The sequence below is a fragment of the Xanthomonas sp. F1 genome, from assembly GCF_014199855.1.
This window is the reverse complement of sequence record NZ_JACHOK010000007.1, coordinates 112,569-223,690: the sequence shown is the minus strand read 5'-3', so window position 1 is coordinate 223,690 and position 111,122 is coordinate 112,569. Positions and strand designations below refer to the sequence as shown.

Annotated in this window: 103 protein-coding genes and 4 pseudogenes (2 of these 107 cut by a window edge); 55 read left to right on the top strand and 52 right to left on the bottom strand. The window is 68.7% G+C overall.

The genetic code is table 11. The annotated features are described in order from the left end of the window. Nucleotides 1-183: the 3' portion of a hypothetical protein gene (locus GGR71_RS15935; RefSeq protein WP_184452118.1), read on the top strand. 102 nt of this gene lie to the left of the window's left edge; 183 of the gene's 285 nt are visible here — the last part of the coding sequence; its start codon lies beyond the left edge, outside the window; its stop codon occupies nt 181-183. A gap of 185 nt (nt 184-368) precedes the next feature. On the opposite strand, the gene GGR71_RS15930 is transcribed toward GGR71_RS15935, so the two are convergent. Continuing rightward, nucleotides 369-893: a DUF2059 domain-containing protein gene (locus GGR71_RS15930; RefSeq protein ID WP_160961345.1), complete on the bottom strand. Its 525-nt coding sequence runs from the start codon at nt 891-893 to the stop codon at nt 369-371. A gap of 164 nt (nt 894-1,057) precedes the next feature. On the opposite strand from GGR71_RS15930, the gene arfB reads away from it, so the two are divergent. Then, nucleotides 1,058-1,489 carry an alternative ribosome rescue aminoacyl-tRNA hydrolase ArfB gene (gene arfB, locus GGR71_RS15925; RefSeq protein ID WP_017907723.1) on the top strand — a complete coding sequence of 144 codons (432 nt, stop codon included), beginning with the start codon at nt 1,058-1,060 and terminating at the stop codon, nt 1,487-1,489. 51 nt (nt 1,490-1,540) lie between these two features. Further along, nucleotides 1,541-2,095, top strand: a complete 555-nt coding sequence (locus GGR71_RS15920) for a lysophospholipid acyltransferase family protein (protein ID WP_160961425.1) — start codon at nt 1,541-1,543, stop codon at nt 2,093-2,095. A gap of 310 nt (nt 2,096-2,405) precedes the next feature. On the opposite strand, the gene GGR71_RS15915 is transcribed toward GGR71_RS15920, so the two are convergent. The 3 genes from GGR71_RS15915 to GGR71_RS15905 form a co-directional block, all read right to left on the bottom strand. Further along, complete coding sequence (locus tag GGR71_RS15915; protein WP_237474416.1) at nt 2,406-5,441, bottom strand: TonB-dependent receptor; 3,036 nt, start codon at nt 5,439-5,441, stop codon at nt 2,406-2,408. Between the two features lie 114 nt (nt 5,442-5,555). Continuing rightward, nucleotides 5,556-6,605 carry a FecR family protein gene (locus tag GGR71_RS15910; RefSeq protein ID WP_160961339.1) on the bottom strand — a complete coding sequence of 350 codons (1,050 nt, stop codon included), beginning with the start codon at nt 6,603-6,605 and terminating at the stop codon, nt 5,556-5,558. Beyond that, complete coding sequence (locus GGR71_RS15905; protein WP_160961337.1) at nt 6,586-7,158, bottom strand: RNA polymerase sigma factor; 573 nt, start codon at nt 7,156-7,158, stop codon at nt 6,586-6,588. Before GGR71_RS15905 ends, GGR71_RS15910 begins: the two co-directional genes overlap by 20 nt. Here GGR71_RS15905 and GGR71_RS21155 point away from each other — a divergent pair. From GGR71_RS21155 to dcp, 3 genes and pseudogenes are all read left to right on the top strand, one after another. Next, a pseudogene (locus GGR71_RS21155) lies at nt 7,069-8,079 on the top strand (cyanophycinase); the annotation flags it as partial. The gene GGR71_RS15905 and the pseudogene GGR71_RS21155 sit on opposite strands and share 90 nt — an antisense overlap. Before the next feature lie 216 nt (nt 8,080-8,295). Then, the gene (locus GGR71_RS21150) at nt 8,296-9,261 is read left to right on the top strand and encodes an isoaspartyl peptidase/L-asparaginase family protein (RefSeq protein WP_237474423.1); all 966 of its coding nucleotides are present in this window, start codon (nt 8,296-8,298) and stop codon (nt 9,259-9,261) included. A gap of 236 nt (nt 9,262-9,497) precedes the next feature. Further along, on the top strand, nt 9,498-11,657 hold the full coding sequence (gene dcp / locus GGR71_RS15895) for a peptidyl-dipeptidase Dcp (protein WP_160961331.1): 2,160 nt from the start codon (nt 9,498-9,500) through the stop codon (nt 11,655-11,657). An 84-nt stretch (nt 11,658-11,741) separates the two neighbouring features. Here the strand turns inward: dcp and GGR71_RS15890 are convergent, their stop codons facing one another. Continuing rightward, nucleotides 11,742-12,341 carry an XAC0095 family protein gene (locus tag GGR71_RS15890; RefSeq protein WP_160961328.1) on the bottom strand — a complete coding sequence of 200 codons (600 nt, stop codon included), beginning with the start codon at nt 12,339-12,341 and terminating at the stop codon, nt 11,742-11,744. 823 nt (nt 12,342-13,164) lie between these two features. Here GGR71_RS15890 and GGR71_RS15885 point away from each other — a divergent pair. Continuing rightward, nucleotides 13,165-15,750, top strand: coding sequence for an N-6 DNA methylase (locus tag GGR71_RS15885; protein ID WP_160961325.1), 2,586 nt, complete (start codon nt 13,165-13,167; stop codon nt 15,748-15,750). A gap of 134 nt (nt 15,751-15,884) precedes the next feature. Then, nucleotides 15,885-16,141, top strand: a pseudogene (locus GGR71_RS15880) (S26 family signal peptidase); the annotation flags it as partial. Between the two features lie 176 nt (nt 16,142-16,317). On the opposite strand, the gene GGR71_RS15875 reads toward GGR71_RS15880, so the two are convergent. Both GGR71_RS15875 and GGR71_RS15870 read right to left on the bottom strand, forming a co-directional pair. Continuing rightward, the gene (locus tag GGR71_RS15875; protein ID WP_160961322.1) at nt 16,318-17,247 is read right to left on the bottom strand and encodes an SDR family oxidoreductase; all 930 of its coding nucleotides are present in this window, start codon (nt 17,245-17,247) and stop codon (nt 16,318-16,320) included. Further along, nucleotides 17,244-18,296, bottom strand: coding sequence for an MBL fold metallo-hydrolase (locus GGR71_RS15870; protein ID WP_160961319.1), 1,053 nt, complete (start codon nt 18,294-18,296; stop codon nt 17,244-17,246). The genes GGR71_RS15875 and GGR71_RS15870 overlap by 4 nt, the downstream gene beginning before the upstream one ends. Nucleotides 18,297-18,392: 96 nt before the next feature. Between GGR71_RS15870 and GGR71_RS15865 the strand changes: the two genes are divergently transcribed. After that, nucleotides 18,393-19,025 (top strand): TetR/AcrR family transcriptional regulator, encoded by a 633-nt coding sequence (locus GGR71_RS15865; protein ID WP_160961317.1) that lies wholly within the window; start codon nt 18,393-18,395, stop codon nt 19,023-19,025. 33 nt (nt 19,026-19,058) lie between these two features. On the opposite strand, the gene GGR71_RS15860 is transcribed toward GGR71_RS15865, so the two are convergent. From GGR71_RS15860 to GGR71_RS15850, 3 genes are all read right to left on the bottom strand, one after another. Further along, nucleotides 19,059-19,409, bottom strand: coding sequence for a VOC family protein (locus GGR71_RS15860; protein WP_160961314.1), 351 nt, complete (start codon nt 19,407-19,409; stop codon nt 19,059-19,061). Nucleotides 19,410-19,479: 70 nt separating this feature from the next. Then, nucleotides 19,480-20,202, bottom strand: a complete 723-nt coding sequence (locus GGR71_RS15855; RefSeq protein ID WP_160961311.1) for a helix-turn-helix domain-containing protein — start codon at nt 20,200-20,202, stop codon at nt 19,480-19,482. Nucleotides 20,203-20,310: 108 nt separating this feature from the next. Continuing rightward, nucleotides 20,311-21,213 carry an alpha/beta hydrolase gene (locus GGR71_RS15850; RefSeq protein WP_184452112.1) on the bottom strand — a complete coding sequence of 301 codons (903 nt, stop codon included), beginning with the start codon at nt 21,211-21,213 and terminating at the stop codon, nt 20,311-20,313. 100 nt (nt 21,214-21,313) lie between these two features. Here GGR71_RS15850 and GGR71_RS15845 point away from each other — a divergent pair, with 100 nt between their 5' ends. Next, nucleotides 21,314-22,240: a LysR family transcriptional regulator gene (locus GGR71_RS15845; protein ID WP_160961306.1), complete on the top strand. Its 927-nt coding sequence runs from the start codon at nt 21,314-21,316 to the stop codon at nt 22,238-22,240. A 53-nt stretch (nt 22,241-22,293) separates the two neighbouring features. On the opposite strand, the gene GGR71_RS15840 is transcribed toward GGR71_RS15845, so the two are convergent. Continuing rightward, a complete protein-coding gene (locus tag GGR71_RS15840) occupies nt 22,294-23,262 on the bottom strand; it encodes a LysR family transcriptional regulator (protein ID WP_160961303.1) in 969 nt (322 codons plus the stop codon). Nucleotides 23,263-23,370: 108 nt separating this feature from the next. Between GGR71_RS15840 and aceB the strand changes: the two genes are divergently transcribed. The 4 genes from aceB to GGR71_RS15820 all read left to right on the top strand — a co-directional run bounded on the left by aceB (nt 23,371) and on the right by GGR71_RS15820 (nt 30,387). Beyond that, the gene (gene aceB, locus GGR71_RS15835) at nt 23,371-25,014 is read left to right on the top strand and encodes a malate synthase A (RefSeq protein WP_160961301.1); all 1,644 of its coding nucleotides are present in this window, start codon (nt 23,371-23,373) and stop codon (nt 25,012-25,014) included. Nucleotides 25,015-25,158: 144 nt separating this feature from the next. Beyond that, the gene (aceA, locus tag GGR71_RS15830; protein ID WP_160961298.1) at nt 25,159-26,454 is read left to right on the top strand and encodes an isocitrate lyase; all 1,296 of its coding nucleotides are present in this window, start codon (nt 25,159-25,161) and stop codon (nt 26,452-26,454) included. Between the two features lie 234 nt (nt 26,455-26,688). After that, entirely contained in the window at nt 26,689-27,732 is a 1,044-nt protein-coding gene (locus tag GGR71_RS15825; protein ID WP_160961295.1) for a GGDEF domain-containing protein, read from the top strand. A 27-nt stretch (nt 27,733-27,759) separates the two neighbouring features. Further along, entirely contained in the window at nt 27,760-30,387 is a 2,628-nt protein-coding gene (locus GGR71_RS15820; RefSeq protein WP_160961292.1) for a putative peptide modification system cyclase, read from the top strand. On the opposite strand, the gene GGR71_RS15815 is transcribed toward GGR71_RS15820, so the two are convergent. Beyond that, nucleotides 30,339-30,695, bottom strand: coding sequence for an NHLP-related RiPP peptide (locus tag GGR71_RS15815; protein ID WP_160961290.1), 357 nt, complete (start codon nt 30,693-30,695; stop codon nt 30,339-30,341). The two genes, GGR71_RS15820 and GGR71_RS15815, sit on opposite strands and share 49 nt — an antisense overlap. Nucleotides 30,696-30,835: 140 nt before the next feature. Between GGR71_RS15815 and GGR71_RS15810 the strand changes: the two genes are divergently transcribed. Beyond that, nucleotides 30,836-32,023: a putative peptide maturation dehydrogenase gene (locus GGR71_RS15810; protein ID WP_160961423.1), complete on the top strand. Its 1,188-nt coding sequence runs from the start codon at nt 30,836-30,838 to the stop codon at nt 32,021-32,023. 18 nt (nt 32,024-32,041) lie between these two features. Here the strand turns inward: GGR71_RS15810 and GGR71_RS15805 are convergent, their stop codons facing one another. Next, complete coding sequence (locus GGR71_RS15805) at nt 32,042-32,548, bottom strand: cupin (RefSeq protein WP_160961287.1); 507 nt, start codon at nt 32,546-32,548, stop codon at nt 32,042-32,044. 167 nt (nt 32,549-32,715) lie between these two features. Beyond that, complete coding sequence (locus GGR71_RS15800) at nt 32,716-34,338, bottom strand: SulP family inorganic anion transporter (RefSeq protein WP_160961285.1); 1,623 nt, start codon at nt 34,336-34,338, stop codon at nt 32,716-32,718. Between the two features lie 299 nt (nt 34,339-34,637). Between GGR71_RS15800 and GGR71_RS15795 the strand changes: the two genes are divergently transcribed. From GGR71_RS15795 to GGR71_RS15780, 4 genes are all read left to right on the top strand, one after another. Next, nucleotides 34,638-35,060: a hypothetical protein gene (locus GGR71_RS15795; protein WP_160961282.1), complete on the top strand. Its 423-nt coding sequence runs from the start codon at nt 34,638-34,640 to the stop codon at nt 35,058-35,060. A 214-nt stretch (nt 35,061-35,274) separates the two neighbouring features. Further along, a complete protein-coding gene (locus tag GGR71_RS15790; protein WP_160961280.1) occupies nt 35,275-35,475 on the top strand; it encodes a hypothetical protein in 201 nt (66 codons plus the stop codon). A gap of 41 nt (nt 35,476-35,516) precedes the next feature. Continuing rightward, nucleotides 35,517-36,620 carry a DUF3182 family protein gene (locus GGR71_RS15785; protein ID WP_160961277.1) on the top strand — a complete coding sequence of 368 codons (1,104 nt, stop codon included), beginning with the start codon at nt 35,517-35,519 and terminating at the stop codon, nt 36,618-36,620. Beyond that, on the top strand, nt 36,620-37,510 hold the full coding sequence (locus tag GGR71_RS15780) for an alpha/beta hydrolase family protein (protein WP_160961274.1): 891 nt from the start codon (nt 36,620-36,622) through the stop codon (nt 37,508-37,510). The genes GGR71_RS15785 and GGR71_RS15780 overlap by 1 nt, the downstream gene beginning before the upstream one ends. A 220-nt stretch (nt 37,511-37,730) precedes the next feature. On the opposite strand, the gene GGR71_RS15775 is transcribed toward GGR71_RS15780, so the two are convergent. After that, complete coding sequence (locus tag GGR71_RS15775; protein ID WP_160961271.1) at nt 37,731-38,051, bottom strand: hypothetical protein; 321 nt, start codon at nt 38,049-38,051, stop codon at nt 37,731-37,733. A 313-nt stretch (nt 38,052-38,364) separates the two neighbouring features. On the opposite strand from GGR71_RS15775, the gene GGR71_RS15770 reads away from it, so the two are divergent. The 8 genes from GGR71_RS15770 to GGR71_RS15735 all read left to right on the top strand — a co-directional run bounded on the left by GGR71_RS15770 (nt 38,365) and on the right by GGR71_RS15735 (nt 48,083). Next, nucleotides 38,365-39,195: a p-hydroxycinnamoyl CoA hydratase/lyase gene (locus GGR71_RS15770; RefSeq protein ID WP_160961268.1), complete on the top strand. Its 831-nt coding sequence runs from the start codon at nt 38,365-38,367 to the stop codon at nt 39,193-39,195. Between the two features lie 81 nt (nt 39,196-39,276). Then, nucleotides 39,277-41,142 (top strand): feruloyl-CoA synthase, encoded by a 1,866-nt coding sequence (locus tag GGR71_RS15765; RefSeq protein ID WP_160961265.1) that lies wholly within the window; start codon nt 39,277-39,279, stop codon nt 41,140-41,142. Between the two features lie 79 nt (nt 41,143-41,221). Beyond that, entirely contained in the window at nt 41,222-42,628 is a 1,407-nt protein-coding gene (locus GGR71_RS15760; protein ID WP_202405093.1) for an alginate export family protein, read from the top strand. A gap of 14 nt (nt 42,629-42,642) precedes the next feature. Further along, a complete protein-coding gene (locus tag GGR71_RS15755; protein WP_160961263.1) occupies nt 42,643-43,965 on the top strand; it encodes a spinster family MFS transporter in 1,323 nt (440 codons plus the stop codon). Between the two features lie 138 nt (nt 43,966-44,103). Beyond that, nucleotides 44,104-44,580 (top strand): MarR family winged helix-turn-helix transcriptional regulator, encoded by a 477-nt coding sequence (locus tag GGR71_RS15750; RefSeq protein ID WP_160961418.1) that lies wholly within the window; start codon nt 44,104-44,106, stop codon nt 44,578-44,580. A gap of 184 nt (nt 44,581-44,764) precedes the next feature. Beyond that, nucleotides 44,765-45,778 (top strand): SphA family protein, encoded by a 1,014-nt coding sequence (locus GGR71_RS15745; protein ID WP_456362632.1) that lies wholly within the window; start codon nt 44,765-44,767, stop codon nt 45,776-45,778. A gap of 30 nt (nt 45,779-45,808) precedes the next feature. Beyond that, nucleotides 45,809-46,576, top strand: coding sequence for a coniferyl-alcohol dehydrogenase (locus tag GGR71_RS15740; protein ID WP_160961260.1), 768 nt, complete (start codon nt 45,809-45,811; stop codon nt 46,574-46,576). Between the two features lie 37 nt (nt 46,577-46,613). Next, entirely contained in the window at nt 46,614-48,083 is a 1,470-nt protein-coding gene (locus tag GGR71_RS15735) for a benzaldehyde dehydrogenase (protein ID WP_160961257.1), read from the top strand. Between the two features lie 301 nt (nt 48,084-48,384). Here the strand turns inward: GGR71_RS15735 and GGR71_RS15730 are convergent, their stop codons facing one another. Beyond that, entirely contained in the window at nt 48,385-49,284 is a 900-nt protein-coding gene (locus tag GGR71_RS15730; protein WP_160961254.1) for a helix-turn-helix domain-containing protein, read from the bottom strand. 93 nt (nt 49,285-49,377) lie between these two features. Between GGR71_RS15730 and pobA the strand changes: the two genes are divergently transcribed. Further along, on the top strand, nt 49,378-50,556 hold the full coding sequence (pobA, locus tag GGR71_RS15725; RefSeq protein WP_160961252.1) for a 4-hydroxybenzoate 3-monooxygenase: 1,179 nt from the start codon (nt 49,378-49,380) through the stop codon (nt 50,554-50,556). Nucleotides 50,557-50,999: 443 nt separating this feature from the next. Then, nucleotides 51,000-51,488: a nuclear transport factor 2 family protein gene (locus GGR71_RS15720; protein WP_160961249.1), complete on the top strand. Its 489-nt coding sequence runs from the start codon at nt 51,000-51,002 to the stop codon at nt 51,486-51,488. An 88-nt stretch (nt 51,489-51,576) separates the two neighbouring features. On the opposite strand, the gene GGR71_RS15715 is transcribed toward GGR71_RS15720, so the two are convergent. Genes GGR71_RS15715 through GGR71_RS15705 form a run of 3 tightly spaced genes read right to left on the bottom strand, consistent with a single transcriptional unit; the run spans nt 51,577 to nt 54,465 of the window. Beyond that, a complete protein-coding gene (locus GGR71_RS15715) occupies nt 51,577-52,560 on the bottom strand; it encodes a PDR/VanB family oxidoreductase (RefSeq protein WP_160961247.1) in 984 nt (327 codons plus the stop codon). Nucleotides 52,561-52,609: 49 nt separating this feature from the next. Then, nucleotides 52,610-53,359 (bottom strand): GntR family transcriptional regulator, encoded by a 750-nt coding sequence (locus GGR71_RS15710; protein WP_160961244.1) that lies wholly within the window; start codon nt 53,357-53,359, stop codon nt 52,610-52,612. Between the two features lie 29 nt (nt 53,360-53,388). Next, nucleotides 53,389-54,465: an aromatic ring-hydroxylating dioxygenase subunit alpha gene (locus GGR71_RS15705; protein WP_160961242.1), complete on the bottom strand. Its 1,077-nt coding sequence runs from the start codon at nt 54,463-54,465 to the stop codon at nt 53,389-53,391. Nucleotides 54,466-54,791: 326 nt separating this feature from the next. Here GGR71_RS15705 and GGR71_RS15700 point away from each other — a divergent pair, with 326 nt between their 5' ends. From GGR71_RS15700 to pcaC, 8 genes are all read left to right on the top strand, one after another. Next, nucleotides 54,792-55,481, top strand: a complete 690-nt coding sequence (locus tag GGR71_RS15700; protein WP_160961239.1) for a 3-oxoacid CoA-transferase subunit A — start codon at nt 54,792-54,794, stop codon at nt 55,479-55,481. Next, nucleotides 55,469-56,140 carry a 3-oxoacid CoA-transferase subunit B gene (locus GGR71_RS15695; protein ID WP_184452110.1) on the top strand — a complete coding sequence of 224 codons (672 nt, stop codon included), beginning with the start codon at nt 55,469-55,471 and terminating at the stop codon, nt 56,138-56,140. Before GGR71_RS15700 ends, GGR71_RS15695 begins: the two co-directional genes overlap by 13 nt. Continuing rightward, nucleotides 56,137-57,345 carry a 3-oxoadipyl-CoA thiolase gene (gene pcaF / locus GGR71_RS15690; RefSeq protein WP_184452108.1) on the top strand — a complete coding sequence of 403 codons (1,209 nt, stop codon included), beginning with the start codon at nt 56,137-56,139 and terminating at the stop codon, nt 57,343-57,345. The genes GGR71_RS15695 and pcaF overlap by 4 nt, the downstream gene beginning before the upstream one ends. Before the next feature lie 87 nt (nt 57,346-57,432). Beyond that, the gene (gene pcaH, locus GGR71_RS15685) at nt 57,433-58,152 is read left to right on the top strand and encodes a protocatechuate 3,4-dioxygenase subunit beta (RefSeq protein WP_160961234.1); all 720 of its coding nucleotides are present in this window, start codon (nt 57,433-57,435) and stop codon (nt 58,150-58,152) included. A 4-nt stretch (nt 58,153-58,156) separates the two neighbouring features. Continuing rightward, entirely contained in the window at nt 58,157-58,714 is a 558-nt protein-coding gene (pcaG, locus tag GGR71_RS15680; RefSeq protein WP_160961231.1) for a protocatechuate 3,4-dioxygenase subunit alpha, read from the top strand. A 67-nt stretch (nt 58,715-58,781) separates the two neighbouring features. Continuing rightward, nucleotides 58,782-60,134: a 3-carboxy-cis,cis-muconate cycloisomerase gene (locus tag GGR71_RS15675; RefSeq protein WP_160961228.1), complete on the top strand. Its 1,353-nt coding sequence runs from the start codon at nt 58,782-58,784 to the stop codon at nt 60,132-60,134. Between the two features lie 112 nt (nt 60,135-60,246). Further along, entirely contained in the window at nt 60,247-61,026 is a 780-nt protein-coding gene (gene pcaD / locus GGR71_RS15670) for a 3-oxoadipate enol-lactonase (RefSeq protein WP_160961225.1), read from the top strand. A 39-nt stretch (nt 61,027-61,065) separates the two neighbouring features. After that, entirely contained in the window at nt 61,066-61,458 is a 393-nt protein-coding gene (gene pcaC, locus GGR71_RS15665) for a 4-carboxymuconolactone decarboxylase (RefSeq protein WP_160961222.1), read from the top strand. Nucleotides 61,459-61,471: 13 nt separating this feature from the next. Here pcaC and GGR71_RS15660 read toward each other — a convergent pair whose 3' ends face one another. Further along, on the bottom strand, nt 61,472-61,918 hold the full coding sequence (locus GGR71_RS15660; RefSeq protein ID WP_160961219.1) for a winged helix-turn-helix transcriptional regulator: 447 nt from the start codon (nt 61,916-61,918) through the stop codon (nt 61,472-61,474). 105 nt (nt 61,919-62,023) lie between these two features. Here GGR71_RS15660 and GGR71_RS15655 point away from each other — a divergent pair, with 105 nt between their 5' ends. Beyond that, nucleotides 62,024-63,328, top strand: coding sequence for an MFS transporter (locus tag GGR71_RS15655; RefSeq protein WP_456362631.1), 1,305 nt, complete (start codon nt 62,024-62,026; stop codon nt 63,326-63,328). On the opposite strand, the gene GGR71_RS15650 is transcribed toward GGR71_RS15655, so the two are convergent. The 3 genes from GGR71_RS15650 to GGR71_RS15640 all read right to left on the bottom strand — a co-directional run bounded on the left by GGR71_RS15650 (nt 63,222) and on the right by GGR71_RS15640 (nt 66,424). After that, nucleotides 63,222-64,091 carry an IclR family transcriptional regulator domain-containing protein gene (locus tag GGR71_RS15650; RefSeq protein WP_160961214.1) on the bottom strand — a complete coding sequence of 290 codons (870 nt, stop codon included), beginning with the start codon at nt 64,089-64,091 and terminating at the stop codon, nt 63,222-63,224. The genes GGR71_RS15655 and GGR71_RS15650 overlap by 107 nt on opposite strands. A gap of 339 nt (nt 64,092-64,430) precedes the next feature. Then, nucleotides 64,431-65,468 (bottom strand): NADP-dependent oxidoreductase, encoded by a 1,038-nt coding sequence (locus GGR71_RS15645; RefSeq protein ID WP_160961211.1) that lies wholly within the window; start codon nt 65,466-65,468, stop codon nt 64,431-64,433. After that, nucleotides 65,465-66,424, bottom strand: coding sequence for an aldo/keto reductase (locus tag GGR71_RS15640; RefSeq protein WP_160961209.1), 960 nt, complete (start codon nt 66,422-66,424; stop codon nt 65,465-65,467). Before GGR71_RS15640 ends, GGR71_RS15645 begins: the two co-directional genes overlap by 4 nt. Before the next feature lie 173 nt (nt 66,425-66,597). On the opposite strand from GGR71_RS15640, the gene GGR71_RS15635 reads away from it, so the two are divergent. Next, nucleotides 66,598-67,455: a class I SAM-dependent methyltransferase gene (locus GGR71_RS15635; RefSeq protein WP_160961206.1), complete on the top strand. Its 858-nt coding sequence runs from the start codon at nt 66,598-66,600 to the stop codon at nt 67,453-67,455. Between the two features lie 84 nt (nt 67,456-67,539). Continuing rightward, nucleotides 67,540-68,076 (top strand): pseudouridine synthase, encoded by a 537-nt coding sequence (locus tag GGR71_RS15630; protein ID WP_160961410.1) that lies wholly within the window; start codon nt 67,540-67,542, stop codon nt 68,074-68,076. Nucleotides 68,077-68,236: 160 nt separating this feature from the next. Here the strand turns inward: GGR71_RS15630 and GGR71_RS15625 are convergent, their stop codons facing one another. The 3 genes and pseudogenes from GGR71_RS15625 to GGR71_RS15615 form a co-directional block, all read right to left on the bottom strand. Continuing rightward, on the bottom strand, nt 68,237-68,647 hold the full coding sequence (locus GGR71_RS15625) for a hypothetical protein (protein ID WP_160961203.1): 411 nt from the start codon (nt 68,645-68,647) through the stop codon (nt 68,237-68,239). A 362-nt stretch (nt 68,648-69,009) separates the two neighbouring features. Continuing rightward, nucleotides 69,010-70,788, bottom strand: a pseudogene (gene hrpB, locus GGR71_RS15620) (ATP-dependent helicase HrpB); the annotation flags it as partial. A 141-nt stretch (nt 70,789-70,929) separates the two neighbouring features. Further along, nucleotides 70,930-71,640 (bottom strand): annotated as a pseudogene (locus GGR71_RS15615) (DEAD/DEAH box helicase); the annotation flags it as partial. 96 nt (nt 71,641-71,736) lie between these two features. Here GGR71_RS15615 and GGR71_RS15610 point away from each other — a divergent pair. Beyond that, the gene (locus tag GGR71_RS15610) at nt 71,737-72,534 is read left to right on the top strand and encodes a TatD family hydrolase (protein ID WP_160961200.1); all 798 of its coding nucleotides are present in this window, start codon (nt 71,737-71,739) and stop codon (nt 72,532-72,534) included. Nucleotides 72,535-72,877: 343 nt separating this feature from the next. Here the strand turns inward: GGR71_RS15610 and GGR71_RS15605 are convergent, their stop codons facing one another. The 19 genes from GGR71_RS15605 to GGR71_RS15515 all read right to left on the bottom strand — a co-directional run bounded on the left by GGR71_RS15605 (nt 72,878) and on the right by GGR71_RS15515 (nt 90,454). Continuing rightward, the gene (locus tag GGR71_RS15605; RefSeq protein WP_160961197.1) at nt 72,878-73,381 is read right to left on the bottom strand and encodes a hypothetical protein; all 504 of its coding nucleotides are present in this window, start codon (nt 73,379-73,381) and stop codon (nt 72,878-72,880) included. Between the two features lie 174 nt (nt 73,382-73,555). Further along, nucleotides 73,556-74,500, bottom strand: coding sequence for a 2-dehydropantoate 2-reductase (panE, locus tag GGR71_RS15600; protein WP_160961195.1), 945 nt, complete (start codon nt 74,498-74,500; stop codon nt 73,556-73,558). Between the two features lie 164 nt (nt 74,501-74,664). Beyond that, nucleotides 74,665-75,696 carry an OmpA family protein gene (locus GGR71_RS15595; RefSeq protein WP_343160835.1) on the bottom strand — a complete coding sequence of 344 codons (1,032 nt, stop codon included), beginning with the start codon at nt 75,694-75,696 and terminating at the stop codon, nt 74,665-74,667. Nucleotides 75,697-75,824: 128 nt separating this feature from the next. After that, nucleotides 75,825-76,433 (bottom strand): hypothetical protein, encoded by a 609-nt coding sequence (locus GGR71_RS15590; RefSeq protein ID WP_160961192.1) that lies wholly within the window; start codon nt 76,431-76,433, stop codon nt 75,825-75,827. Then, complete coding sequence (locus GGR71_RS15585; protein WP_160961189.1) at nt 76,433-77,101, bottom strand: TadE family protein; 669 nt, start codon at nt 77,099-77,101, stop codon at nt 76,433-76,435. The genes GGR71_RS15590 and GGR71_RS15585 overlap by 1 nt, the downstream gene beginning before the upstream one ends. Next, nucleotides 77,098-77,484 (bottom strand): DUF192 domain-containing protein, encoded by a 387-nt coding sequence (locus tag GGR71_RS15580; protein ID WP_160961187.1) that lies wholly within the window; start codon nt 77,482-77,484, stop codon nt 77,098-77,100. The genes GGR71_RS15585 and GGR71_RS15580 overlap by 4 nt, the downstream gene beginning before the upstream one ends. Next, nucleotides 77,481-78,371: a type II secretion system F family protein gene (locus tag GGR71_RS15575; protein ID WP_160961184.1), complete on the bottom strand. Its 891-nt coding sequence runs from the start codon at nt 78,369-78,371 to the stop codon at nt 77,481-77,483. The genes GGR71_RS15580 and GGR71_RS15575 overlap by 4 nt, the downstream gene beginning before the upstream one ends. Beyond that, on the bottom strand, nt 78,368-79,216 hold the full coding sequence (locus GGR71_RS15570; protein WP_160961182.1) for a type II secretion system F family protein: 849 nt from the start codon (nt 79,214-79,216) through the stop codon (nt 78,368-78,370). Before GGR71_RS15570 ends, GGR71_RS15575 begins: the two co-directional genes overlap by 4 nt. Beyond that, nucleotides 79,216-80,937 (bottom strand): ATPase, T2SS/T4P/T4SS family, encoded by a 1,722-nt coding sequence (locus tag GGR71_RS15565; RefSeq protein ID WP_184452106.1) that lies wholly within the window; start codon nt 80,935-80,937, stop codon nt 79,216-79,218. Before GGR71_RS15565 ends, GGR71_RS15570 begins: the two co-directional genes overlap by 1 nt. Before the next feature lie 30 nt (nt 80,938-80,967). Further along, nucleotides 80,968-82,347 (bottom strand): type II and III secretion system protein family protein, encoded by a 1,380-nt coding sequence (locus GGR71_RS15560; protein WP_160961179.1) that lies wholly within the window; start codon nt 82,345-82,347, stop codon nt 80,968-80,970. 221 nt (nt 82,348-82,568) lie between these two features. After that, a complete protein-coding gene (cpaB, locus tag GGR71_RS15555; RefSeq protein WP_160961176.1) occupies nt 82,569-83,411 on the bottom strand; it encodes a Flp pilus assembly protein CpaB in 843 nt (280 codons plus the stop codon). A 42-nt stretch (nt 83,412-83,453) separates the two neighbouring features. Beyond that, entirely contained in the window at nt 83,454-83,648 is a 195-nt protein-coding gene (locus tag GGR71_RS15550; RefSeq protein WP_160961174.1) for a hypothetical protein, read from the bottom strand. Beyond that, the gene (locus GGR71_RS15545; RefSeq protein ID WP_160961172.1) at nt 83,645-84,337 is read right to left on the bottom strand and encodes a hypothetical protein; all 693 of its coding nucleotides are present in this window, start codon (nt 84,335-84,337) and stop codon (nt 83,645-83,647) included. The genes GGR71_RS15550 and GGR71_RS15545 overlap by 4 nt, the downstream gene beginning before the upstream one ends. Beyond that, entirely contained in the window at nt 84,334-85,164 is an 831-nt protein-coding gene (locus tag GGR71_RS15540) for a TadE family protein (protein WP_237474412.1), read from the bottom strand. Before GGR71_RS15540 ends, GGR71_RS15545 begins: the two co-directional genes overlap by 4 nt. Nucleotides 85,165-85,175: 11 nt before the next feature. Next, nucleotides 85,176-85,814 (bottom strand): hypothetical protein, encoded by a 639-nt coding sequence (locus GGR71_RS15535; protein ID WP_343160833.1) that lies wholly within the window; start codon nt 85,812-85,814, stop codon nt 85,176-85,178. A gap of 155 nt (nt 85,815-85,969) precedes the next feature. Then, nucleotides 85,970-87,478: a pilus assembly protein TadG-related protein gene (locus GGR71_RS15530; RefSeq protein WP_160961166.1), complete on the bottom strand. Its 1,509-nt coding sequence runs from the start codon at nt 87,476-87,478 to the stop codon at nt 85,970-85,972. A gap of 172 nt (nt 87,479-87,650) precedes the next feature. Next, nucleotides 87,651-87,929, bottom strand: a complete 279-nt coding sequence (locus GGR71_RS15525; RefSeq protein WP_160961164.1) for a pilus assembly protein — start codon at nt 87,927-87,929, stop codon at nt 87,651-87,653. A 688-nt stretch (nt 87,930-88,617) separates the two neighbouring features. After that, nucleotides 88,618-89,433: an ABC transporter permease gene (locus GGR71_RS15520; RefSeq protein ID WP_160961161.1), complete on the bottom strand. Its 816-nt coding sequence runs from the start codon at nt 89,431-89,433 to the stop codon at nt 88,618-88,620. A 19-nt stretch (nt 89,434-89,452) separates the two neighbouring features. Continuing rightward, complete coding sequence (locus tag GGR71_RS15515; RefSeq protein ID WP_184452104.1) at nt 89,453-90,454, bottom strand: ABC transporter ATP-binding protein; 1,002 nt, start codon at nt 90,452-90,454, stop codon at nt 89,453-89,455. Nucleotides 90,455-90,591: 137 nt separating this feature from the next. Here GGR71_RS15515 and GGR71_RS15510 point away from each other — a divergent pair, with 137 nt between their 5' ends. From GGR71_RS15510 to GGR71_RS15480, 7 genes are all read left to right on the top strand, one after another. Then, nucleotides 90,592-91,302 (top strand): FAD-binding oxidoreductase, encoded by a 711-nt coding sequence (locus tag GGR71_RS15510; RefSeq protein WP_237474419.1) that lies wholly within the window; start codon nt 90,592-90,594, stop codon nt 91,300-91,302. A gap of 535 nt (nt 91,303-91,837) precedes the next feature. Next, on the top strand, nt 91,838-92,416 hold the full coding sequence (locus GGR71_RS15505; RefSeq protein ID WP_184452102.1) for a hypothetical protein: 579 nt from the start codon (nt 91,838-91,840) through the stop codon (nt 92,414-92,416). After that, entirely contained in the window at nt 92,413-92,613 is a 201-nt protein-coding gene (locus GGR71_RS15500) for a helix-turn-helix transcriptional regulator (RefSeq protein WP_048491275.1), read from the top strand. The genes GGR71_RS15505 and GGR71_RS15500 overlap by 4 nt, the downstream gene beginning before the upstream one ends. Nucleotides 92,614-92,703: 90 nt before the next feature. Continuing rightward, nucleotides 92,704-94,218: an alpha/beta hydrolase gene (locus GGR71_RS15495; RefSeq protein WP_048491276.1), complete on the top strand. Its 1,515-nt coding sequence runs from the start codon at nt 92,704-92,706 to the stop codon at nt 94,216-94,218. A gap of 31 nt (nt 94,219-94,249) precedes the next feature. Beyond that, nucleotides 94,250-94,996, top strand: a complete 747-nt coding sequence (locus GGR71_RS15490; protein WP_017908432.1) for an ABC transporter ATP-binding protein — start codon at nt 94,250-94,252, stop codon at nt 94,994-94,996. Beyond that, entirely contained in the window at nt 94,993-96,174 is a 1,182-nt protein-coding gene (locus GGR71_RS15485) for an ABC transporter permease (protein ID WP_048491277.1), read from the top strand. Before GGR71_RS15490 ends, GGR71_RS15485 begins: the two co-directional genes overlap by 4 nt. A gap of 143 nt (nt 96,175-96,317) precedes the next feature. Continuing rightward, on the top strand, nt 96,318-97,256 hold the full coding sequence (locus tag GGR71_RS15480) for a CPBP family intramembrane glutamic endopeptidase (protein WP_184452100.1): 939 nt from the start codon (nt 96,318-96,320) through the stop codon (nt 97,254-97,256). Nucleotides 97,257-97,352: 96 nt separating this feature from the next. Here GGR71_RS15480 and GGR71_RS15475 read toward each other — a convergent pair whose 3' ends face one another. Both GGR71_RS15475 and GGR71_RS15470 read right to left on the bottom strand, forming a co-directional pair. After that, on the bottom strand, nt 97,353-98,360 hold the full coding sequence (locus GGR71_RS15475) for an energy transducer TonB (protein WP_160963226.1): 1,008 nt from the start codon (nt 98,358-98,360) through the stop codon (nt 97,353-97,355). Between the two features lie 171 nt (nt 98,361-98,531). After that, on the bottom strand, nt 98,532-99,140 hold the full coding sequence (locus tag GGR71_RS15470) for a TIGR00645 family protein (RefSeq protein WP_160963228.1): 609 nt from the start codon (nt 99,138-99,140) through the stop codon (nt 98,532-98,534). 112 nt (nt 99,141-99,252) lie between these two features. On the opposite strand from GGR71_RS15470, the gene GGR71_RS15465 reads away from it, so the two are divergent. The 4 genes from GGR71_RS15465 to GGR71_RS15450 all read left to right on the top strand — a co-directional run bounded on the left by GGR71_RS15465 (nt 99,253) and on the right by GGR71_RS15450 (nt 104,930). Continuing rightward, on the top strand, nt 99,253-99,942 hold the full coding sequence (locus GGR71_RS15465; protein ID WP_160963230.1) for a glutathione binding-like protein: 690 nt from the start codon (nt 99,253-99,255) through the stop codon (nt 99,940-99,942). A 70-nt stretch (nt 99,943-100,012) separates the two neighbouring features. Further along, nucleotides 100,013-102,244, top strand: coding sequence for a S9 family peptidase (locus GGR71_RS15460; RefSeq protein ID WP_160963232.1), 2,232 nt, complete (start codon nt 100,013-100,015; stop codon nt 102,242-102,244). A gap of 52 nt (nt 102,245-102,296) precedes the next feature. Next, on the top strand, nt 102,297-102,875 hold the full coding sequence (locus tag GGR71_RS15455; protein WP_160963234.1) for a cytochrome c oxidase assembly factor 1 family protein: 579 nt from the start codon (nt 102,297-102,299) through the stop codon (nt 102,873-102,875). 249 nt (nt 102,876-103,124) lie between these two features. Then, the gene (locus GGR71_RS15450; protein ID WP_184452099.1) at nt 103,125-104,930 is read left to right on the top strand and encodes a DUF885 domain-containing protein; all 1,806 of its coding nucleotides are present in this window, start codon (nt 103,125-103,127) and stop codon (nt 104,928-104,930) included. 61 nt (nt 104,931-104,991) lie between these two features. On the opposite strand, the gene GGR71_RS15445 is transcribed toward GGR71_RS15450, so the two are convergent. From GGR71_RS15445 to GGR71_RS15435, 3 genes are all read right to left on the bottom strand, one after another. Next, nucleotides 104,992-105,363 carry a hypothetical protein gene (locus GGR71_RS15445; protein ID WP_160963238.1) on the bottom strand — a complete coding sequence of 124 codons (372 nt, stop codon included), beginning with the start codon at nt 105,361-105,363 and terminating at the stop codon, nt 104,992-104,994. A gap of 269 nt (nt 105,364-105,632) precedes the next feature. After that, nucleotides 105,633-106,091: a hypothetical protein gene (locus GGR71_RS15440; protein ID WP_160963240.1), complete on the bottom strand. Its 459-nt coding sequence runs from the start codon at nt 106,089-106,091 to the stop codon at nt 105,633-105,635. Between the two features lie 165 nt (nt 106,092-106,256). Further along, on the bottom strand, nt 106,257-106,622 hold the full coding sequence (locus GGR71_RS15435) for a hypothetical protein (protein WP_160963242.1): 366 nt from the start codon (nt 106,620-106,622) through the stop codon (nt 106,257-106,259). Nucleotides 106,623-106,900: 278 nt separating this feature from the next. Here GGR71_RS15435 and GGR71_RS15430 point away from each other — a divergent pair, with 278 nt between their 5' ends. Further along, a complete protein-coding gene (locus tag GGR71_RS15430; protein ID WP_010340624.1) occupies nt 106,901-107,149 on the top strand; it encodes a hypothetical protein in 249 nt (82 codons plus the stop codon). Between the two features lie 206 nt (nt 107,150-107,355). Beyond that, nucleotides 107,356-108,348 carry a porphobilinogen synthase gene (gene hemB, locus GGR71_RS15425; RefSeq protein ID WP_160963244.1) on the top strand — a complete coding sequence of 331 codons (993 nt, stop codon included), beginning with the start codon at nt 107,356-107,358 and terminating at the stop codon, nt 108,346-108,348. Nucleotides 108,349-108,513: 165 nt separating this feature from the next. On the opposite strand, the gene GGR71_RS15420 is transcribed toward hemB, so the two are convergent. Then, nucleotides 108,514-109,503 carry an NAD-dependent epimerase/dehydratase family protein gene (locus tag GGR71_RS15420; protein ID WP_184452097.1) on the bottom strand — a complete coding sequence of 330 codons (990 nt, stop codon included), beginning with the start codon at nt 109,501-109,503 and terminating at the stop codon, nt 108,514-108,516. Nucleotides 109,504-109,594: 91 nt separating this feature from the next. Here GGR71_RS15420 and GGR71_RS15415 point away from each other — a divergent pair, with 91 nt between their 5' ends. Then, complete coding sequence (locus GGR71_RS15415; protein WP_160963246.1) at nt 109,595-110,482, top strand: LysR family transcriptional regulator; 888 nt, start codon at nt 109,595-109,597, stop codon at nt 110,480-110,482. A gap of 117 nt (nt 110,483-110,599) precedes the next feature. Here the strand turns inward: GGR71_RS15415 and GGR71_RS15410 are convergent, their stop codons facing one another. After that, a protein-coding gene (locus GGR71_RS15410) for a DNA/RNA non-specific endonuclease (RefSeq protein WP_160963248.1) crosses the window boundary here: on the bottom strand, nt 110,600-111,122 show its 3' portion. Its footprint extends 233 nt past the window's final position; the window shows 523 of its 756 coding nt (coding positions 234-756); its start codon lies beyond the right edge, outside the window — the gene reads right to left on this strand; it ends in the stop codon at nt 110,600-110,602.

The window sequence follows — 111,122 nt, the reverse complement described above, 5'->3', positions numbered from 1 at the left end:
ACAAACGTGCCTGTCTGCTCCAGCACGTCGTTGGCGGTGTCATTGGCGACCCAGTCTGGAAGAGCCCAGTACGAATTGCTGCTAAGCGCTTCCGCGCAAGGCAAGGTGGTCTACGTGCATGGAACGGGCGATTGTGCGGTATGGGGCGATCGCGAAACGGCCGCGTATATCTGGATGAACTGACGTGCTGCTCATCCGGCCGGGTATTGCGGACCGCGCAGTATCAATCGTGCTGATGGCAATCATGGAACGCTATCGTGCATGCGTGGGCAGTGAACCCTAGGAGCGGCTGCAGCCGCGACCGGAGCGCATCGGGAACGCCCGGTCGCGGCTGAAGCCGCTCCTACGACAGGTGCAATCGATCAGCGTTACTTCGTAGGCGGTGCGTTGACCGTCTGCTCCAGGTCTTTCTGCAGGTCGGCGAACAGCGGGGTCATCTTCTGCTGGATCGCGCCCATCAGGTTCTGCATCAGCTGCGGGGTCTTGTCGAGCAGGCTCTGCCCGGCTGGGCTCTCGTAGAACTCGGCCATCGCCAGCACGTCCTGCTTGGAGAAGGTCTGCTTGTACAGGTTGACGTAGAGCGGGCGCATCTCCTGCCAGGACAGCGCCTTGCGCACGGTGGCCTGGGTGCGCTCCTGGATCTGCTGCAGCTTCTGCTGCTGGGTGGCGTCGAGCGGGTGCTGCGCGGTGAGCTGGGCGAATTGCTGGCGCTGCATCGCCTCGATCTGCGGCAACATGGTGTCGAGCATGTTCTGCGCACGCGAGGCCGACAGCAGGCGGTTGACGTCGGCCTCGCTGGGCGGTTCGGCCAGCGCCGGGACGGCGGCCAGGGCCAGCAGCAGGGCCAGCAGCAGGCGCTGCGGCCAACGGAAGAAGCGCGGAGTCGGGGACATGGAGCATCCTGCAGGGCGATGACCGGCGGCCAGAATACGGCAATCGCCGCGCCGCCGCCGCCGCGTGCGGGGAAACGCGGCCGGCCGGCGTCCGCTCCCTGGCCCGTTCAGGCGGCGCCGACGCGGAAACCGGGCGGTCCGGCGAATACCCTACAATCCGCGCCATGGGTAACGGGGCCATCCACATCTCGAGCAGCCTGACGATTCCGGAGGACGAAATCGTCGAGCGCTTCGTGCGCGCCAGCGGCGCCGGCGGGCAGAACGTCAACAAGGTCGCCACCGCGGTCGAGTTGCGTTTCGACCTGGCCGGCTCGCCGTCGCTGCCGGAGCCGCTGCGTGCGCGCCTGCTGGCGCGGCGCGACCGCCGCATCACCGCCGACGGGGTGCTGGTGATCGATGCGCAGCGTTTCCGTACCCAGGACCGCAACCGCGACGATGCGCGCCAACGCCTGGCCGAGTTCATCGCCGCCGGGCTGTCGGTGCCGAAGCGACGCATCGCCACCAAACCCTCGCACGGCGCCAAGCTGCGACGCCTGGACGCCAAGCGCGAGCGCAGCCAGATCAAACGCGGCCGGTCGCCCGGCCGCTGGGAGTGACTTTTGACCGAACGCGATTACCGCCTGCCCGCAGCGCCGCCGAACATGCCGATGGTCAAGCCCAGCCGCTTCATGCGCTGGCTCGGCCGCACCGCCTTGCGGGTGACCGGCTGGCGGGTCGTGGGCGAGTTCCCCAACGTGCCGAAGCTGGTGATGATCGTGGCACCGCATTCGTCCAACTGGGACGGCTTCCTGGGCTTCGCGGTCAAGTTCGCGGTCGGCTTCGAGGTGCGGGTGCTGGGCAAGACCCAGTTGTTCTGGTGGCCGCTCGGCCCGCTGCTGCGCAAGCTCGGCGGCATCCCGCTGGACCGCAAGTCGCCGCGCGGGGTGGTGGAACAGGCGGTGGCGCTGATCCGCGGCGCCGAACGCATGTGGTACGTGATCACGCCGGAGGGCACGCGCAAGCGCGTGGAGAAGTGGAAGACCGGCTTCTGGAAGATCGCCCACGGCGCGCAGGTGCCGATTTTTCCGGTGTACTTCGACTACCCCAGCCGCACCGTCGGCCTTGGCGAGGTGGTGTGGACCAGCGAGGACATGCAGGCCGACATCGCCGCGATCCGTGAATGGTACCGGCCGTGGCGCGGCAAGCATCGCGATACGTTGTGAGGAACAGCGGCGACTGACGGCAGTGCTGACCGGCCGTCTGGCACAGCGGCATCCACCGATCTCGTAGGAGCGGTTTCAGCCGCGACCTGAGCTTCCCAGATGTCCCGGTCGCGGCTGAAGCCGCTCCTACGGGGCATCGGTCGGGTCCTTGTGGGAAAGATTGAAGCCGCTCCCACAGGTGCAGCGCCAGCCTCGTCGGAGGATCCATTGTGGGAGGGACTTCAGTCCCGACGCATGAAGGTCTCAGGTGGCCTTGAGCTTCGTTCGTCGCGGCTGAAGCCGCTCCCACATGCAGGCGTCGACCCCGGCGCTACAGCGCGCTGCCGCCGAACTTCTGCGTGTACTGCAGGTACACGCTGCGGCCCACGGTGTCGAACCAGGACACGTCGTAGTACGGGTACGACGTATAGGTGCGGTCGTGCGGCGGCATCTTGTCGAACAGGTTGGTCACCGTCAGCGACAGCTGCGCGTGGTCGGTGAAGCGGTACTGCAGCGAGGCGTTGTAGCGGTAGGTCGCGCCGATCCACGGGCTGTCGCCGCTCTCCGGGTCGTAGACCTGGTCGTAGGAGTCGGAGGTCGGCAGGCGGCCCAGGCGTTCGCCGTGCAGCGTCGCGGTCCAGGCGTTGCGTTCCCACGACACGCTGGCGCTGGCCTTGGTGCGCGGGATGTCGTAGCCGCTGTTGACCGCGAACTCGTCCACCATCGCTTCGCCGGCGTACACCTGGATGTCGTGGCGCCGCACCCAGGTGTAGTTGCCGCTCAGGCGGAAGGTGCCGATGCCGGTATCGAGCCGGTACTGCGCGCTCAGGTCGATGCCGTTGGTGCGTTCGCGGGCGATGTTGATCGGGTTGACGTAGACCCCGTACAGGCGCCCGTCGGCGCTGCGGGTGACCCGCGCCAGCGCCTGCTGGCAGGTGGTGGAAGTGGCCTGCAGCACGCCAAGGCGGCAGTCGGCTTCGTCGCGCAGTACCTGGTCCACGCGCAGGTCCTGCACCTGGTCGCGCATGTCGATGTTGAAGTAGTCCACCGACAGGTCCAGGTCCGCCATCGGCGACCACACCAGGCCGGCGGTCCACGAGGTGCTGTTCTCCGGATTCAGCGCGCGATTGCCGCTGCGGCCGCGGATCACCGCCTCCTCGTTGTAGCTGCAGTCCTGGATCGCCACGCCCGGTTCCTCGCTGGCGCAGCGGTAGTAGTCCACGCCGGTGGTCTCGTCGTTGCCGGGGCCGGCATACACGTAGTGCAGGTCCGGCGCGCGGAACGCGGTGCCGTAGGACGCGCGCACCAGCAGCGATTCCACCGGCCGCCACTCCAGCCCGCCGCTGTAGGTGAACTTGCCCAGCGAGCGCCCGGCGAAGCGGTACTGGTCGTAGCGCCCGGCCAGGCTCAGCGACACCGTCGACAGCACCGGCAGGCGCAGCTCGCTGGCCAGCGCCCAGCGGTTGCGGCTGCCGTGGCCGTCGGAGTCCTTCCAGCTATAGTAGTAGTACTGCGTGGCCAGCGGATCCGGGCGCAGGTTGTAGCTCTGGTTGCCGAACTCGGCGGTCGCGGCCATGCCGGCATCGCCGCCGGGCAGCGAGAACAGCGCGGTGTTGGTGGCGGTGAAGGCGAGGGTGTCGGTGCGCGAGCGCGGCTGGTACACCGTGCGCTGGGCGATGCTGTCGTACTCGGCCCGGCTCAGCGGCGTGTACAGGCGCTGCGGGTCGGCGTTGAAGATCGGCAGCCCCGAGTCTTCGTCCACGCCCAGCTGCGGGCCGAGGAACAACGCATTGGCGCGCGCGGCGACGATCTGCGGCCAGCTGATCGTGGCCTGGTACTGGGAGTGGCTGAGGCTGGTCTCGTAGTCCCAGTCCGCGCCGAGGTGGCCCTTGAAGCCGGTGGTGATGCTGAAGGTCTTCTGCCGGGTGCGGATGGTGCCGGCGTTGAGGCCGCCCATTTCCTCCGGACTGAACTGGCGGCCCCAGGCTTCCACCTGATCGGTGGCCTGGTTGTAGAAATAGCCTTGCTCGTTGCCGTCCGGGGCCATGTAGCCCCATTGCGTCACGTCGCGGAACAGCGACAGCTCGTGGTAGCCCAGCTGCACGTCGGCGAACCACTCGCTGCCGTTGTCGAAGGCGTAGCGCAGCGAGGCGTAGCCGTTGAGGCCGCGGCGCTTGTTGGTGATGGTGCCGTAGCCGATCGAGGCGCTGCTGCCGCAGAACGCGCCATAGCCCGGGCGCGTGGCGTACCCGGTGCTGCCGCCGTTGAGGCCGGACACCGCCGCGCAGGTGTCCGCGCCCGGGTCCAGGTAGTTGTCGTCGTAGTCGGTGCGCAGGAAGGTGCGCCGCGGTACCTGCGCGCGCGCGGTGGGACCGTCCAGGGTGCTGTCCTGGCGGCTGCGCTGGTAGGCCCACAGCGGCGTCTGCGACACCAGCTCGGCACCGAACACCGCATCGAAGTTGCCGCGCGACCAGCCGCTGCTGAGGCTGAGGTTGAAGCTCTCGCCGCCGCCGCGGGTGGTGTCGCCGAAACGGTAGTCCAGCGTGGTGCCGTCGGCGTGCTTCTTGAGGATGAAGTTGACCACGCCGGAGATCGCGTCCGAGCCGTAGATCGCCGAGGCGCTGCCGGTCAGGATCTCGATGCGGTCGATCATGCCCAGCGGGATGTTGGAGATGTCGGTGAAGTTGCTGCGGCCCTTGAACGGCATCGGGAAGTCGGCGATGCGGCGGCCGTTGACCAGCACCAGGGTGTGGTTGGGGCCGAGCCCGCGCAGGTCCACCTGCTGCGCGCCGGGCGAGAAGTCCGCGCCGCTGGCCGACTGCGGGCTCTGCGTCTCGCCGCCGTTCTGGGTCATCGCGCGCAGCACGTCCGGCACCGAGGTGAAGCCGTTGGCCTTGATCTGCTCGGCGCTGATCACGCTGATCGGCGCCGGGCCTTCCACCTGCGTGCGCGGGATGCGCGAGCCGGTGACGCGCAGGGTGTCCAGTTGCGCCACCGGTGCGTCGGCCGCTGCGGCCGGCGCCGGTGCGGCGGCACGGACCGGCTGCGCGCGGGCCGGGGCCGGCTCCTGGCGCCGCACCAGCCAGGCGCCGGAGGCATCGCGCTGGGCGACGAAGCCGCTGCCACGCAGCACCTGCTGCAGTGCCTGCGCGGTGTCCAACTGGCCGTGCGCGCCGCCGCTGCGGGCCTGGCCCAGTTGGTCGGCGCGGTAGATCAGTTGCGCGCCGGATTGCCGCGCCAAGGTGTCCAGCGCCGCACGCAGCGGGCCGGCGGGGACGTCCACCGTGCCGGTGGCGGCCACGGCAGCGGGTTGCGCCTGCGCCGCACAGGCGCTCGCACAGGCCATGCTCAGCAGCAGGGCACGCATCGGATACCGCATCGAGTTTTCTCCCCAAACGGGCGCGGAGCGCGCCTCCGTAGCTCCAGGACGAACGAGACCGACAAATCCCCCCGCCGCCGCGCCCGCCCGGCGCGGGACGGCTCAGCGGCTGTGCAACAGCACCGTGTCGCCGTGGCGCTCGGCGCGGATCGGGAAGCCCTGTTCGAGCAGGCGCACGAAGGCGTCGACGTTGGACCAGCGCACGTTGCCGCCGACCCGCAGCGCCGCGGCGCCGGCATCGGCGACCTGCAGCTTCACCGTGTTGTAGCGGTTGAACTCGGCCACCGCCGCCTGCAGCGGGGTGTCGTCGAAACTCAGGTAGCCGCTGCGCCAGTCCAGCACGCGCTCGGCCTCGGCCAGCGCCACCCGGCGCACCAGCACCCCGTGCGGGCCGGCCTGGGCGATGCTGCCGGCGTGCAGCAGCAGCGGCGGCGCCTGCGGCGCGCTGGCGGACTCCAGCCGCACCGTGCCCTCGGTGACCACAACGCGCAGCGCATCGGCCTCGCGGCGCACCGCGAAGCGCGTGCCCACCGCCACCACACGGCGCGCGCCGCTGGCGACCACGAATGGCCGGCCCGGGTCCTTGCTCACCGCGAAGAACGCCTCGCCGCGCTGCAGGTCGATGCGCCGCTGCGCGTGCGACAGCGCCACCGCGATGCGGCTGTCGCTGCTCAGCGTCGCCTGCGAGCCATCGGCCAGGGCCACCGGGCGCAACTGGCCGGTGACGCTGGCGTAGGCGGTCGGCACTGGTGCGACGGCGTGGCGCCAGACCAGGGACAGCACCGCGGCACCGAGCAGTGTGGCCGCCAGTGCGGCCGGCCAGCGCCGTCGCCGTGGCGCACGCGGACGTGGGGCAAAGCGCAGGTCGCGCAGATCCGGCGCGGCCCTGGCGGCCGGCGCCGGCGTGCTGCGGCCGCCCAGGCCCTGCCAGCGGCCGCGTTCGGGCACCTGCCCATCGCGTTGGCCTGCGCCCAGTGCCTGCAGGCGCCCGCTCTCCTGCCACGCGGCCTGCAGGCGCAGGAACGCCACCCGGTGCGCGGTGGCCGCGGCCAGCCACGCGTCCAGGCGCGCCTGCCGTGCGTCGGACCAGTCGCCGCGGTCGCGCCGCGCCAGCCAGGCCGCCGCACGCGCCTCAATCCACCTGCTGTCCATCGCGTGCCCGCGCCTGCACTGGCTTCGCCGGCGCCGCCGCACCTTCGTCGCCATGGAAATGATCGGCCAGCAGGCGCATGCCCCGGGCCACCTGCTTCTCGACGCTCTTCTCGCTGATTCCCAGGCGCACGGCCACCTCCTTCTGCGGCAGTTCCTCGACCCGCCGCAGCCAGACCACGCTGCGGCAGCGGTCGGGCAGCCGGTCGAAGGCCGCCGCCAGCCGGCCCAGCACCTGGCGTCCGCCGCACCAGCGTTCCGGCGACAGCTCGTCTATCAGGACGTGCATCGACTCCAGATCCCCCACCGCCTCGATCGACACCACCCGGTTGCGGCGCAGCCGGTCGGTCATCAGGTGCCGCGCGGTGGCGAACAGGAACGACTTGGGCAGGCTCGGCCGGGCCTTGCCGGCGGCCTCGTAGACGCGCACGTAGATCTCCTGGCGCAGGTCGTGCCACTCCTCGCGATGCGGCCAGCAGCGCCGCAGGTAGCCGCTGAGCGCCTGCTCGTGGACCAGGATTTCTTGGACGAACCAATCGTCGAGGGAAGCGGACATGGATCCCACATTAGCCGATCGCCGGCACGTGCGGGCAAGTGCCGCGCGCGCCAACGTGGGAGGGTGAGGCGGCGGGGGGAAACCGTGCCGCCGTTCGTCCCCTCTCAGCAACGAGCCGCACGCTCGCCTGCCCGCCCCGTTCCCGAGGAGATCCGCATGACCCGTTCCGTCGGCATGTTCCGGCCCTGGATGTCGCTGCTGCTGGGCCTGTGCCTGGCCACGCCCGCCGTCGCGCGCGATTACCGCCAGTACCTGGTCGGCGATCCGGCCGCGCCCACGCCCGGCCCGGTGTCGCCGGGCCTGCTGCTGATGGGCGGCGGCGACCGCAACTACGACGCGCTGCGCTGGTTCATGGCCAAGGCCGGGCACGGCCACGTGGTGGTGCTGCGCGCCTCGCAGGCGGGCGAGGTGGGCGAGGAGTTCTACCGCAAGGTCGGCGGCGTGGCCTCGGTGGAGACCTTCGTGTTCAGCGGCCGCGGCGCCTCCAGCGATCCGGCGCTGCTGCGCACGCTGGCCCGCGCCGATGGCATCTTCATCGCCGGCGGCGACCAGTCGCGCTACGTGCGCTACTGGAAGAACACGCCGGTGGCCGACGCGCTGGACGCACACGTGCGCGCGGGCAAGCCGCTGGGCGGCACCAGCGCCGGCCTGGCGATGCTCGGCGAGTACCTGTACGGCTCGATGGACGGCGGCAGCATCACCAGCCCGGCGGCGCTGGCCGATCCGCTGGGGCCGGCGGTCACCATCGAGACCGACTTCCTGCACCTGGACCTGCTCAAGCGGGTCATCACCGACACCCACTTCCGCGAGCGCGACCGCCTCGGCCGCCTGTTCGCGTTCCGCGCCAAGGCCGCCACGCTGGCACCCAAGGATGCGCCGCTGATCGGCGTGGGCGTGGACGAAAGCGCCGCGCTGGCGGTGGAAGGCGATGGCAGTGCGCGCGTCTACGCCACCGATCCGCAGGCCGTGGCCACCGTGGTCGCCGGGCCGCTGCAACCGCCCACCCCGGCCGGGCAGCCGCTGCAGGCCGCGCGCATCGAGACCGTCGGCGTCGGCCCCGGTTCCACCCTGCACCTGCCCGACGGCCGCGTCGACGCGCCGGTGTTCCATCGCTACTACGCCGTGCAGGACGGACGCATGCGCGAGATTCCCGCCACCACCCTGGTGATCCATGGTGGCGCCGGTGTGGAGCGCGCCAGCAGCAGCCCCGCCGACCTGGCCGAGGCGCGCGCGGCGATGGAGAAGGCGCTGCGCACCGGGCAGGCGCTGCTGGCGCAGGGCAAGCCGGCAGTGGATGCGGTCGCCGCGGCGATCGCCGTGCTGGAGGACTCGCCGCAGTTCAACGCCGGCAAGGGCGCGGTGTTCACCCACGACGGCCGCAACGAACTGGACGCGGCGATCATGGACGGCCGCACCGGCAAGGCCGGCGCGGTGGCCGGCGTGCACCGGGTCAAGAACCCGATCGAGCTGGCGCGCGCGGTCATGGACCAGTCCGAGCACGTGATGCTGGTCGGCGACGGCGCCGAGATCTTCGCAAAGCAGCACGGGATCACGCTGGTCGCGCCGTCCTACTTCCGCACCGAGAAGCGCTGGCAGCAACTGCAGCAGGCGCTGAAGGAAGAGGCCAACAAGCAGGCGCACGCCGACCTGGAGACCGCCAAGCACTTCGGCACGGTCGGCGCGCTGGCGCTGGATCTACAGGGCAACCTGGCCGCCGGCACCTCCACCGGCGGCATGACCAACAAGCGCTACGGTCGCGTCGGCGACTCGCCGATCATCGGCGCCGGCACCTTCGCCGACACCCGCTGCGCGGTGTCCGGCACCGGCTGGGGCGAGTTCTACATCCGCGCGGTAGCGGCCTACGACATCTGCGCGCGGGTGAAGTACGCCGGGCAGAGCCTGGCCCAGGCCGCCGATGCGGTGATCGACCAGCAGATCCCCAAGGCCGGCGGCGACGGCGGCGCGATCGCGCTGGGCGCCGACGGCAGCGTGGCCTTCCCGTTCAATACCGAGGGCATGTACCGCGGCTGGATCGGCGCCGACGGCGTGCCGCACGTGGCCATCTTCAAGGACGAGGCGTTGCCGCTGCCCGGCGGGCAGTGAGCTCGCGTGCCGGCCCGCGACGCGGTGCCGGCCGCTTCCCTGCGCCGGGCTGGCTTCGCGTGCCGGCCGGTGGGACGACGTCGCACTGTCGGCGCTGGCGCCATGCCCGCGCCCGGCGATCTGTACGCCGGCTGGCTGCCGCGTCGGGCCGAGCCAATGGCACATGCCGCTGCCATGCAAACCCGGTAACGTGGGCGGCTGTCTTGGCCCCAAGGTCCTCCCAGGAGTTCCACCTCATGTCGCGTAACGTCGTTCTGGCCGCCGCCATCAGCCTGGCGCTGGCCGCCTGTTCCGGTAAGGAGTCCACCCCCGTGCCCGCCGCTCCCGCTGCTCCGGCCGCCGCGCAGCCCGCCGCCGCCGCCAACCCGCTGCTGACCCCCAGCACGCTGCCGTTCCAGGCGCCGCCGTTCGACAAGATCAAGGACAGCGACTACCTGCCGGCCTTCGAAGAGGGCATGAAGCAGCACCTGGCCGAGATCCGCAAGATCGCCGACAACCCGGAGCCGGCGACCTTCGCCAATACCCTGGAAGCGATGGAGCGCAGCGGCGAGACCCTGACCCGCGTGTCGCGCATCTTCTTCGGCCTGGTCCAGGCCGACACCAACGATGCCCGCCAGAAGATCCAGGAAGAGATCGCGCCCAAGCTGGCCGCGCACCAGGACGAGATCAGCCTGGATCCGAAGCTGTTCGCGCGCATCAAGAGCCTGTACGACCAGCGCGACACGCTGACCCTGGATCCGGAGCAGAAGCGCCTGGTCGAATACGAATACCAGGAATTCGTGCGCGCCGGCGCGCAGCTGTCCGACGCCGACAAGGCCACCCTGCGCAAGCTCAACGTCGAAGAGACCACCCTGGCCACGCAGTTCCACACCAAGCTGGTCGCGGCCACCGCCGCCGGTGCGGTGGTGGTGGACGACAAGGCCAAGCTCGACGGCATGTCCGATGGCGACATCGCCTCGGCCGCGCAGGACGCCACCGCGCGCAAGCTCGACGGCAAGTACCTGCTCGCCCTGCAGAACACCACCCAGCAGCCGGTGCTGGCCTCGCTGAAGGACCGCGACCTGCGCCAGCAGGTGATGGCCGCCTCGCAATCGCGCGCCGAGAAGGGCGATGCCAACGACACCCGCCAGACCGTGCAGCGCCTGGCGCAGCTGCGCGCGCAGAAGGCCAAGCTGCTCGGCTTCGACAGCTACGCCGCCTACAGCCTCAGCGACCAGATGGCCAAGACCCCGGACGCGGCGCTGAAGCTGCTCACCGACACCGTGCCCGCCGCCACCGCCAAGGCACGCAGCGAAGCGGCCGAGATGCAGAAGGTGATCGATGCGCAGAAGGGCGGCTTCAAGCTCACCGCCGCCGACTGGGATTTCTACGCCGAGCAGGTGCGCAAGGCCAAGTACGACCTCGACGAGTCGCAGATCAAGCCGTACTTCGAACTGGACAACGTGCTGCAGAACGGCGTCTTCTATGCCGCCAACCAGCTGTACGGCCTCACCTTCAAGGAACGCACCGACATCCCCACCTACCACGACGGGATGAAGGTCTATGAAGTGTTCGACAAGGACGGCAAGTCGCTGGCGCTGTTCTACACCGACTACTTCAAGCGCGACAGCAAGTCCGGCGGCGCCTGGATGGACGAGTTCGTCGGCCAGAACGGCCTGACCGGCACCAAGCCGGTAGTCTACAACGTCTGCAACTTCACCAAGCCCGCCCCGGGCCAGCCGGCGCTGCTCAGCTTCGACGACGTCACCACCATGTTCCACGAGTTCGGCCATGCGCTGCACGGCATGTTCTCCAACGTGAAGTACCCGACCCTGGCCGGCACGTCCACCTCGCGCGACTTCGTCGAGTTCCCGTCGCAGTTCAACGAGCACTGGGCGTCGGATCCGAAGGTGTTCGCGCACTACGCCAAGCACTACCAGACCGGCGAGGCGATGCCGGCCGACCTGGTGGAGAAGATCAAGAAGTCGCGCACCTTCAACCAGGGCTACGCCACCACCGAGTACCTGTCGGCGGCGCTGCTCGACCTGGCCTGGCACACCCTGCCGGCCGACGCGCCGCTGCAGGACGTGGACAAGTACGAGGCCGACTCGCTGAAGAAGTACAAGGTAGACCTGGCCGAAGTGCCGCCGCGCTACCGCACCACCTATTTCGACCACATCTGGGGCGGCGGCTACTCGGCCGGCTACTACGCCTACTTCTGGTCGGAAGTGCTCGACGACGACGCGTTCCAGTGGTTCAAGGAGCACGGCGGCCTGACCCGCGCCAACGGCGACATCTTCCGCGCCAAGATCCTCTCGCGCGGCAACACGGTCGACCTGGCCACCCTGTACCGCGACTTCCGCGGCAAGGACCCCAGCGTCGAGCCGCTGCTGGAAAACCGCGGCTTGAAGAACTGATCGGCGCTGCGCCGATCATGGTGATCGAGAACGGGATGGCCTTGCGGCCATCCCGTTTTTCGTTGGAGTTCGAATAGGCTTTTGCTAATGCAACCGCATGCCTCCCGCAGGCGGCACGACTCGGTCCACTGCATAGACCGCACGTGTCTCGCGCACGCCGTTGGACATTGGTGCGCGCAGCGGCTGGCGCGCGATCTGTAGCAGCAGCGTAAGAACTTCGTTCGCAGCAGCGCAGAGTGTGCCGCCCACCTCCGGCAACACCAGTTCGGCACGTTCGCTCGCATCGCCGGCTGCCAGCATCTGGCCGTGCGCCGACACGCTCTCGGCCAGCAGGGTGAGCCGGTCGATCTGCTCTTGCGTGATCTGGAACGCGCCGCCGCCTGTGTTCGGCGCCAGCTCGACGGTGACCTCGCGCAGGGTGTTGTGCGTCGTATCGGTCCGCTGCGCAGGATAGGACAGGGCGTCCAGCACCAAGTCCACCTGGTCCGCCAATAGCTCCAAACACAGCGCCAACTCGCCCATGCGCACCTTGGGCTCGGCGGCACGCTCCTCGTGCTGCGTCCGCGGCTGCGCCAGCCGGACCAGGAACCACACGTGATCGCGCAGCTTTGCAAGCCGAAACTGGCTCTCCTCCGGCAGGAAATAGCCTGGCATGTCTTCGTCGTCCGAATGATCGTGTGACATCGTTGCCTCCTCGTTCCATCAAGGGGTACGCCCGCCAAGAATGGCGGACGGGAAGTCGGGAGGTTCGAAACCGCACGTAGCCGGCGGGCATATTTCCCCGAAGGGTGTTGTATTAGCCGCCCTCCCGACGCAGGCATCGCGTCGGCTTGCGATTGCAAAGCATGCAAGCACAAAAAACCCACCGGTTTGTCGGAGGTGGGTACCGCTACGTGAGGAGTTTCGACGCTCCTTGGGTCAAGAGTGCGACTACCCGATGAGCGTGTCAATAGCAAAGTGGAGAGTTTCCGCGGTGAATGGAGGCCGTTCGCTGCGCTACGCCCCCCGCCATTTATGAGCTGGCTACACGGTTGCGAATTTTATGGTGCGGAAACGGAAACAGCCTTTGCCGGGGAGAAAATCGGCAGATGTTGGTCGGTGGTACCGGCTTCGCCACAGCGTACCCCGTTCGTTCTCATGAGATTGCGCCCTTATGCAAGGCGGCATTCTCGAAGTTATTAGATGGACAGAGCAAAGTGGTCGTTGCTGTTGGTCCCGAAGCTCTAAAGCGGGCGTTTCTACGAAGAGGGCATCGAGCGAGTGACTCTCTGGGCAAGGAAAAGTTCTCGCAGTTGATGGGAATGTGTGGGCTGCGGAGCCGCCCACAGGCCATAAACTGTGGCTATACCGCTTGCTAAGCTATCTCGCCCCAAGACACTAGGTCGTCTCGGTGAGTAGGCGTGATACTCTGTGTGTTGACTAACAAGCGCGTTGGCTAAACGAGTCACGTACTCCTACAGGCCACCTCGGTTAAGAGGGGCCTCACATAACAATTGAAGCAATTGAGATGATTGATTCCCTTACATCTGAAAGAGACGTTGAAGTCAAAATTGTCACTCCGCTGTTCAGCCAAGTTCTCGGATATGACGAAAGTGAGATGCAATGGGCTGTGCCTGTTCGCATGAACTTCGGGCGGGAGGTTCGGACGAAAGAAGCTGACTTGGTCATCAGTCGTAACGGTGAGGCTCTGATAGTTGTTGAAGCTAAAAAACCGACTGAGGCCATCTTAGGCGCAACAGGTCAAACTGATTCTTACGCTTTTGCGCTGCAGTCTCCGTTTAGCTTGATTACAAATGGTAAAGAGTACCGACTCAGGGCCTATTATCATGGTAATAGGCGGGTAGATTTGCTTAATGGTTCAATTGGAAGTCTTTCAAAAAAGAACTTTGCTAGGCTGATTAAGTTAATTGGCTCTAAGGAGATCTCTGGAACTGCTTCAGATTCCGCGCTTGTGGTCCAAGAGCCAGATGCTGAGAAGATTCGAGATTATCGTCGATTCTTTAAGGGTCTTCATAATGCCATACGTGATGGTGACAAGCTCGACCCGGCCGCCGCTTTTGATGAGCTGAGTAAGCTGCTTTTGATGAGCGCGGCTGATGAGGTGTTGTACTCTAAAAACTCAAAACATAAAAAAATTACATCTGAAGATGTCATTAATTGGATTGAGACCTCACATAAAAAGGCTACCGATTCCGTAAATATCCACTTCAAAGAGGTTGTTCAGATAGCTTTCCCGTTGCTCTCGGATGAAACGTCTGAGCTAAATCTTTCGCCAGAAACTGTAGCCGCGTTGCTCAAAAGGCTTCAGCCCTTCAGCGTCAAGGGTGACGATGTAGACGTCAAGGGACGAGCTTTCGAAGAGTTTCTGCCTTCTCAACTGAGGGGTAAGGGCCTGGGTCAGTACTTCACCCCTCGCCCGGTTGTTAACTTTATGTGTGATGTAGCCGAAGTTTCGCTGAATGACACCGTTCTTGATTTTGCCTGTGGATCGGGTGGGTTTTTGATTAAAGCTTATGAAAAGATGAAGGGTGAGGTCGAGGTTCTTCCAGCCGGCACCATTAAGCGACTAGGGACAACTCGGCAGCAAATGATTGAAGATATCAAGGAGTCTCAGATATTTGGTATCGATGCGGAGCCTAGGGCGGCTAGAACTGCTCGCATGAATATGCTGCTATGGGGCGATGGAAAATGTGTTGTCAGAGGAAATGCGTTGGCCCTAACTGACTTTTCTGGTCACGAATACGCAGTCAGGGATTATGATAGTTCGGACGTTGGTAGTGGGTGTAGCCTGATTTTGGCGAATCCGCCTTTTGGTGCTCGGGAGAAGGAGGCAAAAATTCTTGCCAATTATGAATTCGGGTCCAAGAGAAAGAAAAGAATATCTCAGAAGACCGAGGTCTTGTTCGTAGAGAAGGCTTTGCGTCTCCTTCGGCCTGAAGGGAGACTTCTAATTGTTCTCCCAACTGGCCTCCTAAGTGCGGACTCCTACGAGGATCTTCGCATGCTGATCCTGAGGACTTCCTGGGTTAAGGGGATATTCAACCTTCCGACGCATACCTTTGTTCAGTCGGGCATTCCGACGGTTAATACTGTAGTGCTCTACCTGCAGAAATTTACTTCTGATGTGCAGCGGTTTTTCGATACGCTGAGTGTTGATGCTACGTTTGAGGATTACAAGGATTTGCTCTCTAGGGCGCCTCAGTACGACTACGAAATTGCGATGGCTATGGCGGAGAATGTCGGCGCAGAGGTTGGAGGGGATAAGGGCTCCGGCGGTGATTCTCTTAATGATCTTGATTTGATTTTGAAGGACATCGTAGGGAACTCTGATGGGGACTTGTCCGAGTTGGATGTGTTCGAGTTCGCCGAGCGACTGTATGGAATCAAAAGCTATAGACGCAGGGATCAAGTGCAGCGAGGTTCTAGAGTAGGTACGAAGGTGTTCTTCAAGGCACGCGCTAGCGCCCTTGTCAATCGAATGGACCCCTCCTACTATCTGTTTCAAGAGAAACTCAAGGCTTTCGTCGATGAGATGGAGCCGATTGGGCTAAGAGTCAAGCCGGTGTCTAGTAGGTTCCGACCAAAATCACCTGAGGAGCTCGACGCCGAATATTCATTCTTGTCAATTTCGAGCGATGGCAAGGTCACTGTGCGCGAAAAACTGCGAGGTGAAGATGTGTTGACTCCACAGAAGATGGTAAGGTCAGGAGATATAATTTATAACCCGATGCGCGCGAATATTGGCAGCCTGGGTGTCGTTGACGAAGAGTATGCGGGAGGACTAGTTAGTCCTGACTATCACGTGCTGCGGCCTGACGGGATCGATGCCGAGTATCTTGTTGGACTGCTACGTACCCCATTCTACAAATTCTATATTGATATAGTTACGACTGGATCTATTAGGGATCGGCTTTATCCGCAAGATCTTCAGCGTATGCTCATTCCTAAAGTTGATCCATCAAAGCGAAAGAAAATTAAAGAATTGCAGAATGCGATAGCTGATGAGGTGGATGCGTCGCAGAGGAGAGTGTCTGGCTTCTCGGTAGGCTTGAATGAAACCGTTCGTGACATGCTGAAGAATAGGCGGGGTTAGCCGTCGAAGGAAGCTTTGCTTAATTGGCTGACATTTGATCTGAGCGGCTCGCCTCCCAACACGGGATGCTGATTTAGAGCGGGCGCCAACTATATGGCGCCCATCGCTAATGTTCATAAAAATTCGGGGTGTGCGACGGCCATCTCTCCATCAGAGGCCAGCTGCTGCAGGTGGGCGAGGCCGGCGATGAGGAGCGGTTCGGCGCGCATTGCGCGGCCCGGACCTGCACGACGTGCGCGTGCCGCCCGGCAAGCTGCTGGTCATGGGCGACCATCGCGGCGACAGTTTCGATGGCCGCTACTTTGGCTTCGTCGATGCCGACAGCGTCTATGGCAAGGCGCTGGCGGTGTTCTACCGTCGTGGCGAGGGCCTGGAGTGGGCGCGGCTGTAGGGCATCGCTCGCAACGAAGGGACGTGATCGGTAGGAGCGGCTTCAGCCGCGACGGGCGTTCCCGGTAAGGCCTGTCGCGGCTGAAGCCGCTCCTACAAGGGGAAAACCTGGTTCCGCTGGAACATCGCGATCATAAGCCTTCGGTCGGCGAGCAGGAGCTGCTGCCCGTGGCGCGCTCAGAACGCCACGCCCGCCAGCGTGCACGCCACCTCCCACAGCTGCGCGGCCACCTGCGGATCGCGTGCCTGCCGGGCAATCCTGGCCGGTGCTGGGTCGCCCTTCAGTTCGAATGGGCCGTCCGGTCCGTAGTACGCGCCGCCCCGCACCTGCGGCGAGGTCGCGGCGTAGAGGGTGGGCAGCGCCCCGGCGGCGGCGGAATGGCTGATCAATGGGGCCAGCCACCTGGTGGCCGTGCCCACCGCGCTGCGGCGCCCGTCTGCGTCCGGGCCATTGGCGACCAGCGCGGTCTGCGCGATGCCGGGATGCGCGGCGACCGCACACAGGCCCCAACCGTGCGCGTCGCTGCGTCGCTGCAGTTCCAGTGCGAACATCAGCATCGCCAGCTTGGATTGCCCATAGGCCTTCCATGGCCGATAGGGGCGTTCGCACTGCAGATCGTCGAAGTCGATGCGGCCTTGGCGGTGCGCCAGACTCGACAGGTTCACCACGCGTGCGGCCGGCGCGGCGCGCAGCAGCGGCAGCAGTCGCGCGGTCAGCGCGAAGTGGCCGAGGTAGTTGCTGCCGAACTGCAGCTCCAGGCCGTCGGCCGTGGTCTGCCGCTGCGGCGGCGCCATCACGCCGGCGTTGTTGATCAGCAGGTCCAGCCGCGGGGAGCGCGCCGCGATGCGCTCGGCCAAGGCGCCCACCGAGGACAGCTGCGCCAGGTCCAGCGCTTCCACGCGCACGTCGGCCGCCGGATGTGTCGCCAGCACCGCCTGCCGTGCGGTCTCGCCCTTGGCCGGGTTGCGGGCGGCCAGCACGACGCTGGCGCCCGCGCCGGCCAGCGCCAACGCGGTCTCGTAGCCGAGTCCGCCGGGGCTGGCGCCGGTGACGATGGCGATCTTGTCGCGCTGCGACGGCAGGTCGGCCAGGGTCCAGCGGCTCACGGCGCCACCGCCTGCGCCAGCGCGCGCCACCAACGCTCTCCATTGGCCGGTTGCGTCAGGTCGACGCGCTCGCCCATTCGCGGCGTGGCCAGCGCCACGCCGGCGGCGTCGGCCAGTGCGGCGAGACGTTCGAAGGGTTCGTGCCAGGCATGCATGGCCAGGTCGAAGGTGCCGTTGTGGATCGGCAGCAGGGTGCGTCCGCCGATGTCCAGATGCGCCTGCAGGGTTTGCTCCGGCTGCATGTGCACGTGCGGCCACTCCACGTCGTAGGCGCCGTTTTCGATCAGGCTCACATCGAACGGGCCCAGCCGCTCGCCGATCGCCTTGAAGCCGTCGGAGTAGCCGCCGTCGCCGCTGAAGAACAGCTTCAGTTCGGGCGTCTCGATCGCCCACGAACACCACAGCCGACGCCCGCGGTCGAACATGCCGCGGCCGGAGAAATGCTGCGCCGGGGTGGCGGTCAGCGTCACCCCGTCCACCGTGGTCGACTGCCACCAGTCCAGTTGTCGCACCTTGTCCGCGGCCACGCCCCAGCGCAGCAGCAGGTCGCCCACGCCCAGCGGGGTCACGAAGGTCCCGACGCGCTCGGCCAGGCGGCGGATGCTGGCGCGGTCCAGGTGGTCGTAGTGATCGTGCGAGAGGATCACCCCGGCGATCGGCGGCAAGGCGTCCAGCGCGATCGGCGGTGCGTGGAAGCGCCGTGGGCCGGCGAACGGAAACGGCGAGACGCGTTCGGAGAACACGGGGTCGGTCAGCCACAAGCGCTCGTGCAGCTTGAGCAGCACGGTGGAATGGCCCAGCCGGTACAGGCTGCGGTCGGGCGCGGCCAGCAGTTGCGCGGCGGTCAGCGGCAGCACCGGCAGCGGCTGCGCGGGTACCGCCTCGGGCGACTTGCGGGTCAGCAGATGCCACATGATCCGCAAGGTCCCGGCCAGGCCGGGCATGCCGCTGGTGCCCGGGGTGGCGTTGCGGAAGCGGCCGTGGCGGTACTGCGGCGAGGCCAGATGCGAGGGCGGGACACGGGACAGCGGGGGAGCGGACGCGGACATTGCGGCAATCCTTGGATGGCAATCTGGCAGGTGAATTACACTACACAGTGTAGTTTCCTTTTCGTGAAAGTAAACCGGTCGGTGTAACATCTGCCCATGGCTTCTCTTTCCACGTCCGCGCCGGCACGGCTGACCGAACGCAAGCGCCAGGCGATCCTGGAGGCGGCGATCGCCGAGTTCCGTGGCCATGGCTTCGAAGCCACCAGCATGGACCGCATCGCGGCCAGCGCCGGCGTGTCCAAGCGCACCGTCTACAACCATTTCCCGAGCAAGGACGCGTTGTTCGACGAGATCCTGCTGCAGCTATGGAAGCGCAGCCTGGACACGGTCGGCGTGCCTTACAGCCCGCAGCAGCCGTTGCGCGCGCAGTTGCTGCAGCTGCTGCAGCAGAAGTTGCAGATGTTCGACGATCCCGCCTTCCTCGGCCTGTCGCGGATGGCGATCGCCGAAGGCATGCGCGCGCCCGAGCGCGCACGCGAGTTGATCGCGCGCCTGGGCAGCAAGGAGGAGGGCACCCTGGTCTGGTTGCGCGCGGCGCTGGCCGATGGCCGGCTCAAGCCGCTGCAGCCCGAGTTCGCCGCGCAGCAGCTGCATGCGCTGATCAAGGGCTTCGCCTTCTGGCCGCAGCTGACCATGGGCCAGCCGCCGCTCAGCTCCGCGCAACAGGCCGAAGTGGCCGCGTCAGCGACGGACATGTTCCTCGGGCATTACGCGCGGGATCCGGGTTAGCCGGTCCGCGTCACCGCGCGTGCGCAGCGGGCATCAGCCCTCGCACCACACCGCCAGCTCGTAGCCGTCGCGGTCGGCGAAATGGAAGCGGCGTCCTCCCGGGAATTCGAACACGGGGCGCACGATGCGGCCGCCGGCGGCCTCGATGCGGGCCTGGGTGGCGGCGAGATCGTTGGAATACAGCACCACCAGGGCGCCGCCGGGCTGCGCGGTGCCGTGGAAGAAACCGCCGCTCAGGCGGCCGTCGCGGAACTCGCAGTAGTCCGGGCCGTAGTCCTGGAAGGTCCAGTCGAAGGCCTGGCCATAGAAGACCTTGGCCGCATCGATCGAGGCCACGGCGAATTCCAGGTAGTCGATGCGGTGATGCTGTTCGGCGTGGGACATGGGCGGCTCCTGTGGATGGGGCGCCAGTATCCCGCGCCGCGAAGCGCCCGGCTTGGCGAAAACGGCCAGTTCAGCGCGCGTGCCGTTGCACCAGCTCGCGCGGGGGCAGCCCGGTCAGTTGCCGGCTGTCGCGCACCAGGTGCGGTGCGTCGCCGTAGCCGGCCTCGAGTGCGGCTGCGGTCAGGCTGGGATGCTGGCGGACCAGGGCCAGGAAGCGTTGCAGGCGCAGGATGCGCTCCAGGGTCTTGGCGCCGTAGCCGAACGCGTCGTGGCTGCGCCGCCGCAGCGTGCGTTCGCTGATGCCCAGCGCGTTGGTCAGCGCGCCCAGTCGCGGTGGCGTGTCGCCGGCGAGCTGCGCGAACAGCCAGGCCATCGCGGGGTCGGCCTGCAGCGGGCAGCTGGCGCACAGTGCGTGCAGGGCCGCCAGCGGGTCGGTGGCATCTTCCAGTCGCGCCTGCCAGTGGCGGCCTTGCCCATCCCACAGCGCCTCCAGCGGCACGCGCTGGTCGGCGATGGCCTGCAGCGGCACGCCGAGCAGGCTGGCGCCGGCCCCGGCGGCCAGGCGCACGCCGGTGAGCACGCTGCCCGGCGCCAATGTGGCGTCGGTGGCGCGGCGATCCGGCCCGGCCACGAACAGCGCGCGGCCATCCCAGATCAGGTCGACGCAGCCATCGGGCAGCACCTGCGTCGCGGCGGCCTCGGCTTCGCCTTGACGGAAACGCCAACTGCAGCGCAGGCGGTCGCGCAGCGCCGGTGGCGCGTCGACTTCGGCGTAGCGGGAGGGCAGCGACATGCGGTGCGGGCAGGACGAGGGAACCAACTGCCACGGTAGCAGGCCGCGTCGCCACCCGAGCGTTGTCGCGCCGTCGCGTTGCGCCAGTGCTGGCGCCGTACAGGCGGCTCAGGCCGCGACGGCCGGCGTCGGCACCAGATGCGCGACGAACCAGTCGCGTGCGGCGCTGCTGGAGGCATCGAACTGCTCGACGTACGGCACGAAGTGGCCGCCGTGCAGCATCAGCAGCCGCTTCGGTTCCAGCGCCTGCGCATAGGCCTGCAACTGAAAGTCGGTGCCAGAGATGTAGTCGCGGTCGGCGACGATCATCAGCAATGGGGTCGGGCTGATCGCAGCGGCGAAGCTTGCCGGCTCGTAGCCGCGGCTCCACTCCGCCGAACGCAGCGTGGTCCAGTTGCGCCAGTTCGGTGCGATCGTGGCCGCGCCTTCGAAGAACGCGCGCGCATCGTCGCTGGGAAAAATCGCGTCGGCGGCACCGACCACGGCCTTGCGCGCAGGCACGCCGCCACGCAGCACCGTCAGGCGGTCGGCGGCGAACGCCGCCTGCAGCGCGTCGGCCCGTTCGTAGCTGCCGCGGCGCAGCCCGTTGCGGTAGCCGGCCAGGCCCGGCACCTGCGCGACCACGGCCTTGACCCGTCGGTCGGTGGCGGCCACCTGCATGGCGTGCGCGCCGCTGTAGCTGGTGCCCCACAGGCCGATGCGCGTGGGGTCGATGCCGTCCAGGCTGCCGGCGAAGGTGATCGCGTGGCGGCAGTCCTCGATCTGGCGCCACGGATCGATCTCCTGCCGCGGCGTGCCGTCGCTGTCGCCGAAACCGCGGTGGTCGTACACCAGCACAGCCAGGCCGGCGGCGGCGAACACCTCGGCATAGCGATCCAGGTAGGCCTCCTTGACCAGCGACCAGCCGTGCGCCATCACCACGATCGGTGCTGGGGTGGTCGTGGCCGGGCGATACAGCCAGCCTCGCAGGGTGGTGTCATCGGCGGCGAACGCGATGTCGTCTCGGGTCATGGACTGCATGGGAACTCCTCGGGAAGCGGCCGCACAGCGGCGGCGGGGCGCCCACGATGCGCGCACGCCGGCGCAATTCGGCTTTGCGTAAACTGCAACGATGGACGATTTCCAGCGCTTGTTCGGCCAACTGCAGCTGTTTCTCGATGTGGTCGAGGCCGGCAGCCTGTCCGCCGCGGCGCGCCATCGCGGCATGGCCGTGTCCTCGCTCAGCCGCGGGCTGGATGCGTTGGAGCAGGCGCTGGGCGCGCAGTTGCTGGTCCGCTCCACGCGCAGCCTGACCCTCACCGAAGCCGGACGCGTCCTGCAGGGGCGTGCCGCCGAACTGCTCGGCGGTCTGGCCGAAACCCGCGCGGAACTGGCGCAACTGCAGGGGGAAGTGGTGGGCACGTTGCGGCTGAGCTGCCTGCCGTCGTTCGGCCGCACGCAACTGATGCCGTTGCTGGCGGACCTGTCGCGGCGGCACCCGCAGTTGCACCTCGATCTGGACTTGGTGGAGCGGTTCGACATCCCGCTGCGCCGACGCCTGGATGCGGTGATCCGGCTTGGTCCGGACCCGGCGCCCACCGGTGCGCTGCGGCTGGCCCCGTTGCGGCGGGTGGTCTGCGCCAGTCCCGCTTACCTGCATGGCGCAGGGCCGGTCGAGCGCCTGCCGGCGCTGGCGACGCACGCGCTGCTCGACAAGCGGCACGACGACACGGTCATCAGCTGGCGGCATGTGCTCGGCGCGGACGCGGCGCTGCCGCCGCGGCGACTGCGCTGCGACGATCTGGAAACCCTGCGCCTGGCCGCGCTGGCCGCGCTGGACGGGCTGGGCGTGGCCTGCCTGCCGACCTGGCTGGTCGGGGAGGATCTGCGCCGGCATCGCCTGCGCGCGCTGTTCCACGAGGCGGCGTTGCCGTCGGGGCCGCAGCAGTGGTTGTGGCTGGTGCCGAGCCAGACGCCGCTGCCGGCGCGGGTGGCGCGCTTGGCGCAGTTGCTGCGGCAGGCGATCGGGCAGCCGCCGCATTGGGATCGCCTGGGTTGAGCTGCGCGAGAAGCCCGGGAGCGCGAGAAGCCCGGGAGCACGTGCCGCCGCGCTCAACGCTCCGACGGCCCGCTCTCGTCGTAGCCGCGCGGGGTGAACAGGTCCGGCTGGATCAGCTCGATGAAGGCGCGCGCCTGCGGCGACAGGTACTTGCCCTTGCGTACCACCACGCCATAGCTGCGCGCCGGGAAGTAATCGCCCAGCGCGCGCGTGGCCAGGCGCGCGTGGTCGGCATCGGTGAGGCAGATCGAACTGACGATGGACACGCCCATGCCCATCGCCACGTACTGCTTGATCACCTCCCAGCCGCCGACTTCCAGCGCCACGGTGTAGGGCACGCGCGCCTGCTGGAACACCAGGTCGACCAGGCGATAGGTGACCTGCCGGCGCGGCGGCAGGATCAGCGGGTACGGCGACAGGTCTTCCAGGGTCAGCCTGGGCTTGCGGGCAAGCGCGTGGTCGCGCGGGGCGATCAGCAATTGTTCGAAGCGGTACACCGGGGCGTAGCTGAGGTCGGCCGGCACGTCGAGCATCGAGCCGACCGCCAGGTCCACCGCGTCCTCGCGCAGCAGGTCGGTGCCGTCGGCGCTGATCGCGTTGTGCAGGGTCAGCCGCACCTGCGGGTGGCGGGCGCGGAAGGCCTCCACGATCTTCGGCAGCAGATAGAGGATGGTGGAACTGTTGGCGGCGACGTTGAGTTCGCCGGCGTCCAGCCCGCGCGCCTTCTCGCGGAAGTCCGCCTCCAGCCGGTCCAGGCTCTCGACCAGCGGCTGCGCCATCTCGTATAGCAACTGGCCCTCACGGCTGGGCACCAGGCGGCGGCCGCTGCGCTCGAACAGCACTACGCCCAGCTCCCGTTCCAGCGCCTGCAACTGCAGGGTGACCGCCGGCTGGCTGACGAATAGGGCCTCCGCCGCCCGCGATACCGCACCCAGCCGCACCGTCTGGCAGAACGCGCGCAGCGGTTTCAACCGGTCGGATTTGTAGGGAAATCGCGGGGTTGCGGCGCTACCTGTGGCCATGACGTGATAGATATAAGTCTCACTTATATAAAGCATTGACAAAACTGCTTTGTCAAATACATGCCATGGAAGCACGGTGGAGCCCCGGAAACATCGAGGAATCCCCACATGTCCGCCCCCGCTTTCGCCGCCGCTCCCGACCCGTCCACGCGCTCCACGCCGGGCATCGCGCTCACCGCTTCGCTGGCCGGCCAGGACGCCCTGCTGCCGCCGCCGCTGCTGGCCCTGCTGGTGTCGCTGCACCGGGCGATCGAGCCGGAGCGGCAGGCGCGGCTGGCGGCGCGGCGCGAGCGCCAGGCGTTCTTCGACGCCGGCGGCCTGCCGGACTTCCGCGACGACACCCGTGCGATCCGCGACGGCGACTGGCAGGTGGCGCCGCTGCCCGAGGCGCTGCAGGACCGCCGGGTCGAGATCACCGGCCCGACCGATCCGAAGATGGTCATCAACGCGCTGAACTCCGGCGCCAAGGTGTACATGGCCGACTTCGAGGACTCGACCGCGCCGACCTGGCGCAACCTGGTCGCCGGCCAGCGCGCGCTGGCCGAGGCGGTCGCCGGGACGCTGACCTTCACCGCGCCGGCCGCGCGCGACGGCAGCCCGGGCAAGCGTTACGCGCTGCGCCCCTACGAGGAACAGGCGGTGCTGATCGTGCGCCCGCGCGGCTGGCACCTGGACGAGAAGCACGTGCTGGTCGACGGCCAGCCGCTGGCCGGCGGCCTGTTCGACGCCGCCCTGTTCGCCTTCCACAACGGCCGCGCGCTGCAGGCCAAGGACCGCGGCCCGTACCTGTACCTGCCCAAGCTGCAGTCGATGGAAGAGGCCGCGCTGTGGGAGACCGCGCTGGCCCACATCGAGGACATGCTCGGCCTGCCGCAGGGGCAGATCAAGGTCACGGTGCTGATCGAGACGCTGCCGGCGGTGTTCGAGATGGACGAGATCCTGCACGCGCTGCGCGGGCGCATCGTCGGCCTGAACTGCGGCCGCTGGGACTACATCTTTTCCTACCTGAAGACCTTCCGCCGGCATCCTGACCGGGTGCTGCCCGAGCGCGGCCAGGTGACCATGACCCAGCCGTTCCTGAAGGCGTACTCGGAACTGCTGATCCGCACCTGCCACCGCCGCGGCGCGCATGCGATGGGCGGCATGGCCGCGCAGATTCCGATCAGCCACGACGAGGCGGCCAACGAGCAGGCGATGGCGCGGGTGCGCGCGGACAAGCTGCGCGAAGTCACCGCCGGCCACGACGGCACCTGGGTGGCGCACCCGGCGCTGATCCCGATCGCCCGTGCGGTGTTCGACGAGCACATGCGCACGCCGAACCAGCAAGCGGTGCGCCGCGAGGACGTGCAGGCCGACCGCGACACGCTGATCGCCCCGTCCGCCGGCACCATCACCCGCGCCGGCTTCGAGGGCAACATCGAAGTGTGCGTGCGCTACCTGGCGGCGTGGCTGGACGGCAACGGCTGCGTGCCGATCCATCACCTGATGGAGGACGCCGCCACCGCCGAGATCAGCCGCAGCCAGTTGTGGCAGTGGTTGCACGTGGGCGGCCTGCACCTGGACGACGGCACCGCCATCGACTTCGCCCTGTTCGACGCCTGCCTGCGGCAGTTGCCGGCGCGGCTGGGCGAGCGCGCGCTGCTGCCGGGCGGGGCGCGAGTGGACGAGGCCATCGCCTTGCTCGACAAGCTGACCCGCGACGAAGAACTGGCCGATTTCCTGACCTTGCCGGCCTATGAGTTGATTGATTGAGGTGAAGCCGGGAGTGGGGATTCGGGAATGGGGAATCGTGAAAGCGGTGTCCCTGCAGCGGATCCCTTCCGTGCCTGCCAACGCCTTCTATCCGACCACACCCTCACCGTTTCATCGCTGCATCCATTTCGAGGAGAACGCCAGATGAGCACCACGCTGCAGACCGCCGAACAGATCCAGCGCGACTGGGACACCGATCCGCGCTGGGCCGGGATCACCCGCAACTACACCGCCGCCGACGTGGTGCGCCTGCGCGGCACGGTGCACGTGGAGCATTCGCTGGCCCGGCTCGGTGCCGAGAAGCTGTGGAAGTACCTGCACGAGAAGGACTTCGTCAACGCGCTGGGCGCGCTGACCGGCAACCAGGCGATGCAGCAGGTCAAGGCCGGGCTCAACGCCATCTACCTGTCCGGCTGGCAGGTCGCTGCCGACGCCAACCTGGCCGGGCAGATGTATCCGGACCAGTCGCTGTACCCGGCCGATTCGGTGCCGGCGGTGGTCAAGCGCATCAACAACACCCTGCTGCGCGCCGACCAGCTGCACCACGCCGAAGGCAAGGACGAGATCGACTTCCTGCAGCCGATCGTGGCCGACGCCGAGGCCGGTTTCGGCGGCGTGCTCAACGCCTTCGAACTGATGAAGGCGATGATCGAGGCCGGCGCGGCCGGCGTGCACTTCGAGGACCAGCTGGCCTCGGTGAAGAAGTGCGGGCACATGGGCGGCAAGGTGCTGGTGCCGACCCGCGAGGCGATCGAGAAGTTGAACGCCGCGCGCCTGGCCGCCGACGTCATGGGCGTGCCGACCCTGCTGGTGGCGCGTACCGATGCCGAGGCCGCCGACCTGGTGACCAGCGACATCGATCCCAACGATCGTCCGTTCACCACCGGCGAGCGCACCGTCGAGGGCTTCTTCCGCACCAACAAGGGCCTGGACCAGGCGATCAGCCGTGGCCTGGCCTACGCGCCCTACGCCGACCTGATCTGGTGCGAGACCGGCAAGCCGGACCTGGAGTTCGCGCGCAAGTTCGCCGAGGCCATCCACGCCAAGTTCCCGGGCAAGCTGCTGGCCTACAACTGCTCGCCCAGCTTCAACTGGAAGAAGAACCTGGACGACGCCACCATCGCCAAGTTCCAGCGCGAGATCGCCAGCTACGGCTACAAGTTCCAGTTCATCACCCTGGCCGGCTTCCATGCGCTGAACTACTCGATGTTCAACCTGGCGCACGGTTATGCGCGCCGGCAGATGAGCGCCTTCGTCGAGCTGCAGGAGGCCGAGTTCGCCGCCGCCGACCGTGGCTTCACCGCGGTCAAACACCAGCGTGAGGTCGGCACCGGCTACTTCGATGCGGTGACCCAGGCGATCCAGCAGGGCCAGTCCTCGACCACCGCGCTGACGGGCTCGACCGAGGAAGAGCAGTTCCATGGCGAGAAAGCGGCCTGACCCTGCAGCCAGGCGCCGATGACTCGCCCCTCCCTGGCAGGAGGTGGGAAGCCCGGGTTCGCCCGGGCTTTTTTTCGCGCTTTTGGCAATGGCGGGGACGGTGTCTACCGCGTGCGACAGCTGGCCGCCGTGTCTCTTGAAAGGGTGAGATCGGCTGTGAAACGTATCGTGAGCGCCACGTGTAGGTGCTATGCTCCCCAGCCAGGGGCCAGCGACGTCACATGAGGGGGCCGGATGAGCTGCGACAGCGCCGCATCCACCGCACGCGGCACAATTTCCAACGCTGCGGTCGCTCCGAAGCCGAACGAGCTAGCGGTGCTGACCGCTGCGGAATTGCGCCTGTTTTCCGAATTCGGCCGCGCCCGTACGGTGCGCGCCGGCGACGTGCTGTTCCGCCGCGGCGATGGCGGCAGCGCCATGTTCGTGATCACCAGTGGCGTGATCGATCTGGATTTCGGCGAGGACCTGGTGGTGAAGCACCTGGGCCACGGCGAGTTCTTCGGCGAGCTGGGCCTGCTGATCGGCAACCACATGCGCAGCGCCGACGCGCTCGCCGCCAGCGACGGCGCGTTGGTGGAACTGGACCACGACGACTTCCAGCGCCTGGTCGAGCGTGACCCGGGCGTGGTCGCCTACTTCCTGCGCCGCACCATCATGCGCGTGGTGATGAACGAGCAGACCCTGATCCGCCAGCTGCGCCGGCGCAACCGCGACCTGGAAGCGGCGCTGGACAACCTCTACGCCACCACCCACCAGCTCACCCAGACCGAAGAGCTGGTGCGCACCGACGAACTCACCGGCCTGCACAACCGCCGCGGGCTGATCCTGCGCCTGCAGGAGTGCCGCCGCGACGGCCGCTCGCCCGGCCCAGGTCTGCTGCTGATCGACTGCGACCGCTTCAAGCACATCAACGATGCCCACGGCCATCTGGTCGGCGACCGCGTGCTGCAGAACGTCGCCAACATCCTGCGCTCGGTGGCCGGGCCCGACGACATCGCCTGTCGCCTGGGCGGCGACGAGTTCTGCCTGCTGGTGGCCGCCGGCAACGTCGAGGACCTGCGCCGGATCGGCGAGTTCGTGCTCGCCACCGTGCAGAACCTGCTGGGTGTGCCGCACCCGGCGCCGCACATCTGCCCGGTCAGCATCGGCATCAGCCGGGTCGATCCGCATTCGGACTGGAACGACTGGTACGCCAACGCCGATGCGGCGCTGTACGAGGCCAAGCGCCAGGGCGGCAACCGGTTGTACTGGCACGACCTCGCCTCCGCGCCCTGCTGAGCCATCACGTCCCCGCGAGCCGCCGCCATGACCGACGCCCCCGCACCGCCGCCCGAGGTCCCGCAGCTGCGCACCCTGCTGCTGACCGACCTGTGCGACTCGGTGGCGCTGGTGGAAAAGCTCGGCGACGCCAATGCGGCCGAATTGTTCAAGCGTCACGACTCGCTGGTGCTGGAGCTGCAGCAACGTTGGCGTGGCCGCCTGATCGACCGCTCCGACGGCCTGCTGCTGCTGTTCGAACGGCCCATCGACGGCCTTGGCTTCGCCCTGGACTACAGCCGCGGCCTGCACGCCCTGGGCGCGCCGCGCGCGCTGGAGCTGAAGGTGCGCGCCGGCCTGCATGTCGGCGAGGTGCTGACCTGGCGCAACAGCGACGCCGCGGTGCAGGTGGGCGCCAAGCCGCTGGAAGTGGAAGGCCTGGCCAAGCCGACTGCGGCGCGGCTGATGACCCTGGCCCGGCCCGGACAGATCCTGCTCTCGGCGGTGGCCGAGTCGCTGACCCACCGCGCCGCGCGCGAACTGGGCGAGCGCGGCGAGCGCCTGCTGTGGAAATCGCACGGCCGCTGGCGCTTCAAGGGCGTGCCGACCCCGCTGGAGATCTACGAAGTCGGCGAGATCGGCCACACCCCGCTGCGCGCGCCCAAGCCCACGCCCAAGGCCTGGCGCGACATCCCGCTGTGGCGCCGGCCGGCGGCGCTGGCGGCGGAAGCGGCGCTGATCGCCGCGTTCGCGCTCGGCGCCTGGTTCGTCACCCGCCCGCAGCCGGCCATCGCCTTCGCCGAACGCGACTGGGTGGTGGTGGGGGATTTGCGCAATCTCACTGGCGACGTGGCCCTGGACGACTCGCTGCAGCAGGCCTTCCGCATCAGCCTGGAGCAGTCGCGCTACGTCAACGTGCTCAGCGATCTGAAGGTGCGTGACACGCTGACGCGGATGCGTCGCGATCCGGAGCACACGCCGTTGGATCGCGCCACCGCCTCGGAGATCGCGCAGCGCGATGGCGCACGCGCCGTGCTGCTCGCCACGGTCTCGGAGGTTGGCGGGCGGGTGCGGGTGAGCGCGGAGGTGGTCGATCCGAAGACGCAGGCGACCGTCTATGCCGAGTCCCGCGACGGCCGCGGGGCCGGCTCGGTGCTGGCCTCGATCGATGCGGTGACCACATCGCTGCGCGAGCAGTTGGGCGAAGGCGAGGAGATCATCAGGAAGAATTCGCCGCCGCTGCCGAGCGTCACCACCAGCAGCCTGGACGCCTTGAAGGCCTACGCGATCGCGGTGAAGTACTTCACCCGGCGCGACTTCCAGACCGCCGATCAGTACTTCGCCAAGGCGGCCGAGATCGACAAGGATTTCGCACTCGCCTACATGGGATCGATGCGGGTCGAGATCTCCACTGCCAACAATCGCGCGGCAATGCAGTACCTGGCCAAGGCCATGGCCTTGCGCGACCATCTTTCCGAACGTGATGCGCTGTACCTGGATGCGTGGGCGAGCGAACTCGGCCCGCACCCGTGGCGGCAGGCGAAGCAGAAGTGGAAGATGCTGTCGGAACTGTATCCGGACTACTACGCCGGCGCGGCGCAGTTCGCCTGGGACGAATTCACCGAGGGCAACTACGCATCGGCCGCGCACAGCGTGCAGAAGTTCGCGGTGCCACAGAATCCGCTGCGCGACGTGGCAGTGGAACTGCAGGGTCGCATCTACCTGGCGCAGGGCCGGTACGGCGACGCGCTGAACGCCTTCAAGCAGGCCGAGGAACTCGGCGGCTACCCGGCGACCCGACGCCACGCTGCCGCGTTCGCGGCGATGAAGGACTACGCGGCGGCAGACAGGATCATGGCAGCACTGGCGTCGTCGGGGGCGGCGTTGACCGACCACTTCGAACAGATCTCCATTCCGCTGGACCAGGGGCGCTTGCGCGACGCCGCCGCTGCCGCGCAGGCGGCCGTGGCGGCGTCGGCGGATGCAGAGCCGGTGATCCGGTATCCCTTGCAGATCGCGCAGCAAGCGGTCGCGTTCGTCATCGATCCACGGACGGTGGACAGGAGAGCGCTGGCGCGGATCGCCGACGGAGCGTTGCAGCAGGCCGTCCATGGCGACGCCGGCGATCGCGACGATCTGGTCATCGTGGCGATGTCTGCCATTCGCCTGGCGCAGCGCAGCGGCGACCCAGCGCTGTACGACGTGCATGCGACGCAGCTCGCCTCGCTGGTTGCCCAGTCCGGTTTCCCGCCGATGACCAAGTTGTTGTCGCTGCTGCGGGCGCAACAGCTCATCGACAGCGGAAAGCCCGCGGGTGCGGTCGCCCTGCTACGCGAACAGATCGATGGCAGGGAGCCGTATCAACTCCACGTCAGCCTGCGCGACGCCTTGCTCGCAACCGGCGAGAAGAAGCAGGCATTGGCCGAAAACGACTGGCTGGTCGCGCGCCGCGGCCTGGCGTACATCGAGCCGACCGGCGGACTGGTGCTGCAATCGATGAATGTCGCCGACGCGAACCTGGCGGTGCTGAGTATCACGGAGATTCTGGCCAGCCTGGGCCAGACCGACCAGGCGCGGCAGAAGGCGGAGACCTTCCGTCGCGCCTGGGCGGGGCAAGCATTGCCGACCTATTTGGCAGTCAGGCTGGCGACGACGGAACCTGCTTCGAAACAGTGAACGACCGTGTGCGTACCCTCGGCGGTGAGGTAGGCCAGCAGCAATTCCAGGGCTTCCTGGATTTCTTCCTTGGTCGCCAGGTCCGACGTGCACAGGCAGGTCGGCTCCTCCAACGCGGCGGCGGCGCGTTGCTCGGAAAGGCCGAGGCTGCGCAGCGCCGCGCCCGGATCCTGCGCGAACAGCGCGCGGAAGTCGTCGTCGGTGGACAGAAGCGTGAGCAATTGCTGGGCAGTGGCGAGATCGAAGGGCGGATGCCCTTGCGGCTGGTCGGTCATGATGTGGTCCCCTGTTTCGATAGCGGTGGACATGCGCTGCACGCATGGCGGAGGTGCGGTTGCCACGGCCGATCGCAGGAACGACCGGGGCCGCGGCGGTATCCTAGCAGCCCGGCATCTCTCCAATGTGGCCAATCGATGCAGCGCTCCCGCACCGCGGAAACGAGGGATCCATGCGTCTGAGGCGCTGTGCCGTGCTGTTCGTCGAGGCGCGGGAACGCGTGGCGTTCGACCTGACCAGCCTGCTCCGTGGCGGTGCCGGGCTGCACCGCGAGCGTGCGTGGGTCGCGTTGGCGCCGCACCTGGACAGTGAGCTCGAACTGGACGTGGCCGACCTGCCGTTGCTTGGCCAGGTCAGTCCCACGGAATGGGTCGAGCGCGCGCACCTAGCCGACCATGCGGACGATGTGATCGAGCGGGCGCTCGATCGCGGCCTGCTGATCGGCGACGACGCGCGTTCTGCTGCGTTTCGCGAACGCGACGAGGCGTTGCGGTCCGCGCATTGGTGGCCGGCCGCGGCCGTGGCGCACTGGGCCAGCCGTTGGCAGGGCATCGACGGGGTGACCGCGATGGAGCGCAACGGCATGGTGTCGGCTCCCGACCTGCGCCGCAAGCTGGGCGCGCCGCCACCCGAGGTGCAGGAGGTCGGTTCCGGCCTCGCCAGAATTCCGCTGCCGCGGTTGGACGACGGCGCCTTCGACGCCATGCTTGCGCGTCGCGTCACCTGCCGCAACTACGACGATGCCCGCCCGCTGCCGCATGCGCTGTTCCTGCGGATGGTGCAGCGCGCACTGATGGCGCGGGCGACGCTGCGGGTCCAGGACGATACGGTGTTCCTGAAGAAGAACGTGCCGTCGGCTGGCGGATTGCACCCGACCGAAGCCTACCTGCTGGTGCGCCGGGTGGAGGGGATCGAACCGGGCTTGTACCACTACCATCCGGTGGATCACGCGTTGGCGCCGTTGCCGTGTCCAGGGCCGGACATCGATGCATTCGCGCGGCTGGCGCTGGCCGGGCAGCACTGGTTCGCCGATGCCCACGTGCTGGTGCTGCTCGCACCGCGATTCACCCGCACGTTCTGGAAATATCGCCAGCATGCCAAGGCCTATCGCGCGCTGACCCTGGACGTCGGCCACATCTCGCAGGCACTGTACTTCTCGGCCACCGAGCTGGGATTGGGGGCGTTCGTCACCTCCGCCATCAATGACGTCGATCTCGGCAAGTCGCTGGACCTGGACCCGATGCGCCAGAGCGTCATGGCGATCTGCGGCTTCGGTTGGAGGTCAGAGCACGCGGCGACGACCGAGTTCGATCCGGCGTGCGACGTCTGGGCGGCCGAGTCCGCTTCACGGCAGGCTTGACCATGTTGGACGACGTGGTCAGTCGATGGCGGTAGGCATCTGCCAATACTCCAGCAGCGGCCCCTTCGCCCCGAGCAGCGGATCGCTGTGCGGAAACGGTACCTTGGTGATCCGTTGCAGCATCGCGGCGGTGGGCGCCTCGCGGCAGATGTCCCAGTCCTGGCCGTCCGGATAAGCACCGACGACCATGAAGTCGGCGCTCGCGGACAGCCGGCAATGGCCGGTGCCGGCCGGCAGCAGCAGGGCATCGCCGGCCGCGAGCGCGACCTCGAGGCCGCCCGGGCCGCCAAGCACCACGCGGGCGCTGCCGCCGGCGACGCCGAGCACCTCGTGTGCGGTGGAGTGGTAGTGGTGGTAGTCGTAGATGCCATCGCGCCATTGCGGCGGCCAGCCGTGCGCGGCGAAGCGGCGTTCGAAGCCGTCGGCGTCGATGGCGGCCACGCAGTGCCGGTAGTGCAGCACCGGCAGGAACGGGTGGTTGGGTACCCAATGGCATGGCGGCAGTCGCCAGTGGTCCAGCGGCATCGCGCGTCTCCTGCACAGTCGGTCGGCAGGCCGATGCTAATCGTGCGATGTCGTCGCCATGTCAGCGCATGAGAGGAGCGCGGCGATCGTCGCGCGGCGACCGCCAGATGGCGTGTTCGCCGCACGGCGCGTCCTCTCGCCACCGTGTCCAGATTGCGTGGTGCTGCTCAATGCGGGGGAACGCTCTCGGCGTCGCCGCGCTGGTGGGTGCCCAGCCGCCCGACCATCGCCGCACTGTCCGGATTCAGTCCCAGCACGTGGACCTGTGCGCCGTGGCGGCGGAATTTCAGCACCACCTGGTCCAGCGCGCCGATGGCGCTGATGTCCCAGACGTGCGCGTGGCTCAGATCCAGGGTGACCCGTGTCGGCGCATGCGCAAAGTCGAAGGCGCCGACCAAGCTGCCGGCCGAGGCGAAGAACAGCTGGCCGCGGATGCGGTAGGTGTGGCCGCCATCGGCGTCTTCGCTCCTGGTGATGTCGAGCATGCGCCCGACCTTGCGCGCGAAGAACAGCGCCGACAGCAACACACCGGTGAGCACGCCGCGCGCCAGGTCGTGAGTGGCCACGGTCACCACGACGGTGCCGAGCATCACCACGCTGGAGCTGGCCGGGTGGGTACGCAGTTGTGCCAGCGAACGCCAGCTGAAGGTGCCCACCGAGACCATGATCATCACCGCCACCAGTGCGGCCATGGGGATCTGTCGCACCCAGGCGCCGGCGAACACCACCAGCAGCAACAGGACCGTGCCGGCAATCAGGGCGGACAGGCGTCCGCGCCCGCCGGATTTCACATTGATCACCGACTGCCCGATCATCGCGCAGCCGGCCATGCCGCCGAACAGGCCGCTGACGATGTTGGCTACGCCCTGGCCCATGCACTCGCGGTTCTTGTCGCTGGGTGTGTCGGTCATGTCGTCGACGATCTGCGCGGTCATCATCGACTCGAGCAGGCCGACCACCGCCATCGTCGCCGCGACCGGGAACACGATCCGCAGCGTCTCCAGCGTCCACGGTACGTCCGGCAACAGCAGGCTGGGCAGGCGATCGGGCAATTGCCCCTTGTCGCCGACGGTGGGCACGTGGATGCCGAAGTACAGCGCCAGCCCGGTCAGCAGCACGATCGCCACCAACGGCGGCGGCACGGCCAGCCCGCGAGTCCAACGGTGCCCGAGCAGCAGCGCCGCCGCGCCGCCCACGGCGACCGGCAGCAGCGTCCATGGCGCCATGCTGCCTGCGGTCAAGGCCGCGCCCAGCACCAGCAGCCACAAGCCGATGCCGGGGAAGCTGCGCCGCGACAGCCAGGGCAGGCCGTAGATCAGCAGCAAGCCCAGCGCCACCAGCGGATACACCGGCATGGGCACGCCGATCAGTTCGGGCAACTGCGCCATGAAGATCAGGATCGCCAGCGCGTTGACGAAGCCGGTGATCACCGAGCGCGAGACGAAGCGCATCAGCGCGCCGAGCTTGAACAGTCCGGCCAGGATCTGCAGCACGCCGGTCAGCAGCGTGGCCGCCAGCAGGTAGGGCAGGCCGTGCTGCTTGACCAAGCCGATCATCAGCAGCGCCATCGCGCCGGTGGCGGCGGAGATCATGCCGGGGCGCCCGCCGGCGAAGGCGATGGTGACGCAGATGCAGAAGGCCGCGTACAGGCCGATCTTGGGGTCGACCCCGGCGATGATCGAGAACGCGATCGCCTCGGGAATCAGCGCCAGTGCCACGACCAGGCCGGCGAGCACGTCGCCACGTAAATTGCCGCACCAGGATTGGCGCAGGGAAGAAAAAAGCTTCAAGGTAAACGCTCCCGACACCGCCCTGTCGAAGGGCAGCGCGCGCTGTAGGCAATGGAAAACCAGCAACCTGCGGCCTGCCGTCGAGGGCGGGCCGATGCGCGCTGCGGGTGTCAGGGTGGCGTCATGAGCAGAGCGTGGTGAGGGATCGGCGCGAGCGGACGCGCGTCGCAAGTATACGCGACGGCTGCCGCAGCGCCCGCTGTGACCGCCTGCACGCCGCCATCGCCGCGCGACTCACGTTGCGCTCACTTTGGCCGCGCAAAATGGGCAAATCGCAACGCCGTATCGTGGAGTCGGCCATGCAGGATCTACGCATCGATCATGTCGATGGCGCCTTGTCCGCCCTGGACCAGGCCGACCCGCAGTACAAGGCGGCGCTGTGGCAATGGGCCTGCCTGGAAATGCTGCACGAGACGCTCAGCGCCATGCACCAGCTCTCGCATCGCGCCGGCGTGGCCGAACTGGTCGCCGATGCCTGGCTGGCGCCGGTCGACGTCATCGCGCCGGAGCAGCCGTTCCTGGAGCGCGCCGCGCTGGCCGACCCGCGCGTACCGGCATTCGCATTGGCACTGAATGCGGCCGCATCGCGGCAGTCGCGCGCCGAGCTGTGGCGCAGCGGCTACGCCAGCGCGGTGCAGGCGACCTTGCAGGGCATGCAGGCACTGGCCGGCAAGCACCGGATCGACGCGCGGCTACCGCAACACGCCGCGGCAGCTGCCTGATCATTGCGGAGCGCACTCTCCGTACGCCGCTGTGCCCTCGGGCAGCCGTGACAACGCGGTACGCTTTCCCGTACTGAGCCGTTTTCGTCACGGGCGTCGGCTATGCACGGCGAGCGCGGCACTACCTCGACAGCGCGCCGCGCTGGCCGCGCAATGACACACGGACTACATCGCGTTCACCCGCATGCGACGGCTTGCGCGACAGCCTGGGGCCATGCGCCACGACGACCGCCATCCTGCGGCACCCCCTTCCGCGCCCGCGCCGCCAACGCGGCGCGTCCGTGATGCCAGCGGCACGTCCGAAGCGGCCGCCTGGTGGCGACAACTGCGCGGCTGCCGCTGGCTGGGCGCCATCGCGGTGCTGGTGTCGCTGGCGTTGGTCGCCGTGGCCCTGTTGCGTTGGTCTGGCGCATGACCGAGGCAGCGCGTCATCCCGATCCGCACGGAGTGCCCCGCATGGCCCGATCCGCCGCTCACGCCAATGTCCGCGCCTGCCATGTGCGCCAGGCTGTGTCCGGTGGCCACGAGGCGGCGACGCATGCCTGGGTGGTCGCCGAAGTGGCGCGGCTGATGCGCCTGCCGCTGCACGAGGAACGCTGCGCCGCCGGGACGTCCTCATTCTGCGTGCCGGATGAAACCCTGACCATCGCGCAGGCCGAGCAGATCGGCGTGCATGCCGCGGCCGATCTGCTTGGCGGCGTGGTGCCGCATGCCTTCGTCGCCACCAAGGGGATCAGCCACCCGCTGGTCGATGTCGATGCGCAGGCGCCGGAAGGATGGCAGCCGGGCCTGGGCGCCGCGATGGCGGCCACCACGTTGCCGGGCTATACCGCCTTCAGCGTGGGCGACGCGCGCCGTGCCGTCGCGCGCCTGTGCGATGGCGGCCAGGTGCGGCTGAAGCTGCCGCATGGCGTCGGTGGCCTGGGGCAGGTGCTGCTGCACGATGCGCCGGCCCTGGATGCGGCGCTGGCGACGCTGTCCGTACACGAACTGCGCCGGCACGGCGTGGTGCTGGAACGGCATCTGCACCAGCCGACCACCTTCAGCGTCGGCGAAACCCACTGCGCCGGCGTGACCGTCGCCTACTGCGGCACGCAATCGGTGACCCGCGACAGCAGCGGCCGCGAGGCGTACGGCGGCTCGGAGCTGCACGTGATTCGCGGCACGCTCGATACCCTGCTGGAACAACCATTGCCGCCAAGTCAGCGCACGGCGGTGACGAAGGCGCGCGACTACGACCGGCTGGTGGCTGCGGCCTATCCGGGCTTCTATGCGTCGCGGCGCAACTACGACGTGATCGAGGGTCTGCTTCCCGATGGCACCACCGCTTGCGGCGTCCTCGAGCAGTCCTGGCGTGTCGGTGGCGCGACCCCTGCGGAACTGGCCGCGGTGGCCGCGTTCCAGCAGTCACCGACGCTGCAGCGCGTCGTCGCCGCCACGGTCGAACGCTACGGCGCGCATCCGGCGCCGCCGGCCGGAGCGCAGGTCTACTACGTCGGCGAGGAACCGCGTACCGGCTTGCTGACCAAATACCGCTACATGCGCAGCGCGGACGCATGATGGAAGCAGAACTTTCCAGTATCGACATCCCGGTCGACGGCGCGGCGCTCAGCGGCACCTTGCTCACGCCGACCAGCCGCCTGCCCGGCGTGCTGTTCGTGCACGGCTGGGGCGGCAACCAGCACCACAACCTGGTGCGGGCGCGCGAGGCGGCGGGCCTGGGCTGCGTCTGTCTGACCTTCGACCTGCGCGGCCACGAAGGCCTGGCGGCGATGCGCGAGACGGTGACGCGCGCGCAGAACCTGGACGACATCAAGGCCGCCTACGATCGCCTGGCGGCGTCGCCGCAAGTGGATCCGGAGGCGATCGCGGTGGTGGGGCTGAGCTACGGCGGCTACCTGGCCGCGTTGCTGACGCTGGAGCGGCCGGTGGAGTGGCTGGCCCTGCGCTCGCCGGCGCTGTACAAGGACGCGCACTGGGATGGACCGAAAGTCGCGTTGAACCGCGATCCGGACCTCATGCTCTACCGCAACCGCGTGGTGGCGCCGGAGGACAACCGCGCGCTGGCGGCCTGCCAGCGTTACCGCGGCGACGTACTGCTGGTGGAGGCCGAGTGCGACGTGATCGTGCCGGGGCAGGTGCTGCGCAACTACGCGGCGGCGTTCTCCAACGCGCGCTCGCTGACCACGCGCACGATCGCCGGCGCCGACCACGCGCTGACCGAGAAGGTGCACCAGGCCGCCTATACACGCCACCTGATCGACTGGCTGAGCGACATGGTGATCGGGCGGCGCGTGGCGCTGGCCAGCAGCGTGGTGGAACAGCGCAAGCAGCGGCTCAAGCACAGCGAGGGCGAGGCAGCGACGGCGCCGGGCAAGGGGTCGAACGCGTTCCATGGCCGCCTCGAAGCGAAGGAGCGCAGCGCCTCGCCACCTGCCTCGTCGCGTTGAGCCGCATGCGGCGCGGGAGGCGTACAGCAGCACGCGGCGCACGCCGCGCCGTGCACGTGATGGTGTGCTATCCGGTTGTCGCCGATGTGCCGGCAGATGGCGCCGCAGGGGCGCCTTCAATCACGACCGACGACCCGTCGTAGGAGCGGCTTCAGCCGCGACAGGCATTCCCGGTAACGCCTACACGGACAACGACGATGCCCCGCTGCGCCAGGCGCTTTCAGTGGCGATGCCCCGAATGCGCCAGGTGCTGCCAGGCATGCCGCACCAGCCAGCGCGCCTCGTCCCATGGCACGGACAGCATTGGCGCGCACTGGTGATAGGCGTCCTGCAGCACCCGGTACAGTTGCGCCTCGTTGGCGCGCGGGTAGGCCAGGTACACGTCGTAACCGATCTTCAGCAGCTGCGCGTAGTCGGCGAAGCCCTGATGGCCGAGGCGACCCTCGGCATGGGCCTGACGCCAGTAGGCCATTTCGGCGTCCAGATCGACCGCGTGGCGTGGCTGGCGAGCAGGTTGGGCAAGTGCGGAGACGGTGTGCATGGACATCACTCCGGTGTCGGCGATCCCCTGTGACGCCGATCCTACCCCATGAACGAAGGCTGACCGTGAGGGACCCGTTGGCTGGGTGTGAAGCGACGCCGTGGTCAGCCTGGCCGCCTGGGTCGCGTCGGAAGCGCCCCGCACCCTGCGTCGCGTTGCCCTTTGATTGCAGGCCTGTCCGGCGGTGCCCGACGCCTGTCTGTCATGCCCGCAGACCATGCTGCACTGCAGCTTGCGCCGAAATAATGATGATCTATAACTATTATCAGTCCTAAGTTATCGCCTCCCCCTACCTTCCCACGCAGGCCTATCCATGAGCAGCTACCAAGACCGCTGGCAGACCGTCCAGGTCGAGATCGACGCAGGCATCGCCTGGGTCACCCTGAACCGGCCGGACAAGCGCAACGCGATGAGCCCCACTCTCAATCGCGAGATGATCGACGTGCTGGAGACGCTGGAACTGGACAGCAGCGCCGAGGTGCTGGTGCTGACCGGCGCCGGCGAATCCTGGTCGGCCGGCATGGACCTGAAGGAATACTTCCGCGAGACCGACGGCAAGGAAGAGATCGTGCAGGAGCGCATGCGCCGCGACTGCTCGCAGTGGCAGTGGCGCCTGCTGCGTTTCTACAGCAAGCCGACCATCGCCGCGGTCAACGGCTGGTGCTTCGGCGGTGCGTTCTCGCCGCTGGTCGCCTGCGACCTGGCCATCGCCGCCGACGAGGCGGTGTTCGGGCTGTCGGAAATCAACTGGGGCATCCCCCCGGGCAACCTGGTCAGCAAGGCGGTCGCCGACACCATGGGCCACCGCAACGCCATGCTCTACATCATGACCGGGCGCACCTTCACCGGCACCGAGGCGGCGCAGATGGGCCTGGTCAACGCCAGCGTGCCGCGCGCGCAGTTGCGCGCCGAGGTGACCAGGCTGGCGCAGGAACTGCAGCAGAAGAACCCGGTGGTGCTGCGCTTCGCCAAGCACGGCTTCAAGCGCTGCCGCGAACTGACCTGGGAGCAGAACGAGGACTACCTGTACGCCAAGGTCGACCAGTCCAATCACCGCGATCCCGAGAAGGGCCGGCAACAGGGACTGAAGCAATTCCTCGACGACAAAACCATCAAGCCCGGTCTGCAGACCTACAAGCGCTGACCCGTTGCGTCGCCCGCGGCCCATCCGGGCCGCGGCGGCGCTGCCGCACGCCGTGCCGTCTCTCTCCTCCGGATGGTTCCGATGAATGCCGCTGAGTCCGTTGCCACCGCCGCGCGCTACCGTCCTGTCGGACTGAGCCACGCGGATACCGAGGTCCACCGCGATGCCGACGGCGTGTTGCGCCTGCGCGCGCGCGAACCGCTGGCGCCGCTGCCCAGGCATCTGCTGCAGCGCCTGCAGCACTGGGCGCAGCACACCCCCGATGCCACCTTCGTGGCGCAGCGCGACGAAAGTGGACAGTGGCGGCGCCTGAGCTATGCGCAGATGCTCGAGCGCACCCGCCGCATCGCCGCGCACCTGCTGGACATGGGCCTGTCGGCGCAACGGCCGCTGGCGATCCTGTCGGGCAACGATCTGGAACACCTGCAGCTCGCGTTAGCGGCGATGTACGCCGGCATCCCTTACTGCCCGGTGTCGCCGGGCTACGCGCTGCTGTCGCGCGATTTCGCCAAGCTGCGGCATGTGGCCGAGGTGCTGCGCCCGGGCCTGCTGTTCGCCAGCGACGGCGCCGCGTTCGCCCCGGCGATCGCGGCGGTGTTCCCCACCGATGTCCCGGCAGTGTGCGTGCGCGGTGCGGTACGCGACCGCGCCAGCCTTCGTTTCGACGAACTGCTGGCGCCGCGTGCGCTGGACGCCGCCGATGCCGCCTTCGCCGCCTGCGGCCCGGACAGCATCGCCAAGTTCCTGTTCACCTCCGGCTCCACGCTGCTGCCCAAGGCGGTGATCACCACGCAGCGCATGCTGTGCGCGAATCAGCAGATGCTGCTGCAGACCTTCCCGGTGCTCGGCGAGACGCCGGTGCTGGTCGACTGGCTGCCGTGGAACCACACCTTCGGCGGCAGCCACAACATCGGCATCGCCCTGTACAACGGCGGCAGCTTCTACCTCGACGACGGCAAGCCGACCCCGGCGCTGTTCGAACAGACCTTGCGCAACCTGCGCGAGATCGCGCCCACCGTGTACCTGAGCGTGCCGCGTGGCTGGGAACAACTGGCGCAGGCGCTGGAACAGGACGCGGCGTTGCGCGAAACCTTCCTGTCGCGCATGCGCATGTTCTTCTTCGCCGCCGCGGCGCTGTCGCAGGAGGTGTGGGACCGCCTGGAACGCATCGCCGAGGCGCACTGCGGCGAGCGCATCCGCATGCTCGCCGGCCTCGGCATGACCGAGTGCGCGCCCTCCTGCACCTTCACCCACGGCACCAGCAACACGCCCGGCGACGTCGGCGTGCCGGCGCCGGGCTGCGAGGTCAAGCTGGTGCCGGTCGGCGACAAGCTGGAAGCGCGCTTCCGCGGGCCGCACGTGATGCCGGGTTACTGGAACGCGCCGCAGCAGACCGCCGAGGCCTTCGACGAGGAAGGCTTCTACCGTTCCGGCGACGCGCTCAAGCCGATCGATCCGCAGCATCCCGAGCGCGGCCTGCTGTTCGACGGGCGCCTGGCCGAGGACTTCAAGCTGTCCTCCGGTGTGTTCGTCAGCGTCGGCCCGCTGCGCACGCGGGTGCTGATGGAAGGCGCCGCCTACGTGCAGGACGTGGTGGTGACCGGCGCCGACCGCGACGCCATCGGCCTGCTGCTGTTCCCGCGACTGGACGCGCTGCAGGCGCTGTCGGGGCTGCCGGCACAGGCCGAGGCGGCGCAGGTGCTGCAGGCGCCGCCGGTGCGCGCCTGGCTGCAGCGGCTGCTGGACACGCTCAACCGCAGCGCCACCGGCAGCGCCAGCCAGGTCGCGCGTGCCGCGTGGCTGGAACAGCCGCCGAACCTGGAGGCGGGCGAGATCACCGACAAGGGCTCGATCAACCAGCGCAACGTGCTGCGCGCCCGCGCGGCACTGGTCGAACACCTCTACGCCGGGACCGTGCCCGGCGCGGTCGTGGCGCCGCCGTCATGAGCGGGCCACCCGGCCGCAGCACCGGATAGCCGGCGCGCGCTCCTTCGCACCACACGCTTCGAGACTTGGGAGGGAATCGATGACTGTGCCTCATGCGCGCGCGCGCCGCGCGCCCCGTACCGTGTGCCTGGCCATTCTGTGCAGCGTCGGCTGCGGCCAGGCCGATGCCGAATCCAGCGGCCCGCAGGGCAAGCTGCTGGCCGATCAGGAAGACTATTCGGCGCTGGCGGCGCGTCCGCGCCAGGGCTGGGAGAAGTGGAAGTACATCCCCGTCGGCGAGGGCTGGCTCAGCCTCGGCGGCGAGAGCCGCACGCTGTACGACTATCGCGAGCACGCCGGCTTCGGCCGCTTCGCCACCGATCCGCACGGCTATGCGCAGCAGCGCCTGCGGCTGTGGGCCGACTACCGCCCATCGCCGTACCTGCGTCTGTTCGGCGAACTCGCCGACAGCCGGGTCGCCGGCCTGCAGACGCGACCGGTGCAGGCCACCGACCGCAATCCGCTGGACCTGGCGCAGGGCTTCGTCGAGCTGTCCGACGGACAGCCGCAGCCGGCCTGGCGCCTGCGCGCCGGCCGCCAGCAGATCGCCTACGCCTGGCAGCGCCTGCTGGACCCGCGCGACCCGGCCAATTCGCGCATGCCGTTCGATGCGGTGCGCCTGCTGACCCGACAGCCGCGCTGGAGCGGCGGCCTGCTGTGGGGGCGCCCGGTGCTCACCCGCACCGGCAGCTTCGACGATCGTGCCAACCGCGACCAGCGCCTGTGGGGCGCGCACGCCGAAGTGCCGCTGTCGCCCAGCCAGCCGAAGGCGGCGCTGCTGGAGACGCTGTACCTGGACACCGTGCAGGACGGGCGCCGCTATGGCGGCGTGGTCGGCGAGGAGCATCGGCATACCTTGTCCACGCGCCTGAGCGGCGCCGTGCAGGGCTGGGACTACGACCTGGAGCTGATCGGCCAGCGCGGCCAGTTCGCCGGCCAGCGCGTACGCGCGTGGCAGGGCACGCTGTTCGGCGGCTACACCTTCGCCGATGTGCGGTGGACGCCGCGCCTGGCCTGGCGCATGGAGGTCTCCTCCGGCGACCGCGATCCGCGCGACGGCGAACTGAACACCTTCAACGGCCTGTACGCGCGTGCCTCGGTGTTCGACGGCAGCATGATCAGCAGCAACGTGCGTTCGTTCGGCCCGGAACTGGTGCTGCGTCCCAGCGAGCGGCTGTGGATCGACATGTACGTGCTCAAGCTGCAGCGGCAGAGCCTGCACGACGGCGTGTACGCGGCCGGCTGGCGGGTGCTGCAGCCGGGCGACGCCAACGACGCGCGCGACATCGGCACGCGCTCGGTGCTGTGGGTGAAGTACCGCTTCAACGCCTTCGCCAGCCTGGACGTGTACGCCCACTACACCCAGGCCGGGCCGTTCCTGCGCGAGGGACCGGTGCGCGGCCGCGACTACTTCTACATCGCCCCCTTCCTGACCCTGCGCTTCTGAGCCGGAGCCTTCCCATGCGCGATCCGCTGCCATCGTCTGCGCCGTACCGCCCGCTGTATGCGTGGTACGTCACCCTCGTGCTGTTGCTGGCCTACACGCTGTCCTTCGTCGACCGGCAGATCCTGGGCCTGCTGGTGCAGCCGATCAAGCGCGACCTGCAGCTGTCCGACTCGGCCTTCAGCCTGGTCCACGGCTTCGCCTTCGCGGTGTTCTACACGCTGATCGGGGTGATGCTGGGTCGCGTCGCCGACCGCCGCAACCGCCGCAACCTGATCGTGCTCGGCGTGGTGGTGTGGATCGCGGCGACCGCGGCCGGCGCCTACGTCACCAGCTTCTTCACCCTGTTCCTGGCGCGGGTGTTCGTCGGCGTCGGCGAGGCCTCGCTGTCGCCGGCGGCGTACTCGATGCTGGCCGACTACTTCCCGCCGGAAAAGCGCGCGCGGGCGATGAGCGTGTACACCTCCGGCGTCTACATCGGCTCGGCGGCGGCGTTCATCGTCGGCGGCCTGGTGATCGCGGCCACCAGCAAGGAGAGCACGGTGGTGCTGCCGTTGCTGGGCAGCTTCCGGCCCTGGCAGGCGGCCTTCATCCTGGTCGCGCTGCCCGGGCTGGCGGTGATCGCGCTGATGGCCACGGTGCGCGAGCCGGCGCGGCGCGAGCAGGCCGCGGCGGTGCCCAGCGTGCGCCCGGACCTGAGCCACCTGCGCGACAACGCGCGGGTGTACGTGGCGCTGTTCCTGGCCAACGGCGTGATCGCGATGATCACCTTCGGTATCACCGCCTGGCTGCCGGCCACCTTCATCCGCCGCTGGCAGTGGACCCCGGGCGAGATCGGCCCGGCCTACGGCATCATCATCCTCACCTTCGGCATCGCCGGCATGCTGTTCAGCGGCTTCCTTGCCGACCGCCTGGCTGCGCGCGGCAGCCGCGACGCGGCGTTGAAGATCTCGCTGGTCGGGGCCGTGTTGCTGGTGATCAGCAGTGCGCTGTTCGCGATCGCGCCGGGACCGTGGCCGGCGCTGGCGGCGATCGCGCTGACCACCTTCCTGCTGGGCATGCCGGTGGCGCTGGCGCCGGCGATCCTGCAGGCGGTCACCCCGAACCGGCTGCGTGGCCAGGTCACCTCGATCTACCTGTTGCTGGTCAATCTGATCGGGCTGGGCCTGGGGCCGTACCTGGTGGCGCTGGGCACCGACCATGTGCTCGCCGACGAGCGCCAGGTCGGCCTGTCGCTGGGCGTGGTGTGCATGGGCGCGGCGCTGCTCGGCGCGCTGTGCCTGTGGACCGCCGCCGCGCCGTACCGGGCGCTGCTGCGGCGCGTGGACGCGGCGTTGTGACCATGCGCGGTCATGCCCCTACAATGCAGCTGCGACGGCGCTGCCGGCCGGCGCCGATGGATGCGTGCGCATCCGCCGTGACCTGGTCGCAGGATGCCCCATGCAGGAAGCGCAGTGAGTTCGAAACCGAGTCCCGAGATGTCCAGCAGCGCGTTGCCCGCCGATCCGCACACGGCGGACAGCGTGGACCAGCGGCGCCTGACCAGCCTGATCGGCTACCGCATCACCCGCACCGAACTGCAGGTGCGGCGCCTGTTCCAGGACTGCGTGCGCGCCTTCGAACTGAAGCCGGTGGAGTATTCGCTGCTGGTGCTGGTGGACGCCAATCCGGGCATCAACCAGCGCCAACTGGGCGAAGTGCTGAGCGTGTCGCCGCCGAACCTGGCCATCGTGGTCGCGCGCCTGGTCAAGCGCAAACTGCTGCGCCAGGTGCGCGGGCGCCAGGATCGGCGCATGCAGCACCTGCATCTGACCGCCACCGGCACGGCGTTGCTGGCGCAGGCCGAAGTCGAAGTGGTGCGCATGGAGCAGCAGCTTGCCACCGCACTCGGTGCGACCTCGGCGCGCGCGCTGCTGCAGGCGCTGGACCGGCTGGACGTGCTCGAGCGCCTGTAGCCCTGTGCGTGGGTGCGGCCGGCCTGCGCCGCGCGCCCATCTTCCTCGCTGATTCCCGACCCGCTGCCAGCGTCCCGCTGACGGCATGCGTCGCCGCGTGGCCGCGCCCTGCGCGCGGCGGCGCCTGCTCGCGTTCCTATCCCCCCGCACCCCGCCGTTCCTCTTTCGCTTGGAGTGCCTGCCCGTGAAGCGTGTTCGCCACCGTGTTCCGTCGCCGCCGCGCGCCCGCGCGCGCCTGTCCCTGCTCGCCGTGCTGGCCATCGCCTGCGTCGCGCCCGCCGCTGCGCAAACGGTGCCGCAAAGCGCCACCCTGCCGACCGGCATCAACACCGGCGGCACCAGCTTCTTCGACGGCTTCAGCAAACCCAACCCGGGTTGGAGCGCGATCCAGTACCTGCGCCGCTACGACTTCGATGCGATCAAGGACGCGCACGGCGACGACGTGCCGGTGTTCCGCGATCCGCACATCGGCTCCTCGGTGTGGGTCACCCAGGTGGCTTACCTCAGCGACTACAAGCTGTTCGGTGGCTCGCTTGGCGTCACCGCGCTGGCCGCGCTGGTCGACCTGGACACCTCGTTCGCGTACGACAGCCCGGTGGCGCTGCGCGACAACGGTGCGGGCCTGGGTGACCTGACCATCGGCCCCTACCTGCAGATGGCGCCGGTGATCCGCAATGGCCGCCCGGTGTTCTCGCAGCGTTTCGAACTGGATGTGCTGGCGCCGATCGGCAAGTTCGACCGCAACCGCGACGTCAACCAGGGCGCGGGCTACTGGTCGGTGTTGCCGAGCTGGGCCTTCAGCATCCTGCCGACGCCGCGCTGGGAGATCAGTGGACGGCTGAACTACCTCTACAACTTCCGTGCCGACAAGGCCTCCAACGTGCCGCAGGGCGATGGCTTCGTGTTCCGCAACGGCCAGGCCGGCGACGCCGCCTGGCTCAACTTCGCCAGCTCGCTGGAAGTGGTGAAGGACCTGCACCTGGGCATCAACGGCTACTACCTCAAGCAGTTGCGCGACAACCGCACCAATGGCGAACGCGTGGCCGACAGCAAGCAGACCCAGTTCTACCTGGGCCCCGGCCTGTCGTGGCGGATCGACCAGAAGAACATCTTCAACGCCAACTTCTACATGCCGGTGGAGGTCAAGAACGCGCCTTCCGGCCACAACGTCAACCTGCAATACATCCACGTCTTCTGACGCCCAATTCCGCAACGGACACGCGCTGCCATGAACCTGCACAACAAGACCCTCCTCGTTACCGGCGTGGCCTCCGGCATCGGCGCCGAGGTTGCGCGCCTGGCGCGCTTCCACGGCGCCACCGTGATCGGCATCGATCGCCAGCCGGTCAACATGACCCTGCACGGCTTCCACCAGGCCGATCTCGGCGACCCGGCCTCGATCGACGCGCTGGTGGCGCAGCTGCCCGAGCGCATCGATGCGCTGGCCAACATCGCCGGCGTACCCGGCACCGCGCCGGTGGACGTGGTGGCCAAGGTCAACTACCTGGGCCTGCGCCATCTGAGCCAGGCGCTGCTGCCGCGTATCGTGCCCGGCGGCAGCATCATCAACATCGCCTCCATCCTCGGTGCCGAGTGGCCGCAGCGGCTGGACCTGCACAAGCAGCTGGCCGCGGCCGACAGCTACGCCGCCGGCAGCGACTGGCTGGCGGCGCATCCGGTGCCGCAGGCGACCTGTTACCAGTACTTCAAGGAAGCGCTGATCGTGTGGACGCTGCTGCGTTCGCGCGACTGGTTCGCCGAGCATTCGGTGCGCGTCAACAGCGTCGCGCCCGGTCCGGTGTTCACGCCGATCCTGGGCGATTTCGTCACCATGCTCGGGCCCGAGCGGGTCCAGGCCGATGCCGGCAAGATGAAGCGCCCGGCCTATGCCGACGAAGTCGCCGAGGCGGTGGTGTTCCTGGCCTCCGATGCGGCGCGCTGGATCAACGGCGTCAACCTGCCGGTGGATGGCGGCCTGGCCGCCACTGCCCTCTGAACGACTTCTTCTTCCTCTTTCCACGAGAGCACACAGCATGCACAGCACCGAACCCCTGGCCGCCGCGTCCACCTGGAGCGAGCGCATCTTCAACGGCGAGTGGGTCGCCGCCCAGGGCGGCGTCCTCGAGGTGATCGAACCGGGCAGCGGCACGCCGCTGCACCGCGTCGGCCAGGCCAATGCAGCCGACGTGACCGCTGCGGTGGCGCAGGCACGCGACGCGCAACGCGCCTGGGCGGCCACGCCGCCGCGCGAGCGCGCGGCCGTGTTCCATCGTGCCGCGCAGGTATTGCAGCAGCATGCAGTGGCGGCTGCCGCGCTGATCGCCCGCGAGACCGGCGGCATCCTGCCCAAGGGCGAGCACGAGGTGCGCGAGGCGATCGTGCTGCTGCAGCAGGCCGCAGCGATGCCGCTGCAGGCGCAGGGCCAGGTGCTGCCGACCGCGCCGGGCCGGCTGAGCCTGGCGCGGCGCCTACCGCTGGGCGTGGTCGGAGTGATCTCGCCGTTCAACTTCCCGCTGGTGCTGTCGTTACGCTCGGTGGCGCCGGCGCTGGCGGTGGGCAATGCGGTGGTGCTCAAGCCCGATCCGCGCACGCCGTACGCCGGCGGTTTCGTCATTGCCGAAGTGCTGCAGCAGGCGGGCCTGCCGAAGGGCCTGCTGCACGTGCTGCCGGGCGGCGCCGACGCCGGCCAGGCGCTGGTCGAAGCGCCGGGCGTGCCGATGATCGCGTTCACCGGTTCCACCGCCGCCGGCCGCCGCATCGGCGAGCTGGCCGGCAAGCACCTGAAAAAGACCGCGCTGGAACTGGGCGGCAAGAACTCGCTGATCGTGCTCGACGATGCCGACCTGGACAAGGCGGTGTCGGCGATCGCGTTCGGCGCGTACTTCCACCAGGGCCAGATCTGCATGGCCACCGGCCGCGTGCTGGTCCAGCGCAGCATCGCCGCCGAACTGACCCGGCGTCTGGCCGAGAAGGCGCGTCACCTGCCGGTCGGCGATCCGGCCACCGCGCACGTCGCGCTCGGCCCGATCATCGACCAGCGCCAGCTGCAGCACGTCAAGGAAGTGGTCGATGCGTCGGTGGCGGCGGGCGCGGTGATCGAGGCGGGCGGGACCCACGACGGCCTGTTCTACGCGGCCACGGTGCTGTCGAACGTGCAGCCGGGCATGCCGGCGTTCGAGGAGGAAGTGTTCGGCCCGGTGGCCAACGTGATCGCCTTCGACAGCGACGACGAGGCGGTGGCGCTGGCCAACCAGACCGAGTACGGCCTGTCGGCCGGCATCCTGTCGGCCTCGGTCGGCCGCGCAATGGCGCTGGGCGAGCGCCTGCACACCGGCCTGCTGCACATCAACGACCAGACCGTGGCCGACGAAGTGACCAACCCGTTCGGCGGCACCGGCGCCTCCGGCAACGGCACCAGCATGGGCGGCCCGGCCGACTGGGGCCAGTACACGCACTGGCAGTGGGTGACGATCCAGGACAGCGCGCCGCAGTATCCGTTCTGAGGGTAAGTTCACCGGGCGCCGTATCGGCGCCCGGTGATGCACGTGGATGCATTGATTGCGGGAGCGCTGGTTGCTCCGTTGCCTGCGCGTTGCGCTACGCGCGGCCAATACGGCGTCGGCACTGCACCGGCACTGCATTGTGGGAGGGACTTCAGTCCCGACGCCTCTGCGGTGATTCACCATCGCCGCTGCGTTCGTCGCGGCTGAAGCCGCTCCTACACCGGACTACGCCGGCATCTCCCTGTAAATCCTTGTAGGAGCGGCTTCAGCCGCGACCGGGCCGTCCCGACGCAACCCGCAACTACCCCTGCGCCCTCTGTCGGAACTGCATCGGCGAACACCCAGCATGTCGGCGAAAGCAGCGGCTGAAATACGCGGCATCCGCATAGCCCAGGACTTCCGCGAGCTGCTGCACGGTCAAGGTGGTGTAGACCAGGCTGCGCCGTGCTTCGAGCATGATCCGCCGCTGTAGCAACTCCAGCGCCGAGGCGCCGGCCAGGCGTCGGCACAGCGCGTTGAGATGACTGCGGCTCAGCCCGAGGCGGTCGGCATAGCGCGCCAGCGGCCAGTGTTCGCGGTAATGCGCGTCGATCAGCGCCGTGTAGGCGCGCACGTGGCGCGCGCCACGGTCGGCGTCGTGCGGGTCGGCGTGGGCCTGCGCCAGCGCGCCGCGCGCCGCCCACAGCAAGGCCTGCGTCGCCAGCGCCTGCAGCATTGGTTCGCGGCCGGGGCGGCGTTGCGTGTGTTCGGTGGCGATCGCGGCGAAGCAGGCGTCCAGCATCGGCTGCTGGTCGCCGACGGGCAGGCACAGCGGCCGCGCCAGCGCCTCGTTCAGGCTCGGCCACTGCGCCGCCAGGCGCTGCCGCAGCGGCGCCGACATGGTCACGATGTGCCCGCGCACGTTGCGCTGGAAGCGGAAGCCATGCACGCACAGCGGCGGCAACAGCAGCAGGCAGGGCCCGCGCAGGCGCTGCTGCGTTCCGTCCAAGTGCAGGCCGGCGCTGCCGCGCTGCAGATACAGCAGTTGCAGCAGGTCGTCGTGGCGGTGCGGGCGGATATGCCAGTCGTGCAGACGGCTGCGCGCGGCGATGGATTCCCAGTGCAACAGATCCGGTGTCTCGCGGTCGCCGGTCTCGCCGTACAGGCGGAAGGCCGGGACCGTGACGGGCGACGCGGCAGCGGCGGAAGCAGTGCGTGGCATCGGCGAAAAGTACCGGAATCGGTCGCAATGATCCATGTCCTCGGTGCGCTGCAACCGGAACACTATGGGTCGGTCCCATCCTCTGGAGGACGTATGCGTACCCAGGTCGCCATCGTCGGCGCCGGCCCGGCCGGACTGCTGCTCGGGCAGTTGCTGCACGGCCACGGCATCGACACCGTCATCGTCGAGCGGCAGACGCCGGAACACGTGCTGTCGCGGATCCGCGCCGGCGTGCTGGAGCAGGGCACCGCCGACCTGTTGTGCGCCGCCGGTGCCGGCGCGCGCATGCAGCGCGAAGGCATCGTCCACCACGGTTTCGAACTGGCGCTGGAGCAGCGTCGCGAACGCATCGAACTGAGTACGGCGACCGGCGGCCGTGCGGTCACCGTCTACGGCCAGACCGAAGTGACCCGTGATCTGATGGACGCGCGCCGAGCGGCCGGCGCCACCACCCTCTATTCCGTCGAGGATGTGCAGCTGCACGACATCGACGGGTCGCAGCCGTGGCTGAGTTTCGTGCAGGACGGCGTCACGCAGCGCCTGGACTGCGACTACGTGGTCGGCTGCGACGGCTTCCACGGGATCAGCCGCCGCGCGATCCCGGCCGAGGTGCTGCGCGTGTACGAGCGGGTCTATCCGTTCGGCTGGTTGGGCGTGCTGGCCGACACCCCGCCGGTGGCCGACGAACTGATCTATGCGCGCAACGCGCGCGGCTTCGCCCTGTGCAGCATGCGTTCGCCCACCCGCACCCGTTACTACGTGCAGGTGCCGGCGGACGAGCGGGTGGAGGACTGGTCGGACGATCGCTTCTGGGACGAACTGCGCAGCCGCCTGCCCGACGACGTGGCGCAGGCGCTGGTGACCGGCCCCTCGCTGGAGAAGAGCATCGCGCCCCTGCGCAGCTATGTCGCCGAACCCATGCAGTACGGTCGCCTGTTCCTGGCCGGCGATGCCGCGCACATCGTGCCGCCGACCGGGGCCAAGGGCCTGAACCTGGCTGCCGGCGACGTCGGCCTGCTCGCGCTCCTGTTCGCGCAGGCGCAGCAGGAGCGCAGCGACGCGCCGCTGCAGCGCTATTCGGAACTGGCGCTGCAGCGCGTGTGGAAGGCCGAGCGCTTCTCCTGGTGGATGACCACCATGCTGCATCGCTTTCCGGACGAGGACGCGTTCAGCCGCCGCCTGCACGATGCGGAACTGGACTACCTGCTCGGCAGTGCCGCCGGGCGTGCCACCATCGCCGAGAATTACGCGGGACTGCCGTTGGCGCTTTAAAGCTGGGATTGGGGAGTCGGGATTGGGGATTCGTCGAGCCGCGTCCTCTGTTTTCCTGTGCGTCGCGATGATCCCTGATTCCGCTTTGGCCAATCTCGAATTCCGACTTTCCAATCCCTAGTGGGCCTTCCATCGTCGCTGCCGATGACATCAATTGGCTGCGTCGATGCCCGACGAGCAGACCGCCCGTGCGTCGCTGCGCCATGCACTGCATACGAACATTTAGGTGTGTGGTACCGCGCCATTTCTGAGGTCGAGGTAACTGTGGCGATTCTCCCAGACCAGGAAAAAAGCCGCTAAATCCGAGTGTTTTTCGCGATTTGCCGCGTCGCGTAGCCACTGCGCGTTGCTACGCTGCAGCCGCGACGGTGCCATCGCTGCCGCGCATCGCGTCATCGCGGCGTCATCGCGCATTTCCCTGTTCCCCCATCGGAGAGTCTTCCATGAAGATCCGTTTTCAGGCCTGTCTGCTGGCGCTGCTGCTTGCGCTTCCCGCCGCATCCGCGTTCGCGCAGACCGCGGTCACCGCCAATCCCAACCACCAGCAGCTGCTGCATGGCGAAGACTGGCGCACCACCGCCAACAAGCGCCTGGTCTACGACTTCTGGCGCGTCGTGTTCGAAGCCGGGCACACCGAATATGCGCCGATGTACATGGCCAAGGACTACATCCAGCACAACCCGAATGTCGCCAACGGCCGCGATGCGTTCCTGGCGTTCCTGACATCGTTCGTCAAGCCGACGCCGATCCAGCCGCGGGTGCAGTTGCCGCTGGTGGCGATCCTGGCCGAAGGCGACTACGTGACCCTGGTGTCGGTGCGCACGCTGCCCGATCCCAAGGATGCCAGCAAGACCTACACCACCACCTGGTTCGACATGTTCCGCATCCAGAACGGCAAGATCCAGGAGCACTGGGACGCTGCAACGAAGTGACGCCGCACGGATGAGGTTGAACACCCGCAGGCGCCGCCCCCTGCTGTGGACGGCGCCTGCGGTCCATGCGGATGGCGCCGCGCGTGGGTCAGAACGCGTCGGCGCGGTAGCCGGTGTCGATGCTGAGGCTGCCGCCGAGCGCGCGCGAGACGCAGGCGCACAGCTTGCGGTTGCTGTGGCGCTGCTCGTCGCTGAGGAACACGTCGCGATGGTCCAGCGGTGCGGCGGCTTCCAGCACCTCGACCACGCACAGGCCGCATTCGCCGCGGCGGCAATCGGCCATGACCTCCACGCCGGCCGCGCTCAGCGCATCCAGCAGCGACTCGTTCTCGGCGACCTGCACGGTCTTGCCCAGCGCCGGCACCTGCACCACGAACGGTTGCGCCGGCGCATTGCCGCTGTTGCCGAACGTCTCGAAGTGCAGGCGCGCGCGAGCGCGGCCGTCGTCGCGCCAGCGTTGCCGCAATTCGTCCAGCAACGGCAGCGGACCACAGGCGTAGACGTCGGCGTTTTTGGGCCACCGCGCGATCTGCGCGGCCAGTTCGAGCTGGCCGAGATGTTCCGGGCAGAACAGCTGCAGACGCTCGCCGAGCAGATCCTGCAGATGCTCCAGATACGCCATGCTGGCGCGGCTGCGGCCGGCGTAGAGCAGTTGGAACGGGATGCGCCCGCGCGCCAGGCGTTGCGCCATGCCCAGAATCGGGGTGATGCCGATGCCGCCGGCGACCAGCACGATGTGCTCGGCGGTCTCGTCCAGCGCGAAGTGGTTGTTGGGCGAGGAAATGTCCAGTTGGTCACCCGGCGCCAGCGTCCACATCGCGCGCGAGCCGCCACGGCTGTCGGGGACCGCGCGTACCGCGATGCGGTAGTGGCCGTCGGCGGCAGGTTCGCCGACCAGCGAGTAGGAGCGCTCGTGCCAGGCCTCGCCGATGCGCACGCGCACGTCGAGGTGGCTGCCCACGCTGAAGGGGCGGCTGGCGCGGCCGGGATCGAGCACGATCTCGCGCACGTCCTGGCACGGCGTTGCAATGGCGACGACGCGGGCGGTGGTCCACTGGGTGTCTTTGCGCATGGCGGGGTCCGGCAGGCGGGAAAAGGAGCAGGTACGGCGGGCGCCGCGATCAGGCGGGCGGACGGCGCCGCAGCAGGCGGCTGCCGGGGATCTGGCCCAGCGCGTTCTGGTCGTGCAGGGCATGATGGGCGTTGCGCTGCGCCAGTCGCGCGTGTTCGCGCATCAGCGCTTCGGCGCGCGCGCCTTCGCGGCGCGCGATCGCGTCCAGCACCTGGCGGTGCTGATCCTGCGCGATCGACAGCACGGTGGCGGCCTGGCCGCGTTCGAGCACGAAGCTGCTGGGCGAGGCGAACGGCAACTGCGCGACCCGCGCGAACTCGCGCGAGAGCAGCGCACTGCCGGCCATCTCGAACAGCAAGGCGTGCAACTGCGCGTTGCAGTCGACATAGCGGGCGAAAGCCTCCTCGCTCAACGGTCGCGTCGCCAGCACTGCGTCGATGCGTGCCAGCAGCGCCTGCGCCTGTTCCAGCAATGCCGGATCGGCGCCACGTTCGGCGGCGCGGCGTGCGGCCAGGCCTTCCAGGGTGCCGCGCAGTTCGATGGCGTCGTCCACGTCGGCCTCGTCGAATGCCTGCACCGCATAGCCACCGCCCCGCAGCGGCTGCACCAGGCCTTCCTCGGCCAGTCGCTGCAGGGCGGCGCGCACCGGTGTGCGCGAGACGCCCAGGCGTTCCACCAGGGCGACCTCGGACAGGCGTTCGCCGGCGGTCAGTTCGCCGGCCAGGATCAACTCGCGCAATTCCAGCAGGGCGCGGGTGGTCTGGGCGGCACTGGAGCGGAACGGATGCGCGGCGGACATGGCGGTGGCTCCCGGGATCTGTCGGCGGTTCATCCGACCATGCGCAGCTGCAGGTCCTGGCTGCGCTGCTCGGCGGCGACCATGCGCTCGATCAGGCGCCGCGCCCACATGCCGCCGGCATCGACGTTGAGGTTGTAGAACACATGGTCCGGATGCGCATCGATGGCGCGCTGCTGCGCTTCCAGTATCAGCTCGTCCTCGCCGAACACGCCGCTGACGCCATCGCGCAGGCGCGTGGTGATCGACTGTTCGTACAGCGAATGGTTGCGCGCGAACGCCCAGAAGTAATGGCAGGTACGGTCGGTTTCCGGCGTGATGGTGTTGAGCACGTAGCCATTGACCCCGCGCGAGCGGTCGCCCTGCGGCGCACCGCTGCCGGCCACCGCCACGCCGACGTCGATGGCGATGGTGCAGGGCGCTTCGAAACGGATGATCTGCCAGCGGTCGACCTTGCCGCGGTAGCCGTGCGCGTGTTCGATCTGCCAGGCCCAGAACGGCGGCGGATCGATGTCCAGCATCCAGCGCGAGACCACCGTGCTGCGTTCGCCGTGGACCACGTCGAACGGCGCCTCGGCGACCTCGTCCTGGCCGATGCTGGAGCCGTGCACGAAGGTCTCGTGGGTCAGGTCCATCAGATTGTCCAGCACCAGCCGGTAGTCGCACTTGACGTGGATGGTGCGGCCGTCGCCGGCCCAGGCCGGGTCGTCGTTCCAGTGCAGGTCCGGCACCAGCGCCGGATCGGCCAGCGCCGCATCGCCCGGCCACACCCAGACGTAGCGATGCCGCTCCACGGTGGGGAAGCGGCGCACGCAGGCGGACGGATTGATCGTGTCCTGCGAGGGCATGTGCACGCAGCGCCCGTTCGCGTCGTAGACCAGGCCATGGTAGCCGCAGACCACGTCGTCGCCGCGCAGCCGGCCCATCGACAGCGGCACCAGCCGGTGCCAGCAGGCGTCCTCGAGCGCGGCGACGCGGCCGTTGCTGGTGCGGTACAGCACGATGTCCAGATTGCACACCTTGCGCGGCAGCAGCGCGTGCTTGACCTCGTGATCCCAGGCGATGGCGTACCAGGCATTGAGCGGAAATGCCGGAGCGGACGACTGCATGGCGGCGACCTCGATTGTGTATACAACAGGCTGGGGATGATCCTTGCGTGTTGCGGCGCACAACGACATATCGGTGCTGTTGCGCCATCGCCCGATGCTCGGCGATGGGCGAATGTATACAACAGGGCGGGTCCGGTGCACCGTTGTCGCAGCGTTAAATTGTTCGTTTATCGAACCATGCATCCGATAATCGGATTGACCGCCCGCCGGAGCGGGCCTAACGTGGCCTCCCGGAGCGACCTGGAGGAGGATGTCGTGGCAGACCCCGTAATGCGCCTGCGCCGCCGTGCGCTGCGCCCCCGGCCGGCGACGGCGGAGCGGCGCCGATGATCGACAAGACCTTGCCGTCGTGCGCCGCCGCAGTGGCCGACATCCACGATGGCGCCACGGTGATGATCGGCGGCTTCGGCACCGCCGGCATGCCCGATGCGCTGATCGATGCATTGATCGCACAGGGCGCGCGCGAGCTCACCATCGTCAACAACAACGCCGGCAACGGCGAGACCGGGCTGGCCGCGCTGATCAAGCACAAGCGCGTGCGCAAGATCGTGTGCTCGTTCCCGCGGCAGAGCGACTCGCAGCACTTCGACGCGGCCTACCGCGCCGGCGAGCTGGAACTGGAACTGGTGCCGCAGGGCAACCTGGCCGCGCGCATCCACGCGGCCGGCAACGGCCTGGGCGCGATCTTCACCCCCACCGGCTACGGCACCGAACTGGCCGCCGGCAAGGAGACCCGCGAGATCGACGGCCGCCACTACGTGCTGGAGTATCCGATCCGTGCCGACTTCGCGCTGATCAAGGCGCACCACGGCGACCGCTGGGGCAACCTGGTGTACCGCAAGACCGCGCGCAACTTCGGCCCGCTGATGGCGATGGCCGCGACCTGCGCGATCGTGCAGGTGGAGCAGGTGGTGGAACTCGGCGCCCTGGATCCGGAAGCGGTGGTGACCCCGGGCATCTTCGTGCAACGGCTGGTGGCGGTGAGCGCCACGCAGGAGGACGCATGCACGCATTGAACGGGCGCGGCATCGACCGCAACGCGCTGGCCGCGCGGGTGGCGCGCGACATCCCCGAGGGCGCCTACGTCAACCTGGGCATCGGCCTGCCGACCGCGGTGGCCAACTTCCTGCCGGCGGACAAGGAGATCTTCCTGCACAGCGAGAACGGCCTGCTCGGCATGGGGCCGGCGCCGCCGCCGGGGCAGGAGGACCTGGACCTGATCAACGCCGGCAAGCAACCGGTGACGCTGCTGACCGGCGGCTGCTATTTCCACCACGCCGACTCGTTCGCGATGATGCGCAGCGGGCGCCTGGACGTGTGCGTGCTCGGCGCGTTCCAGGTGTCGGTGCATGGCGACCTGGCCAACTGGAGCACCGGCGCGGCCGATGCCATCCCCGCGGTCGGCGGCGCGATGGACCTGGCGATCGGCGCCAAGCAGGTCTACGTGATGATGGAACTGCTGACCAAGCGCGGCGAGCCCAAGCTGGTGGACGCGTGCAGCTATCCGCTGACCGGACTGCGCTGCGTGTCGCGGGTGTACACCGACCTGGGCGTGTTCGCGCTGGGGCCGGACGGCGCACGCGTGCTCGAACTGGTCGACGGCGTGAGCCTGGACGACCTGCGCCAGGCCACCGGGCTGGCGCTGACCCTGGCCGATTCCACGGAGGCGGCATGAACGAGGCCTACATCATCGACGGCGTCCGCACGCCGATCGGCCGCTACGGCGGTGCCCTGGCCGGCGTGCGTGCGGACGATCTCGGCGCGGTGCCGCTGCAGGCGCTGCTGGCGCGGCATCCGCAGCTGGATCCGGCGCGCATCGACGACGTCTATCTGGGCTGCGCCAACCAGGCCGGCGAGGACAACCGCAACGTCGCGCGCATGAGCCTGCTGCTGGCGGGCCTGCCGTTCAGCGTGCCGGGCAGCACGGTCAACCGCCTGTGCGGCTCCGGCCTGGATGCCATCGGCACCGTCGCGCGCGGCATCCGTGCCGGCGAGCTGGGCCTGGCCATCGCCGGCGGCGTGGAGTCGATGTCGCGCGCGCCGTGGGTGATGGGCAAGGCGGAGAGCGCCTTTGCCCGCAACCAGCAGCTCGAGGACACCACCATGGGCTGGCGCTTCGTCAATCCGAAGATGCAGCAGCGCTATGGCGTGGACCTGATGGGCGAGACCGCCGAGAACGTGGCCGAACGCTACGGCATCGCGCGCGAGGACCAGGACGCCTTCGCGCTGCGTAGCCAGCAACGCACCGCCGCCGCGCAGGCGGCCGGTTTCTTCGACGGCGAGATCGTGCCGGTGACCGCGCCGGGCAAAAAGCGCGGCGAGACCATCGAAGTCCGCGTCGACGAGCATCCGCGCGCCGACACCACGCCCGAGGCGCTGGCCAGGCTCAAGCCGATCTTCCGCCAGCCCGGTACGGTCACCGCCGGCAATGCCTCGGGCATCAACGATGGCGCTGCCGCGTTGCTGCTGGCCAGCGAAGCGCAGGTGCAGGCGCTGGGCCTGACCCCGCGCGCGCGCGTGCTGGGCTTCGCCAGTGCCGGCGTGGAGCCGGCCTACATGGGCATCGGCCCGGTGCCGGCCACGCGCAAGCTGCTGGCACGCCTGGGGCTGTCCATCGGCGACTTCGATGCGATCGAACTCAACGAAGCCTTCGCCGCGCAGGGCCTGGCCTGCCTGCGCGAACTCGGCGTCGCCGACGATGCCGCGCACGTCAACGCCAACGGCGGCGCGATCGCGCTCGGTCACCCGCTGGGCATGAGCGGCGCACGCCTCGCCCTGACCCTGCTGCGCCAGCTCGAGGCCAGCGGTGGCCGTCGCGGGCTGGCGACCATGTGCATCGGCGTCGGCCAGGGCGTGGCGCTGGCGATCGAGCGGCTGTAGCCGCTCGCCCCATCGACGCTGCGCCCCGCACGCCTGCATCATCCTTCCAGCCAACCGGCTCCGCGCGGAGCCAGCGAGACCCGCACGATGCGCGACGACACCCCTCTCGATCCCCTGCTCGGCTATCGCCGCCCGTACCCGGGCACGCAACCGGCCTTTCTGCATCCGCCCTACGCCTCCACCGGCGCGCGCGGCCCGACCCGCGATCCGATCGCGATCCCGCTGACACTGTCCGAAGCCACCGGCCCGACCCTGGACCGCACCACCCTGGGCCAACATGCCGCCGATCTCACCGCCGGCTTCCCCGGCGCGCCGCTGGGCGAGCGCATCATCGTCAGCGGGCGCCTGCTCGACGAGAACGGCAAGCCGGTGCGCAACAGCGTGGTCGAGGTGTGGCAGTGCAACGCCGCCGGCCGCTACCTGCATGCCGGCGACCAGCACGACGCGCCGCTGGATCCCAACTTCACCGGCACCGGCCAGGTGCTGACCGACGACCACGGCCGTTACCGCTTCACCACCATCAAGCCCGGCGCGTACCCGTGGCGCAATCACTACAACGCCTGGCGCCCGGCGCACATCCATTTCTCGCTGCACGGCGACGGCATCGGCCAGCGCCTGGTCACGCAGATGTATTTCCCCGGCGATCCGTTGCTGGCGTTCGACCCGATCTTCAACTGCGTGGAAGATCCCAAGGCGCGCGAGCGCATGGTCTCCACGTTCGACTGGGAGAACACCGCCAACGAGTTCGCGCTGGGCTACCGTTTCGACATCGTCCTGCGCGGACGCAAGCAGACCCCTTGGGAGTGAGGCGATGAGTTTCCAGGCAACCCCTTCGCAGACGGTCGGCCCCTACTACCGGATCGGGCTGGAGCCGCTGTACCGCACCGAGATCGCGCCGCAACAGGCGCAGGGCACCCATGTGGAGATCGCCGGCAGCGTGTTCGATGGCCACGGCGTGCCGGTCGGCGATGCGCTGCTGGAGATCTGGCAGGCCGATGCCGCCGGCATCTACGACCATGCCGCCGATCCGCGCCGCGGCGAGCACGATCCGGCCTTCCATGGTTGGGGCCGGGTGCCCACCGACGCCCAGGGCCGCTTCGCCTTCCGCACGGTCAAGCCCGGCCGTGTCGCCGGGCCCAAGGGCCTGCAGGCGCCGCATCTGGTGGTGCTGGTGTTCATGCGCGGCCTGCTGCGCGCCGCGCCGACGCGGCTGTACTTCGGCGACGACGATCTGGACGGCGACGCGATCCTGGCGCAGGTGCCGGCCGAGCGCCGCGCCACCCTGGTTGCGCAACCGCTGGCGCCTAATCGCTACCAGTGGGACGTGCGCATGCAGGGTGAGCACGAGACCGTGTTCTTCCGCTATTGAGTGCGACAGACATCCTGCACAGGCCGCAGCGGTTACCCTGCGTGATCCCTCCACCGCGTACGAACCGATGAGCGTGTCCGAGTCCCTGCTGCGTCCGCTGTTCGGCGATCCGGCTGTCGATGCGCTGTTCGACGATCGCGCCCGCCTGCAGGCCATGCTCGACGTGGAAGCGGCGCTGGCGCGCGCACAGGTGCGCTGCGGGGTAATCCCGGAGAGCGCGGCGGCGCCGATCGCCGCGGCCTGCGATGCCGCACGCTACGACGTGGCCGCGCTCGCCGCCGCCACCGCGCTGGCCGGCAATCCGGCGATCCCGCTGGTCAAGGCGCTCACCGCGCAGGTCGCCGCCGCCGATGAAGACGCCGCGCGCTGGGTGCACTGGGGCGCGACCAGCCAGGACATCATCGACAGCGGCGCGGTGCTGCAGCTGCGCGCCGCGCTGGACCGGGTGGAGACGCAACTGGACGCCCTGTGCGCAGCGCTGGCGGCGCTGGCGCAGCGCGAGCGCGACACCGGCCTGCCCGGGCGCACCCTGCTGCAGCAGGCGGTACCGGTGACCTTCGGGCTGAAGGCGGCGGGTTGGCTGGATGCGCTGCAGCGCAGCCGCCGGCGCCTGCAGGCGCTGCGCGAGGACGCGCTGGTGCTGCAGTTCGGCGGTGCCGCCGGCACCCTGGCTGCCCTGCAGTCGCAGGGCCTGGCGGTGGCCGAGGCCCTGGCCGCGGAGCTGCGGCTGCCGCTGCCGGCGCTGCCCTGGCATGCGGCGCGCGACCGCATCGGCGAGATCGGCGCTGCGTTCGCGCTGCTGGCCGGCAGCCTCGGCAAGATCGGCCGCGACGTCGCCCTGCTGATGCAGTCGGAAGTGGCAGAGGCGTTCGAACCGGCGGCGGCGGGCAAGGGCGGCTCCTCGGCGATGCCGCACAAGCGCAATCCGGTTGGCTGCGTGGTCGCGATCGCCGCGGCCACGCGCGCACCCGGCCTGCTGGCGACCCTGTTCGCGGCGCTGCCGCAGGAACACGAGCGCGCGGTCGGCGGCTGGCATGCCGAATGGGAGACCCTGCCGGAACTGGTGCGCCTGAGCGCCGGCAGCCTGGCCCAGGTGCGGGTGCTGATCGAGGGCCTGGAACTGGACCGCGCGCGCATGGGCGCGCATCTGGACAGCCACGGCGGCCTGCTCTACGCCGAGGCGGTGGCCGTGACCTTGGCCACCCACCTGGGCAAAGCCGCCGCGCACGCGCTGGTGGAAACCGCGGTGCGCCGCGCACTGGCCACGCAGCAACACCTGCGCGCGGTGCTGGCCGAGGACCCGCAGGTGACCGCGGTGCTGGCGCCGGCGGATCTGGAGGCGCTGTTCGCCAGCGACAGCTGGCGCGGCATGGCCACGGTGTGGATCGAGCGTGTGCTCGCTGCGCAGGCGCGCACGTGAGCGGCCGCGCCGCACCTGTCTGCCGCAGCGTCGGCGCCACGTTCTAGACTTGCCGGTGCCGCGCGGTTGCATGCCGTTGCGGCCCAATCCATCTTCCAAGCGAGCGCCGACCATGCCGATCCTCGACCTGCCCACGCATCGTCTGCATTACCGCATCGACGGCAGCGAAGGCCGTCCGTGGCTGACCCTGTGCAATTCGCTCGGCACCGACCTGCACATGTGGGACGCGCAGATCGCGGCGCTGGCGCCGCATTTCCGCGTGCTGCGCTACGACCGCCGCGGCCATGGCGCCTCCACCGCCGCGCCGGCGCCGTACGCCATGGCCGATCTCGGCGGCGACGTGCTGGCGCTGCTGGATGCGTTGTCGATCGAGCGCAGCCATTTCTGCGGCTTGTCGATCGGCGGGCTGACCGGGCAGTGGCTGGGCCTGCACGCCGGCGAGCGCCTGCTCAGCCTCACCTTGTGCGCCACTGCGGCCAGGATCGGCAGCGCCGAGAGCTGGCAGGCGCGCATCGACCAGGTCCGCGCCGAAGGCCTGGCGCCGCTGTGCGACGGCACCCGCACGCGCTGGTTCACCCCGGCCTTCGCCGAGGCGCAGCCGGCCGCTGTCGAGGCGATCCTGGACAGTTTCCGCGCCACCGATGCGCAGGCCTACATCGGCTGCTGCCAGGCGCTGGCCGAGGCCGACTTCCGCGAGCGCCTGGGCGAGATCCGCGTGCCGGTGCTGGCCGTGGCCGGGCACGACGACCCGGTGTGTCCGCCGGCCGAGTTGCAGGCGATCGCCACACAGGTGGCGCAGGGCGAGTACGCCGAGGTGCATGGCCGCCACCTGTGCAACGTGGAGTCGCCGCACGCCTTCAACGACGCGCTGCTGCGCTTCCTGCTGCAGTAGACCGCGCCCGTTTTTCCCCACGTTTCAGGAGTTGCCCCGATGCACGAGAACGAACGCTACGCCGCCGGCCTGCAGGTGCGCCGCGCGGTGCTCGGCGACGCCCACGTCGACCGCTCGCTGGCTGCGCGCACGCCCTTCACCGAGGAGTTCCAGGAGTTCATCACCCGCACCGCCTGGGGCACGGTGTGGACCCGCGAGGGCTTGCCGCGGCACACGCGCTCACTGCTGACCCTGGCGATGATGGTCGCGCGCGGCCACGACGAGGAGTTCAAGCTGCACGTGCGCGCCGCGCGCAACAACGGCGTCAGCGCCGACGAGATCAAGGAAGTGCTGCTGCAGGCGGCGATCTATTGCGGCGTGCCGGCGGCCAACCATGCCTTCGCCCTGGCCGCGCCGATCCTGGCCGAGCAGGCCGCCGAGGGCGCTGCGTAGGCGCACCGCGCGTTCAGCGCACCTTGCGCACTTCGGTGCTGGCCGGGCTCAGCCGCGTGCCGTCGGCGGCGCGCGGCTGCATGCGCGCGACCGGCTTGCCGCTGCGCGTGTCGATCAGCACCGAATGGCGCTCGCCGTGGTCGAACAGATGCCGTTCGCCCCATTGCCGCAGCGCCAGCACCACCGCGAACAGGTCCTCGCCCTTGGCGCTCAGCGCGTACTCGCGGTAGGCGCTGCCGTCGGACGCATCGCGCGTCTCCAGGATGCCGGCCTCGACCAGCTTGCGCAGCCGGTCGGCCAGGATGTTGCGTGCCATGCCCAGGCTGCGCTGGAAGTCGCCGAAGCGGCGCACACCATCGAACGCGTCACGCACGATCAGCAGCGACCAGCGGTCGCCGATCAGGTCGGCGCTGCGCGCCACCGGGCAGGGCGAAGCGGGTAGGGCGGGGCGGGACGGCATCGGCGTTCCTGGAAGGCGCTCGGCGACAGTGGTTGCATTTTAAAACCTATCGACCTAGCCTGAAACAAGTTTCGTTTTGAAACTAGATAAGGCGAGCCGTCTATCATGCAACCCGTCACCGCTGCGCCCGCCATGCCGCGTCGCCTGCTCTGGCTGTTCGCCGTCGCCAGTGGCCTGAGCGTGGCCAACGTCTATTACGCGCAGCCACTGCTGGATGCACTGGCCGCGGATTTCGGCATCCGCCCGGCGGCGGTGGGCGGCGTGGTCAGCGCCGCCCAGATCGGCTGCGCGCTGGCCCTGCTGTTGCTGGTGCCGCTGGGCGACCTGGTGGAGCGTCGTCGCCTGATGGCGGTGCAGGTGCTTGGGCTGGTCGCGGCGCTGGTCGTGGTGAGCGTGGCGCGGTCGGCGCCAGTGTTGCTGGCCGGCATGCTCGCCGTCGGCATGCTGGGCACGGCGATGACCCAGGGCTTGATCGCCTACGCTGCCAGCGCCGCGGTGCCGCAGGAGCAGGGGCGGGTGGTCGGTGCGGCGCAGGGCGGTGTGTTCATCGGCCTGTTGCTGGCGCGGCTGTTTGCCGGCGGGGTCAGCGAACTGGCCGGCTGGCGCGGCGTCTATGCCGGCGCCGCGGTACTGATGCTGGCGCTCGCGTGGCCGCTGTGGCGCTGGTTGCCGGCGCTGCCGGTGCCGCCGCAGCCGCTGTCCTATCCGCGCCTGATCATGTCCATGCTGACGCTGCTGCGGCAGGAGCCCGTGCTGCAGGTCCGCGGCGTACTGGCGCTGCTGATGTTCGCGGCGTTCAACATCTTCTGGAGCGCGCTGGTGTTGCCGCTGCGCGCGCCGCCCTATGCGTTTTCGCACCTCGCCATCGGCGCTTTCGGCCTGGTCGGCGTGATCGGTGCGTTGGCCGCCGCGCGCGCCGGGCACTGGGCTGACCGCGGCCATGCCCAGCGCACCAGCGCCGCGGCGCTGGTGGTGTTGGTGCTGGCCTGGTGGCCGTTGTCGTGGCTGCCGCAGTCGCTCGCCGCGCTGGTACTGGGAATCGTCCTGCTCGACCTGGCCGGGCAGGCGCTGCACGTCACCAGCCAGAGCATGATCCTGCGACGCCGGCCGCAGGCGCATGGCCGACTGATCGGCCTGTACATGCTGTTCTACGCGGTGGGCAGCGGACTGGGCGCGATCGCGACGACCGCGACCTACGCGCAGGCCGGCTGGGCGGGCGTGTGTCGCCTGGGGGCGGCGGTCAGCTTGCTGGCGTTGCTGTTCTGGTGGGCGACGCGGCGGGTCGGCGCGGCGTCGGTGACGCTCAGTCCAGCACCCGACTCAACTGCTGCGCCGCATGCCGCAGCGCCGGCAGCACCGTGCTCTGCAGGCTGCCCAGGGTCATCCGCGCCACCGAGCTGCCGACGTTGAGCGCGGCGACCACGCGGTCCTGGCGGTTGCGCACCGGAACCGCTACCGAACGCAGGCCGATTTCCAGTTCCTGGTCCACCACCGCATAGCCGTCGCGCTGCACGCGTTCCAGCAGGGCCTGGAACGGCGCACGGTCGGTGACGGTGCGCTCGGTGCGCGGGCGCAGCGGATTGCGTTCCAGGTAGCTGTTCAAGGTGTCGCCCGGTTGCGCCGCCAGCAGCACCCGGCCCATCGAGGTGCAGTAGGCCGGCAGGCGGCTGCCGGCGCGCAGGCCGATCGACATGATCCGCACGGTTTCCGCACGCGCCACGTACAGCAGGTCGTCGCCGTCGAGCACGCCCAGCGAGCAGGACTCGTGCAGGGTGTCGCGCAACGCATCCAGCACCGGTTGCGCCGCGACCGACAGGGCGGCGGTGGACAGGTAGCCGCTACCGATCCCCAGCGCACGCGGCAGCAGCACGTAGCCGCGGCCGTGCGTGCCGGCGTAGCCGAGCTTCTCCAGCGTGTACAGCACGCGCCGCACTGCCGCGCGCGGGATGCCGGTGTCGGCGCTGAGCTGGGCCATGCTGACGTCACGGCTGTGCTGGCCGAAGGCGCTGAGCACGGCCAGGCCGCGCGCCAGCGAGGTCATGAAGTTCGGGTCGCCTTCGCATTCGCCGATGCGCCGCATCAGTTCCGCGGCCAGGCCGCGCTCGGGCGGGGTGGGGGCGGTAGCGGCACGCGCGGTGCGGCGTGCGCGAGGGGGGCGCGGGGACTCGGACATGGAAGCGGCGGCGGCGGCGATGCGTCCGATGGTAGTGGCTGCGCCTGCGGGCGTCGATGCCGCGGCGTGGCGAAGGGCGTCGATCGCTCGGCGCCGTCAAACACGTCTGGGAGGCTTCAGCCGCGACGCGCGAAGGTTGGGATGCGATACGAGTTGGAGGATTCGGCGCGTCGGGACTGAAGTCCCTCCCACAATGCACATCCCGACAATGCCGGTGCTGCACGTGTGGGAGCGGCTTCAGCCGCGACGCACGGGATTGGGGCGCGATGCGAGTAGCAGGACGTGTCAGGTGGGTACCGAAACCCCTTCCACAGACGACCCTGCCTCAGACCCGTCGCCTCAGTCGCCCAGCCGCACCACCAGCTTGCCGAAGTTGCCGCCGCTCAGCATGTCGATGAAGGCCTGCGGTGCGTTCTCCAGCCCGTCCACCACGTGTTCGCGATAGCGCACGCGGCCGTCGGCCAGCCAGGCGCCCATCTCGCGCAGGAACTCCGGATACAGCTTGACGAAGTCGCCGACGATGAAGCCGCGCAGGGTGAGGCGCTGGCGCAGCACCTGGCCCATCAGTGCAGGCAACCGATCCGGCCCCGGCGGCAAGGCGCCGTTGGCGTTGTAGGTGGCGATGGTGCCGCACACCGGCACCCGCGCGAAATCGTTGAGCAGCGGCAGCACCGCATCGAACACGTGACCGCCGACGTTCTCGAAGTACACGTCGATGCCGTCGCTCGCGGCGGCGCGCAGTTGTTCGGCGAAGTCCTTGGCGCGGTGGTCCAGGGCCACGTCCACGCCCAGTTCCTCGCGCAGGTACCGGCATTTCTCCGCGCCTCCGGCGATGGCGATCACCTTCGCCCCACGCAACCTGGCGATCTGCGCCACGGTGGCGCCGACCGGGCCGGTGGCCGCGGCCACCGCGACGGTCTCGCCCGGCTGCGGCTTGCCGATCTCATGCAGGCCGGCGTAGGCGGTGAAGCCGGGCATGCCGTAAACGCCGAGCGCGGTGCTCGGCGGCAGCGGCGAGGTGGGGTCGAGCTTGCGCCGCAGGCTGCTGCCATCGACGACCAGATGGCTCTGCCAGCCGCCGTTCTGCACCAGCACCAGATCGCCCGGCGCATGGTCGGGGGAGTTCGACTGCAGCACCTCGGCGACGGTACTGCCGACCATGGTCTCGCCCAGTTGCACCGGCGGCGCGTAGGAGGGCGCATCGCTCATGCGCCCACGCATGTACGGGTCCAGCGACAGCCAGCGGTTGCGCAGCAGCACCTGCCCCGGCCCGGGCGGCGCCAGCGGCGCCTGTTCGGTGCGGAAGTTGTCGGTGCCCGGCGCGCCCTGCGGGCGCGAGGCGAGCACGATGCGGGTGGTCTGGGTGGGGGCGGTCATGCGGTTTCCTCACTTGCGGTATTCAATTGCGCGATGTCCTCGGCGGAGAGCTGCAGCCGTGCGGCGGCGAGCAGGTCCTGCAGTTGCTCCAGGCTGGTCGCGCTGGCGATCGGCGCGACGATGCCGGGCCGCGCCATCAGCCAGGCCAGCGCCACCTGCGTCGGCGTGGCGGCATGCTTGCCGGCGATGTCGTCCAGCGCGGCAAGGATGCGCAGGCCGCGCGCGTTGAGATAGCGCGCGACCACGCTGGCACCGCGTGCCTGGCTCTTGCCGGCGTCTTCCGCGCGGCGGTACTTGCCGCTGAGGAAGCCGCTGGCGAGTGCGTAGTAGCACAGCACGCCCAGGCCCTGTTCGCGCACCAGCGGTTCCAGTTCGGCCTCGTAGCCGGCGCGGTCGTACAGGTTGTACTCCGGCTGCAGCGTCTCGTAGCGCGGCAGACCGTACTGCGCGGAGACGTTCAGCGCTTCGCGCAGGCGTGCGGCGCTGTAGTTGGAGGCGCCGATCGCGCGCACCTTGCCCTGTTCGATCAGCCGCCCGAACGCCGCCAGCGACGCTTCCAGCGGCACCGAATCGTCGTCCTCGTGCGCCTGGTACAGATCGATGACGTCGGTCTGCAGGCGCTGCAGCGAGTCGTCCGCGGCGGCGGCGATGTTGTCGGCCGACAGGCCCGGGCGTTCGGCCCACTTGCCGACCTTGGTCGCAATCAGCACCTTGTCGCGCTTGCCGCTGCGCTTGAGCCACTGCCCGATCAGCGCTTCCGATTCGCCGCCGTGGTTGCCGGGCACCCAGGCCGAATAGATGTCGGCGGTGTCGATGAGATTGCAGCCGGCCTCGACGAAGGCATCGAGCAGGGCGAAGGAGGTCTTGGCGTCGGCGCTCCAGCCGAACACGTTGCCGCCGAACGCCAGCGGTGCCGCATGCAGGCCGGAACGGCCGAGTTCGCGCGTGTGCAGCATGGAAAACGTTCCACTGTGGGGGAGGCGACAGGATAGTCGTCAGGGGTTGGATGGCCGTCAAATACGCGAGAAAACATCGTTCTGTAGACGTGATTCGCGCTAACGGAAGCGCAACATTCGGCGGTACGGGACCGCGTGCTAGGCTCGCGGCACCTCTCTCGCGGATGCCTGCCATGACGCTTCGAACCTCGCTCGCCTGCGCCTGTACCCTGGCCGTCGCCACCGCGTTGCTCGCCCCGGCGGCGCAGGCGATCAAGCCCGCCGACACCGCCACGCTTCTGGCGCCGGATGCGGCGCTGCAGGCGGCGATCAACGGCAGTTGGCGCGACCGTGCCAACGTCGCCCGCGATGCCTATCGCCATCCCGGCCAGACCCTGGCGTTCTTCGGCATCAAGCCGACCCAGACGGTGATCGAGGTCACCCCGGGCAGCGGCTGGTACTCCGAGATTTTGGCGCCGTACCTGCGTGAGCGTGGCCAGTACATCGCGGCGGTGGTCGATCCGGCGGCGGTGCCGGAAGGGCGCGGCCGCGACTACCAGCAGAAGGCACGCGCCGGCCTGGAGCAGACGTTCGCCGCGGCGCCGGCGCAGTACGACCGCGCGCGCGTCGTGGCGTATGCGCCGAACGCGCCGGTGTTCGGCCCGCCCGGCTCGGCCGACCTGGTGCTGACCTTCCGCAACGTGCACAACTGGCGCATGGCCGGCCAGGCCGAGGGCATGTTCAAGGGCTTCTACCAGGTGCTCAAGCCCGGCGGCGTGCTCGGCGTGGTCGAGCACCGCGCCAAGGCCGACGTGCCGGCCGACGACAAGAGCGGTTATGTCGGCCAGGCGCAGGTGATCGCCATGGCCGAGGCGGCCGGCTTCAAGCTGGCCGGCAAGAGCGAGCTCAACGCCAACCCGCGCGATACCAAGGACTATCCGGGCGGCGTGTGGACGCTGCCGCCGAGCAACCAGCACGACGCCGCCGACGACGCCAAGTACCAGGCGATCGGCGAGAGCGACCGCATGACCCTGAAGTTCGTCAAGCGCTGACCGGCGCGCGGGCGGAGCGGCGCGAGCGCATGGGACAATGCCTGCGCCGCGCCGTGCGGCGCAGGTGTGCTGCCGTTCCCGCCGATGCTGATCGCCTTCAACAAGCCCTTCAACGTGCTGTGCCAGTTCACCGACCGCAGCACGCCGCCGCGGCGCACCCTGGCCGAGTTCGGCCTGCCGGCCGACGTGTACGCGGCCGGACGCCTGGATTACGACAGCGAGGGCCTGCTGCTGCTGACCGACGACGGCGCGCTGGCGCACCGGCTCACCGATCCGCGGCACAAGCAGCCCAAGACCTATTGGGTGCAGGTGGAAGGCGCACCGCAACCGGAGCAGTTGCAGCGCCTGCGCGACGGCGTGCTGTTGAACGACGGCCCGACCGCACGGGCAGAGGTGACGTTGCTGGACGTGGCGCCATCGCTGTGGCCGCGCGATCCGCCGGTGCGCTTCCGCAAGAGCGTGCCCGATGCATGGTTGCAGGTGGTGTTGCGCGAAGGCCGCAACCGCCAGGTGCGGCGGATGACCGCCGCGGTCGGATTGCCGACCCTGCGCCTGGTGCGTGCGGCGATGGGCGCGCACCGGCTGGACGGGTTGGCGCCGGGCGCGTGGCGCGCGCTGTAGTGCGTGAGGCGCCGATCCATGCGTAGGAGCGGCTTCAGCCGCGACCGAGGCGTTACCGATGCTCTCTGGTCGCGGCGAACCCATAAAAAAAAAGCGACCGGGATGTCTCCCGGTCGCTGCGTTTCATGCTGCGGCTGCCGTCAGCGGCAGTGCGCAAATCTCACTCTTCGGTGGCGTCCTGCGCTGCGGCATTGCGGCGCGTGCCACGCGTGCTGGCAGCACTGCGGCGCGCGCCGACGTTGCCGCGCTTGTTGGCGGCTTCGATGCGCTGCGCGTTGCCTTCGATCGGCGCGCCCTTGTCGCGCTGGCGCTTGCGGTAGATGGCGTAGCCGAGCAGGCCGACACCCACCGCAGCGGCGGCGATGGCCACGGCCGGATTGCGACGCACCGCGGTGCGCGCGACCTTGCTGCCGGTCTTCACCGCACCCAGCGCGGCGCCCGCCTTGAGCGCGCCCACCGCCTTGCCCGACTGCAACCACTTGTTCGCCTGCGGGCCGAAGTGCTTGAGGCTGTCGCCGGCGTGGCTGGCGAGATCCAGGGCGCGATCGGTGATGATGGTCAACTTGCTCATGGGCGTCCCCTACTGGCAGGAATGAAGGGCTGCAGTGTCGCCCGCCTACCGTATACGGGGCGTTAGCGCAGCGCCGCGGATTCGTCTGCCGGCTGAATGCGGGGCGTGTGCCTGGGCGCGTCATCCCCCCTGAATCCACCGGGTGCGCCTTCCGCGCGCGCCGCCGGTCGTGCGTGGCACAGCACCCGACTGGCTGCCGGGTGGAGCCGCGTGGTGCCGGCCGTGTGCCTGCCGGGCCCGCAAGGTGGCACGCGCCCATGGCCACGGCGTCGCTCTGCCTGCGCTGGCGTCCGTGTCCTCCCCGCCTCGTTGGCGCAAACCCGCGCAATCACGGACCAGCATGCCAGGCGATCGATGACGGCCTAGGTACCGCGCGGCTTGGCGCGGTGGCTGGCGGTGGCGGTCCAGGGATCGTCCGGCCAGGGGTGGCGCGGGTAGCGGCCCTTCATTTCCTTCTTCACTTCGGGATAGGTGTTCGACCAGAAATTGCGCAGGTCCTGGGTGACCTGCAGCGGTCGCCCGCCGGGCGAGAGCAGGTGCAGCAGCAACGGCACGCGGCCGTCGGCGATGCGGGGGGTGTCGGCCAGGCCGAACAGTTCCTGCAGCTTGACCGCCAGCACCGGCGGCTGCGGCTGGCCGGTGTGGTCCAGGCTGTAGTCGACGCGCCGCTCCATGCCCGAGGGCACCGCGATGCGCACCGGTGCGTGGCGGTCGATGGCCTGGCGGCGGTCCCACGGCAGCCGCGCCTTCAGCGCCTCGCCCAGCTCGTCCTCGCTCAGCGCATCGAGCCGGGTCTTGCCGGCGAAGGCCGGGCGCAGCCAGTCGTCGAGGCTGTCCAGCAGCGCGGCATCGCCCAGGTCCGGCAGGTCCAGTTCCGGCATCCACTGGCGCAGTCCCGCCACCCGCGCGCGCCATTGCGACAGGCCCTCGCTCCAGGGCAACGCCTGCACTCCCAGTTCGCGTACCGCCTCGGTCAGTGCCGCGGCCGCCTGCGCCGGCGCCACCCGGCCGGCGGGGCGGCTGTCGAGCACGATGCGATCGAAGCGGGTCTCGCGCAGCGCGCTCAGCGCGCGCCGTTCCGGGTCCCAGCGCACCACGTCTTCCTGCGCGAAGCGCTGCGGGAACTGCGCGCGCAGGTAGGTCTCGTCCACCGGCGCGGCGCGCAGCAGCAGTGCGTCCTTGGCCTCGTGGCGCAGTTCGGTGGCGACCAGCCAGGGCTCGCCACGCAGGTCGCTGTGCTCGAACAGGCGCACGCTGCGGCCGTTCGCCAACTGGTAGCGCAGCGGATCGCTGGGATGGCGGGTGCCGATGCGGTCGGGGAAGGCGTGGGCGAGCAGATCGCCGAGTTCGTGCGCCTCCACGCTGTCCGGCGCTGCGGCGTCGCTGCGCAGGCGCCGCCGCCACTGTTTGGCCGCCGCATCGATCGCGGCCAGCGCGCCGCGGTTGGCCTCCTGCGGTACCCGGCCGCGGCGGAATGCGGCCAGTGCGCGCCAGCGCGCGGCCAGCGCATCGCCGCCCTGGCGCAGCGGATCGCGCGCCTCGATCAGCGCGGCGAGGTCGCAGGCCAGTGCCTGCGCGCGCGCATCGCCGGCGGCCAGCAACATCGCCGCCAGCCGCGGATGCGTGCCCAGCGCGAGCATGCGCCGGCCGCTGGCGGTGAGGGTGCAGTTCGCGCCGAGCGCGCCCAGTCGCTGCAGCAGTTCGCGGGCAGCGGCCAGCGCGCCGGCCGGCGGTGGATCGACGAAGCGCAGCCCATCGCTGCCCCAGGCCGCCAGTTCCAGCGCCAGCCCGGCCAGCTCCACCTGCAGGATCTCGGCGCGGCGCTGCGCCTCCAGGCGTTGCGACTGCGGCCACAGCCGATAGGCCCAACCACTGGCGACACGGCCGGCGCGGCCGGCGCGTTGGTCGGCAGATGCCTGGGCGATGGCGGTGACGTCCAGCCGCGAGAAGCCACTGTTGGGGTCGTAGTGCGGCTCGCGTGCCAGCCCGGCATCGATCACCACCCGCACCCCGGGCAGCGTCACCGAGGACTCGGCGACGTTGGTCGCCAGCACCACGCGCCGCCGCCCGTGCGGATCGGGCTGCAGCACTTTGCTCTGCTGCTCCACCGGCAACTCGCCATGCAGCGGCAGGACCTCGACGCCTCCTCCTTCTCCCCCCGGGAGAAGGTGGCGCGCAGCGCCGGATGAGGGTGCGCCAGAGGCGGTGCCAACTGGAGAAGTGCCCGAGCCTGTGCCTGTGGAAGACACGCCCGAACCCGTACCCGATCCACCCCCAACTCCCGCCGCCTCCAGCGCCGCCTGCACCCGCCCGATCTCGCGCTGTCCGGGCAGGAACACCAGTACGTCGCCCGGATGCTGCTGCAGCGCGTGTTCGACCGCGCGCCGTGCCTGCGCTTCCAGCGACTCCTCGCGCCGCGCCGGGAAGTGCGCGATCTCCACCGGGAAGCTGCGCCCGGCGCTGGACAGCCGCGGCGCGTCGAGAAACTGTGCCAGGCGCTCGCCGTCCAGCGTGGCCGACATCACCACGATGCGCAGGTCCTCGCGCACCTGCGCCTGCACGTCCAGGGCCAGCGCCAGGCCCAGGTCCGCGGCCAGGTGGCGCTCGTGGAACTCGTCGAACAGCAGCGCGCCGACGCCGTCGAGCATCGGGTCGTCCTGCAGCATGCGGGTCAGGATACCTTCGGTGACCACTTCGATGCGGGTGCGCGCGGACATCTTGTTCTCGAAGCGGATGCGGTAGCCCACGGTCTCGCCCGGTGCTTCGCCGCGCTGCCGGGCCATGAAGGTGGCGGCGCTGCGCGCGGCGACCCGGCGCGGCTCCAGCATCACGATGCGCCGTCCCTGCAGCCAGGGTGCGTCGAGCAGCGCCGGCGGCACCTGGGTGGTCTTGCCGGCGCCGGGCGGGGCTTCCAGCACCAGGCGCGGATGGGCGGCGAGGCTGTCGCGGAGTTGCGGCAGCAGCGGGTCGATCGGAAACACGGCGGACGTCATCGCGCAAGGATACGGGGCCGCCGCGCCGCTGTAGAGCGGCGGTGGGCGCACGGCCCGTACAATCAGCCGCTTCCCGGCAGATTCCCGCGCAACCGCATGACCCTGATCGACATCGGCGCCAATCTCACCCACGAGTCCTTCGATCGCGACCGCGACGCGGTACTGGAGCGCGCCCGCGCTGCCGGCGTCGCGCAACTGGTGGTCACCGGCGCCAGCCGCGAGCACTCGCCATTGGCGCTGCAACTGGCACAGCAGCACCCGGGGCTGCTGTACGCCACCGCCGGCGTGCATCCGCACCATGCCGTGGAGTACACCGCCGAATGCGACGCCGAATTGCGCGCGCTGCAGGCGCATGCCGAAGTGGTGGCGGTGGGCGAGTGCGGCCTGGACTACTTCCGCGACTTCTCGCCGCGACCGGCGCAGCACCGCGCCTTCGAGCGGCAACTGCAACTAGCGGTGGACACCGGCAAGCCGCTGTTCCTGCACCAACGCGACGCCCATCTCGACTTCATGGCGCTGATGCGTCAGTTCGACGGCAAGCTCGGCCCGGCGGTCGTGCACTGCTTCACCGGCAGTCGCGAAGAACTGTTCGACTATCTGGACCGCGACTGGTACATCGGCATCACCGGCTGGTTGTGCGACGAACGCCGCGGCGCGCACCTGCGTGAGCTGGTGAAGCATATTCCCGCCGAGCGGTTGATGATCGAGACCGATGCGCCGTACCTGCTGCCGCGTACGCTCAAGCCGACGCCGAAGGACCGCCGCAACGAGCCGGCATTTCTTGCGCACATCGTCGAGGAGCTGGCGCGCGACCGTGGCGAGGACGTGGCGACGGTCGCCGCCGCCAGCACCGCTGCCGCGCGGACATTCTTCCGCTTGCCGATACCGGCCTGAGAACGCCGATGCGGCGGGTTTCGTGATTGGTGACTCGTGAGTGGGGATTGGGAATTCGTAGAAGCGCGCTTGGCTGTATGCGTCTTTTGTAGGAGCGGCTTCAGCCGCGACCGGTCACCCGGGCGCGGCTGATGGCCCGGCGACCATGCCGATCCTTTGCGCGACCCTGCTGGCCGATGCGCCGTTGGAGATCCTGGACGGAGTGGGTCGGCATTTTCTTGTGGGAGGGACTTCAGTCCCGACGCATGACGGTGTCAGTCGGCGTTTGGCTTCATTCGTCGCGGCTGAAGCCGCTCCTACGTGGGTAACGTGAGCAGCCCTGCCCGGGTGGCGCCCTCCCGCCTCAATCGACCTGCGCATCCTCGCGCTTGGCCTCGGCCATGGCCTCCGGTTCCAGCTCCTCGGCGCTGCGGTTGAGCTTGACGAACACGCCCCAGGCGATCAGCAGCATCGCTGCGCACAGGCCGACCGCGGCGGCGTAGGGCAGCTTGGCCGGGTCGTCGTGCATCAGTTCGAAGATCGACACCAGGGTCTCGATCGCCAGGGCAATGACGATGACCACGAAGAACCGCGACAGGTAGCGGCGCACGCGGGTCGGTCCGCTGACCTTGACGTCGCGCTGCACCTCTTCTTCATAGATGGTCTGGCCCAGTTCCAGGGTCACCAGCGCCACGGTGAGCAGCCCGATCGCTTCCAGCACCACGTTGAAGCGGTCGCGCACCACCAGTTCGCCACCCGGCGTCAGGCCGTGCCACAGCTCCAGCACCGCCATGCAGACCAGCCCGGCTGCGCACAGCAGGAACAGCACGATGATGAGGAAATGCCCGCCGCGGAACAGTTTTTCCATGCGCGTGTCCGTCGCTGCCCCCTGTGTGGTGGGCGAGCATAGGCGCCAGGCGCGTCAGCGGCGCGCGAAGATGCGCAGGCGCTTGGGGCAGGGAGGCACCAATGTCTGTGGCGCGTACCGGTCCTTGGCAGGTGCGCGGGAAGGGAGCGCACCGCGCCGCCGGTGCGGCAGGTATTAGCGCGCGGGCAGACCGGCCTGGTACGCCTGCAGGTGGCAGTACGCGGCCATCAGCAGCGGCGCGGCGTGCCCGGCGGTACGGGCGCGGGCGAGCATGTCGCCGACGATCTGCTGCGCTTCCACCTGCTGCCCGGCTTCCAGGTCGCGCAGCATCGACGCCTTCATCGGCGAGCCGGGCTGGGTCAGCAATTGCAGCGCGCTTGCTTGCGCGGCCTCGGGCACCGGCTCGCCGGCAGCCGCGGCCACCGCCGTGCATTCGGCATACAGGCCGCGCACCAGCGCCACGCCATCGTCGCTGGCGACGATGCGCCCGATCGGCGCACGCATCAGGCAGGTGCCCGCCGCCAGGGCGGTGAGGAAGGTGTACTTGATCCATTGCTCCTGCGCGATCCGCGGCGCGGCCAGATGATCCACCTCGGCCTGCGTGCACGCGTCGGCCAGGGCGCGCACGCGTGCGCTGTCGGCGCCGCGCCCGTCGCGCTCGCCGAAGGTCAGCGAGGCCGGCTTGGCCAGGTGCTGGATCGCGCCATCGGCGTCGAGCACGGCGCTGATGAAGCACAGCCCGCCGATCACCCGTTCCGCACCGAAGCGCGCATCCAGTGCCCGGTAGTGGCGCAGGCCGTTGAGGATCGGCAACACGCCGGTGCCGTCGTGCACCGCTGGCGCCACTGCCTCCAGCGCGCTGTCCAGGTCGTAGGCCTTGCAGCTCAGCAGCACCAGATCGAACGGCCGCGCCTGTGCCGCGCCGGGCAGCGTTTCGGCGGTGAGCGTGCTCACCACGATTGCGGCATCGCCGCGTGGACTACGAATACGCAGGCCATCGCGTTGCAGGCGCGCGGCACGCGCCGGTCGCACCAGAAAGCTGACATCGACGCCGGCCTGCGCCAGGCGTCCGCCGAAGTAACCGCCGGTCGCGCCGGCACCGAGAATCAGGATACGCATGAGACGTGGCTAATCATGGGGGAGAACGCGTCCGACGCTGGGACGCAGGCCGGCAACACGAGCGTGCGTGAGGCGGTGCGACGCAACCGGCGATGCCGTTGCGCCGCACCACCGGAGCCTGCATGCAGCGGGGCGCGGCCGCACGCAGCCGCGCCCCGTGCGGCTCAGCTCTTCTTCACCAATTCGACGCGGCGGTTCTGCGACTTGCCTTGCTCGGTCGCATTGTCCGCCACCGGGTCGGCATCGCCGAAGCCGGCCGCGCTCAGCCGCGCCGTATCGATGCCCTGCGCGACCAGTGCGGCGACCACCGCCTTGGCCCGTCCTTCCGACAGTGTCTTGTTGTGCGCGGCATCGCCGGTGCCGTCGGTGTAGCCGTTGACGGCCAGCTTCAACGCAGCATCCTGCTTGAGCAGCTGCACGACCTGGGCGATCTGCGGCTGCGAGTCGGGCAGGATGTCGGTCTTGTCGGTGGCGAAGTTGACGTGCAGCGCCACCTTGCCGGTCTTGTCGATCTGCGTCTTCAGTTCGCTGGCCGGCAGCAGGCTGGCGGTGACCTGCAGCGGCTTGGTCTCGGCGATCAGCAGGCCGCCGCCGAACTGGTAGCTGCACAGGTGGATCCAGATATCGCGATCGGCGCGGTGCACCACGAACACCTGTGCCGGGTTGTTCCAGACATCGCCCAGGCCGCTGTTGTACTTGGTGGCGACATCGCGCGGCCATTCCTTGATCTTCTGCGTGGCCGCCTCGGGAATCCGACCGTCGAAGATTTTCTTGCCGCCGAGCGCGGTGACCACCGCCTCGATGTTGCGTGACAGTTCCAGGTCGGAGAAGGTCTTGCCCTGCGCTGCGTCGATGTGCGCCGACCAGATCTTGCCCTCGACCGGCTGGAGGCGATCGCCGGTCCAGAACGGCACCTGGTCGAAGTCGGCGACGTCCGCCGTGCTGCCGGTGACATAGCCGGTGGGCAGTGCGATGTAGGGAAAGTCTCCCAGCGGGACGTCGGACACCGGCAGGCTGGCCGGGTCGAACGCCGTACTGGCGGAGGACTGCGGCGCGGGAGCCTCCTGCGCGCCGCTGGCGGTCGCCGCGGGGGCCGTCGCCTGATCGTCGGGATGCGCGGGCTGCTCATGCTTCTTGCAGGCGCTCAGACTTGCGATGACGGCCAGGGCCAACGTCGCCGCTACTGCTCTTTTCACAGAGATACTCCTTGTCGGGGGACGAACCAAACTAGTGTAACGGTGCGATCGGCCGATCTTGCTGCATCACCATGAACCTGCGTCGACCAACGATGGCGATGCGCGCTTGGGTCGCAGAGAACGTCGGATCAGTGCGCGAGGTCGGGCGGCTGGAACAACGCGTCCGGCTGCGGGCCGTAGTCGACGCGTTGGATGTCCCATTGCTGTTGCTGTTCCAGCCCGGTCTTGCCGCGATAGGCGAGCACCAGGCCGGTCTCCCGGTCCAGCCACATCGTGCCTTGCCGGGTCCTGCCAGGGCCGTCCGGGTTGACCAGGCGGTACCGCCACTGCACCGCGGGTCGGCCCGCGCGCAGGCCGCTGTCGCCACGCTGGCAGTCGGCAAACATGCCCAGACCGGCGCAAGGCTGTTCCGGATTGAAGCGTAGTGGCCAGCGCATGCCGGGAACGGGCATGGCCCCACCTTGCTGGCCGACGATCCAGCCGGTCGGCGCATCCTTCGCCAGGATCAGCGCATACGGCGCGCCGCTCGCATCCTGGAACTGGATGCGAAGCGCGCCGTCGCGAAAGAACACCGTCGCCGCCTGCGAAGCGCCGCGTGGCTTGATCCGGCTCAGACCGCCGAGCTCGTTGGTGCTGACCTGCGCAACGCCGGAGAACGCGACGTCCTCGGCACGCGCCGAGCCGGCAATCATCTGACACAGCAGCACAACGCAGGCCAGCAGCGTCAGACGAGGCATCACTTGTCCAGGTTGCCCTGCGTGTAGATCGGCGACTGCATGCGCACGATGGCATAGCTCTCGATGGGCAGGCGCCCGGTGAGCGGCTGCAGCGGAGAAGCTTCGAACGTGCCTGCTTTCAGGTACTGGGATTTGCCGCCCAGCACCCAGCCGACGAAGGGGACGACCAGCGGCGCGTCGTAGACCACCTTGATCTTGAGGATGTTGGCGTCCTGGACATTGACGCCGCTGCTGCCGACCGCGTCGCTGCGGTAGGCGAGCGTGTCGTTCGGCAAGGCGTACTGGCCGTTGTACTGGCGTTCGCGGAAGTTGCTCCAGGCGGCTCGCGTGGGATTGATGACCGTGATGCGGCCGTGCAGGGTGAGGTCGGCGAACGCCTTGGCGTACGCCACCTCGACCGCGGCCTGGCCGGTGTCGTGCGCATACAGCGGCATCATGCCCTTGGCAAAGCCTTTGCGCATTTCCATGCGGTCCACCCCGCTGACCGCACCCGCGCGCGCCGCCATCAGCGCGGCGTAGTCGAGCGTGGACTTCATGCGATACAGCAGCACCGCCTGGATGACGGCAAGCAACAGGAACAGCAGCACCGGCGTGATGATCACCAGTTCCACCATGGATTGGCCGCGCATCGACGAGCGGCTGCGCAGTGTGCGGACGTGTGCTTTCATGACCGGGCTCCCGGAGAGGAAGGCGCTGGCGCGGTGGCGCGCCAGCGCCAGTGTTCGCCGCGTTGCGGTTGCAGGCGGTCCAGTGCACCGCCGTGGAATTCGATGGTGGCCGCGGCGCGCCGGCAAAGCGCCGCGCGATACGGCCTGACGTTCTCGCGCCACTCCAGCACGACATCGTCATGGTCAAGGAACACCAGATCCAGCGGGTAGCCCATGCCGATGGTATGCACGCTGGCGCAGGGGCGGATCAGCAGGGCCTCCGAACCATCCGTGGCCAGTGCCGGGCGCGCCAGCAGCCCGCGCGCGCGCGACCACCATGTGTCCGCCGCCCACACCTGCGGAATCGCGGTACCGGCGCTACGCTCGATGCATCCACGCTTCACAGGATGCCCTCCTGCAGCATCTTCAAGTAGATGAAGTAACCCAGGAACAGGAAGATCAGCGGAAAGAAGAACATCACCAGCGGCAGCATCATCTTCACCGGTGCTTCCAGTGCCAGCTTCTCGGCGCGCAGGAAGCGTTCCTCACGGCGCTGGTTGGCCTGCGCACGCAAGGTGTCGCTGAGGTTGGCGCCGACCTTGTCGGCCTGGATCAGCGCACTGGTGAAGCTGGTGATCTGCGCGATGTCCATGCGCTCGGCCATGCGCCGCAGCGCCTCGGCGCGGGGCAGGCCGGCACGAAGGTCGCGCAGCATGCGCGAGAACTCCTGCGACAGTGCGCCTGCCGGTCCCTTTGCCACCGCCTGCTCGATGCCGCCGGTGACGTTCAGGCCGGCCTCGACCGACATGGTGATGAAATCCAGATAGACCGGCAGGTCGCGCACGACGGTCTTCTGCCGCGCCTTGCGCCGTTCGCCCAGCCACAGCGCGGGATACAACCAGCCGAGCACACCGCCGAACAGCAGGCACATCAGGCCCGAGCCGATGCCCAGGTGGCCGAGCATGCCGGTGCACAGCAGGAAGAAGGCGATCACCACCAGCGCGCTGGCCATGCGCAAGCCATAGAACTCTTCGGGCGTCAGCGTGTAGTCCTGGCCGGCCGCCTGCAGCTGGCGGTGGGTCTGTTCCAGTTGCGCCACGCTCAGGCGTGGCGCGATGCGCCGGGTCAGCACCGTCACCAGCGGCCACATCAACTGCATCAGCCGCGGCAGCGGGTCGTAGTAGGTACGGTCTTCCAGTTCGACTTCGCGGATCACCCCGCGTGTGCCGATCACCACCAGCGCGACGGCGCCGGCAGCCAGAAGCGCGATGAGGGCGAGCATCCAGGTCATACGTCGATCGTCATGATCTTCTTGCAGAGACGGTAGCCAAGGTATTCCATGACCAGGCAGATGGTGATCACCACCCAGCCGTGCCAGCTGTGGAACATCGGCTGCATGGTTTCGCTGTACATCAGGCTGAGGTAGCCGATCAGGAACACCGGCAGCATCGCCATGACGATGCCTTGCAGGCGGCCCTGCGCGGTCAGCGACTTCACCTTCTTCTCCATGGTCAGGCGCCGGCGCAGCGTCTCGGCCAGGGTTGCCAGGGTCTCCGCCAGGTTGCCGCCGACCTCGCGCGAAATATTCACCGCCGAGACGAACAGCTCGGCATCGGTGATGGGCACGCGCTTGCTGAAGTTCTCCATCGCCTCTTCGGCGCGAAGCCCCATGTGCTGTTCGCGCAAGACCAGCGCCAGTTCCTGCGCGAGTGGCGGCTGGCCATCGTGAACCAGCACTTCCATCGCCGGCGCGAAGCCGACGCCGGCGCGCAAGCTGCTTGACAGCATCTGCAGCGCGTCGGGCAGCTGCTCCTGGATCTTCTCCAGCCGGCGCTTGCGCAGGAAGGCATAGATCTTGCGCGGCGCGAAGATCAGGAAGATGCCGATCAGTACCGCGATGACCAGGCTGCCGGTGAGCATCCAGACCAGCAGCGGGATGATCACCATCACCACGGCGCTGATCATGTAGACCTGGGCCGGATCCAGGAACAGGAACATGTCCGCCAGGTTCATGCGGGCCTGGTCCATGAAGCTTTCGCGATAGCGCTTCAGGAACTGCTCGCTGGAACGCGCGATCAGCAGGAACGCCATCACGGTCCCGGCAAACACCAGCAGGGCGATCAGCCACAGGCTCATCAGCGCGCGCTTCCCTGGTTGCGGAAGATGCCCAGGTCCACCGACACGCCACGCTCGGCGAGTTCCTCGTAGAACTCGGGCACCGCGCCGGTGGCCACGAAGTTGCCGGCGACCTTGCCGTCGGGACCGTGGTAGGTGGTGGGCTTGAACAGGAACAGGTCCTGCATCTGGATCGTGCCGCTTTCGATGCCGGTGATCGCGGTGATGTGGCTGACCTTGCGCGAGCCGCAGGGATAACGTCGTTGGTGCACGATCAGGTTGACCGCCGACGCGATCTGCTCGCGCACCACCGTCATCGGCAGCTCCATGCCGGCCATCATCACCATCACTTCCAGGCGCGACAGCGTCTCGCGCGGATTGTTGGCATGCGCGGTGGTCAGCGAACCTTCGTGACCGGTGTTCATCGCCTGCAGCATGTCCAGACATTCGCCGCCACGGCACTCGCCGACGACGATGCGATCCGGGCGCATGCGCAGTGCGTTCTTGACCAGGTCGCGGATGGTGATCTGGCCCTTGCCCTCCATGTTGGGGGGGCGGGCTTCCAGCGCCACCAGGTTGGGCTGCACCAGCTTCAGTTCCGCCGCGTCCTCGATGGTGACCACGCGGTCGCCGTCCGGGATGAAGTTCGACAGGATGTTCAGCAGCGTGGTCTTGCCCGAGCCGGTACCACCGGACACCACGACGTTGCGGCGCTCGCGTACGGCCATGATCAGGAAGTCCAGCATCGGCTGGTTCAGCGAGCCGAACTTGAGCAGGTCCTCGCCCATCAACCGACGCGTGGCGAACTTGCGGATGCTGATGCTGGGTCCGCGCAGGGCCACCGGCGGAATCACCGCGTTGACGCGCGAGCCATCCTTCAGGCGTGCGTCGACCAGCGGCGAGCTTTCGTCGATGCGCCGCCCCAGCGGGGTGACGATGCGCTCGATCGCCGCCAGGCAGGCGCGTTCGTTGGAGAACACCACCTCGGACTTCTGGATGCGGCCGGCACGCTCGATGAAGATGTCGTCATGCGAATTGACCATGATTTCGGTGACGGTCGGATCGTCGATCAGGTCCTCCAGCGGTCCCAGCCCGATCGCCTCGTCCAGCACCTGCTTGGCCAGCCGACGCGGACTGATGTCCGCGGGCAGATCGCTGAACTCGCGCTTGAGGATGTCGTCGATCAGGTTGATGGTGCTGTCGCGCAGCGCGCTGTCGTCCATGCTGCGCACGTCCATGCGCCGCAGGTCCATCTGCCGCACCAGCGCCATGTGCAGCTTGGTGCGCCAGGTGGCGATGTCCGACGGAGGCGGCCCGGCCACCACCATGTCCGTCGCGGTAGGCGCAGATGGCTGGCGATCAGGCGCTGCGTTGGTGGCGGGTGCCGCGGCCTCGGTCCTGACCGCTGCACCGTCGTTGGCGGCGGGCGTCTGCCGGGCGATGCGCGCATCGTCGCCGCTGACCTTCAGCAGGTACTGGCCAATGCGGATCTCGTCCTTGCCGTCGATCGGCCCCTGCTTGGCCAGCACCACCTTGCCGTTGAGCGTGATCGGCTCGCGCCCGCCCAGCGGCAGGATGAACACGCCTTCGTCCTCGCGCAGCAGGGTGGCGTGCTTGCCGGCGATGTTCCAGCCCTGCAGCATCACCAGGTTGGCATCGGCGCGGCCGATGCCGCACTCGCGGTGCATGCATTTGACTTGCCGCGTATCGCCTCCTGGCGTATTGATCAGCACTGTGAACATGGCGGTGAACCTTGCGCTCCGTGGGGTGGGTTACTTGATCAACTTGTCTTGGCGGGGACTGATTTCGTCCTGCAGTTCCTTCTCGATCCCCTGGGCACGCTGCAGGTCCTGCAGGTTCTCCGGCGAGGTCGGTCTGACGATGCGCGGGGTCACGAAGATCACCAGTTCGGTCTTGTTGCCACGGAAGCCATCGGAGCGGAACAGCTTGCCCAGGATCGGGATGTCGCCCAGCAGCGGCATCTTGTCCACCGCTTTGGAGGCTTCACGATCGAGCAGGCCGGAGATGACGATGGTCTGGCCGGCATTGACGTTCAGTTCGGTCTCGACACGCCGCGTCAGGAAACCGGGCACGCCCTGCACCGACACCGACGGATCGATCCGGCTGACCTCGGCCATGATCGAGGTATTGACCTGATTGGACGAGTTGACCGACGGATTGATGTTGAGGCGGATGCCGTATTCCTTGTACTCGATCTGGGTCTGGCCGAGGATCGACGGCACCACGATCGGTACCTCGCCGCCGACCAGGAAGGTCGCGTTGCTGCCGCTCTTGGCGCTCAGCTTGGGCTGCGCCAGCACCCAGGCCTTGCCGCGGCTCATCAGCAGGTTGATCTTCGAGGCGATCGTGGTGGCGATGCCGAAATAGCCCTGCGGCCCGGGCAGCTTGGTGGGCAACTGGTCCTTGATGTCCTGGAAGGTCTGGTTGTTCTGCGGCAGCACGCGGAAGTAATTGTTCGTGGTCACGTCGCGGATCAGGCCGCCGATCGGACCATCGATGGTGCTGTCCCAGCGGATGCCGAGATCCTCCACGGCGTTCTTGTTGAACTCCATGATGGACACGTCCATCTGCACCATCGGCCGCATGCCCACCGGGTCGGCGCCGGCGAAGTTCAACACCTGCGGATAGATCTTCTGCAACGCCTGGATCTTCGCCGTGGTGGCGGCGTCGATGTCGTTGCCCGAGATCACCACATTGGAGCCGATGGCCCGCACGGTGACGCCGGGCGTATTGCCCAGCAGTTCGCGCACGGTCTCGGCCGCACCTTCGGACTTGCTGCCACCCACCGTTACGTTGACGTCGCGCTGGCTGCCATCGGCCATCCACAGGTGGACGTTGGTCTCGCCGGGCTTGGTGCCGATCATGACCAGCTCGGACTTGCCAACCGAGAAGACGCTCAGCACTTCGCCGTCGCCGACCGCGATACGGCGCAGTGCCCCGGGTACCCGCCGCACCACTGCCTCACCGGCATAGATGCTTTGCGACGGCTGGATCAACGGGGCGACCGACGGCTTCCTGTCGCCGGCCAGCGCGACGCCGCCGCCGCCCGACGAGGAGCCGCTGTTGCCCAGTTCCTGGATCTGCGATTCCATCGTCTGCTTGAGCTGGTCGACCTGGCGTCCTTGCGCCATCAGCCGTGCCTGTTCCGCCGACGTGGCATCCGCTGCCTGTCCTGCTGCCGGCGCCGGTGACGGCACCCCGGCATGCGCGGCCGGCCGCGCTGCCGCGCCGGTGGTTGCGGCCTGTTGTGCCGATGCGTTCCATCCCCCGATGCCCGCCAGCAGCAAGCCGGCCAACCATGGCGCCGATGTCCCGGCCTTGCTCCTGCGACGGCGTGTTGCTTGCGTCATGCTTAACCCTTTCCGCCAATGATGAACTCAACGCGGCTGCTTCCGCTGCCCGTGCTTGCCGGATCTCCCGATCCGAGCGATCGCAACAACTGACTCTCGCTCATGCCCGTTGCCGCGCCAGGCGAGGTGTCCTGAACTTCGCGCAGCAGCACGCGCACCGCGCCCACCTTGGAGGCGACCGCCAGCTGCTTGGCCTGGTACTGGTCCAGCTCCAGAGTGACGCTGGAAAAGCCGGTGGACGTGTTGGATTCCTCGCCTTCCTTCGGCGTCGGCGTCTCGCCGATGCGGCTGCCGGCCGCCAGCACCTTGATCTTCTGCAGCAGCGGGAACACCTGCGCGCCCGATGCCTGACCGCCAGCACCGCCATTGCTGCCGGTGGAGGCGTCCTTGACGAAGAAGATGTCGATCAGGTCGCCTGGCGCGATCATGCCCGAGATCGAATTGTTCTCGTCCACGCTCATCGTGTAGGCGACCTTGCCCTTGGGAATCAGCCGCGAGAACTGGTCGTACAGCGGGACCAAGGCGCTGGCGCTCAGCGGTGCGCCGCCCCGCGCCGGCGCACGCAGTATCCGGCCTTCGAACTGGGTGTGGTTGTCGGGCGTGACCGCGTCGGCGGGCGCGAATTCGGCCGGGACCGTGCGCAGCGCCAGATCGCTGCCCTGCAGGATCGCCCCTTGCGGCAGATCGTTCACCGGGACCGCGACGTCGACCATCGGCCGGTTGTCCTGGGTGCGTTCGGCGACCGTGGTGCGGATGTAGCTGACCGCGATGAAGGCGGCAAGGCCGGCCATGACCACCGCGATCAGGATGAAAAGGACGTTCTTGCTGAGTTTGGGTTTCTGCATTGAAGAGGCGCCGTCGGGCAGGTCATCGCGAGGGAAGAAGGATCACCCCACCAGTACGTCGGACGCCGAGATGGCGTAGACGAAGGCGGCATAGAGATCTTTCAGGGCTGTCACCACCTCGGTGATCAGGTCGGGCTTGGCGATCAGCACGATCACCAGCGCCATGACCACCACGGTGTATTCGATCGTGGACTGGCCGCGCTGCAGGCGCCGGCCGGGCAGGACGTGCGCATTCATTCGACCACCGCCACGATCACGGTACCGGTCTGTCCGCGGCTCGAGGTCACGGTGACGCGATCGTCCTGCCGGGTGAACCGGGAGACGCAGTGCGGACTGCTCGCGTTGCAGGCCGAAGAGGAGCCGTCGCGCGCGTAGCCCTGCCCGGCGAAATACCGCGCGTAGTACTGCTGGTTCTGCAGCGGCGTGTAGCGGTTGAGCATGCTCAGTGTCCTGACATGACGCGGCGTGTCCATGTAGACGATGTCCTCGGCGACCTGCGTGTCCGGCAGCCGGCCGAAGCCCTTGCCGACTCCGTCGGCGGGGAGGTTTTTCTTCGGGATTTCCATCACGCCGATCTGGCCCTGGGTGCGGTTGGCATCGCCGCTCAGTTCCACGGTGATGTAGTACCCGCTCTTGGTCATGTGGCCGAGCACGGTCTTGCTGCCGGCCGGTGTCGCCACGACGAGGTCGCCCCATTCCTTGCGATAGAACTGCTCGACCTGCCGTGGCGATTGCGCGACGCTGAAACGGCTGGCGCGCATCGCGATGCCGTTGTAGAGCATGTGGTCGGACACCACCTCGCCGGACGCCTGGTCCGGGACCGGTACCTCCGGCCAGTCCACCGCACGCGCCGGCTGCACCGCCAGCGCGGACAGGAGCAGGCCCAGCCCGCTGGCGAGCACGCGATGGGAGCTGCGTGCGTTCATGGCTTGCCCGGCTTGACCGGATAGTTGGCCAGCTTGTCCGAAGGCACGACATCCGGCTCGATGGTGCCCAGCTCCAGGTCGCCGAGGGAGCCGACCATCGGCAGGATCGGCTTCAACGGCTTGACCATGTCGAAGATGCGATCGAGGCCGGCGAAGTAGGAGGCAGGCGCCAGCGGACGCACGGCGCTGACCACGCTGCGCGGGCCGCTACGCGGACCGGACGCGTTCCAGGCGTCGGTCAGCAGGGTCTGGTGGCGCTTGTCGACCAGGTTGAGATTGTCCAACGGTTCCAGGAAGTGCGCAGGTCGCCCGTCCGCCGTCTTCAGGTCGCGATAGTTCAGCGCCACTTCCGCGGTGACATAGCCGTTGCGGTTGGGCGGGAACGCGCTGTCGGCGAAATTCCGTGGCACCAGCGCGGCGGCGTTGTCCATGTAGCCCGGAGAGCCGCTGTTGGCGGTCCGTGTGATCGACAGGTCGCTCTTCTCCAGCAGCTTCCGGTTGGAGAAGGTGTTGAGCATCTGGTCGGCGAACGCACCGTTGCCGTTGCCGGAGGCGCGGCTGGTGATCGGCGCGTCGGCATCGGCGAAGTTGCGGTCGAGCGCCCTGCGCTGCAAGACGGCGCGGCTTGGCGGTTGATAATTGCTTGCCACACTGGCTTCCCAGGCGGCGTTGCGCGCCGCCTGCATCGCCATCTGCTTGCCGTGCCCCAGTTTGGCCACGACCGGGATCAACAGGAACAGCGGCACCAGCACGGCAGCACACACCGCCAGCTCCACCATCCCCTGTCCGCGCATCCTGCGCGCTGGTGAAAAGAACGTCGTCTTCATCCTGCGTCCTCCTAGTTTTCTTCCTTCGCACCCGCCACGTTGGAAGGAATCAGACCGCTGCCGAGGCTGAACGACTTGACCTGCAGCACGCAGCCGTTGCCGCCCTGCAGCGGCTTGGCTTCCAGCGGAATGGCCTGCAGGTAAGCGCCTGCACCGTCCACGGTGCAGCCGGCCGCATCGCCGGGCGATTCGGAAAAGCCCCACTTGGTACCGCCCGACCACATGCACACGTCCTGCTTGCCGTTCTCCCAGCGCGTGCAGGGCTGGCCTTTGATCTGGCCTTCGCCCGCCAGCTTCCAGCCGATGGCCTGGACGCTCTGGCGCTCCTGCGTGCGCGCGCTGCTGTCGATCGGCATGTACATGCCGTTGGCGTCTTCGATGGCGTCCTTGTCCGTGTGCTCTTCCAGTTTGACCATACAAGCGGCCTGCGCGCTGTCGCCATCGGCGCCGAGGGTCCAGCTCACCTGATGGGCGAACTGCCGATGCGCATCGATCATGATCTCGACCTCGCCGGTTCCCAGCTTGGCTTCTTCCTGCGGCGAGAGTGCGCGGGTCGGCATGCCCGAGCCGCGGCAGGCCTCCAGCTTCGCCTGGTAGTTCTTGCGCTCCAGATTCTCGCCGCCCAACCGCGATTCCCAGGTCAGGACCACGTGGAGGGCAGGTAGCGATTTGACACCGCTCTCGGCGGACGACGAATTTTCGCCGGCGCCCCCTTCCGGTGCTTCGTGCGACTGGCACCCTGCGGTGAACGCGAGCGAGGCCGCGCAGGCCAGGGCCAGAGCGCGGGATCGGTTGGTCGATAACATCATGGAGCGGCCACCAGGAGTGTGCGGTCGGAGATGGGGGTTTGCACCAGGCGTGCCTGCCAGTAAGGACTGAACAGACTGCCCTTTTCGAACTTGCCGTCGCCTCTGCCCCACACCGAGCGCCGGAAGGCGCTGAGTTCGTAGGGCCGATTGAAGTAGACCTGTGCGCTGGCCATCGCGCGCAATTGCTCGCCCCGCGCCTGGTCCTTGAGCTGCATGCGTCCGCTTCCCATCTTCAGCGCGGAACTGGTACGGGCCTTGTCGACCTTGGTGCCGACTTCGACCGTATAGATCGGCCCCGCATTGGCGCCCTCGGGCTGCTGCGAATAGGCATCCTTGACGTCGTGGTAGCGCGGACTGATGCCGTAGCGGTAGCTGTTGATGAAGGCATCGTTGCGCTTGAAGTCCGGTATGACGGCCGGGTCACCTTCGATGAACCGCGCAGCGATATCGCTACTCCGGGTGCCGTTATAGGCCTGGTAGCGGCGGCCGTCATAGGGCGATGTCCAGCCTCGCCCGTTGTTCATGCCAGCGAAGAAGTTCGGCTTGCGACCATCCACTGCCTGCGTACCACCCCAGCCGATCGGAAACTTGAAGGTCTTCAGGAACAGAGGCAGGCGGAACTGGAAGGCATCCACGCCCGACCAACGGTCGTACTCGACCATGTCGGTGCCGCCGTTGTTGTTGAACACGCCGAAGGCGGTGCCGTCGCGCGCGCGCGTGAACGTATCGCGCGACGCCATCACCACGTTGCGGTAGCGTTCGCCGCCCTTGTTGGTGCTGGTCAGGCCGCGGCGTTGACCCGGCGTATAGCTCTCGAGCTGATTGCCGGCCGACAGTACGTTCTTCGCCAGCACGCCCTTGCCGACCACGGTCAGATCGGCATCGGGCACGTTGTCCTTGACCACCTTGCTGGCCATGGCGAACACATTGGCCTCCGAGGCGAGATCGCCGACTGCCGCGTCGGCGGCCAGCGCGTAGGGATGGTCGAGGAATTGGTCCAACCCGCGGACGGAGATATCGGCCATTCGCAGAAAGCCTTGCCGGAATACCTTGAGGGCGGCGTTGAGCGCTGTCATCGCGCGATCGATGGCGATCAACGCTTCACCGAGGCCGGGCACCCAGAACAGCAGGACTTCGGCGAACTTGTTGAATTTTTCGAAGTGGACCGTGGTGGAGTGGACCATGGTCAGCCAGGAGTTCAGGCTGACGATCTGCGCGACCGCCACTTCGTTGGCGACGCGTCCGCGATTCAGATAGGCAGCGAAATTGCGCGCGCGCGCCTGCTCGACGGCGATGCTGTAGGCCGCGGCATCGGCGGCGTTGGTGAGTTCGACCTTCTTTCCGACCACCTGTCCGGTATTGAAGGTCACCAGCAGGCCCACGCATAGCACCATCAGGAACACCAGCACCATCGGCATGGCTTGTCCCTGCATCCTTGAACGGATACAGGTCGGCCCTTGCGCGACCGTCGTGGTCGAGGGATCGGCGGCGGCGATGATCACCATGCGGCTTCCTTCGGGCAACACCACGCCGAGGGCACGACGCGAGCGTCGGACCCGGCTGGTTCCATGGATTGGGGGTGCTAGCTAATGTGCAGAGGCCCGGATAAGGCTTCTGACGACACGACCGACGGCAGGCCACCATCTGCCCGCTTCCGGGCAGATGGTGGCAAGAGCATTACTTGTTGCCGTTGTAAGCGGCCATGCCCTTGTCTTTGTCGGCCTGCGACTGCGCCTTGCCGGCGTTGGTGCCAGCGCGGTTGATCATCTGGCTGGCATCCTGCTTGCCCGACAGTTCCTGCGCCATACCGGCGACCTGGCTGCGGACGGTACCGCCGAAGAACGTGAACACGCCGATCGCAGCGATCGCGATCAGGGCCACGATGATGATGTACTCGGTCATACCCTGGCCGAGCTGCTTGCGGCCGAAACGGATGGGCTTGCGTTGGATCTTCATCTGATTCCTCTCCTTGGCTCGATCGCCCAATCACCGGCAACACACAAGCGTGCCCCGCGGCAACGTGTGGCGACATGGGTTCATTAAGTGAAGTCGTTCACGGAGACGAAGCTGGTCTCCGGCCCGCGCTTTACGTCCAGTAAAGAGATGGTGTGTAGCGGACGTGTGCACTGTAGCGTCGGGATATTGCCGTTACAAGAAAACTTGCGTTAATAAATTGGCGCTTAATAAGATGCAAATCACATTATTGAGTCAAACTTTGGACGCGTGCGATCCCGTATGGAATATACAATTGTGAATTCGGTGCAGTCGCGCCGTGCGCACCGTCAGATTTGGATGTGATGCGTGGCGGATATGTCGGCATGTTGCACGGCGTGCCATCCGCGAATGTCGCTGCGTCCGCGATCCGTGCAGGCGCGGGTCGGGTGGCCGTGGGCGGCCGGAGACGCGTGACGAGACAGTCGGCAATGTGTATCGATGCGGAGCAAGGCAGATGCGCTTGCTCCGGCCGGGCCTGTGAGGTCGCAGCATCGAATGGCGGGTGACCTGCCGCCGCTCTGCTTGCAGCCAGAGATTCGGAACCGGGCGGACACGGGACGCATCGAGCGGCCCCGGCGCTTGGCAGCGTCGGGCATGAGAAGGCGTGAAACCCCGGGACGCCGGGGTAGTGCGGAGGGGACGCGGGGCGTCAGCTCCGCAACCCCACCCCACGCCGCAGCAGCCACAGCGCCAGCGCCGACAGCACCGCGACGAAGCCCAGCATTAGGCTGTAGGCCACCCATACCGGCACGTCACTGCTGCCGAGCAGGCCGTAGCGGAAGGCATTGACCATGTAGAAGATCGGGTTGGCGTGGGTGGCGGCCTCGGCCCAGCCGGGCAGCAGCTTGACCGAGTAGAACACGCCGCCCAGGTAGGTCAGCGGGGTCAGGATGAAGGTCGGCACGATCGCCACATCGTCGAACTTCTTCGCGTAGACCGCGTTGATGAAGCCGGCCAGGGAGAAGATGGTCGCGCCCAGCAGCACCGTGGTCAGGGTCACCAGCGGGTGCGGGATGCGTACCGGGGTGAAGAACATGGCGATGATCAGCACGATCACGCCGACCATCAGCCCGCGCAGCACCGCGCCGGCGACGTAGCCCCACAGGATCACCCAGTTGGGCATGGGGCTGACCAGCAGTTCCTCGACGTGGCGGCCGAACTTGGCGCCGAAGAAGCTGGAGCTGATGTTGCCGTAGCTGTTCTGGATCACGCTCATCATCACCAGGCCGGGAACGATGAACTGCATGTAGCTGTAGCCGCCCATGTCGCCCACGCGCGAGCCGATCAGGCCGCCGAAGATCAGGAAGTACAGGGTCATGGTGATCGCCGGCGGCACCAGGGTCTGGCCCCAGATGCGCAGGATGCGCTTGACCTCGCGGCGTACGATGGTGCCCAGCGCGACCCAGTTGCGCTGGGCCGGGGTGGCGTCGGAAACGGGAAGGGTGGAGTCGGTCTGGGGAGTCATGGTCGCCGCCGTGGGGGCATCAGGGAGTGGCGGACGGCGGCGTCGCGCCGGCGCTGGCCGTCGCCGCGTCGCGGTGCTCGCCGGTGAGGCGCACGAACAGTTCCTCCAGGCGATTGCTCTTGGTGCGCATGGAGCGTACGCGGATGCCGGCGTCGCCCAGCGCGGCGAACACGCGGTTGAGGTCCATCGCCCGCGGCATGTCCAGGTCCAGGGTGTGCGCGTCCTGCGCCAGCAGCGTGGTGCCCTCGATCGCCGGCAACTGCGCCGGCAGTTCGCCGTCGATGTCCAGCAGGAAGCCTTCCACGTCCAGCTTGGCCAGCAGGGCACGCATCGGACCCTGTTCGACGATGCGGCCGCGGTCGATGATCGCCAGGTTGCGGCACAGGCTCTCCGCTTCCTCCAGGTAGTGCGTGGTGAGGATGATGGTGGTGCCGGCGCCGTTGATCTCGCGCAGCACGCGCCACATGTCGCGGCGGATCTCGATGTCCACGCCGGCGGTGGGTTCGTCCAGGATCAGCAGGCGCGGGCGGGTCATCATCGCGCGGGCGATCATCAGCCGCCGCTTCATGCCGCCGGACAGGGTGCGGCTCATCACCTGCGCCTTTTCCCACAGGTGCGCGCGCTTGAGTTCCACTTCGGCCAGGCGCTCGGCCTCGGCGCGCGGCATACCGTAGAAGCCGGCGTAGTTGACCAGGATGTCGAAGGGCTTCTCGAACAGGTTGAAGTTGATTTCCTGCGGCACCAGGCCGATCAGGCGCATCGCCGCGCTGCGCTGGCTGCTCAGGTCGGTGCCGAACACCTCGACCTGGCCGGCGCTGAGGTTGACCAGCGAGCTGATGATGCCGATCAGGGTGGACTTGCCGGCGCCGTTGGGGCCGAGCAGGGCGAAGAAGTCGCCGGGCAACACGTCCAGCGACACGCCGTGCAGGGCCTGCACGCCGTTGTCGTAGGTCTTGCGCAGGTCGCGCACGCGCAGGGCGGGCGCCGGCGTCTGCGGGGAAAGAGCGGATGCGGGAGTCAAGGCGGGCCTTCGCGCCGCATCGACGGCGCAGGAGAAGTGCAGCCGCTATTATAGAAGACCTCGTGGGGTCGCCCCCGGCCACAGACTGTTGCATCTCCGTGCCTGCCCAATTCCCGCTGAAACTGGTCGATCGCCACATGCTGGCTCCGGCCGTCGGCCATTACCGCTTCGTCCGCGACGACGGCCAACCCCTGCCGTTCGCGCCCGGCCAGTTCGTGCAGGTGCACTTCCACTATGCCGACGGCACGGCGACCAAGCGCAGCTATTCGCTGGCCACGCGTCACGATCCGGCGCAGCCGGCCGATGCCACCGTGGAGATCGCGGTCAGCTTCGTCGCCGGCGGCGCGGCCACGGCGCTGTTCGAGGCGCTGGAGATCGGTGGCCAGGTCTGCGCCAGCGGCCCGTACGGTCGCTTCTGCCTGCAGCCCGGCGACGCCAACCGTCGCTATCTGCTGATCGCCACGGGCACCGGCGTCACCCCGTACCGCTCGATGCTGCCGCTGCTGGAAGCGGCGATGGCCGAGCGCGGCGTGGAGGTGGTGCTGTTGCTGGGCGCGCGGACCCCGGCCGAGCTGCTGTACGGCGACGAGTTCCGCGCCTTCGCCGATGCGCACCCCGATTTCCGCTTCGTGCCGTGTTTCTCGCGCGAGCTGCCGGAAGCGCCGCATCCGGACGTGCGGCATGGCTACGTGCAGCAGTTCCTGGGCGAATTCGCGCCGCAGGCCGAAGGCGACATCGCTTACCTGTGTGGCAATCCGAACATGGTCGATGCCTGCTTCGATGCGCTGAAGGAGGCTGGCCTGCCGGTGCAGCACATCCGTCGCGAGAAGTACGTCAGCAGCAAGTAGGGGCGATGCCTACGCCTATTGTAGGAGCGGCTTCAGCCGCGACCGCTCACCAGGAAGGTCTGTCGGGTCCGAAGCCGTGCGTTCCGGAAATGCCAAGTGCGCTGCGCGCCCGTACCCTCACCCCAACCCCTCTCCCGGCGGGAGAGGGGCTTTAGCGTCTCCCTTCTCCCCTTGGGAGAAGATGCCCCGAAGGGGCGGATGAGGGTAGGGCGAAGCCTCGCAGGGCCATATCCTTGCAGGCGCTGCGCGCCCCTTGCCCTCACCCCAACCCCTCTCCCGATGGGAGAGGGGCTATGGCTTTCGCTTCTGCCCTCGAGACCTTGGCTCCATTTTTGGGAAAGGTGCCCCGAAGGGCTATGAGGGCTTCCGCACGGACGCGTCTGTGCCCCCTATCTCGACTGTAAAGGACGCTTGACAGGTGTCCCTGCGACGCGCATTCTGCTGTCAAGCGTGCTTGACAGGGGAAAGGTCGGCACGCCATGGGGCGCAGCCGGAACGGGCGCCGGAACGGGGTGGGCTGAGACTGGGGGCGGGCATGGGGAACTGTAGGCGCAACGCGATCGTAGTGCTTTGCGCGAGTCTGGCGCTGCTGGCGGCGGCTGCTTGGCTGCCGTTCGGCGGCAGCGACTATCTGCGTGGGCTGTGCATGGGCGTTGGCGTCAGCGGCCTGTTCATGGCGGTGCTGCTGTGGTGGTCGCGGGGCAGCCTGGCCGACAGCGCGCCGCGGGCGCTGGCGCGACGTTACTACCGTGAGTTCTTCCCGCCGATGGGCGCCTACGTGGTGGTGATGCTGTTCTGGAAGCGGTTGCTGGATAGCGTCGATGTGCTCTGGCTGCGCGCGGTGGTGGCGCTGCTGCCGGCCGTGATGCTGGCGCTGGTGATCCGCGCGGTGGCGCGCTTCGTGCGCGACTCCGACGAGTTGCAGCGGCGCATCGAGCTGGAGTCCATCGCCATCGCCGCCGGGCTGATCTGCGGCGTCTACATGGCCGCGGGGTTCCTGCAGGCGGCGCAGGTGATCGTGGTGTCGGCCTCAAGCGCGATGTTGTGGGTGTTCCCCGCACTGTGCATGACCTATGGCGTGGTCAAGGTCGCGAACGCGCGCCGCTACCAATGAACAGCCGAGTCCGCGAGCTGCGCGAGGCGCACGGCTGGTCGCAAGGCGAACTGGGCGAGCGGCTGGGCGTGTCGCGGCAGACCATCAATGCGCTGGAGACCGGCAAGTACGATCCGAGCCTGCCGCTGGCGTTCCGTATCGCGCGGTTGTTCGCGCACAGCATCGAGCAGGTGTTCCTGTTCGATGAGGCCGAGTAACCGCGTACTCCGTTCCATGCCCTACCGGGCACCGACGACGCCATGTTCCGGCATGGCATTCTGCAAGTCATGACCTCAAGGATGCGAACCATGCGACACCCTTCCCGGCCGTTCGCCATTGCGGCGGCCACCCTGTTGCTCGCCGCCTGCCAGGCGGCCCAGGCGCCGGCGCCGCAGACGTCCGAGCGCAGCTACGGCACGCTGCGCTTCCACCCGTGCACGCTGACCAATCCGGTGGCTTCCAACAACGTCGCCGCGCAATGCACGCGCATGGCGGTGGCGGAGAATCCGGCGGCGCCGAACGGCCGCAAGATCGAACTCAACATCGCCTGGCTGCCGATCACCGGGGAGGGCGGCAGCGATCCGGATCCGGTGTTCTTCCTGGCCGGCGGTCCCGGCCAGGCCGCCACCCAGGTCGCCAGCATCGTTGACATGGCACTGCGCGAAACCCGCAAGCGCCGCGACGTGTTCCTGATCGACCAGCGCGGCACCGGCCAGTCCAATCCGCTGAGCTGCCTGGGGCCGGACGGCAAGGACATGCCGCTGGCCGATCCGGCGCGTGCGCCCACCGCCGCCGAACTGGTCGACTACGCCCGGCGCTGCGCGCAGTCGCTGCAGGGCCGTGCCGACCCGCGCTACTACACCACCACCCAGGCGATCGGCGATCTGGACGCGGTGCGCGCCGCGCTGGGCGTGGACAAGGTCAACCTGATCGGCGGTTCCTACGGCACCCGCGTCGCCCAGCAGTACGCGCGCCGCTATGCGCCGCACGTGCGCAGCGTGGTCATCGATGGCGTGGCGCCGAACGACCTGGTGGTCGGCGGCGAGTTCGCCAACACGTTCGAGGATGCGATCGCGCTGCAGGCCGAGCAATGCAAGGCCGACCCGGCCTGTGCCAAGCGCTTCCCCACCGACACCCGCACGCAGCTGCGCGCGGTGGTGGAGCGCCTGCGGCAGGCGCCGGTGGAAGTGGACTACCGCGATCCGGCCAGCGGCGAGAGCCGCCACGACCGGGTCACCGCCGACACCGTCACCAGCCTGGCGTTCTCGTTCTCCTACGCGCCGCAGACCGCGTCGCTGCTGCCGCTGGTGCTGGACGAAGCCGCCAACGGCCGCTACGGACCGCTGATGTCGCTGGCGCGGATGATGGGCCGGCAGTTGGATGGGCAGATGAACCGCGGCATGCAGTGGTCGGTGATCTGCGCCGAGGATGCCGACCGCTATCGCGCGCCGCAGACGCACGACACGCTGCTCGGTCCGGAAGTCGCGCAGATGTTTTTCGCGCCTTGCCCGGTGTGGCCCACCGGCACCCGTCCGGCCGACTTCACCGCGCCGTTCACCTCCACGCTGCCGGTGCTGCTGACCTCCGGCCAACTGGATCCGGTGACCCCGCCGCGTTACGCCGAGCGCGTGCTGAAGGGCCTGCCCAACGGCCGTCACCTGGTGGTGCGCGGCCAGGGTCACGGCACCATGACCCTGGGCTGCATGCCCAAGCTGCTCGGCCAGTTCTTCGAGACCGCCGATGCCAAGCACCTCGATGCCACCTGCCTGGACGCGATGAGCGGCGTACCGGCCTTCACTTCATTCAACGGATGGGAACCATGAGCTGCGCAGCGTTCGACAGGGAGGGGCACGCATGATCGTCGCCGACAATCTGCACAAGGCATTCAAGACCCGCGCCGGCGCCGTGCAGGCGGTGCAAGGGGTCAGCTTCCAGGCCGCCGACGGCCAGATCACCGGCCTGCTCGGTCCCAACGGCGCCGGCAAGACCACCACCTTGCGCATGCTGTACACGCTGATGGCACCGGACCAGGGCCAGGTGCGCGTGGACGGCGTCGACGTGGGCCAGGATCCGATGGCGGTGCGGCGCGCGCTGGGCGTGTTGCCGGACGCACGCGGCGTGTACAAGCGGTTGACCGCACGCGAGAACATCGCCTACTTCGGCGAGTTGCACGGGCTGTCGGCGGCACGCATCGCCGAGCGCACCCGGTTGCTGTCGAAGGCGCTGGACATGGACGACATCCTCGACCGCCAGACCGAAGGCTTCAGCCAGGGCCAGCGCACCAAGACCGCGATCGCCCGCGCGCTGGTCCACGACCCGCGCAACGTGATCCTGGACGAACCCACCAACGGCCTGGACGTGATGACCACGCGCGCATTGCGCGGGTTCCTGCGCGAGCTGCGCGAGGAAGGACGCTGCGTGATCTTCTCCAGCCACATCATGCAGGAGGTGGCGGCGCTGTGCGATCGCATCGTCATCATCGCCAAGGGAACGGTGGTGGCCGCCGGCACCGCCGACGAACTGCGCGCCCTCACCGGCGAACCCAATCTGGAAGACGCCTTCGTCAAGGCGATCGGCAGCGACGAGGGACTGCACGCATGAGCCTGCTCCGTACCGTATTCACCGTGATGCGCAAGGAATTGCGCGACCTCTCGCGCGATCGCCGCACCCTGGCGCTGGCCTTGCTGCTGGGGCCGCTGCTGTACCCGGCGCTGATCCTGGGCATGGGCGCGCTGGCCGAGAGCCGCGTACGCACCCAGATCGACAAGCCGCTGGACATTCCAGTGATCGGCCGCGAACGCGCGCCGAACCTGGTGGCTTTCCTCGCCGCACAGGGCTTGAACGCGGTCGCACCGCCGAAGGACCTGACCGGGGCGATCCGCAGTCAGGACGTGGACCTGGCGCTGAAGATCGACGAGGACTACGCCAACGCCTGGCACGAAGGGCGCCCGGCGCTGGTGGAGATCATCAAGGACAGCACCCGTCGCGATGCCGACATCCCGACCCAGCGAGTGCAGGCCGCGCTGAGCATGTACGGTCAGCAGGTCGGTGCCTTGCGCTTGCTGGCGCGTGGCATCGATTCGCAAGTGTCGCGGCCGCTGGACGTGGCGTTGCAGGACCTGGCCACGCCCGAGGCCAAGCGCGGCGCATTGCTGGCGATGCTGCTGCCGGTGCTGCTGACCATCACCTCGTTCATCGGCGGCGCCTACCTGATCCTCGACGCCACCGCCGGCGAACGCGAGCGGCAATCGCTGGAGCCGCTGCTGGCCACCCCCGCCTCGCGCAGCGCCATCGTCAGCGGCAAGATCGCCGCGGCCTGCGTGGTCGGCCTGGTGTCGCTGCTGCTGACCCTGCTCGCGTTCAAGCTCAGCGCGCAGGTGGCCAGCGGCATCGGCCGCCAGCTCAACGTCAGCTTCGTGGCGATGCTGCAGATGCTGTTCGTGCTGCTGCCGATGCTGTTCATCGGCACCTCGCTGCTGACCTACCTGGCGGCCTCGGCCAAGAGCATGAAGGAGGCGCAGAGCCACATGACCTGGCTGATGCTGCTGCCGATGCTGCCTGGCTACGCGTTGATGGTGTATCCGCTGAAGACCACGCTGTGGCAGTTCGCGGTGCCGTTCCTGGCGCAGAACCAGATGCTGATGAAGATCATCCGCCGCGAAACGATCGATCCGCAGATCTGGGCGGTGTACCTGCTCACTGGCTTCGGCCTGGCCGCGGTGTTGTGGCTGGCGGCGGTGCGCCGCTACCGGCAGGAGCAGTTGGCGATCTCCAGCTGAGCAGGCGGCAGCGCGCGGGCGGGGGCCGCGCGCTGCACGCCCGTCGTCGCGGAGCCGCGCCGGGATGCGATCGTGATGCACACTCCCTGTGCGCGGCGGAAGCGTTCCGTCTTGCCGACTCCTCCTCCGCAGCGAGCCTTTGCATGTCTTCATATCCACACGATGCCCCAGCAGTGACGGCTGCCGGCGCTGGGCGCCTGCTGGTGCTGGGCGAGGCGCGCATCCTGCAGCCGGGGAGCGTGCGCTGGCTGCGGGCGGTGGCCTGGGCGATCGCGTTGCTGGCGCTGATGGTGGTCGTGGCGACGGCGGTGCCGCTGCTGTGCGCCAGGCTGCTGCCGCCGGGCGCGGAGCGCGTCGCGCCGTATGCCACGGCATTGACGGCCGCCATCCTCTACGCCGTCGCGGTCCGCCTGGGCGAACGGCGCTGGCCGGCGGAACTCGCCTGGCGCATGGCGCCGTCGCAGTTGGCCCTTGGGCTATTGCTGGGCGCGGCGATGTTCGCGGCGGTGATGGCGCTCATGGCGGCGTTCGGCGTGTACACGATCCGCTGGGCCGGGCCGGCGCCGGCATGGGGTGCGCTCGGCAAGGCGCTGCAGGCCGGCGTGGTCGAAGAACTGATGCTGCGCGCGATCCTGCTGCGCCTGCTGTGGCGCGCGTTCGGGCCGTGGTTGGCGTTCGCGCTGTCGGCGCTGCTGTTCGGCCTGGCCCATCTCGGCAATCCGAACGCGAGCGTGTTCGCCGCGCTCTGCATCGCGGTGGAGGCCGGCATCATGCTGGGTGCCTTCTATGTGCTCACCGGCCGGCTCTGGGTCTCCATCGGCGTGCATGCGGCCTGGAACTTCACCCAGGGCTATCTGTTCGGCGCGGCGGTGTCGGGGACCGACATGGGGCCGGCGATCGCGCGCAGCGCCGCGCAGGCGGGGATGCCCGAGTGGCTGAGCGGCGGCGCGTTCGGGCCGGAGGCCTCGTTGCCGGGCCTGCTGGTGTGCACCGTGGTGGGCGCGATCGCGACCTGGGTGGCCTGGCGCAAGGGGCGCTTCGGCGCGACCGCTCGCAGCGCGCGCATGACACCGACGCCCTGATCGTTCTGGTCGGAGTGTTCCCGTCGGCGCGGTGTTGCGCCTTCGCGTTCGCTGCGCGCCCGGCGGCTGCCGGGCGCGCGCATGATGTTGCGCGGCTCAGCCGCCGGGATTGAACGCCAGCGTGCGGCGGGTGGTCACCGGTGCCCCGACCGGCTCGAAGCGCCAGCGCTTGGTGGCGTTCAGCGCTTCGCGGTCGAACACCCGCGGCGGTGTGGAGCGCAGCACGCGGGCATTGGTGACCGCGCCGTCGGTGCCGACGGTGATCTCCACCAGCACTTCGCCAGCGGTGCCCGAGCGCAGCGCTTCGGGCGGGTAGCGCGGGGCCGGGGTACTGATCGGGCGCAGGGTCTGTGCGGCGGCGGCGGCCGGCGCGGCCGCGGGAGCCGCCGCCGGTGCGGGCGTCGGTTGCGCCGTGGCGGTGGGCGTGGCGGGGCGCGCGGCGGCCTGGCGTTCGGCTTCCTGGCGTGCGCTCTCGCGGCGCGCGGCCTCCTGCTGCGCGGCGATCTGCTGCGCGGCCTGCGCCTCGCTGGCGTGCTGCTGCGCCTGCTTCTGCTGCTCGGCGGCCAGCTTGGCCTTCTGCTCGGCGTCCTTCTTGGCCTTGTCGGTCTCGTCCTGGCTGCGCTGCGCCACGGCCTCCATGCCCTTGCTCACGCCCTGCTTGAGCCGCGGCAGCGCCGGCGCCTGCGGATCCATCTTCTCGATCAGGCCGATCAGGCGCTGCGCTTCCGGGAAATCCTCGCGGTTGATGCTCTGTTCGGCAGCGATCAGCGTGTACGGCATCAGGTCGGTCAGCGCACTCTTGACCCCGGCGTCGTCCGGCTGCTTGTCGCGCAGCGCCAGGTAGTACTCGACCGCGTTGTTGCCGGCCGGCGCGTACATGCGGTTCTCGCGCAGCGCCTGGCTGGCCGAGTCGTGCAACTGTTCGGTACCCATCGACTGCACCTTGGCCGAGACCGCCGGCGGTGCCGGTGCGTTGGCCGCGGCGGTGGCCGGTGCAGCGCTGGGTGGTGCGGCCTCTTCCTGCTTGGAGCAGGCCGCCAGCGCGGCCAGGAACAGGATCGGCGCGACCCGGCGCGCCTTGGCGAGTGTGGTGAGTTGCGACATGCGTCCCCCTGAATCCCCGGTGTTGGCAATCAACGATGCGACGGCGGTGCGTTCGCGGTGCTGCGGCCCCCATGCCGCCAGCGCACCCCATCGGTCAATCTAGCATCCGCGGCCGCCGTGTGCGTGGCAGCCGCTGCCATGCGGCAAAAAGCGTGACGCTGCGCGCGCAGGTCAGTGCGCCGGCCGCGCCGGCGCGGACGCGGACATGATCCGGTCGGTCCAGGCGATGCCGATCGCCGACAGGATGAAGATGCCATGGATGATGGTCTGCCACAGCACGCCGGTGGCGGTCAGCGTCGCGCAGCTCTTCAGGTCCACCGTGCCCACGGCGCTGGCCAGTTGTTCCGGCGAGCACATCGGCATGCCGCCGAGCGCGCCGACCGCGATGAAGGTCTTGAGCAGGTGGATCGAGGAGATGCCGATGATCGACAGCGCCAGCTTGACCTTGAGCACGCTGGCGTTGACGTGGCTCAGCCATTCCGGCTGGTCCGGGTGGCCTTCCAGGCCCAGCCGCGACACGAAGGTTTCGTAGCCGCCGACGATCACCATCACCAGCAGGTTGGAGATCATCACCACGTCGATCAGGCCGAGCACGATCAGCATGATCTGCTGTTCGCCCAGGCGCGGCGCCTCGTGGATCAGGTGCCACAGCTCCTTGCCGAACAGGAAGACGTACACGCCCTGGGCCACGATCAGTCCCAGGTACAACGGCAACTGCAGCCAGCGCGAGGCGAAGATCAGGTTGGACAGGGGGTGCAGGCGGGGCCGCTCTGGAGTCATGGCTTGGTCTGGAATGCTGCGTTGCGGGAGCGGCCAGGGTACTCGGCCGGCGATGACGCTGCCAAGCCGGGGGGCGCCGCTACACTCGGATTCCCCTTCCAGGAGCGCCGCCATGATCGATCTGTATTACTGGCCCACCCCCAACGGGCACAAGGTCACCCTGTTCCTCGAGGAAGCCGGACTGGACTACACGCTCAAGCCGGTCAACATCGGTGCCGGCGAACAGTTCGCGCCTGAATTCCTGGCGATCTCGCCGAACAACAAGATGCCGGCCATCGTCGACCATGCCCCGGCCGACGGCGGCGCGCCGCAGAGCGTGTTCGAGTCCGGCGCGATCCTGCTGTACCTGGCCGAGAAGACCGGCCGCTTCCTGCCGGCCGATCCGCGCGGGCGCGTGGTCGCGCTGGAATGGCTGTTCTGGCAGATGGCCGGGCTCGGCCCGATGACCGGGCAGATGGGCCACTTCAACGTCTATGCGCCGGAGAAGATCGGCTATGCGATCGAGCGCTACGGCAACGAGGTGCGGCGCCTGCACGGCGTGCTGGACAAGCGCCTGGCGCACAGCGCCTACCTGGCCGGCGACGCCTACGGCATCGCCGACATGGCCAGCTACCCGTGGATCGAGGTGTACAACGGCCTGTCTCCCGACTACGCCGCTTTCCCGCATCTCAAGCGCTGGCACGACGCCATCGCCGCGCGCCCGGCCACCCAGCGCGCCTACGCCTTGAAGGAGCAGGTGAACCCGAACGCGGGCAAGCCGCTCAGCGACGCCGAGCGCAAGCACCTGTTCGGGCAGCGCTGAGCCCGCGCGCTTCTCAAATCCCGGGCGCACGCGCATCATCCGTGCGCTCGGTGCTCCATCAGGAACCTTCATGCGCTCTCTGTTCGCCGCTCTCGCCCTCATGCTCGCCACCCCCGTCCTTCCCGCCCACGCCGAGAAACTGACCCTGGAGGCCATCACCGGCAGCAAGCCGTTGTCCGGGCCGACCCTGATGAAGCCCAAGGTGGCGCCGGACGGCTCGCGGGTGACCTTCCTGCGTGGCAAGGACAGCGACCGCAACCAGCTGGACCTGTGGGAATACGACATCGCCAGCGGGCAGACCCGCATGCTGGTGGATTCCAAGCTGGTGCTGCCCGGTACCGAGACCCTGAGCGACGAGGAGAAGGCGCGCCGCGAGCGCCAGCGCATCGCCGCCTACACCGGCATCGTCGAGTACCAGTGGGCGCCGGACGCGCAGGCGTTGCTGTTCCCGCTCGGCGGCGAGCTGTACCTGTACGACCTGCGCAAGAGCGGTAGCGCGGCGGTACGCAAGCTCACCCATGGCGAAGGCTTCGTCACCGATCCGAAGATCTCGCCCAAGGGCGGCTACGTCAGCTTCGTGCGCGGGCGCAACCTGTGGGTGATCGACCTGGCCAGCGGCCAGCAGCATCAGCTCACCCACGACGGCAGCGAGACCATCGGCAACGGCGTGGCCGAGTTCGTCGCCGACGAGGAAATGGATCGCCACACCGGCTACTGGTGGGCGCCGGACGACTCGGCGATCGCCTTCGCGCGCATCGACGAAACCGAGGTGCCGGTGCAGAAGCGCCCGGAGGTCTACGCCGACCACACCGAGGTGGTGGAGCAGCGCTACCCGCAGGCCGGCCAGCCCAACGTGAAGATCCAGCTCGGTACGATCGCGCCGCGTGCCGGCGCGCAGCCGCAGTGGATCGACCTGGGCAAGAACCCGGACATCTACCTGGCGCGGGTGGACTGGCGCGATCCGCAACGGCTGACCTTCCAGCGCCAGTCGCGCGACCAGAAGCGCCTGGAGCTGATCGAGGCGACCCTGGCCACCGGCAAGCAGCGCGTGCTGATCATCGAGACCAGCCCGACCTGGGTCCCGCTCACCTACGACCTGCACTTCCTCAAGGACGGGCGCTTCGTCTGGGGCTCGGAGCGCAGTGGCTACGAACATCTGTATCTGGCCTCGGAAGACGGCCGCACGCTGCGCCCGCTGACCCAGGGCGAGTGGGTGGTGGACGAGCTGCTGGCGGTGGATGAAGCGGCCGGCAAGGTCTATTTCTCCGCGACCAAGGCGTCGCCGACGCAGACCCAGATTTACGCGGTGCCGCTGGCCGGCGGTGCCATCGAGACGCTGTCCAAGCCCAACGGCACGCATGCCGCCAGCTTCGCCAAGAACGCCAGCGTGTATGTCGACAGTTGGTCCAACACCACCACGCCGCCGCAGATCGAGTTGTTCCGCGCCAATGGCGAAAAGATCGCCACCCTGCTGGTCAACGACTTGGCCGATCCGCAGCATCCCTATGCGGCCTACCGCGAGGCGCAGCGGCCGGTCGAGTTCGGCACCATGACCGCCGCCGACGGCAAGACCCAGTTGCACTACCGGCTGATGAAGCCGGACGGGTTCGATCCCGGCAAGCGCTATCCGGTGGTGGTCTACGTGTACGGTGGCCCGGCCGCGCAGACCGTGCTCGACGGCTGGCCCGGCCGTGGCGATGCGCTGTTCGACCAGTACCTGGCCCAGCACGGCTATGTGGTGTTCTCGCTGGACAACCGCGGCACGCCGCGCCGCGGCCGCGATTTCGGCGGCGCGCTGTACCAGCACCAGGGCACGGTGGAAGTGGACGACCAGTTGCGCGGCGTGGCCTGGCTGAAGGCGCAGCCGTGGGTGGATGCGGCGCGCATCGGCGTGTACGGCTGGTCCAACGGCGGCTACATGACCCTGATGCTGCTGGCCAAGCACAGCGAGGCCTATGCCTGCGGCGCTGCCGGCGCGCCGGTCACCGATTGGGGCCTGTACGACAGCCACTACACCGAGCGCTACATGAACCTGCCCAAGGCCAATCCCGACGGCTACCGCGACAGCCGCGTGGCCGCGCACCTGGATGGGCTGACCTCGCAGTTGCTGTTGCTGCACGGCATGGCCGACGACAACGTGCTGTTCACCAATTCCACCTCGCTGATGAGCGAACTGCAGAAGCGCGGCAAGCTGTTCGAGCTGATGACCTATCCGGGTGCCAAGCACGGCCTGTCCGGCAGCAACGCGCTGCATCGCTACCGCACCACCGAAGCCTTCCTGGCGCGCTGCCTCAAGCCCTGAGCGCGCCGGTCCGCTTCCACCTGCCCGTTTCCGCATGACAAGGAGTGACGCAATGTCGAGTCCGCCGCCGCTACCCGGGACGCCCGGCCCGACCACCGCCACGGCACAGCGACCGGCCCAGCGCGGCTGGTGGGCGCGGCACTGGAAGTGGGCGGTGCCGCTGATCGTGCTGGTGCTCGGCGCCCTGCTGCTGGCGTCGATCGCGGTGTTCGTGCTTGGCCTCGCGCGCGTCACCAAGTCGTCCGAGCCGTATCGCGTCGGCGTCATGGCCGCACAACACGATCCACGCGTGGCGGCCGCGCTGGGCGCGCCGATCAAGGACGGCATCATGCCCAGCGGCAACATCAGCACCAGCGGCGCCGGCAACGGCAATGCCGAGCTGAGCGTGTCACTACACGGCAGCCGCGCCAACGGCACCCTGTACATCGAAGCCGAGCGCCATGCGGGCGAGTGGCACTACACCACCTTGCAGGTACTGCCGGATGCGGGCGAGGCGATCCCGCTGCTCGACGCGCTCGGGCAGGACGCCGACGACGAGGAGGAGGCGGACGGGATGGCGGTCGAGGCGCCGCCGGTGCCCGCAACGGACGCAGACAACGCCATGCCGGCCGAGGCCGACGCGACGAAGTAAGCGGGTGGCGAACGTGTTGCCGCCCACTCGTCGCGTGGTGCGTGGGTGGCTTCCATGGGCGTGCGACCATCGCACTGCCATCTGCAGTGATGCATTCCGCGTTGCCGTCACTGTATGCGCCTTGCGTCGGCCGCGACGCGGGCCTGTTCGCATGCTGCGCCGCCGCGTGGCGCAGCCATGACCTCCGGCAGATGGCCGATCCGGCACGTGCCGCGTACGGTCCTGACATCATTCTGCCGGAGCTGCGCCATGAAGCCACGTGTCCTCGCCATCGCCCTGACCCTGGCGCTGGCAGCGCCTTCGCCGTTCCCGGCGCTGGCCGCAGCGGCCGCACCGGCGGCCGCTTCCGCCACGCGCACACCGGCCTGGGTGGAGCGTAGCAATGCGTTCGCGCAGATCCTGCTGCAGGCGCAGGCGCCGTTCCAGGCCGAGGAAGTGAGCTTCTTCGGCGTGCCTGGATTCGACGATCAGGTCTCCGACTTCGGTCCCGACAACGCACGGCGCTTCCGCGAGGCCATCAGCGCCGCGCGCCGCACGCTGCAGGAAAAACTGCAGGTGGAGCGCGATCCCAACGTGCGCCAGGATCTGGCGATCCTGATCCACGCCGCCGACCAGTCCATCGAAGGCAGCACGCTCAACGAGCGCCTGTTGCTGCCATGGACCGATGCGCCGCAGCACGTGTTCGGCGGCATCAACAACCTGTTGTCCGAGCAGGTGCCGGCGGCGCGCCGCGCCAAGGCGCTGCTGCGGCTGCAGCGCTACGTCGGCCTGGCGCCGGGCAGCACCTCGATCCTGCTGCTGGCGCGGCAACGCTACGAGGAAAAGCGCGCCGACCGCAAGCTTCTGCAGCCGACCAGGCGCGAGGTCGAGCAGGCCTTGAGCAATGTCGACACCTACGCCAAGGGCATTCGCGCGCTGTTCGCCGAGTACGGGATCGCCGGCGCGGACGCGGCGCTGGCGGCGCTGGACAAGCAGTTCCAGGACTACGCCACCTGGACGCGCACGGTGGTGCTGCCGCAGGCGCGCGAGGATGCGCGCCTGCCGCCCGAGCTGTATGCGTTCCAGCTCAAGCAGGTCGGCATCGACATCGCCCCGCAGGTGCTGATGCAGCGTGCGCAGCTGGAATTCATGGAAACCCGCGCGACGATGCAGCAGCTGGCGCCGCTGGTGGCCGCCGCCAAGGGTCTGCGCGGCGACGATGCCCGCGACTATCGCGCGGTGCTGCGCGCGCTCAAGCGCGACACCATCCCCGACGACAAGCTCGAGGCGCATTACCGCAGCGTCATCGACCGCATCGATCCGATCATCCGCCAGCAGCACATCGTCGACGTGCCGCAGCGGCCGATGCAGATGCGCCTGGGCTCGCCAGCCGAAAGCGCCGCGCAACCGGCGCCGCATTTCCGCCCGGCACCGCTGGTCGGCAACACCGGCGAGCAGGGCACCTTCGTGCTGCCGCTGGGCAATCCGGACAGCGCCGGCAAGGGCGAGCACTACGACGATTTCAACTTCGGCGCGGCGGCGTGGACGCTGAGCGCGCACGAGGGCCGGCCCGGCCACGAACTGCAGTTCACCGCCATGGTCGAGCGCGGCGTGTCGCTGGCGCGCAGCCTGTTCGCGTTCAATTCGGTCAACGTCGAAGGCTGGGCGCTGTACGCCGAGGCCGAGATGGTGCCGTACGAACCGCTGGACGGGCAGTTGGTCGCCTTGCAGTTCCGCCTGCTGCGCGCGGCGCGGGCCATGCTCGACCCGATGCTCAATCTCGGCCTGATCGACCGCGAGCGTGCGCGCCTGGTGCTGGAGAACGAGGTCGGCCTGTCGCCGGCGATGGCCCGGCAGGAACTGGACCGCTACATGGTGCGCGCGCCCGGCCAGGCCGGCAGCTACTTCTACGGCTACAGCCGCATCCTGGAACTGCGCATGCGCACCGAACTGGCGCTGGGCGCCAAGTTCGACCGGCTGAAGTTCAACAACTTCCTGCTGGACCAAGGGCTGCTGCCGCCGGACCAGTTGGCCGCGGCGGTGGATGAGGCGTTCGTGCCGTCACAGCGCAAGTGAGCGGAAGGTCAACTGGACGCGCCACTGCGCTCAAAGTGCGCAGTGGCGCAGTCGCTGCGGATCAATGATCCTCAGGAACCTTTTCGGGCCTTTGCCGTCCCGTCCAATCGCGGGCTTTGCCGCCGCCGATCGGGCATATATACATGTACTGATAGACCGCATCTACCGCTTTCTGCGTCCACGGTTTGAAGCATACGTTTCCGACGCAGCAAGGGCCGGTCGACGTTGGCCAAGGACAGTAGCCAGGGACTGCGACCCATACGCCGGCTTGAGGCGTCACAGGCGTCCAGTTCTTGTCCTTGCCCTTGCAGCCTTGCGTGCACAAGACGAAGGGGTCGTTGTCGCGACAGGCCAGATCTTCATAGACCTGCTGTGCGCCAGCGGCGCCCTGAAACCCCAGGAACGCAACCAGAATCCATAGCCACTGTTTCATCGCACTTCCCTCTGTCGAAAGCGGTCCATCCCAGACGTTCGGACCAAACGTGTCGTCGCATGGCGGGCGGCACCCCGGACCGGGACCCTGACGGGTCGCGCCAATCCTGCCCGCAAATAGCTTAGCAAGGGTTTCAGCGCGCGAGGGGGATACCGTGCGCCATGGGCCCACCCGGCCCATCCCGGCTGACAGGGGCGATCCGCTGCGGAGCGAGGGAAGTGCGCCAGCGGCGCACGCATCGGCCGGGCAGGGCAGCAGGCTGACTGGATTCAGCGAATGGGCGGTGGCGCCGGCTGCGGCGCCGCTGGCGCCTGCGCCCCGGGCGGCACCCAGATCGCCATGCCGGCGGCACGCTTCTGCGTGGTGGGGATGCCGATGCCCAGGCCGCCGCCGACATGGCCGCCGTAGCTGCCCGCGCCGACCGACAGGCCGCCGCCGGAGCGTTGCGAGCCCACGCCCATCAGCACCACGCCGTTGGCGCCGAGCTTGGCCGCGTCGCGCTTGAGCCGGGCCACCGCCGCATCGGTCTGGCCCTGGGTGCCGAAACCGGCGGCGCTGGAGGATTCGAGCTGGGCGATATCCACCGCCCCCGGCGGCGGTGCCGAATAGATCTGCACCAGCGCTGGATCGATCGGCGGCCGCGCCGCGCCGACCATCACCTTGGAGGAACTGGCGCAGCCGGCCAGGGCCAGCAGCAGCGCCAGCGGCAACAGCGGTCGGATGTTCATGGCCTTACCCCCGTGTTCGGATCTCACGCGATCATAGGCGGGCCGGGTGAATCGTGCCGAACCCGGCGCCGCCACCCTGGCAGGGCGGCCGTGATCCCCATGCCAAGACGTGGGGGCCGGGCTGGCGGGGGCAGCACGCCGCTGCGTCGTGCAGCGGCATGAGCGTCAGTGCTCGTAGGGCACGTTTTCCGGACGCCGGCTCGGGTCCGTCCACTCGCCTTGGTTGACGGCGGCAGGACAGATGTCCTCGTACTGCTTCACGGCCACGATCGCGGTGGGCGTCCACGCGCCGCAGTGCCAACCGTGCTTGCAGCAGCGTACCGGACTGGGCCGCAAGCAATACCCGGGGTCCGCTTGCCAGGAGCCACTGATCGGGTCGACCGGGCTCCAGTTCTTGTCGACACCCTTGCAGCCCTGGGTGCAGAACACGAAGGGGTCGTTGTCGCGGCACACGAGCTTCTTGTAGACGGGTGCGGCGAGGGCGGGGAGCGACAGTAGACAGAGGGCGAAAATCCATATCCAGCGCTTCATGGGTTCCTCCTAGATGAAGACGGTGCAGCGTTCCCGTCCCGCAGTAAGACGATCCAATGCGCGCATCCCCTACCCGCTTCGCCCAGGTGTTCCGTTTGCGCCGTCACCGTGGATCGACCGTCATCACCGGCCGCGCTGGAGTTTCCCGTTGGGTGCCGGCGACCAGCTCCGGCGTGGCCCCGAATGGATCCGCACCAGCGCCGGACCGATCAGCGGACGCGCCGCGCCGGCCTTCGCAGTGCGCTATGGTGCAGGCTGACATTCGCACGGAGGCCAGCATGGGCCTGATCAGTCTGCTGTGGGGCATCGTGGCATTGCTGTGGATGATCCTGGCCTTCATCCCGCTGCTCGGCTGGGGCAACTGGTTCCTGATTCCGTTCGCCGCGGTCGGCGCACTGATTGCCGCGATCGGGCTGCTGTTCACCGCCGCGCCCAACCGCGGCCGCGCCAAGACCGGCCTGATGCTCAATGCGCTGGTGATCGTGGTCGGGGTGATCCGGCTGAGCCTGGGCGGCGGGGTGATCTGACCCGCGTGCCGGGCGACCGGCATGCTGTGTTGCACCATCCCGCGCTGCGCGCCGCGCCGGCGGGAGTAACATGCGCAGCCGACGGCGCCCGCACGCGGGCCGCCTTGCGTTCACGCCGGTGCCGGCGGCGCGGCCCGGGTGCCTGGCGGCATCGGACCGTGCGACCGGCGCGGCCTCCCAGAATCCGCCCATCCAGGAGCCTGCACGTGGCCCATCCCCACTACCGTCCCCGGCGCATGCGCCGCGATGCCTTTTCGCGCCGCCTGATGCGCGAACACACCCTCACCGTCGACGATCTGATCTGGCCGGTGTTCGTGCACGACGTGCCCGGGCGCACGCCGATCGCGTCGATGCCCGGCGTGGAGCGGCTGTCGATCGAGGAGCTGCTGAAGGAGGCCGAGGCCGCGCTGGAACTGGGCATCCCGGTGATCGACCTGTTCCCGGTGATCGACCCGGCCGGCAAGTCGCTGGACGCGGCCGAGGCCTGGAATCCGGACGGCCTGGCGCAACGCGCGGTGCGCGCGCTGAAGAGCCGCTTCCCGGAACTGGGGGTGATGACCGACGTGGCGCTGGATCCGTACACCAGCCACGGCCAGGACGGCATCATCGACGACCGCGGCTATGTGCTCAACGACATCACCGTCGAGGCGCTGGTGCAGCAGTCGCTGTCGCATGCCCACGCCGGCGTGGACATCGTTTCGCCCTCGGACATGATGGACGGGCGCATCGGCGCGATCCGCCGCGCGCTGGATGCCGACGCGCACCTGCACGTGCGCATCATGGCCTACTCGGCCAAGTACGCCTCGGCGTTCTACGGCCCGTTCCGCGAGGCCGTGGGCAGCGCCGGCAACCTCGGCAAGGCCGACAAGACCACCTACCAGATGGACCCGGCCAACGGCGACGAGGCCCTGCGCGAGATCGCCCTGGACCTGGAAGAAGGCGCGGACATGGTGATGGTCAAGCCCGGCATGCCCTACCTGGACGTGGTGCGGCGGGTGAAGGACGAGTTCCGCGTGCCGACCTTCGCCTATCAGGTCAGCGGCGAGTACGCGATGCTCAAGGCGGCGATCGGCAACGGCTGGCTGGACGAGCGCGCCTGCGTGCTGGAGTCGCTGATGGCGTTCAAGCGTGCCGGCGCCGACGGCGTGCTGACCTACTTCGCGCCGCAGGTGGCGCGCTGGCTGCGCGAGGCGCGCTGAGCCGGCGTCTCTCTGTCTGTTGGAGACATTTCAGTCGCGACGGGGTCTTCGAAAAAGCGTCGCGACTGAAGTCGCTCCTGCACAGGCAGCGATCTTGATATCCATCTGCGTGGATCTCGTAGGAGCGGCTTCAGCCGCGACCGCGCACCCGCGCACGCGTCCGCGCTATGCCGCTGGCGTCGCCGCCGGCAGACAGCCCAGCCCGCGCAGCGTCGCTTCCACCGCCGCATCCAGCGGCGTGTGCGGTTCTTCGCCGAGCAAATCCAGCAATCGCGCATTGCGCATGCGCAGCGGGTGCCGCCACAGCGGGCGCATCTCGTGCAGTTCGCGCGCCAGCGGCCAGAACGGCAGGGCCAGGGTCAGCAGCGGCCACGGGAAGCGGCGCGTGCGTGGCGGCGCCAGTCCATGGCGTTGCGCGACCCGCGCGATCGCCGCGGCCAGTTGCGTGCCGTCGGCGTCCCAGTGCCCGTCCATGTGCAGGCGGGCGAAGGCCGGCAGGCGCGTGCGCTGTTGCAGCAGCGCCAGCATGGTCCGCGCCACGTCCGGCACGTAGGCCCATTGGTGGCCCACGCCCGCATCGCCCGGCAGGGTCACCGTCGTGACCGGCCGTCCCGGCCGCACCAGCCCCTGCGCGAACCAGCTGTTGCCCACGCGCGGGCCGAAGAAATCACCGGCGCGCACCACGATCGCGCGTGCGCCCTGCGTGGTCGCCGCCTGCAGGCGCCGCTCCAGTTCCACCCGGATCGCGCCCTTGCGCGTGACCGGCGCCTGCAGCGCGTCTTCGTCCGGCGCCGGATAGGCGTCCGGGCCGTAGTTGTAGACCGTGCCCGGCAGGACTACGGTGGCGCGCCCGGCGATGGCCGCGGCGATGGTGTTGTCGATCATCGGCAGCACCAGCTCCGACCAGCGCCGGTAGCCCGGCGGATTGACCGCATGCACGATCACCGCGCAGCCCTGCGCCGCCTGCAACACGTCGGCCCGCTGCAGCGCATCGCCGCGGCGCCAGTGGATGCCGTCGCGGTCCTCGCTGGGGTGGGCGAGGCCGCGCTGCAGCGCGCGCACCTGCCAGCCGGCGTCGCGCAACTGCCGCGCCAGTTCGCCGCCGATGCCGCCGCGGGCGCCCAGCACCAGGGCCGTGGAAGAAGATGGGGACATGACAGCGCTCCGTTGGGGTCGGCGCTCAGTGTCAGTATCGGTGCCGCAGAAGAAAATTGGCGAAGACCACCAGGCAGCTATACATTTCTGTATGGACAACACGATCGGCTGGGAACTCTACCGGTCCTTCCTGGCGGTGCTGGAGGAGGGCTCGTTGTCGGCGGCGGCACGCGCGCTGGGGCTGACCCAGCCCACGGTCGGCCGGCACGTGGCGGCGCTGGAACAGGCGCTGGCGGTGCCGCTGTTCGTGCGCTCGCAGACCGGCCTGCTGCCCACCGATGCCGCCCTGGCCTTGCACGGGCATGCGCAGGCGATGGCCAGCCTGGCCGCGTCGCTGCAGCGCGCGGCGGGCCGCCACGGCGATGCGGTGCGCGGCACGGTGCGCATCGCCGCCAGCGAGGTGATCGGCGCGGAAGTGCTGCCGCCGGTGCTCGCGGCCCTGCGCCGCGCGCATCCGCAACTGCGGCTGGAACTGGTGCTGAGCAACCGGGTACAGGACCTGCTGCACCGCGAGGCCGACGTGGCGGTGCGTATGACCCGGCCCACCCAGGACGTGCTGGTCGCGCGCCGCGTCGGCGAGGTGGCGGTGGCGCTGTTCGCGCACCAGGATTACGTGGACCGGCACGGCCTGCCGCAGGCGTTGGACGAACTGCCGCAGCACGCACTAATTGGCTTCGATGCGGAGACGCCGTTCCTGCGTGCCGCGCGCAGCGGCCTGCCGCTGTGGCGGCGCGAGGCGTTCGCGTTGCGCGCCGACAGCGACCTGGCGCAACTGGCATTGTTGCGCGCCGGCTGCGGCATCGGCTTCTGCCAGGTCGCGTTGGCGCGGCGAACGCCGGCGCTGGTGCCGGTGCTGGCGCAGCAGGTGCGCGTCGGCCTGGAGAGCTGGATCGTGATGCACCAGGACGTGCGCGGCAGCGCGGCCTGCAGCGTGGTGTTCGCGGCGCTGGCCGAGGCGATGACGGCGCACACCGCCTGAGGGGCGCGCGCTTGCAATGGCGGCCGGTTTGCGCACTCGCGCATCCGGCCGCACCGACCCGGGCAGGGTGTCGGGACACTTCTACGAATCCCGAATCCCCACTCCCGAATCCCCGCCTTACGGCAACGTCAGCGCGATCGGATTGGCCTTCATGCTGGCGCTGATCGCCGGGAACGGATCCACGCCGGACATGGTGATGACGTCGTTGATCGACACCACGTCGCAGTTGATGGTGCTGTCGTTGACGCACATGTAGGCGGCCGCGCCGTTGCCCGGCTCGTACACCGCCTTCCACACGTAGTTCGGGACCTGCACGTTGTCGGCGCCGATGCTGCTGCGCGTGCCGCTGTCGAAGGCCGGGCCGGTGACCACATAGACCTCGCCGCGCTGCTTGGCCAGCTGACGCACCTGCTCCTCGATCCGCGCCCACTCGCCGGTGTTGAGCTTGTGGTCCTGCGGGACCACGTTGGCCATCGAGAAGGTTTCCTTCTCCGAGCTGGTGGTCGAGGCGTCGCCGGCCGGAGTCATGTGGCCGCGGTCGAAGCCGGAGTTGGTGTAGTCCGAGGTGTGCGAGCGGTCGGCGGCCGGGATGCCGGTCTCGTCGTGGAAGGAGCCGACGCGGCCGATCGATTCGGCGCCG

What these genes read in the sequence shown, in the direction of transcription:
- GGR71_RS15765 (WP_160961265.1), top strand. Translation starts at nt 39,277, where the DNA reads ATGAATGCCGCTGAGTCCGTTGCCACCGCCGCGCGCTACCGTCCTGTC.
- GGR71_RS15755 (WP_160961263.1), top strand. Translation starts at nt 42,643, where the DNA reads ATGCGCGATCCGCTGCCATCGTCTGCGCCGTACCGCCCGCTGTATGCG.
- GGR71_RS15490 (WP_017908432.1), top strand. Translation starts at nt 94,250, where the DNA reads ATGATCGTCGCCGACAATCTGCACAAGGCATTCAAGACCCGCGCCGGC.
- GGR71_RS15695 (WP_184452110.1), top strand. Translation starts at nt 55,469, where the DNA reads ATGCACGCATTGAACGGGCGCGGCATCGACCGCAACGCGCTGGCCGCG.
- GGR71_RS15485 (WP_048491277.1), top strand. Translation starts at nt 94,993, where the DNA reads ATGAGCCTGCTCCGTACCGTATTCACCGTGATGCGCAAGGAATTGCGC.
- pcaG (WP_160961231.1), top strand. Translation starts at nt 58,157, where the DNA reads ATGAGTTTCCAGGCAACCCCTTCGCAGACGGTCGGCCCCTACTACCGG.
- GGR71_RS15415 (WP_160963246.1), top strand. Translation starts at nt 109,595, where the DNA reads ATGGACAACACGATCGGCTGGGAACTCTACCGGTCCTTCCTGGCGGTG.
- GGR71_RS15735 (WP_160961257.1), top strand. Translation starts at nt 46,614, where the DNA reads ATGCACAGCACCGAACCCCTGGCCGCCGCGTCCACCTGGAGCGAGCGC.
- GGR71_RS15855 (WP_160961311.1), bottom strand. Translation starts at nt 20,202, where the DNA reads ATGTCGCTGCCCTCCCGCTACGCCGAAGTCGACGCGCCACCGGCGCTG.
- GGR71_RS15495 (WP_048491276.1), top strand. Translation starts at nt 92,704, where the DNA reads ATGCGACACCCTTCCCGGCCGTTCGCCATTGCGGCGGCCACCCTGTTG.
- GGR71_RS15815 (WP_160961290.1), bottom strand. Translation starts at nt 30,695, where the DNA reads ATGTCCACCGCTATCGAAACAGGGGACCACATCATGACCGACCAGCCG.
- GGR71_RS15530 (WP_160961166.1), bottom strand. Translation starts at nt 87,478, where the DNA reads ATGGTGATCATCGCCGCCGCCGATCCCTCGACCACGACGGTCGCGCAA.
- GGR71_RS15545 (WP_160961172.1), bottom strand. Translation starts at nt 84,337, where the DNA reads ATGAACGCACGCAGCTCCCATCGCGTGCTCGCCAGCGGGCTGGGCCTG.
- GGR71_RS15585 (WP_160961189.1), bottom strand. Translation starts at nt 77,101, where the DNA reads ATGAAAGCACACGTCCGCACACTGCGCAGCCGCTCGTCGATGCGCGGC.
- GGR71_RS15820 (WP_160961292.1), top strand. Translation starts at nt 27,760, where the DNA reads ATGACCGACGCCCCCGCACCGCCGCCCGAGGTCCCGCAGCTGCGCACC.
- GGR71_RS15505 (WP_184452102.1), top strand. Translation starts at nt 91,838, where the DNA reads ATGGGGAACTGTAGGCGCAACGCGATCGTAGTGCTTTGCGCGAGTCTG.
- GGR71_RS15825 (WP_160961295.1), top strand. Translation starts at nt 26,689, where the DNA reads ATGAGCTGCGACAGCGCCGCATCCACCGCACGCGGCACAATTTCCAAC.
- GGR71_RS15610 (WP_160961200.1), top strand. Translation starts at nt 71,737, where the DNA reads ATGACCCTGATCGACATCGGCGCCAATCTCACCCACGAGTCCTTCGAT.
- GGR71_RS15740 (WP_160961260.1), top strand. Translation starts at nt 45,809, where the DNA reads ATGAACCTGCACAACAAGACCCTCCTCGTTACCGGCGTGGCCTCCGGC.
- GGR71_RS15720 (WP_160961249.1), top strand. Translation starts at nt 51,000, where the DNA reads ATGAAGATCCGTTTTCAGGCCTGTCTGCTGGCGCTGCTGCTTGCGCTT.
- GGR71_RS15705 (WP_160961242.1), bottom strand. Translation starts at nt 54,465, where the DNA reads ATGCAGTCGTCCGCTCCGGCATTTCCGCTCAATGCCTGGTACGCCATC.
- GGR71_RS15870 (WP_160961319.1), bottom strand. Translation starts at nt 18,296, where the DNA reads ATGTCCGCGTCCGCTCCCCCGCTGTCCCGTGTCCCGCCCTCGCATCTG.
- GGR71_RS15575 (WP_160961184.1), bottom strand. Translation starts at nt 78,371, where the DNA reads ATGACCTGGATGCTCGCCCTCATCGCGCTTCTGGCTGCCGGCGCCGTC.
- GGR71_RS15730 (WP_160961254.1), bottom strand. Translation starts at nt 49,284, where the DNA reads ATGCCACGCACTGCTTCCGCCGCTGCCGCGTCGCCCGTCACGGTCCCG.
- GGR71_RS15630 (WP_160961410.1), top strand. Translation starts at nt 67,540, where the DNA reads ATGCTGATCGCCTTCAACAAGCCCTTCAACGTGCTGTGCCAGTTCACC.
- GGR71_RS15550 (WP_160961174.1), bottom strand. Translation starts at nt 83,648, where the DNA reads ATGAATGCGCACGTCCTGCCCGGCCGGCGCCTGCAGCGCGGCCAGTCC.
- GGR71_RS15635 (WP_160961206.1), top strand. Translation starts at nt 66,598, where the DNA reads ATGACGCTTCGAACCTCGCTCGCCTGCGCCTGTACCCTGGCCGTCGCC.
- GGR71_RS15770 (WP_160961268.1), top strand. Translation starts at nt 38,365, where the DNA reads ATGAGCAGCTACCAAGACCGCTGGCAGACCGTCCAGGTCGAGATCGAC.
- GGR71_RS15675 (WP_160961228.1), top strand. Translation starts at nt 58,782, where the DNA reads ATGAGCGTGTCCGAGTCCCTGCTGCGTCCGCTGTTCGGCGATCCGGCT.
- GGR71_RS15465 (WP_160963230.1), top strand. Translation starts at nt 99,253, where the DNA reads ATGATCGATCTGTATTACTGGCCCACCCCCAACGGGCACAAGGTCACC.
- GGR71_RS15430 (WP_010340624.1), top strand. Translation starts at nt 106,901, where the DNA reads ATGGGCCTGATCAGTCTGCTGTGGGGCATCGTGGCATTGCTGTGGATG.
- GGR71_RS15525 (WP_160961164.1), bottom strand. Translation starts at nt 87,929, where the DNA reads ATGAAGATCCAACGCAAGCCCATCCGTTTCGGCCGCAAGCAGCTCGGC.
- GGR71_RS15455 (WP_160963234.1), top strand. Translation starts at nt 102,297, where the DNA reads ATGTCGAGTCCGCCGCCGCTACCCGGGACGCCCGGCCCGACCACCGCC.
- GGR71_RS21150 (WP_237474423.1), top strand. Translation starts at nt 8,296, where the DNA reads ATGCGCGAGATTCCCGCCACCACCCTGGTGATCCATGGTGGCGCCGGT.
- GGR71_RS15500 (WP_048491275.1), top strand. Translation starts at nt 92,413, where the DNA reads ATGAACAGCCGAGTCCGCGAGCTGCGCGAGGCGCACGGCTGGTCGCAA.
- GGR71_RS15560 (WP_160961179.1), bottom strand. Translation starts at nt 82,347, where the DNA reads ATGGCGCAAGGACGCCAGGTCGACCAGCTCAAGCAGACGATGGAATCG.
- panE (WP_160961195.1), bottom strand. Translation starts at nt 74,500, where the DNA reads ATGCGTATCCTGATTCTCGGTGCCGGCGCGACCGGCGGTTACTTCGGC.
- GGR71_RS15700 (WP_160961239.1), top strand. Translation starts at nt 54,792, where the DNA reads ATGATCGACAAGACCTTGCCGTCGTGCGCCGCCGCAGTGGCCGACATC.
- GGR71_RS15905 (WP_160961337.1), bottom strand. Translation starts at nt 7,158, where the DNA reads ATGTCCGCTTCCCTCGACGATTGGTTCGTCCAAGAAATCCTGGTCCAC.
- GGR71_RS15520 (WP_160961161.1), bottom strand. Translation starts at nt 89,433, where the DNA reads ATGACTCCCCAGACCGACTCCACCCTTCCCGTTTCCGACGCCACCCCG.
- pcaF (WP_184452108.1), top strand. Translation starts at nt 56,137, where the DNA reads ATGAACGAGGCCTACATCATCGACGGCGTCCGCACGCCGATCGGCCGC.
- GGR71_RS15570 (WP_160961182.1), bottom strand. Translation starts at nt 79,216, where the DNA reads ATGAGCCTGTGGCTGATCGCCCTGCTGGTGTTTGCCGGGACCGTGATG.
- GGR71_RS15850 (WP_184452112.1), bottom strand. Translation starts at nt 21,213, where the DNA reads ATGACCCGAGACGACATCGCGTTCGCCGCCGATGACACCACCCTGCGA.
- GGR71_RS15790 (WP_160961280.1), top strand. Translation starts at nt 35,275, where the DNA reads ATGCGCCACGACGACCGCCATCCTGCGGCACCCCCTTCCGCGCCCGCG.
- GGR71_RS15450 (WP_184452099.1), top strand. Translation starts at nt 103,125, where the DNA reads ATGAAGCCACGTGTCCTCGCCATCGCCCTGACCCTGGCGCTGGCAGCG.
- GGR71_RS15470 (WP_160963228.1), bottom strand. Translation starts at nt 99,140, where the DNA reads ATGACTCCAGAGCGGCCCCGCCTGCACCCCCTGTCCAACCTGATCTTC.
- GGR71_RS15805 (WP_160961287.1), bottom strand. Translation starts at nt 32,548, where the DNA reads ATGCCGCTGGACCACTGGCGACTGCCGCCATGCCATTGGGTACCCAAC.
- GGR71_RS15540 (WP_237474412.1), bottom strand. Translation starts at nt 85,164, where the DNA reads ATGAAGACGACGTTCTTTTCACCAGCGCGCAGGATGCGCGGACAGGGG.
- pcaD (WP_160961225.1), top strand. Translation starts at nt 60,247, where the DNA reads ATGCCGATCCTCGACCTGCCCACGCATCGTCTGCATTACCGCATCGAC.
- GGR71_RS15785 (WP_160961277.1), top strand. Translation starts at nt 35,517, where the DNA reads ATGGCCCGATCCGCCGCTCACGCCAATGTCCGCGCCTGCCATGTGCGC.
- GGR71_RS15590 (WP_160961192.1), bottom strand. Translation starts at nt 76,433, where the DNA reads ATGCCTCGTCTGACGCTGCTGGCCTGCGTTGTGCTGCTGTGTCAGATG.
- arfB (WP_017907723.1), top strand. Translation starts at nt 1,058, where the DNA reads ATGGGTAACGGGGCCATCCACATCTCGAGCAGCCTGACGATTCCGGAG.
- GGR71_RS15760 (WP_202405093.1), top strand. Translation starts at nt 41,222, where the DNA reads ATGACTGTGCCTCATGCGCGCGCGCGCCGCGCGCCCCGTACCGTGTGC.
- cpaB (WP_160961176.1), bottom strand. Translation starts at nt 83,411, where the DNA reads ATGCAGAAACCCAAACTCAGCAAGAACGTCCTTTTCATCCTGATCGCG.
- GGR71_RS15475 (WP_160963226.1), bottom strand. Translation starts at nt 98,360, where the DNA reads ATGTCGCAACTCACCACACTCGCCAAGGCGCGCCGGGTCGCGCCGATC.
- GGR71_RS15865 (WP_160961317.1), top strand. Translation starts at nt 18,393, where the DNA reads ATGGCTTCTCTTTCCACGTCCGCGCCGGCACGGCTGACCGAACGCAAG.
- pcaH (WP_160961234.1), top strand. Translation starts at nt 57,433, where the DNA reads ATGCGCGACGACACCCCTCTCGATCCCCTGCTCGGCTATCGCCGCCCG.
- GGR71_RS15795 (WP_160961282.1), top strand. Translation starts at nt 34,638, where the DNA reads ATGCAGGATCTACGCATCGATCATGTCGATGGCGCCTTGTCCGCCCTG.
- GGR71_RS15605 (WP_160961197.1), bottom strand. Translation starts at nt 73,381, where the DNA reads ATGGAAAAACTGTTCCGCGGCGGGCATTTCCTCATCATCGTGCTGTTC.
- GGR71_RS15845 (WP_160961306.1), top strand. Translation starts at nt 21,314, where the DNA reads ATGGACGATTTCCAGCGCTTGTTCGGCCAACTGCAGCTGTTTCTCGAT.
- GGR71_RS15840 (WP_160961303.1), bottom strand. Translation starts at nt 23,262, where the DNA reads ATGGCCACAGGTAGCGCCGCAACCCCGCGATTTCCCTACAAATCCGAC.
- GGR71_RS15910 (WP_160961339.1), bottom strand. Translation starts at nt 6,605, where the DNA reads ATGGACAGCAGGTGGATTGAGGCGCGTGCGGCGGCCTGGCTGGCGCGG.
- GGR71_RS15565 (WP_184452106.1), bottom strand. Translation starts at nt 80,937, where the DNA reads ATGTTCACAGTGCTGATCAATACGCCAGGAGGCGATACGCGGCAAGTC.
- GGR71_RS15885 (WP_160961325.1), top strand. Translation starts at nt 13,165, where the DNA reads ATGATTGATTCCCTTACATCTGAAAGAGACGTTGAAGTCAAAATTGTC.
- aceB (WP_160961301.1), top strand. Translation starts at nt 23,371, where the DNA reads ATGTCCGCCCCCGCTTTCGCCGCCGCTCCCGACCCGTCCACGCGCTCC.
- GGR71_RS15890 (WP_160961328.1), bottom strand. Translation starts at nt 12,341, where the DNA reads ATGTCACACGATCATTCGGACGACGAAGACATGCCAGGCTATTTCCTG.
- GGR71_RS15420 (WP_184452097.1), bottom strand. Translation starts at nt 109,503, where the DNA reads ATGTCCCCATCTTCTTCCACGGCCCTGGTGCTGGGCGCCCGCGGCGGC.
- aceA (WP_160961298.1), top strand. Translation starts at nt 25,159, where the DNA reads ATGAGCACCACGCTGCAGACCGCCGAACAGATCCAGCGCGACTGGGAC.
- GGR71_RS15480 (WP_184452100.1), top strand. Translation starts at nt 96,318, where the DNA reads ATGTCTTCATATCCACACGATGCCCCAGCAGTGACGGCTGCCGGCGCT.
- dcp (WP_160961331.1), top strand. Translation starts at nt 9,498, where the DNA reads ATGTCGCGTAACGTCGTTCTGGCCGCCGCCATCAGCCTGGCGCTGGCC.
- GGR71_RS15780 (WP_160961274.1), top strand. Translation starts at nt 36,620, where the DNA reads ATGGAAGCAGAACTTTCCAGTATCGACATCCCGGTCGACGGCGCGGCG.
- GGR71_RS15460 (WP_160963232.1), top strand. Translation starts at nt 100,013, where the DNA reads ATGCGCTCTCTGTTCGCCGCTCTCGCCCTCATGCTCGCCACCCCCGTC.
- pobA (WP_160961252.1), top strand. Translation starts at nt 49,378, where the DNA reads ATGCGTACCCAGGTCGCCATCGTCGGCGCCGGCCCGGCCGGACTGCTG.
- GGR71_RS15440 (WP_160963240.1), bottom strand. Translation starts at nt 106,091, where the DNA reads ATGAACATCCGACCGCTGTTGCCGCTGGCGCTGCTGCTGGCCCTGGCC.
- GGR71_RS15715 (WP_160961247.1), bottom strand. Translation starts at nt 52,560, where the DNA reads ATGCGCAAAGACACCCAGTGGACCACCGCCCGCGTCGTCGCCATTGCA.
- GGR71_RS15640 (WP_160961209.1), bottom strand. Translation starts at nt 66,424, where the DNA reads ATGCTGCACACGCGCGAACTCGGCCGTTCCGGCCTGCATGCGGCACCG.
- GGR71_RS15775 (WP_160961271.1), bottom strand. Translation starts at nt 38,051, where the DNA reads ATGCACACCGTCTCCGCACTTGCCCAACCTGCTCGCCAGCCACGCCAC.
- pcaC (WP_160961222.1), top strand. Translation starts at nt 61,066, where the DNA reads ATGCACGAGAACGAACGCTACGCCGCCGGCCTGCAGGTGCGCCGCGCG.
- GGR71_RS15920 (WP_160961425.1), top strand. Translation starts at nt 1,541, where the DNA reads ATGGTCAAGCCCAGCCGCTTCATGCGCTGGCTCGGCCGCACCGCCTTG.
- GGR71_RS15650 (WP_160961214.1), bottom strand. Translation starts at nt 64,091, where the DNA reads ATGTCCGAGTCCCCGCGCCCCCCTCGCGCACGCCGCACCGCGCGTGCC.
- GGR71_RS15655 (WP_456362631.1), top strand. Translation starts at nt 62,024, where the DNA reads ATGCAACCCGTCACCGCTGCGCCCGCCATGCCGCGTCGCCTGCTCTGG.
- GGR71_RS15750 (WP_160961418.1), top strand. Translation starts at nt 44,104, where the DNA reads ATGTCCAGCAGCGCGTTGCCCGCCGATCCGCACACGGCGGACAGCGTG.
- GGR71_RS15930 (WP_160961345.1), bottom strand. Translation starts at nt 893, where the DNA reads ATGTCCCCGACTCCGCGCTTCTTCCGTTGGCCGCAGCGCCTGCTGCTG.
- GGR71_RS15625 (WP_160961203.1), bottom strand. Translation starts at nt 68,647, where the DNA reads ATGAGCAAGTTGACCATCATCACCGATCGCGCCCTGGATCTCGCCAGC.
- GGR71_RS15915 (WP_237474416.1), bottom strand. Translation starts at nt 5,441, where the DNA reads ATGCGTGCCCTGCTGCTGAGCATGGCCTGTGCGAGCGCCTGTGCGGCG.
- GGR71_RS15445 (WP_160963238.1), bottom strand. Translation starts at nt 105,363, where the DNA reads ATGAAACAGTGGCTATGGATTCTGGTTGCGTTCCTGGGGTTTCAGGGC.
- GGR71_RS15660 (WP_160961219.1), bottom strand. Translation starts at nt 61,918, where the DNA reads ATGCCGTCCCGCCCCGCCCTACCCGCTTCGCCCTGCCCGGTGGCGCGC.
- GGR71_RS15645 (WP_160961211.1), bottom strand. Translation starts at nt 65,468, where the DNA reads ATGACCGCCCCCACCCAGACCACCCGCATCGTGCTCGCCTCGCGCCCG.
- GGR71_RS15860 (WP_160961314.1), bottom strand. Translation starts at nt 19,409, where the DNA reads ATGTCCCACGCCGAACAGCATCACCGCATCGACTACCTGGAATTCGCC.
- GGR71_RS15510 (WP_237474419.1), top strand. Translation starts at nt 90,592, where the DNA reads ATGCTGGCTCCGGCCGTCGGCCATTACCGCTTCGTCCGCGACGACGGC.
- GGR71_RS15435 (WP_160963242.1), bottom strand. Translation starts at nt 106,622, where the DNA reads ATGAAGCGCTGGATATGGATTTTCGCCCTCTGTCTACTGTCGCTCCCC.
- GGR71_RS15810 (WP_160961423.1), top strand. Translation starts at nt 30,836, where the DNA reads ATGCGTCTGAGGCGCTGTGCCGTGCTGTTCGTCGAGGCGCGGGAACGC.
- GGR71_RS15710 (WP_160961244.1), bottom strand. Translation starts at nt 53,359, where the DNA reads ATGTCCGCCGCGCATCCGTTCCGCTCCAGTGCCGCCCAGACCACCCGC.